Source organism: Candidatus Methanomethylophilaceae archaeon (genome assembly GCA_017524805.1).
GTDB lineage: Archaea > Thermoplasmatota > Thermoplasmata > Methanomassiliicoccales > Methanomethylophilaceae > Methanoprimaticola.
On record JAFXUX010000008.1, the window covers coordinates 1 to 110,054 of the forward strand.

General features: G+C 55.8%; 128 protein-coding genes, 9 tRNA genes, 1 rRNA gene and 2 pseudogenes (1 of these 140 running past the window's edge). 94 read left to right on the forward strand and 46 right to left on the reverse strand.

Features of this window, described 5'->3' with window-relative positions:
• Positions 1-2 precede the first annotated feature (2 nt).
• From IKP20_01685 to rrf, 7 genes are all read right to left on the reverse strand, one after another.
• Positions 3-75, reverse strand: a tRNA-Pro gene (locus IKP20_01685).
• 177 nt (positions 76-252) lie between these two features.
• Positions 253-1,578: a CCA tRNA nucleotidyltransferase gene (gene cca / locus IKP20_01690; GenBank protein ID MBR4503678.1), complete on the reverse strand. Its 1,326-nt coding sequence runs from the start codon at positions 1,576-1,578 to the stop codon at positions 253-255.
• Positions 1,579-1,788: 210 nt separating this feature from the next.
• A complete protein-coding gene (locus tag IKP20_01695) occupies positions 1,789-2,169 on the reverse strand; it encodes a hypothetical protein (protein MBR4503679.1) in 381 nt (126 codons plus the stop codon).
• Positions 2,166-2,342 (reverse strand): hypothetical protein, encoded by a 177-nt coding sequence (locus tag IKP20_01700; protein MBR4503680.1) that lies wholly within the window; start codon positions 2,340-2,342, stop codon positions 2,166-2,168. The genes IKP20_01695 and IKP20_01700 overlap by 4 nt, the downstream gene beginning before the upstream one ends.
• A 351-nt stretch (positions 2,343-2,693) precedes the next feature.
• Positions 2,694-4,358 carry a biosynthetic-type acetolactate synthase large subunit gene (gene ilvB, locus IKP20_01705; protein MBR4503681.1) on the reverse strand — a complete coding sequence of 555 codons (1,665 nt, stop codon included), beginning with the start codon at positions 4,356-4,358 and terminating at the stop codon, positions 2,694-2,696.
• A gap of 5 nt (positions 4,359-4,363) precedes the next feature.
• Complete coding sequence (ilvB, locus tag IKP20_01710) at positions 4,364-6,028, reverse strand: biosynthetic-type acetolactate synthase large subunit (GenBank protein MBR4503682.1); 1,665 nt, start codon at positions 6,026-6,028, stop codon at positions 4,364-4,366.
• Positions 6,029-6,162: 134 nt separating this feature from the next.
• Positions 6,163-6,284 (reverse strand): 5S ribosomal RNA (gene rrf / locus IKP20_01715).
• Positions 6,285-6,499: 215 nt separating this feature from the next.
• Between rrf and IKP20_01720 the strand changes: the two genes are divergently transcribed.
• The 6 genes from IKP20_01720 to cobB all read left to right on the forward strand — a co-directional run bounded on the left by IKP20_01720 (position 6,500) and on the right by cobB (position 13,224).
• Positions 6,500-7,873 (forward strand): hypothetical protein, encoded by a 1,374-nt coding sequence (locus IKP20_01720; GenBank protein ID MBR4503683.1) that lies wholly within the window; start codon positions 6,500-6,502, stop codon positions 7,871-7,873.
• 107 nt (positions 7,874-7,980) lie between these two features.
• On the forward strand, positions 7,981-8,820 hold the full coding sequence (locus IKP20_01725) for an AAA family ATPase (GenBank protein ID MBR4503684.1): 840 nt from the start codon (positions 7,981-7,983) through the stop codon (positions 8,818-8,820).
• 5 nt (positions 8,821-8,825) lie between these two features.
• Entirely contained in the window at positions 8,826-9,605 is a 780-nt protein-coding gene (locus IKP20_01730) for a sirohydrochlorin cobaltochelatase (protein MBR4503685.1), read from the forward strand.
• 9 nt (positions 9,606-9,614) lie between these two features.
• The gene (gene cfbE, locus IKP20_01735) at positions 9,615-10,835 is read left to right on the forward strand and encodes a coenzyme F430 synthase (protein MBR4503686.1); all 1,221 of its coding nucleotides are present in this window, start codon (positions 9,615-9,617) and stop codon (positions 10,833-10,835) included.
• The gene (gene cfbD, locus IKP20_01740) at positions 10,826-11,896 is read left to right on the forward strand and encodes a Ni-sirohydrochlorin a,c-diamide reductive cyclase catalytic subunit (protein ID MBR4503687.1); all 1,071 of its coding nucleotides are present in this window, start codon (positions 10,826-10,828) and stop codon (positions 11,894-11,896) included. Before cfbE ends, cfbD begins: the two co-directional genes overlap by 10 nt.
• Positions 11,893-13,224: a hydrogenobyrinic acid a,c-diamide synthase (glutamine-hydrolyzing) gene (cobB, locus tag IKP20_01745; protein ID MBR4503688.1), complete on the forward strand. Its 1,332-nt coding sequence runs from the start codon at positions 11,893-11,895 to the stop codon at positions 13,222-13,224. Before cfbD ends, cobB begins: the two co-directional genes overlap by 4 nt.
• An 18-nt stretch (positions 13,225-13,242) precedes the next feature.
• On the opposite strand, the gene IKP20_01750 is transcribed toward cobB, so the two are convergent.
• The 3 genes from IKP20_01750 to IKP20_01760 form a co-directional block, all read right to left on the reverse strand.
• Complete coding sequence (locus IKP20_01750; GenBank protein MBR4503689.1) at positions 13,243-13,473, reverse strand: HypC/HybG/HupF family hydrogenase formation chaperone; 231 nt, start codon at positions 13,471-13,473, stop codon at positions 13,243-13,245.
• 4 nt (positions 13,474-13,477) lie between these two features.
• On the reverse strand, positions 13,478-13,837 hold the full coding sequence (locus IKP20_01755) for a Nascent polypeptide-associated complex protein (protein MBR4503690.1): 360 nt from the start codon (positions 13,835-13,837) through the stop codon (positions 13,478-13,480).
• Positions 13,838-13,901: 64 nt separating this feature from the next.
• Positions 13,902-15,080 carry an alanyl-tRNA editing protein gene (locus tag IKP20_01760; protein MBR4503691.1) on the reverse strand — a complete coding sequence of 393 codons (1,179 nt, stop codon included), beginning with the start codon at positions 15,078-15,080 and terminating at the stop codon, positions 13,902-13,904.
• A gap of 70 nt (positions 15,081-15,150) precedes the next feature.
• On the opposite strand from IKP20_01760, the gene IKP20_01765 reads away from it, so the two are divergent.
• Positions 15,151-15,630, forward strand: a complete 480-nt coding sequence (locus tag IKP20_01765) for an Lrp/AsnC family transcriptional regulator (protein ID MBR4503692.1) — start codon at positions 15,151-15,153, stop codon at positions 15,628-15,630.
• A gap of 18 nt (positions 15,631-15,648) precedes the next feature.
• On the opposite strand, the gene IKP20_01770 is transcribed toward IKP20_01765, so the two are convergent.
• Both IKP20_01770 and IKP20_01775 read right to left on the reverse strand, forming a co-directional pair.
• A complete protein-coding gene (locus IKP20_01770) occupies positions 15,649-15,918 on the reverse strand; it encodes a hypothetical protein (GenBank protein ID MBR4503693.1) in 270 nt (89 codons plus the stop codon).
• A gap of 39 nt (positions 15,919-15,957) precedes the next feature.
• Positions 15,958-16,392: a MarR family transcriptional regulator gene (locus IKP20_01775; GenBank protein ID MBR4503694.1), complete on the reverse strand. Its 435-nt coding sequence runs from the start codon at positions 16,390-16,392 to the stop codon at positions 15,958-15,960.
• A gap of 172 nt (positions 16,393-16,564) precedes the next feature.
• Between IKP20_01775 and IKP20_01780 the strand changes: the two genes are divergently transcribed.
• The 6 genes from IKP20_01780 to larC all read left to right on the forward strand — a co-directional run bounded on the left by IKP20_01780 (position 16,565) and on the right by larC (position 22,251).
• Positions 16,565-16,753, forward strand: a complete 189-nt coding sequence (locus IKP20_01780; protein ID MBR4503695.1) for a hypothetical protein — start codon at positions 16,565-16,567, stop codon at positions 16,751-16,753.
• A 69-nt stretch (positions 16,754-16,822) separates the two neighbouring features.
• Entirely contained in the window at positions 16,823-17,365 is a 543-nt protein-coding gene (locus IKP20_01785) for a hypothetical protein (protein MBR4503696.1), read from the forward strand.
• Between the two features lie 223 nt (positions 17,366-17,588).
• Positions 17,589-19,406: an aspartate--tRNA ligase gene (gene aspS, locus IKP20_01790; GenBank protein MBR4503697.1), complete on the forward strand. Its 1,818-nt coding sequence runs from the start codon at positions 17,589-17,591 to the stop codon at positions 19,404-19,406.
• Positions 19,407-19,553: 147 nt separating this feature from the next.
• The gene (locus IKP20_01795; GenBank protein MBR4503698.1) at positions 19,554-20,318 is read left to right on the forward strand and encodes an ATP-dependent sacrificial sulfur transferase LarE; all 765 of its coding nucleotides are present in this window, start codon (positions 19,554-19,556) and stop codon (positions 20,316-20,318) included.
• The gene (gene larB, locus IKP20_01800) at positions 20,315-21,067 is read left to right on the forward strand and encodes a nickel pincer cofactor biosynthesis protein LarB (GenBank protein MBR4503699.1); all 753 of its coding nucleotides are present in this window, start codon (positions 20,315-20,317) and stop codon (positions 21,065-21,067) included. The genes IKP20_01795 and larB overlap by 4 nt, the downstream gene beginning before the upstream one ends.
• Complete coding sequence (gene larC / locus IKP20_01805; protein MBR4503700.1) at positions 21,064-22,251, forward strand: nickel pincer cofactor biosynthesis protein LarC; 1,188 nt, start codon at positions 21,064-21,066, stop codon at positions 22,249-22,251. The genes larB and larC overlap by 4 nt, the downstream gene beginning before the upstream one ends.
• A gap of 15 nt (positions 22,252-22,266) precedes the next feature.
• On the opposite strand, the pseudogene IKP20_01810 reads toward larC, so the two are convergent.
• The 6 genes and pseudogenes from IKP20_01810 to IKP20_01835 all read right to left on the reverse strand — a co-directional run bounded on the left by IKP20_01810 (position 22,267) and on the right by IKP20_01835 (position 26,284).
• Positions 22,267-22,575, reverse strand: a pseudogene (locus IKP20_01810) (nitroreductase family protein).
• Positions 22,576-22,578: 3 nt separating this feature from the next.
• Positions 22,579-22,767: pseudogene (locus IKP20_01815) on the reverse strand (nitroreductase family protein).
• 4 nt (positions 22,768-22,771) lie between these two features.
• The gene (gatB, locus tag IKP20_01820) at positions 22,772-24,109 is read right to left on the reverse strand and encodes an Asp-tRNA(Asn)/Glu-tRNA(Gln) amidotransferase subunit GatB (GenBank protein ID MBR4503701.1); all 1,338 of its coding nucleotides are present in this window, start codon (positions 24,107-24,109) and stop codon (positions 22,772-22,774) included.
• Complete coding sequence (locus IKP20_01825; GenBank protein MBR4503702.1) at positions 24,106-25,434, reverse strand: aspartyl/glutamyl-tRNA amidotransferase subunit A; 1,329 nt, start codon at positions 25,432-25,434, stop codon at positions 24,106-24,108. Before IKP20_01825 ends, gatB begins: the two co-directional genes overlap by 4 nt.
• Complete coding sequence (locus IKP20_01830; GenBank protein ID MBR4503703.1) at positions 25,431-25,703, reverse strand: Asp-tRNA(Asn)/Glu-tRNA(Gln) amidotransferase GatCAB subunit C; 273 nt, start codon at positions 25,701-25,703, stop codon at positions 25,431-25,433. The genes IKP20_01825 and IKP20_01830 overlap by 4 nt, the downstream gene beginning before the upstream one ends.
• Before the next feature lie 17 nt (positions 25,704-25,720).
• A complete protein-coding gene (locus tag IKP20_01835) occupies positions 25,721-26,284 on the reverse strand; it encodes a DUF2284 domain-containing protein (GenBank protein ID MBR4503704.1) in 564 nt (187 codons plus the stop codon).
• Between the two features lie 77 nt (positions 26,285-26,361).
• Between IKP20_01835 and IKP20_01840 the strand changes: the two genes are divergently transcribed.
• Both IKP20_01840 and IKP20_01845 read left to right on the forward strand, forming a co-directional pair.
• Positions 26,362-26,874 (forward strand): hypothetical protein, encoded by a 513-nt coding sequence (locus tag IKP20_01840; GenBank protein ID MBR4503705.1) that lies wholly within the window; start codon positions 26,362-26,364, stop codon positions 26,872-26,874.
• A 223-nt stretch (positions 26,875-27,097) separates the two neighbouring features.
• Positions 27,098-28,252, forward strand: coding sequence for a chloride channel protein (locus tag IKP20_01845; protein MBR4503706.1), 1,155 nt, complete (start codon positions 27,098-27,100; stop codon positions 28,250-28,252).
• A 52-nt stretch (positions 28,253-28,304) separates the two neighbouring features.
• On the opposite strand, the gene IKP20_01850 is transcribed toward IKP20_01845, so the two are convergent.
• The 3 genes from IKP20_01850 to rnhB form a co-directional block, all read right to left on the reverse strand.
• Positions 28,305-28,382: transfer RNA gene (locus tag IKP20_01850), tRNA-Met, on the reverse strand.
• A gap of 87 nt (positions 28,383-28,469) precedes the next feature.
• The gene (locus tag IKP20_01855) at positions 28,470-28,802 is read right to left on the reverse strand and encodes an SCP2 sterol-binding domain-containing protein (GenBank protein MBR4503707.1); all 333 of its coding nucleotides are present in this window, start codon (positions 28,800-28,802) and stop codon (positions 28,470-28,472) included.
• Positions 28,803-28,809: 7 nt separating this feature from the next.
• Positions 28,810-29,457 (reverse strand): ribonuclease HII, encoded by a 648-nt coding sequence (rnhB, locus tag IKP20_01860; protein ID MBR4503708.1) that lies wholly within the window; start codon positions 29,455-29,457, stop codon positions 28,810-28,812.
• Between the two features lie 111 nt (positions 29,458-29,568).
• On the opposite strand from rnhB, the gene IKP20_01865 reads away from it, so the two are divergent.
• Entirely contained in the window at positions 29,569-30,453 is an 885-nt protein-coding gene (locus IKP20_01865) for a GTP cyclohydrolase I FolE2 (protein MBR4503709.1), read from the forward strand.
• Positions 30,454-30,522: 69 nt separating this feature from the next.
• On the opposite strand, the gene IKP20_01870 is transcribed toward IKP20_01865, so the two are convergent.
• Together IKP20_01870 and IKP20_01875 are read right to left on the reverse strand one after the other, a co-directional pair.
• Entirely contained in the window at positions 30,523-31,281 is a 759-nt protein-coding gene (locus IKP20_01870; protein ID MBR4503710.1) for a C15orf41 family protein, read from the reverse strand.
• Between the two features lie 7 nt (positions 31,282-31,288).
• Positions 31,289-32,638 (reverse strand): FAD-dependent oxidoreductase, encoded by a 1,350-nt coding sequence (locus IKP20_01875; GenBank protein MBR4503711.1) that lies wholly within the window; start codon positions 32,636-32,638, stop codon positions 31,289-31,291.
• A 155-nt stretch (positions 32,639-32,793) separates the two neighbouring features.
• On the opposite strand from IKP20_01875, the gene IKP20_01880 reads away from it, so the two are divergent.
• The 31 genes from IKP20_01880 to IKP20_02030 all read left to right on the forward strand — a co-directional run bounded on the left by IKP20_01880 (position 32,794) and on the right by IKP20_02030 (position 50,377).
• Positions 32,794-33,789 carry an archaeosine biosynthesis radical SAM protein RaSEA gene (locus tag IKP20_01880; protein ID MBR4503712.1) on the forward strand — a complete coding sequence of 332 codons (996 nt, stop codon included), beginning with the start codon at positions 32,794-32,796 and terminating at the stop codon, positions 33,787-33,789.
• Positions 33,790-33,794: 5 nt separating this feature from the next.
• Positions 33,795-34,130 (forward strand): DUF5611 family protein, encoded by a 336-nt coding sequence (locus IKP20_01885; GenBank protein MBR4503713.1) that lies wholly within the window; start codon positions 33,795-33,797, stop codon positions 34,128-34,130.
• 299 nt (positions 34,131-34,429) lie between these two features.
• On the forward strand, positions 34,430-35,428 hold the full coding sequence (locus IKP20_01890; GenBank protein ID MBR4503714.1) for a 50S ribosomal protein L3: 999 nt from the start codon (positions 34,430-34,432) through the stop codon (positions 35,426-35,428).
• A 2-nt stretch (positions 35,429-35,430) separates the two neighbouring features.
• Positions 35,431-36,207: a 50S ribosomal protein L4 gene (locus IKP20_01895; protein MBR4503715.1), complete on the forward strand. Its 777-nt coding sequence runs from the start codon at positions 35,431-35,433 to the stop codon at positions 36,205-36,207.
• Positions 36,204-36,461, forward strand: coding sequence for a 50S ribosomal protein L23 (locus IKP20_01900; protein ID MBR4503716.1), 258 nt, complete (start codon positions 36,204-36,206; stop codon positions 36,459-36,461). Before IKP20_01895 ends, IKP20_01900 begins: the two co-directional genes overlap by 4 nt.
• Positions 36,462-36,473: 12 nt before the next feature.
• Positions 36,474-37,169, forward strand: coding sequence for a 50S ribosomal protein L2 (rpl2p, locus tag IKP20_01905; protein ID MBR4503717.1), 696 nt, complete (start codon positions 36,474-36,476; stop codon positions 37,167-37,169).
• Between the two features lie 5 nt (positions 37,170-37,174).
• Positions 37,175-37,642, forward strand: a complete 468-nt coding sequence (locus tag IKP20_01910; GenBank protein MBR4503718.1) for a 30S ribosomal protein S19 — start codon at positions 37,175-37,177, stop codon at positions 37,640-37,642.
• Positions 37,643-37,651: 9 nt separating this feature from the next.
• Positions 37,652-38,110, forward strand: coding sequence for a 50S ribosomal protein L22 (locus IKP20_01915; GenBank protein MBR4503719.1), 459 nt, complete (start codon positions 37,652-37,654; stop codon positions 38,108-38,110).
• A gap of 1 nt (position 38,111) precedes the next feature.
• On the forward strand, positions 38,112-38,837 hold the full coding sequence (locus IKP20_01920; GenBank protein ID MBR4503720.1) for a 30S ribosomal protein S3: 726 nt from the start codon (positions 38,112-38,114) through the stop codon (positions 38,835-38,837).
• Positions 38,801-39,004: a 50S ribosomal protein L29 gene (rpmC, locus tag IKP20_01925; GenBank protein ID MBR4503721.1), complete on the forward strand. Its 204-nt coding sequence runs from the start codon at positions 38,801-38,803 to the stop codon at positions 39,002-39,004. Before IKP20_01920 ends, rpmC begins: the two co-directional genes overlap by 37 nt.
• Positions 39,004-39,303 carry a stress response translation initiation inhibitor YciH gene (yciH, locus tag IKP20_01930; protein MBR4503722.1) on the forward strand — a complete coding sequence of 100 codons (300 nt, stop codon included), beginning with the start codon at positions 39,004-39,006 and terminating at the stop codon, positions 39,301-39,303. The genes rpmC and yciH overlap by 1 nt, the downstream gene beginning before the upstream one ends.
• Complete coding sequence (locus IKP20_01935; GenBank protein ID MBR4503723.1) at positions 39,300-39,554, forward strand: ribonuclease P protein subunit; 255 nt, start codon at positions 39,300-39,302, stop codon at positions 39,552-39,554. Before yciH ends, IKP20_01935 begins: the two co-directional genes overlap by 4 nt.
• 5 nt (positions 39,555-39,559) lie before the next feature.
• Positions 39,560-39,892 (forward strand): 30S ribosomal protein S17, encoded by a 333-nt coding sequence (locus IKP20_01940; GenBank protein ID MBR4503724.1) that lies wholly within the window; start codon positions 39,560-39,562, stop codon positions 39,890-39,892.
• Between the two features lie 5 nt (positions 39,893-39,897).
• On the forward strand, positions 39,898-40,296 hold the full coding sequence (locus IKP20_01945; GenBank protein MBR4503725.1) for a 50S ribosomal protein L14: 399 nt from the start codon (positions 39,898-39,900) through the stop codon (positions 40,294-40,296).
• Between the two features lie 9 nt (positions 40,297-40,305).
• The gene (locus IKP20_01950) at positions 40,306-40,680 is read left to right on the forward strand and encodes a 50S ribosomal protein L24 (GenBank protein ID MBR4503726.1); all 375 of its coding nucleotides are present in this window, start codon (positions 40,306-40,308) and stop codon (positions 40,678-40,680) included.
• The gene (locus IKP20_01955) at positions 40,677-41,384 is read left to right on the forward strand and encodes a 30S ribosomal protein S4e (GenBank protein MBR4503727.1); all 708 of its coding nucleotides are present in this window, start codon (positions 40,677-40,679) and stop codon (positions 41,382-41,384) included. The genes IKP20_01950 and IKP20_01955 overlap by 4 nt, the downstream gene beginning before the upstream one ends.
• Positions 41,381-41,890 carry a 50S ribosomal protein L5 gene (locus IKP20_01960; GenBank protein MBR4503728.1) on the forward strand — a complete coding sequence of 170 codons (510 nt, stop codon included), beginning with the start codon at positions 41,381-41,383 and terminating at the stop codon, positions 41,888-41,890. Before IKP20_01955 ends, IKP20_01960 begins: the two co-directional genes overlap by 4 nt.
• Positions 41,891-41,898: 8 nt before the next feature.
• Positions 41,899-42,045 carry a 30S ribosomal protein S14 gene (locus IKP20_01965; GenBank protein ID MBR4503729.1) on the forward strand — a complete coding sequence of 49 codons (147 nt, stop codon included), beginning with the start codon at positions 41,899-41,901 and terminating at the stop codon, positions 42,043-42,045.
• Positions 42,046-42,055: 10 nt separating this feature from the next.
• Positions 42,056-42,445, forward strand: coding sequence for a 30S ribosomal protein S8 (locus IKP20_01970; GenBank protein MBR4503730.1), 390 nt, complete (start codon positions 42,056-42,058; stop codon positions 42,443-42,445).
• A gap of 11 nt (positions 42,446-42,456) precedes the next feature.
• Positions 42,457-43,008: a 50S ribosomal protein L6 gene (locus tag IKP20_01975; GenBank protein ID MBR4503731.1), complete on the forward strand. Its 552-nt coding sequence runs from the start codon at positions 42,457-42,459 to the stop codon at positions 43,006-43,008.
• Positions 43,005-43,658, forward strand: coding sequence for a 50S ribosomal protein L32e (locus IKP20_01980; protein ID MBR4503732.1), 654 nt, complete (start codon positions 43,005-43,007; stop codon positions 43,656-43,658). The genes IKP20_01975 and IKP20_01980 overlap by 4 nt, the downstream gene beginning before the upstream one ends.
• Positions 43,659-43,660: 2 nt before the next feature.
• Positions 43,661-44,119: a 50S ribosomal protein L19e gene (locus tag IKP20_01985; GenBank protein MBR4503733.1), complete on the forward strand. Its 459-nt coding sequence runs from the start codon at positions 43,661-43,663 to the stop codon at positions 44,117-44,119.
• A complete protein-coding gene (locus tag IKP20_01990; GenBank protein ID MBR4503734.1) occupies positions 44,119-44,619 on the forward strand; it encodes a 50S ribosomal protein L18 in 501 nt (166 codons plus the stop codon). Before IKP20_01985 ends, IKP20_01990 begins: the two co-directional genes overlap by 1 nt.
• Before the next feature lies 1 nt (position 44,620).
• Positions 44,621-45,301, forward strand: a complete 681-nt coding sequence (locus IKP20_01995; GenBank protein ID MBR4503735.1) for a 30S ribosomal protein S5 — start codon at positions 44,621-44,623, stop codon at positions 45,299-45,301.
• Positions 45,302-45,303: 2 nt separating this feature from the next.
• On the forward strand, positions 45,304-45,768 hold the full coding sequence (locus IKP20_02000) for a 50S ribosomal protein L30 (protein ID MBR4503736.1): 465 nt from the start codon (positions 45,304-45,306) through the stop codon (positions 45,766-45,768).
• A 9-nt stretch (positions 45,769-45,777) separates the two neighbouring features.
• Positions 45,778-46,200 (forward strand): uL15 family ribosomal protein, encoded by a 423-nt coding sequence (locus IKP20_02005; protein MBR4503737.1) that lies wholly within the window; start codon positions 45,778-45,780, stop codon positions 46,198-46,200.
• 22 nt (positions 46,201-46,222) lie between these two features.
• Positions 46,223-47,758, forward strand: a complete 1,536-nt coding sequence (gene secY / locus IKP20_02010) for a preprotein translocase subunit SecY (GenBank protein MBR4503738.1) — start codon at positions 46,223-46,225, stop codon at positions 47,756-47,758.
• A gap of 61 nt (positions 47,759-47,819) precedes the next feature.
• Positions 47,820-48,476, forward strand: coding sequence for a DUF106 domain-containing protein (locus IKP20_02015; protein MBR4503739.1), 657 nt, complete (start codon positions 47,820-47,822; stop codon positions 48,474-48,476).
• Positions 48,473-49,036 carry an AAA family ATPase gene (locus tag IKP20_02020; GenBank protein MBR4503740.1) on the forward strand — a complete coding sequence of 188 codons (564 nt, stop codon included), beginning with the start codon at positions 48,473-48,475 and terminating at the stop codon, positions 49,034-49,036. The genes IKP20_02015 and IKP20_02020 overlap by 4 nt, the downstream gene beginning before the upstream one ends.
• Positions 48,993-50,000, forward strand: coding sequence for an RNA-guided pseudouridylation complex pseudouridine synthase subunit Cbf5 (locus tag IKP20_02025; protein MBR4503741.1), 1,008 nt, complete (start codon positions 48,993-48,995; stop codon positions 49,998-50,000). The genes IKP20_02020 and IKP20_02025 overlap by 44 nt, the downstream gene beginning before the upstream one ends.
• 38 nt (positions 50,001-50,038) lie before the next feature.
• Positions 50,039-50,377, forward strand: coding sequence for a hypothetical protein (locus IKP20_02030; protein MBR4503742.1), 339 nt, complete (start codon positions 50,039-50,041; stop codon positions 50,375-50,377).
• Positions 50,378-50,387: 10 nt separating this feature from the next.
• On the opposite strand, the gene IKP20_02035 is transcribed toward IKP20_02030, so the two are convergent.
• A complete protein-coding gene (locus IKP20_02035) occupies positions 50,388-50,834 on the reverse strand; it encodes a hypothetical protein (protein ID MBR4503743.1) in 447 nt (148 codons plus the stop codon).
• Positions 50,835-51,009: 175 nt separating this feature from the next.
• Between IKP20_02035 and IKP20_02040 the strand changes: the two genes are divergently transcribed.
• Positions 51,010-52,134 (forward strand): tryptophan--tRNA ligase, encoded by a 1,125-nt coding sequence (locus IKP20_02040; protein MBR4503744.1) that lies wholly within the window; start codon positions 51,010-51,012, stop codon positions 52,132-52,134.
• 5 nt (positions 52,135-52,139) lie between these two features.
• Positions 52,140-53,651, forward strand: a complete 1,512-nt coding sequence (locus IKP20_02045; GenBank protein MBR4503745.1) for a phenylalanine--tRNA ligase subunit alpha — start codon at positions 52,140-52,142, stop codon at positions 53,649-53,651.
• Here IKP20_02045 and IKP20_02050 read toward each other — a convergent pair.
• Positions 53,629-54,801: a hypothetical protein gene (locus IKP20_02050; protein ID MBR4503746.1), complete on the reverse strand. Its 1,173-nt coding sequence runs from the start codon at positions 54,799-54,801 to the stop codon at positions 53,629-53,631. The two genes, IKP20_02045 and IKP20_02050, sit on opposite strands and share 23 nt — an antisense overlap.
• A gap of 81 nt (positions 54,802-54,882) precedes the next feature.
• Here IKP20_02050 and IKP20_02055 point away from each other — a divergent pair, with 81 nt between their 5' ends.
• Positions 54,883-55,776: a D-aminoacyl-tRNA deacylase gene (locus IKP20_02055; GenBank protein ID MBR4503747.1), complete on the forward strand. Its 894-nt coding sequence runs from the start codon at positions 54,883-54,885 to the stop codon at positions 55,774-55,776.
• Here IKP20_02055 and pyrH read toward each other — a convergent pair.
• Positions 55,712-56,392: a UMP kinase gene (gene pyrH / locus IKP20_02060; GenBank protein ID MBR4503748.1), complete on the reverse strand. Its 681-nt coding sequence runs from the start codon at positions 56,390-56,392 to the stop codon at positions 55,712-55,714. The two genes, IKP20_02055 and pyrH, sit on opposite strands and share 65 nt — an antisense overlap.
• Before the next feature lie 128 nt (positions 56,393-56,520).
• Here pyrH and IKP20_02065 point away from each other — a divergent pair, with 128 nt between their 5' ends.
• The 4 genes from IKP20_02065 to IKP20_02080 all read left to right on the forward strand — a co-directional run bounded on the left by IKP20_02065 (position 56,521) and on the right by IKP20_02080 (position 60,473).
• The gene (locus IKP20_02065; protein ID MBR4503749.1) at positions 56,521-56,853 is read left to right on the forward strand and encodes an InlB B-repeat-containing protein; all 333 of its coding nucleotides are present in this window, start codon (positions 56,521-56,523) and stop codon (positions 56,851-56,853) included.
• Between the two features lie 126 nt (positions 56,854-56,979).
• Positions 56,980-58,212, forward strand: coding sequence for a peptide chain release factor aRF-1 (gene prf1 / locus IKP20_02070; protein MBR4503750.1), 1,233 nt, complete (start codon positions 56,980-56,982; stop codon positions 58,210-58,212).
• 9 nt (positions 58,213-58,221) lie between these two features.
• Entirely contained in the window at positions 58,222-59,973 is a 1,752-nt protein-coding gene (locus IKP20_02075; GenBank protein MBR4503751.1) for an arginine--tRNA ligase, read from the forward strand.
• Positions 59,974-59,975: 2 nt separating this feature from the next.
• On the forward strand, positions 59,976-60,473 hold the full coding sequence (locus IKP20_02080) for a GNAT family N-acetyltransferase (protein ID MBR4503752.1): 498 nt from the start codon (positions 59,976-59,978) through the stop codon (positions 60,471-60,473).
• 54 nt (positions 60,474-60,527) lie between these two features.
• Here the strand turns inward: IKP20_02080 and IKP20_02085 are convergent, their stop codons facing one another.
• The 4 genes from IKP20_02085 to IKP20_02100 form a co-directional block, all read right to left on the reverse strand.
• The gene (locus IKP20_02085) at positions 60,528-61,148 is read right to left on the reverse strand and encodes a hypothetical protein (protein ID MBR4503753.1); all 621 of its coding nucleotides are present in this window, start codon (positions 61,146-61,148) and stop codon (positions 60,528-60,530) included.
• Positions 61,145-62,302, reverse strand: a complete 1,158-nt coding sequence (locus IKP20_02090; protein ID MBR4503754.1) for a formate--phosphoribosylaminoimidazolecarboxamide ligase family protein — start codon at positions 62,300-62,302, stop codon at positions 61,145-61,147. The genes IKP20_02085 and IKP20_02090 overlap by 4 nt, the downstream gene beginning before the upstream one ends.
• The gene (locus tag IKP20_02095; protein MBR4503755.1) at positions 62,299-63,531 is read right to left on the reverse strand and encodes an ATP-binding protein; all 1,233 of its coding nucleotides are present in this window, start codon (positions 63,529-63,531) and stop codon (positions 62,299-62,301) included. The genes IKP20_02090 and IKP20_02095 overlap by 4 nt, the downstream gene beginning before the upstream one ends.
• Positions 63,532-63,721: 190 nt before the next feature.
• Positions 63,722-63,794 (reverse strand) — tRNA-Gln (locus IKP20_02100).
• Between the two features lie 68 nt (positions 63,795-63,862).
• Between IKP20_02100 and IKP20_02105 the strand changes: the two genes are divergently transcribed.
• The gene (locus IKP20_02105; GenBank protein ID MBR4503756.1) at positions 63,863-64,033 is read left to right on the forward strand and encodes a hypothetical protein; all 171 of its coding nucleotides are present in this window, start codon (positions 63,863-63,865) and stop codon (positions 64,031-64,033) included.
• A gap of 763 nt (positions 64,034-64,796) precedes the next feature.
• Here IKP20_02105 and IKP20_02110 read toward each other — a convergent pair.
• On the reverse strand, positions 64,797-65,423 hold the full coding sequence (locus IKP20_02110; protein MBR4503757.1) for an adenylate kinase: 627 nt from the start codon (positions 65,421-65,423) through the stop codon (positions 64,797-64,799).
• Between the two features lie 131 nt (positions 65,424-65,554).
• Here IKP20_02110 and IKP20_02115 point away from each other — a divergent pair, with 131 nt between their 5' ends.
• Positions 65,555-66,988: an FAD-binding protein gene (locus IKP20_02115; protein MBR4503758.1), complete on the forward strand. Its 1,434-nt coding sequence runs from the start codon at positions 65,555-65,557 to the stop codon at positions 66,986-66,988.
• A gap of 41 nt (positions 66,989-67,029) precedes the next feature.
• Here IKP20_02115 and IKP20_02120 read toward each other — a convergent pair whose 3' ends face one another.
• Positions 67,030-67,569 (reverse strand): site-2 protease family protein, encoded by a 540-nt coding sequence (locus tag IKP20_02120; GenBank protein MBR4503759.1) that lies wholly within the window; start codon positions 67,567-67,569, stop codon positions 67,030-67,032.
• A gap of 210 nt (positions 67,570-67,779) precedes the next feature.
• Here IKP20_02120 and IKP20_02125 point away from each other — a divergent pair, with 210 nt between their 5' ends.
• Complete coding sequence (locus tag IKP20_02125) at positions 67,780-69,705, forward strand: phosphoadenosine phosphosulfate reductase family protein (protein ID MBR4503760.1); 1,926 nt, start codon at positions 67,780-67,782, stop codon at positions 69,703-69,705.
• A 25-nt stretch (positions 69,706-69,730) separates the two neighbouring features.
• Complete coding sequence (locus IKP20_02130; protein ID MBR4503761.1) at positions 69,731-70,453, forward strand: hypothetical protein; 723 nt, start codon at positions 69,731-69,733, stop codon at positions 70,451-70,453.
• Between the two features lie 8 nt (positions 70,454-70,461).
• Here the strand turns inward: IKP20_02130 and IKP20_02135 are convergent, their stop codons facing one another.
• Genes IKP20_02135 through IKP20_02145 form a run of 3 tightly spaced genes read right to left on the reverse strand, consistent with a single transcriptional unit; the run spans position 70,462 to position 72,145 of the window.
• Positions 70,462-70,899 (reverse strand): hypothetical protein, encoded by a 438-nt coding sequence (locus IKP20_02135; GenBank protein ID MBR4503762.1) that lies wholly within the window; start codon positions 70,897-70,899, stop codon positions 70,462-70,464.
• A 4-nt stretch (positions 70,900-70,903) separates the two neighbouring features.
• On the reverse strand, positions 70,904-71,377 hold the full coding sequence (locus IKP20_02140) for a pyruvoyl-dependent arginine decarboxylase (GenBank protein MBR4503763.1): 474 nt from the start codon (positions 71,375-71,377) through the stop codon (positions 70,904-70,906).
• A gap of 36 nt (positions 71,378-71,413) precedes the next feature.
• Positions 71,414-72,145, reverse strand: coding sequence for a proteasome assembly chaperone family protein (locus IKP20_02145; protein ID MBR4503764.1), 732 nt, complete (start codon positions 72,143-72,145; stop codon positions 71,414-71,416).
• 26 nt (positions 72,146-72,171) lie between these two features.
• Between IKP20_02145 and IKP20_02150 the strand changes: the two genes are divergently transcribed.
• On the forward strand, positions 72,172-73,470 hold the full coding sequence (locus IKP20_02150; protein ID MBR4503765.1) for an insulinase family protein: 1,299 nt from the start codon (positions 72,172-72,174) through the stop codon (positions 73,468-73,470).
• Here IKP20_02150 and IKP20_02155 read toward each other — a convergent pair.
• On the reverse strand, positions 73,436-73,951 hold the full coding sequence (locus tag IKP20_02155; GenBank protein ID MBR4503766.1) for a hydrogenase maturation protease: 516 nt from the start codon (positions 73,949-73,951) through the stop codon (positions 73,436-73,438). The genes IKP20_02150 and IKP20_02155 overlap by 35 nt on opposite strands.
• Before the next feature lie 140 nt (positions 73,952-74,091).
• Here IKP20_02155 and IKP20_02160 point away from each other — a divergent pair, with 140 nt between their 5' ends.
• The 14 genes from IKP20_02160 (at position 74,092) to IKP20_02225 (ending at position 85,027) form a co-directional block, all read left to right on the forward strand.
• Entirely contained in the window at positions 74,092-74,409 is a 318-nt protein-coding gene (locus IKP20_02160) for a TfoX/Sxy family protein (GenBank protein MBR4503767.1), read from the forward strand.
• Positions 74,410-74,457: 48 nt separating this feature from the next.
• Entirely contained in the window at positions 74,458-75,258 is an 801-nt protein-coding gene (locus IKP20_02165) for a LysR family transcriptional regulator (protein ID MBR4503768.1), read from the forward strand.
• Between the two features lie 81 nt (positions 75,259-75,339).
• On the forward strand, positions 75,340-75,834 hold the full coding sequence (gene hdrC, locus IKP20_02170; protein MBR4503769.1) for a CoB--CoM heterodisulfide reductase subunit C: 495 nt from the start codon (positions 75,340-75,342) through the stop codon (positions 75,832-75,834).
• A 5-nt stretch (positions 75,835-75,839) separates the two neighbouring features.
• Positions 75,840-76,685, forward strand: coding sequence for a CoB--CoM heterodisulfide reductase subunit B (hdrB, locus tag IKP20_02175; GenBank protein MBR4503770.1), 846 nt, complete (start codon positions 75,840-75,842; stop codon positions 76,683-76,685).
• 280 nt (positions 76,686-76,965) lie between these two features.
• Positions 76,966-77,685 (forward strand): 30S ribosomal protein S3ae, encoded by a 720-nt coding sequence (locus IKP20_02180; protein MBR4503771.1) that lies wholly within the window; start codon positions 76,966-76,968, stop codon positions 77,683-77,685.
• 652 nt (positions 77,686-78,337) lie between these two features.
• A tRNA-Met gene (locus IKP20_02185) sits at positions 78,338-78,445 on the forward strand.
• A gap of 64 nt (positions 78,446-78,509) precedes the next feature.
• Complete coding sequence (locus tag IKP20_02190) at positions 78,510-79,682, forward strand: ArsA family ATPase (protein MBR4503772.1); 1,173 nt, start codon at positions 78,510-78,512, stop codon at positions 79,680-79,682.
• Position 79,683: 1 nt separating this feature from the next.
• Positions 79,684-80,187 carry a hypothetical protein gene (locus IKP20_02195; protein MBR4503773.1) on the forward strand — a complete coding sequence of 168 codons (504 nt, stop codon included), beginning with the start codon at positions 79,684-79,686 and terminating at the stop codon, positions 80,185-80,187.
• Complete coding sequence (locus tag IKP20_02200) at positions 80,132-80,782, forward strand: TIGR00296 family protein (protein ID MBR4503774.1); 651 nt, start codon at positions 80,132-80,134, stop codon at positions 80,780-80,782. The genes IKP20_02195 and IKP20_02200 overlap by 56 nt, the downstream gene beginning before the upstream one ends.
• Positions 80,779-82,065: a dihydroorotase family protein gene (locus tag IKP20_02205; GenBank protein ID MBR4503775.1), complete on the forward strand. Its 1,287-nt coding sequence runs from the start codon at positions 80,779-80,781 to the stop codon at positions 82,063-82,065. The genes IKP20_02200 and IKP20_02205 overlap by 4 nt, the downstream gene beginning before the upstream one ends.
• Complete coding sequence (locus IKP20_02210) at positions 82,037-83,152, forward strand: YkgJ family cysteine cluster protein (GenBank protein ID MBR4503776.1); 1,116 nt, start codon at positions 82,037-82,039, stop codon at positions 83,150-83,152. Before IKP20_02205 ends, IKP20_02210 begins: the two co-directional genes overlap by 29 nt.
• Before the next feature lie 195 nt (positions 83,153-83,347).
• Complete coding sequence (locus IKP20_02215) at positions 83,348-83,518, forward strand: 50S ribosomal protein L37e (GenBank protein MBR4503777.1); 171 nt, start codon at positions 83,348-83,350, stop codon at positions 83,516-83,518.
• Positions 83,519-83,527: 9 nt separating this feature from the next.
• A complete protein-coding gene (purF, locus tag IKP20_02220; protein ID MBR4503778.1) occupies positions 83,528-84,913 on the forward strand; it encodes an amidophosphoribosyltransferase in 1,386 nt (461 codons plus the stop codon).
• Between the two features lie 41 nt (positions 84,914-84,954).
• Positions 84,955-85,027: transfer RNA gene (locus IKP20_02225), tRNA-Ala, on the forward strand.
• Positions 85,028-85,069: 42 nt separating this feature from the next.
• On the opposite strand, the gene IKP20_02230 is transcribed toward IKP20_02225, so the two are convergent.
• Entirely contained in the window at positions 85,070-85,615 is a 546-nt protein-coding gene (locus IKP20_02230; GenBank protein MBR4503779.1) for a hypothetical protein, read from the reverse strand.
• A 43-nt stretch (positions 85,616-85,658) separates the two neighbouring features.
• Between IKP20_02230 and IKP20_02235 the strand changes: the two genes are divergently transcribed.
• On the forward strand, positions 85,659-86,522 hold the full coding sequence (locus tag IKP20_02235) for a hypothetical protein (GenBank protein MBR4503780.1): 864 nt from the start codon (positions 85,659-85,661) through the stop codon (positions 86,520-86,522).
• A 141-nt stretch (positions 86,523-86,663) separates the two neighbouring features.
• A complete protein-coding gene (locus IKP20_02240; GenBank protein ID MBR4503781.1) occupies positions 86,664-87,509 on the forward strand; it encodes a DUF1638 domain-containing protein in 846 nt (281 codons plus the stop codon).
• Between the two features lie 26 nt (positions 87,510-87,535).
• On the opposite strand, the gene IKP20_02245 is transcribed toward IKP20_02240, so the two are convergent.
• Positions 87,536-88,780: an MFS transporter gene (locus tag IKP20_02245; protein MBR4503782.1), complete on the reverse strand. Its 1,245-nt coding sequence runs from the start codon at positions 88,778-88,780 to the stop codon at positions 87,536-87,538.
• A 53-nt stretch (positions 88,781-88,833) separates the two neighbouring features.
• Between IKP20_02245 and IKP20_02250 the strand changes: the two genes are divergently transcribed.
• Together IKP20_02250 and IKP20_02255 are read left to right on the forward strand one after the other, a co-directional pair.
• Positions 88,834-89,073, forward strand: a complete 240-nt coding sequence (locus tag IKP20_02250) for a cation transporter (GenBank protein MBR4503783.1) — start codon at positions 88,834-88,836, stop codon at positions 89,071-89,073.
• A 60-nt stretch (positions 89,074-89,133) separates the two neighbouring features.
• Positions 89,134-89,502 (forward strand): NifB/NifX family molybdenum-iron cluster-binding protein, encoded by a 369-nt coding sequence (locus IKP20_02255; protein MBR4503784.1) that lies wholly within the window; start codon positions 89,134-89,136, stop codon positions 89,500-89,502.
• 46 nt (positions 89,503-89,548) lie between these two features.
• On the opposite strand, the gene IKP20_02260 is transcribed toward IKP20_02255, so the two are convergent.
• Positions 89,549-90,334 (reverse strand): NAD+ synthase, encoded by a 786-nt coding sequence (locus tag IKP20_02260; GenBank protein ID MBR4503785.1) that lies wholly within the window; start codon positions 90,332-90,334, stop codon positions 89,549-89,551.
• Between the two features lie 51 nt (positions 90,335-90,385).
• Here IKP20_02260 and IKP20_02265 point away from each other — a divergent pair, with 51 nt between their 5' ends.
• The 7 genes from IKP20_02265 (at position 90,386) to IKP20_02295 (ending at position 96,065) form a co-directional block, all read left to right on the forward strand.
• Positions 90,386-91,237, forward strand: a complete 852-nt coding sequence (locus IKP20_02265) for a carbon-nitrogen hydrolase family protein (protein MBR4503786.1) — start codon at positions 90,386-90,388, stop codon at positions 91,235-91,237.
• Positions 91,215-91,299 (forward strand) — tRNA-Ser (locus IKP20_02270). The genes IKP20_02265 and IKP20_02270 overlap by 23 nt, the downstream gene beginning before the upstream one ends.
• A gap of 128 nt (positions 91,300-91,427) precedes the next feature.
• On the forward strand, positions 91,428-91,856 hold the full coding sequence (locus tag IKP20_02275; protein MBR4503787.1) for a homoserine dehydrogenase: 429 nt from the start codon (positions 91,428-91,430) through the stop codon (positions 91,854-91,856).
• A 1-nt stretch (position 91,857) separates the two neighbouring features.
• Entirely contained in the window at positions 91,858-92,910 is a 1,053-nt protein-coding gene (locus IKP20_02280; GenBank protein ID MBR4503788.1) for a homoserine dehydrogenase, read from the forward strand.
• Positions 92,858-94,426 (forward strand): citramalate synthase, encoded by a 1,569-nt coding sequence (gene cimA / locus IKP20_02285; GenBank protein ID MBR4503789.1) that lies wholly within the window; start codon positions 92,858-92,860, stop codon positions 94,424-94,426. Before IKP20_02280 ends, cimA begins: the two co-directional genes overlap by 53 nt.
• A complete protein-coding gene (locus IKP20_02290) occupies positions 94,423-94,695 on the forward strand; it encodes an ACT domain-containing protein (protein MBR4503790.1) in 273 nt (90 codons plus the stop codon). The genes cimA and IKP20_02290 overlap by 4 nt, the downstream gene beginning before the upstream one ends.
• 5 nt (positions 94,696-94,700) lie before the next feature.
• Positions 94,701-96,065 carry a PFL family protein gene (locus IKP20_02295; GenBank protein MBR4503791.1) on the forward strand — a complete coding sequence of 455 codons (1,365 nt, stop codon included), beginning with the start codon at positions 94,701-94,703 and terminating at the stop codon, positions 96,063-96,065.
• A 164-nt stretch (positions 96,066-96,229) separates the two neighbouring features.
• Here IKP20_02295 and IKP20_02300 read toward each other — a convergent pair.
• The 4 genes from IKP20_02300 to IKP20_02315 all read right to left on the reverse strand — a co-directional run bounded on the left by IKP20_02300 (position 96,230) and on the right by IKP20_02315 (position 97,841).
• Positions 96,230-96,402 (reverse strand) — tRNA-Trp (locus IKP20_02300).
• A 177-nt stretch (positions 96,403-96,579) separates the two neighbouring features.
• Positions 96,580-96,657 (reverse strand) — tRNA-Arg (locus IKP20_02305).
• A 99-nt stretch (positions 96,658-96,756) separates the two neighbouring features.
• Positions 96,757-97,362 (reverse strand): hypothetical protein, encoded by a 606-nt coding sequence (locus tag IKP20_02310; GenBank protein MBR4503792.1) that lies wholly within the window; start codon positions 97,360-97,362, stop codon positions 96,757-96,759.
• A gap of 77 nt (positions 97,363-97,439) precedes the next feature.
• Positions 97,440-97,841, reverse strand: a complete 402-nt coding sequence (locus tag IKP20_02315; protein ID MBR4503793.1) for a hypothetical protein — start codon at positions 97,839-97,841, stop codon at positions 97,440-97,442.
• A gap of 275 nt (positions 97,842-98,116) precedes the next feature.
• Here IKP20_02315 and IKP20_02320 point away from each other — a divergent pair, with 275 nt between their 5' ends.
• Both IKP20_02320 and IKP20_02325 read left to right on the forward strand, forming a co-directional pair.
• Positions 98,117-98,908 (forward strand): hypothetical protein, encoded by a 792-nt coding sequence (locus IKP20_02320; protein MBR4503794.1) that lies wholly within the window; start codon positions 98,117-98,119, stop codon positions 98,906-98,908.
• A gap of 102 nt (positions 98,909-99,010) precedes the next feature.
• Positions 99,011-99,769, forward strand: coding sequence for a 4-hydroxy-tetrahydrodipicolinate reductase (locus IKP20_02325; protein ID MBR4503795.1), 759 nt, complete (start codon positions 99,011-99,013; stop codon positions 99,767-99,769).
• Between the two features lie 307 nt (positions 99,770-100,076).
• Here the strand turns inward: IKP20_02325 and IKP20_02330 are convergent.
• Together IKP20_02330 and IKP20_02335 are read right to left on the reverse strand one after the other, a co-directional pair.
• Positions 100,077-100,149: transfer RNA gene (locus tag IKP20_02330), tRNA-Glu, on the reverse strand.
• Positions 100,150-100,604: 455 nt separating this feature from the next.
• Positions 100,605-102,110 (reverse strand): hypothetical protein, encoded by a 1,506-nt coding sequence (locus IKP20_02335; protein ID MBR4503796.1) that lies wholly within the window; start codon positions 102,108-102,110, stop codon positions 100,605-100,607.
• Positions 102,111-102,420: 310 nt separating this feature from the next.
• Between IKP20_02335 and IKP20_02340 the strand changes: the two genes are divergently transcribed.
• The 4 genes from IKP20_02340 to IKP20_02355 all read left to right on the forward strand — a co-directional run bounded on the left by IKP20_02340 (position 102,421) and on the right by IKP20_02355 (position 104,277).
• Complete coding sequence (locus IKP20_02340) at positions 102,421-102,834, forward strand: hypothetical protein (protein ID MBR4503797.1); 414 nt, start codon at positions 102,421-102,423, stop codon at positions 102,832-102,834.
• Positions 102,806-103,003, forward strand: a complete 198-nt coding sequence (locus IKP20_02345; GenBank protein ID MBR4503798.1) for a hypothetical protein — start codon at positions 102,806-102,808, stop codon at positions 103,001-103,003. The genes IKP20_02340 and IKP20_02345 overlap by 29 nt, the downstream gene beginning before the upstream one ends.
• A 520-nt stretch (positions 103,004-103,523) precedes the next feature.
• Positions 103,524-104,069, forward strand: a complete 546-nt coding sequence (locus tag IKP20_02350) for a transposase (GenBank protein ID MBR4503799.1) — start codon at positions 103,524-103,526, stop codon at positions 104,067-104,069.
• Positions 104,038-104,277: a transposase gene (locus tag IKP20_02355; protein MBR4503800.1), complete on the forward strand. Its 240-nt coding sequence runs from the start codon at positions 104,038-104,040 to the stop codon at positions 104,275-104,277. The genes IKP20_02350 and IKP20_02355 overlap by 32 nt, the downstream gene beginning before the upstream one ends.
• 87 nt (positions 104,278-104,364) lie before the next feature.
• Here the strand turns inward: IKP20_02355 and IKP20_02360 are convergent, their stop codons facing one another.
• Positions 104,365-105,333, reverse strand: a complete 969-nt coding sequence (locus IKP20_02360) for a (Fe-S)-binding protein (protein ID MBR4503801.1) — start codon at positions 105,331-105,333, stop codon at positions 104,365-104,367.
• Positions 105,334-105,495: 162 nt separating this feature from the next.
• Between IKP20_02360 and IKP20_02365 the strand changes: the two genes are divergently transcribed.
• The 4 genes from IKP20_02365 to IKP20_02380 all read left to right on the forward strand — a co-directional run.
• The gene (locus IKP20_02365; protein ID MBR4503802.1) at positions 105,496-105,864 is read left to right on the forward strand and encodes a CopG family transcriptional regulator; all 369 of its coding nucleotides are present in this window, start codon (positions 105,496-105,498) and stop codon (positions 105,862-105,864) included.
• A 52-nt stretch (positions 105,865-105,916) separates the two neighbouring features.
• Complete coding sequence (locus IKP20_02370) at positions 105,917-107,791, forward strand: hypothetical protein (protein ID MBR4503803.1); 1,875 nt, start codon at positions 105,917-105,919, stop codon at positions 107,789-107,791.
• Positions 107,792-108,013: 222 nt separating this feature from the next.
• On the forward strand, positions 108,014-109,309 hold the full coding sequence (locus IKP20_02375; protein ID MBR4503804.1) for a cation:proton antiporter: 1,296 nt from the start codon (positions 108,014-108,016) through the stop codon (positions 109,307-109,309).
• Positions 109,310-109,504: 195 nt separating this feature from the next.
• Positions 109,505-110,054 carry the beginning of a bifunctional metallophosphatase/5'-nucleotidase gene (locus IKP20_02380; protein ID MBR4503805.1) on the forward strand. It continues 920 nt past the right edge of the window, so only the first 550 of its 1,470 coding nucleotides appear in the window; the start codon lies at positions 109,505-109,507; the stop codon falls past the right edge of the window.

Genomic DNA, 110,054 nt, shown 5'->3' on the forward strand with positions numbered 1-110,054 from the left:
GGTGGGCCTGCCCGGATTTGAACCGGAGTCAACAGCTCCCAAAGCTGCAAGTATACCAAGCTAACCCACAGGCCCTTTGGCGCGTCATCTGCGCATCGGTATTAATTGGTTGCGTCAATATAGAACGTGCCATGAAGGTCTGCCCGTCCATTCAAGCCGATGATGATGTTTCAGAGCGATGGAAACGACGATCTGGCAGCGATATCGCAAGGCCATAGGAACTTTTATAATGAGACCGGAAAGGCGATGGCCTCAGACTTCCCACGGAAGTTTGGGATCCAGGAGCTCGGTCATCATCAGCGGGTCTGCGGCCGCCAAAGTCTGCACATGGCTCAGAACCTGCATCGTGTTCGGATCCAGATCCCTTCCAAGGCCCGACATGGCGGCTTCGTCGTACAGCATCTCCTTCGCCGTGAAATACATCCTCTCGGCTATGACCGTCCAAGTTCCGTTCTCTATGAACGGGCTCCCGTATTCGTTGTTCTTCCAGCGCTCGAGGAAAGTGTTCGAATTGCTCACCCACACAGGCGGCCCATAGTGTTTGTGGGTCTTCGACAGCATGTCGCGCTCGATCTCGTACATCACCACCAGCTTGTCCCCTTGGATGTCGTGCACCGCGCGGAGCACGTTGAACGAGAATTCGTTGAGCTTCTTCCCGAGTGCGTACTGAGTCTTCCAGAGCTGGGAATAGAGGCTGTCCTCCAATATGCCTTCCGGCTTGTCGAATATGGCCGTAACCAGCCTGGAGCCGTGCTTCTCGGCGATCGCCGCCAGATCCTCTCTGGGAAGAGCATCTCTCTTCTCCGGGAAGAAGAATCTCTCGCTCGGATCGGCGAGATACGCCTTGGCGGCGGTTATGAAGGTGCCCATGGTATCTTCATGGACCGCAGAAGCGACGTTCCTGCGGGAATCCACCGGATCGTACACCACCAACGGGGCGACCATCGACGGCCCTTTGCCCTCTATGGCTATCGTGTAGTTGCTCTTCCATCTCTGGGAGCCTTCCAGAACGCCTCTGAACGATTTGTAATAGACTACGAGGACTTCGCAGAGGTATCCGGAGAATCCTCTGGCATCCTGTTCCGCCCCATAGGTGCCTATGCCCTTCATGAATCTCTTCAGCAGGCGGACCTCGTTCTTCTGCTTCGAATCGAGGTGGGATAGGATGTATTTCGTATGGAACGGGGTGCGGTCCACCGCGCTCTTCAGCTTATCCGTGCTGTCGAGGCGGTAGCAAGGGACCAAATCCACGTCTATCCCTTCGAAATTCCCTCTGGTATACGGGTGGTCCGAGAACATTCTGGTTCCGTGGAGGATGTCCTCGCCGATCTTCAGCCCGATCCTTTCGAGCTCGTCGTGAGGGACGGTGCTGGGGAACATCATGAAGACGTCGAAATCGGGGTCCGAAAGGAACGTCCCTTTGGAGAAAGAGCCCGCCAAAGTGACTTCCACGTCGATGCCGTGCTCTGCCGCGTATCCCGTGACTTCGGCGATAAGGCGCCGCGATTTATCTTCGAGCTCGGCCACGTACTCCTCGGAGGGCACTATCCTTTCCAACACGCGCTCCTCAACGTCCATGCGTGTCCCGTACTTTGAAACCCGATATAATGGTTGGTACCGATTATCCGAGGTTTGCGCGGTGAAGATACATTTCCGATGTGATGAACGCATTTCCGCTGGGAGGCGGTATGATTTCGATTATGGGGCGGAAAGGGCATCATCTGGAGTCGCTGAACCCTCGCTGATTTTTTAGGTCGATGTTAAATAATGATGGTGATGTTATATTTTTTAGTTGATATTTTGTCTATAAAGAAAAGACATGACCTCGCCGATACTCCAGACATGATCTGTCAGACCAATTTCCATGGCAGGAGTTACAGCCTTGCGCTTTTCGTTCTTCTTCTTCGAAAGCGAAAGAGAGGCATGCGGAGTGCAAAGATTGTAGTTCGATTTCAACAGATCCAGGCAGTCCTGAACGGACTGCCTGTTCCTGCCGAAGGTAATGGGCCTCCTTCTCAAACGGGAGCAGAAGCATCTCAACGTAAGGTTCTGGCGCTCGATAGCCGAGGTGTTGAGGAACTCCTCCGGCACATGGCCGTATGCAACATAACGATGGACGCTCCTCAACTTTCTGCCTTCGCGAGTCTTCTCCACGATGCCGTAGTTCAAGGCCGTGCTGGGCTCCCTGTGACACCCTCTCCTTCCTCTGCCCGTGTCCAGACCTCGTAGCTGTAGCGGTCGAAGAGTGCTTTCTGATACGGCTTGCAGCCATCTGTGACGAATATAGGCACGTGCCCCCACGAAATCTTGTCGAGCTCCCCGTTGACAAAGCGGTTGCACACAGTCTTGCCCCTGCCGTCGGCCACGATTCCAAGCAGATACTTTTCACATGAGCAAAACGAGGTCCGGATCCAATCCGTCCTCTTTGAAGTGGTCTCCAACGGAAATCAGGTTTTTTTCCAGGATAGGATTTCGTCATAGATTTTGCGCCGGAACATTGTTTCTAACTTGCATTATGGATATTTACTTGTTGTTCATGGTTGCATCTTTAGCACGATTCAGAATGATGTGTTTCACATATCTGGCACGATTCGAGGGTATTATATTTAAAGGAAACTGCATCGGCCCGAAATATGTTGCATCTACCGCACGATTCGAAACGTTGTGTTTCACAGATCTGGCACGATTCGCCCTCAGTATGCGCAACGGCCTTTGGCCAGCGGGGCGTTCGGATCCGCGGGAAGCATCGGAAGGACGTCCTCTTCCTTGTCAACCCTGACTTCCACGAGGCACGTCCTGCAGCAGTCCCTGGCTTCTTTGAGTGCGTCGGCTATCTCGCCAGGTTTCTCCACCAGGATTCCTTTGGCTCCGAACGATTCGGCCAGCTTCACGAAGTCGGGGTTCCCGTTGAGCGTTGTGCTGGAGTATCTCCTGTCCCAGAAGAGCTTCTGCCACTGTCTGACCATTCCGAGCACGCCGTTGTTCATGATCACCACAGTGACCGGAAGATCTTCGGATATGGATGTGGCCATCTCCTGCATGACCATCTGGAACCCTCCGTCCCCAGTTATCGCGATGACATCAGAATCAGGTTTGGCGGCTTTCGCGCCGATGGCCGCGGGGAGCCCGTAGCCCATGGTCCCGAAAGTGCCGGAAGAAAGCAGCCTGCGGGGATGCTCGAAGCTCAGGTGATGCATCGCCCACATCTGGTTCTGGCCAACGTCGGTGGTGACTATGGTATTGTTTTTGATGATTTTGTTGATTTCATGCATCAGCTTCTGGGGCGCTATGGGCATGCTGTTCAGATCCGTGTTGCAGCGGCACCTCTTCCTGAAGCCTTCCGCTTCCGCCGCCCACTTCTCTTTGGGGACGTATCCTCTCAGGGCCGAGGTCAGCATAGGGACGATCTTCTTGCAGTCTCCGAGCAGGTCTATGCGGTTCTGATGCCCGTGCTTCCCGAATTCTGTGGGATCGGCGTCTATGTGGATCACTCTCCCTTTCGGGTCTTGGATCTTGCTGCGGGGACTGTAAGTCCTGTCCGAGAATCTGCTTCCTATCGAGATCACAAGGTCCGCGCCGTTCATCGCGCTTTTGGCGGACATCCTTCCGTGCATTCCCAGCGGGCCCATGCACAGCTCATATGACGACGGAACCACTCCCATGCCCATGAGGGTGGTGTCTACCGGCGCTCTCAGGAGGCGGGCGAATTCCATGACCTCATCCTGGGAGTTGACTGCACCTCCGCCAACGAGGATCACCGGCCTCTCGGCTTCCGATATCCATCTGGCGGCTTCCTGAAGATAGGAAAGGTCTTCCGTCTCCGGTTTGATGCCGTAGGTCTCGCCGAGATAGGATTCGTCCATGTCGGAGTTCATCTGGTCCACCGGAAGGTCTATGTGGACGGGCCCGGGGCGCCCTGCGCGGCATATGTCCCACGCTTCCTTGATCGCATGGGGAAGTCTGTTAACATCAAGCACGCGGAAATTGTGCTTGGTGATGGGCATCAGAAGGCTGTAGGCGTCGACTTCCTGGAATGCGCCCAATCCCAGCATGTTGGTCCCGACCTGCCCGGTCAAAGCGATCATGGGGATGGAATCGGCGTATGCCGTCGCGACGCCGGTCACAAGGTTGGTCACTCCCGGTCCGCTGGTGGCAAGGCAGACCCCGGGAATGCCGCTGGCTCTGGCGTATCCGTCGGCCATATGGGCGGCGCATTGCTCGTGGCGGACCAGCACATGCCTGATGGAAGAGTCGTAAAGAGCATCGTAAATCGGTATGACGCTTCCTCCGGGATACCCGAAGATGGTGTCCACCTGCTTGTCTTCCAGCAATTTAACGAGCGCTTTCGTCCCTTTCATGTGATTCAGAATCTGCAGTAACCTTTTACTATAGGAATGTCTGGGTTTGCGGGCAACATCGGGAGCATGTCCATCTCCGGATCGACCATAATTTCGATCACGGTTGTGCGGTCCGATCCCTTCGCATCGAGGAGGGCGTCCGCTATCTCGCCGGGCTTCTCCACGCGGATCCCTCTGGCGCCGAACCCTTTGGCTACTGTGACGAAATCGGGGTCCGCTTTCAGGTCGACCCCGGAATACCTTCCGTTCCAGTAGTGCTTCTGCATCTGCCTGACCATGCCCAGCTTGCCGTTGTTCAGCAGGACCACAGTCACCGGGAAATCCTCGGCGACCGACGTAGACAGCTCCTGTATGACCATCTGGAGGCCTCCGTCTCCGGTCACGGCGACGACATCCTTCTCAGGCAGCGCGGCTTTCGCCCCTATCGCGGACGGCAGGCCGAATCCCATTGTTCCGAAGGTTCCCGAAGTTATGAATTGGCGCGGATGCTCGATGCCCAGATAGTGCATCGCCCACATCTGGTTCTGGCCTACGTCTGTCGTCACTATAGTGTCGTCGTCCAAGACGGCGTTGATTTCGCGCATGACTTTCTGCGGGGCTATCGGCACGCTTTGGATGTCAGTGTCGCATTCGCATCTGCGCTTGTATGACAGGGCCTTCTCTTTCCACGCGGCTATGCTGGGGACGTCGGATCCCAGCGCGGTCAGCAAGCGGGACACCGCTCTTTTCGCGTCCGCGCGGAGATTTACGCAGTCATGCCCGTGCTTCCCGAACTCGGTAGGGTCGATGTCTATGTGGATCACTCTGGCGCATTTGTCCGTCATGCGGTCATGGGCGCTGTAAGTTCTGTCGGAGAATCTGCTTCCTATTGATATGACAAGATCAGCCTCCTCGGTCAGAGCGATGGCCGACATCCTCCCATGCAGGCCCAGAGGCCCTACATACATCTCATAGGAGCATGGCACAGCGCCGACGCCCATCAGCGTGGATTCCACCGGGGCACCCAGAACCATGGCAAGCTTCATGACCTCCTCAGAAGCGCCCATGGCGCCGCCGCCGACTAGGATAATGGGCTTTTTGGATTCCCTTATCCATCTCACAGCCTGGTTTATCCCTGAAAGGTCGTCTACAAGGGGTTTCACGCCGTAACGCCTGTCCAAAGTGGATTCGTCGATCTCCGAGTTCATCTGGTCCACCGGAAGGTCGATGTGAACCGGGCCCCGGCGGCCCATCCTGCAGATGTCCCACGCTTCGGAGATGGCATGGGGGAGCCTGTCGACGTCGAGCACCCTGTAGCTGTGCTTCGTTATGGGCATCAGAAGGCTGTAGGCGTCGACTTCCTGGAACGCCCCAAGGCCGAGAGAGCCTGCCGCCACCTGGCCGGTAAGGGCTATCATAGGCACGGAATCGGCGAAGGCGGTGGCTATCCCGGTGACCAGATTCGTGGTTCCAGGCCCGCTTGTTGCGAGGCATACCCCAGGCATGTCCTTAGCTCTGGCGTATCCGTCGGCCATATGCGCGGCGCATTGCTCATGGCGCACCAGCACATGCCTTATGGAAGAATCGAGAAGTTCGTCGTAAATCGGGATCACGCTGCCTCCGGGATATCCGAAGATCGTGTCCACCCCCCTATTCTCCAGCATGTCAAGAAGCGCTTCCGTGCCTTTCATCGCTACGAAATCGCTCATTTACGATATAATTGATGCTGGCAGTCGCGCGGGGATTCATCATGCGAATCGACCGAGAGTCCAGAGCCATCGATGCATTCGCAGTCTCTCGACTGTCTCAATGAATCAAAGAAAGTGGCAGACAGCGTGCTTGAGTTCCCGTACGCTTGCGCAATACAGTACAGACAGGTACGCGGGCGGACTTTACTGCCGGGTTCGGGATGGGACCGGGTGTTTCCCCGCCGCTATGGCCGTCTTGCCGAACATGAGCATAGCTAAGCAATATTTAACGATTCCCATTGAATTTCGGTTCGCATCAATCGGTTTCATTGGTTGCAAGTCAGAAACAATATCTTGTCAATCGATTGTGGCACCCGTATTATAACAACATTTTCGCAGATAACTTCGTGTCTAAACAATCTGGCTGGCACGAACATTTTTAAGTAAGGTACGATAAGGACTGCTCGATATTCAATGGCAGATTCCGGCTATGACAGAGATTCCAGCGATGGAAAGAAAAACGGTAGATTCGATGGGTATCACAGGGAGAGGTCATCGGCCGGGAGGCAGGGTAAACCCGATTACAGGAGGAAAGACGGTTACAGGAAGCCGAGGTATTCCGATTCTGATAGGCCGCATAATGGTTACGGTGACAGATCGGATCGTCCTAAGCGGGAGTTTGGAGACAGGCCAAGACGCGACTATGGAGACAGACCCAGGCGCGATTACGGTGACCGTCCCAAGAGAGACTACGGCGACAGGCCAAGAAGAGAATTCGGGGACAGACCCAAGCGTGAGTACGGAGACAGACCCAAGGGCGAATTCGGGGACAGACCCAAGCGTGACTATGGTGACCGTCCGAGGAGGGATTACGGTGACCGCCCCAAGCGTGACTATGGTGACCGTCCGAGGAGGGATTACGGTGACCGCCCCAAGCGTGACTATGGAGACAGACCCAGGCGCGATTACGGAGACCGTCCAAGAAGAGATTACGGCGACAGACCTCGCAGGGATTATGGGGACCGTCCCAGAAGGGATTACGGCGACCGCCCCAGACGTGATTATAATGAAAGGCCCATAGATTCAGAAGAATCGAAGGGGATGGCTGCTCCTGAAGAATTCGGTGAGAAGACTTTCAATCAGGAGTTTTCCGAGGGAGAGCGCTCAGAAGTCTTGCAAGCCATAGGCCATTCATCTGATGAGGAAGGCGTTTCTGATATTGCAGAAGGATATTCTGGGAATTTCGAAGAAAAAACTGCGGAGGAAGAAACCGATGAAGGTCTCCGCGAGAGGCACGGAGGCGTCTCTAAGCAGAAGATGGAGCGCAACGCCGCCTACAAGACCGGGAGCAAACCCAGCCAACGCGATTACCGCAAGAAGTGGAAGGAACCTCCGATGCCCGTCGAGTGGGTCTCCAAGAAAGATATCTACGAGGGCACCTACGTCGATCCGGGTTATGAGAATGCTGGGACCGCCGTCATCAACAGGGAAGCCAGGGAAGCCCGCAGAAAAGCCAACGAAGAGAGGTACGGACGCGGAAGAAGGGATTTCGGCGGCCGCGGAGGATATGGCGGCAGACCCAGGCGCGACTTCGGTGACCGTCTGAGGAGGGACTACGGCGACCGCCCCAGAAGGGATTATGGCGACAGGCCCAAACGCGATTATGGAGAAGAGGGCGAGGGCAGCTCCGAAGGGGAGAGGCCCCGCAGGGACTTCGGTGACCGCCCCAGGCGTGATTATGGGAATCGCCCGCGCAGGGACTTCGGAGACCGTCCGAAGCGCGATTTCGATAGGAAACCTCGTGATTCCGAGTCCAGCGGTTCCTCATCCGGGGACGCAGAAAACTGATTTCCAAACCCATCCGGGAGGGTTCTATCCCGGACTTTTTTTTTCTTTATCGAGTCAATTCTTGTGATTTGAAATGATTCTGGCGGTTTTTCTTCGGCGTAATTTCAATGAAAGCGTCCAGTGTTATTTTATTGGTAACAATTATTAATCAATGCTTATTACCCTCAGATATGAGAAGGATTGCCATCTATGGGAAGGGCGGAATCGGAAAATCGACCACCACTTCCAACGTCACCGCCGCCCTTTGCGAGCGCGGGCTGAAAGTCATGCAGATAGGTTGCGATCCGAAATCCGATTCGACCGGTTTATTGCTGGGCGGGAAAAGGCCGCTCACCGTTCTCAACGCCGTCCGCGGCGGGGGATCGCCGACATTGGACGACATAGTCTTCGAAGGATATGGGGGATCCCTTTGCGTAGAGTGCGGAGGCCCCAAGCCAGGCACCGGATGCGCTGGCAGAGGGATAATAGCTGCTTTTGAGACTTTGGAGAGGCTGGGGGCCGTAGAGCATTACCGCCCCGATGTCGTGCTGTACGATGTTCTCGGGGACGTGGTGTGCGGCGGATTCGCCATGCCGATAAGGAACGGCTATGCCAGGGACATATTCGTCGTCACTTCGGGGGAGATGATGTCTCTGTATGCCGCCGGCAACATAGCGGAAGCGGTGAGAGGATTCTCCGACAGCGGCTATGCCCGTTTCGGCGGTCTCATACAGAATTCCAGGGCTATCCTCGGCGAGGATGAGAAAGTCCGCCAGATGGCGGAGGAGCTGGGCACGGAAGTCATCGCCATCCTGCCCAGATCCGGGACGGTCCAGGAATGCGAGGCGATGAACATGACTGTTATGCAGGGCGCACCGGATTCGGCCCAGGCGGAAGCGTATCGCAGCCTGGCATCGGAATTGATGCGCAGATCGGAGGAGGCCGCAGGCGGTCTCAGAGGGATGTGAATATCATGGCGAAGAAAGCATTGCTGATAGTTGGGCACGGATCGAGATACCCCTACAACAAAGACATAATGGAGCTGCAGAAGCGGCGCCTGGAAGAGATGGGATTCGAGAACGTTTATATTGGATTCAACGAGACCTCCCACCCATTCATAGGGGAGACGATGGAGAAGATGGCCGCGGACGGCGTGGACGAAGTCATGGCTATCCCCTTCTTCATAGCGTCCGGATTGCACATGGTCAGGGACATCCCGCCGAAGCTCGGATTGAAAGACGGGTGCAAGCAAGGCGAGGCAGAGTTCTCCGGGCGCAAAATGAAAGTCAGCTTCGGAGAGCCATTCGGCAAAGACGCTATGCTCGCGACGATTCTGGCTGAGAAAATAAAGGAGACGAAGAAAGGGTCGGACACTGCGATCATAGTGGTCGGCCACGGATCCAGGCTTCCCCACAACAAGGAGATCATAACCCTGAACGCTTCCCGCCTCAAGGATATGGGATTCTCCAACGTGTTCCCCGCGTTCAACGAGTTCGACGAGCCCGACCTCAAGGAAGTCTTCGACTCCTGCGCCGACGGAAGGTTCGACGAGATAATCGTCCTCCCGCTTTTCATCTCGCTCGGAGACCACCTCAAGAACGATATCCCTCCCAAGATCAGGCAGACGGACGGCTGTCCGGACAGCGTGATCGAATGCGCCGGAAGGAAGGTCAGGGCGGTTTATGTCACGCCGGTCGGCGAGGACCCGCGTCTGACCGATATATTCGCGGCCAAGGCCAGAGAGATGCTCTGAGGCATGGGCATGGAAGCTCTCGTGTTGGATATGACCCATGGCGGGTTCGTCATCGCCGAGCGCCTGATGGATCGCGGATGGGGAGTGACCTGCGTGGACGTCTACAAGGTGTCCTCTCCCGAATGCGATGCGCGCATGGCAGCCAGAGGATTGGTTGCGCTGGACGAGGCTCCCGAGAGGCATTTCGACGCCGTAATCATGCCCGCCCATTGCCCCGATTCGTTCATAGGCAAGGCATCGTTCGACAGGAAACTCACCTTCAGCGATGCGGTGAAGGAACTCATCCCGGACGGGCTTCCGTTCAGGATAGAGGTCACCGGCGTGAAAGGGAAGACCAGCGCGTGCTATCTTCTCGCCCACATCCTGGACTCCTGCGGGAAGAAGGTCTTCTTGCACAGCTCAAGAGGGCAGGGCCCGTATTCCGGGGGATCCCACAAGGTCGAGGCTCTCAGAAGCATCGCACCCCCATTCATACTGGAGCTTCCAACGGAAGGCTATGACGTCATCATATCGGAGGTCTCCCTAGGAGGCAGCGGCCGCGCGGACATCGCCGTCATAACCAATCTGGTGGACGATTACGGCATAGCCAAGGACACCAGGAAAGCTTCCGATGCCAAGGTCCAGATATTCTCCTCCGGAACTAATTTCGTGAAGGAAGACGAGCTGGATTTCTGGAGGGCCAGAGCGTCTGGATTTGATTTCAAAACCTTCGGTGAGAACTGCCGCGCCATCGATGCGCCGAAGCTCGGTTCTCCGCTGCGCATAAAGTATTCTTATCAGGGGGCGCAATGGGAAGCGTCGCTCTCGCCCGATTATATTTCCACGCAATATCTTCCGGCCATCGATACTGTTCTCAGGATATCAGAGAGCATGGGAATCCAGGCCGACAAAGTGAAAGGGGCGCTGGAGTCCTTCCGCGGAGTTCCGGGCAGAGGCGAGGTATACTTCCAAGATGGCCGGTGGCTCGTGAAGGAGAGAAACCCGGGGATATCGCACATCTCCATCGGGATGACCATGGAGTGCCTGAAGGCGATGGGCGCTTTGGACGGATGCTTCGTTGTAGTCGACCCGGTCAGCAGGAAGGTCTGCGACAAGATGAAGGCCCCGCTCATACGCGAGGTTCTGGATGGGTACGGCGTGGAGTACGTCATAACCGACGGTAAGGGGGAAGAGGTCGACGTTTCCGGCCACAAAACGGTCGTGACATTCATCAAGGAGGCATGGCAATGAAGATAATCCACCCCCGCCCGAACCCTATCGTCGCGGCGATGTATACGCTCAGAGATCTGAATGTCGATGTCATCGTGGTCCATGGGCCAGCAGGCTGCTGCTTCATGGCATCCAGAATGCTGGAGGAAGCCGGAGTCAGAGTAGTGACCAGCGGCCTCATGGAGGATGACCTGATCTTCGGAGGCTCCGATTCTTTGGTGGAGACGCTGAAGATGTCCTGGGAGAAATTCCGTCCGAACACGGTGGCTGTGATCGGCACATGCTCCAGCATGATCATCGGCGAGGACATGGACGCTTCCATCAGGAAGGCCGCGCTCCCTTGCAACGTGTTCTCCGTAGACAGCCACGGCTGCTCCGGCGACAACACGACCGGCGCGGTGAAAGCTCTGGAGTGCGCTTGCAGGGCTGGATTGCTCTCGGAAGGCGAGCGCGACAGGCAGATATATCTCATGAATGCGGCCACTTCGATGGAGAAGAGAGTCGGCATGGCCGGGAGGGAGTATCTGTCTCCGACCAGAGGCCCGACGAAGCTCGCAGCAGCCAAACGCATAGCCGACGCTCTGGGAAGCGGGAAAAAGGTGGCATGCGCCATGCTGGCCAAGAAGGAGCTGGCGTTCCGTTTCGCAGATATGTTCATAGCTCTGACCGAAGCCAAGGAGAAATTAGGCGGGGAACTGTTCCTCGTCGGGAATCTCGACGGGAATCTGGGGCTCCCGAGGATCAGAGGATATGCCGAGGCGATACGCTCCGAGCTGGATTCCAAAGGGGTCAGGTACGAGTCGGTCGGCGGCATGGACGAATACGCGCTCATCGGGAGGAGGATCAAAGAGAGGGTTGACGAGTTCTCCCCGGACCTTCTCATAATAATCGGGATACCGCACGCGTACCCGGAGCTTCTCCCGGGGAACCTGCTGATCACGGACCAGCCGAGGCAGCTCGCCAATTACCTCTCCATGGGTCTGGATGCCGTCGGCGAGGTCTCATCGCATTCCATGGTCATGGGCGCCAAGAAGATCATCCCGTTGGAGACGGGAGAGACGCTGAGGGAGCTCCTCAGATGAAAGGCGTCGTGATCGCCGGGGCCGGAAGCGGAGCCGGGAAGACTTCGATAGCCACCGGCATAATGTCGTCCCTGTCGAAGCGGATGCGGGTCCAGCCGTACAAGGTCGGGCCGGATTTCATCGATCCGATGTACCACACGGTGGCGTCCGGAAGGCCGTCCAGGAACTTGGACACGTATATGGTTCCGGGCGACGGGATCCGCGGGATCGTCGGCAGCTCGTCGAAGGGCGCGGATATCTGCTTGGTGGAAGGCGTCCGCGGCCTTTACGAGGGGCTTTCCGGCGTCTCAGACAGGTGCTCCACGGCGGAGGCTGCGAAGATCCTAGGTTTCCCGGTGGTCCTTGTGATCGATGCGCGCTCTTTGACCAGATCGGCTGCGGCCATGATCAACGGGTTCAAAGCTTTCGATCCCGGCGTCGACATCTGCGGCGTCATTCTGAACAACATCTCAGGGGAGCAGCACGAGGGGAAGCTCAGGGAGGCGGTGGAGAAGTATTGTCCCGGCGTCGAGATCGTCGGGATGGTCAGGAAGCATCCTGAATGCGGCCTTAAGAACAGGCATCTGGGCCTGAAAACCGTGGACAGGACGTCCGAGGAGGAAGTCAGAGGCTTGGAGGCCTTGGCTGACGACATCGACATGGACGCTCTGCTGGGCATATGCGAATCCTGCGACGCGCAATTCCCGGAAGGCTCCCCATACGCCAGCCATAACGCCTGCGCCAAAGTCGCGGTGCCGATGGATGATGCATATTGCTTCTATTACAGAGAAAATCTGGAATGCCTCGAGGCGGCCGGTTTCAAGGTGAAATATTTCAGCCCGCTGGCCGGGAACCCTCTTCCGGACGCGGATATGTACTATCTCGGCGGGGGATATCCAGAGCTTTATGCCGATCGGATATCCGAGAACCGGGATTTCCTCGAAGGTCTGAGGAGCGCTTCTGAAAATAAGACTATAGTCTTAGGGGAATGCGGCGGCCTTATGACTATGTGTAAGACTATAGTGACAAAAGACGGAATCAGCCACGGAATGGCCGGCATATTCGATGCGGACGCCGTCATGTGCGGCAGGCACGGCCCGAAATATGTGGAAGCCGACTCCACCGATGCCAACCCTATATTCAAGGGTTCAGTGAGAGGCCACGAATTCCATTACTCCGAGCTGAAGCTTCATTCCATCCCGGAATATGGTTTCCGCATGTTCAGGGGCATCGGGATCTCCGGCGGGATGGACGGCATCTGCGTGAGAAACTCTCTCGGAGAATACATGCACCAGAACGCGCTTTCGGCGGAGGATTGGTGCAAGACTATAGTGGAAAAGATTGAATGAGGGGGATTCCCCTCGGTTTCAGCGGAATTCCGTCGCGTCGCTGTCGAGGACTTCGTTCCAGAGCCTGATGGTCTCCTGGGCGTCTTCCTCGTCCATGATCTGGATGGCGAATCCTGCGTGCACGACTGCCCAGTCGCCGATTCCGGCTTCGACCATGGAAAGGTTGGCTTTCCTGATCGTCCCTCCGAAATCGACGTCCCCCATGTTCCCCTCGATCTTCACGATTTTTCCGGGTATTGCTAAGCACATGGGATCACTCCGAGATTATCTTCAGAATCGCTTCCGCGGGCTGCCCGTCGGTCGCTTTCAGAGCTTCGAGCGCTTTGGATCTGTCGCATCCGGTCTGGGACATGATGAGGCTGATGTCTTCCTCGCTGAATATCGGCTCGGGCTCTCCGTTTTCCCCGATGTTCATGACCGTTTCTGGGCCGCTGATCTGGTAGCTTTTGTTCCCAGGCATCTCTATGCATACCACTTCGGGGTTTTTGAGCACGATCTCTTTGGTCCTGGTTCTGATGATGACTTCGGTGACGTCTTCGACGGTCGACTGGGTGATCCCCATCTTTTTCATCGCCTGTTTCATCTGGCGGTCGTTCATCCTCATTCCTGGCATATGGGCACGCCTACTGTTTCGTATGATTTTAAATTAACTATGAAGAAATGGTTTTGGCGCCGCATCAGGACAGCGCCTTGGAAACGGCTTCCTTCAAGGATTCCAGGACTTTTTCCGCAGATTCCGGATCCGGAGCTCCGCCTTGGGAGAACTCGGGCTTTCCGCCCCCGCGTCCGCCGAACTCTTTGAGGACGTCGCCGATGATTTTCTTGCAATCCACGGCTTCGCTGCCGGAAGCGAGCATCACCGACAGGGTCTCGCCGACGGAGACTATCGCGGCGATTCCGCCTTCCGACCTTATCGATTCGGCTTTCTCCGACATGGCGGTGCGATCGCCTCCGGGCACGCACGCGGTGAATACCTTGCACCCGGCTATCTCTTCGATGGGCGAAGAATCCAGGATGGCTTTGGAAGCGGACTTCAGCAGTTTCCTGTCCAATTCCAGCTCGCGCTTCATGTTGGCGACCGCTTTGGGGGAGTCTTCGGCCTTGCATCCGATTTCGTCCGTGATCTCCATCGCATCGATCGATAGGCCAAGGGCCGCATCTTTGGCCGCATCCCCTATTTTGAAGTGTATCGCGACGCCTTCCTTTCCGGCGGAGACTTTCCTGTCCACCGTGATGAACTCCAGCTCGGACGTCTCCATCACATGGATTCCGCTGCACGCGGAGAGGTCTATGTCTCCTATGGCGACGACGGTGATCTCCTCGTCCTCAGGGATTCTGTCCAGCTTTATCCTGACCTTCTCGAGGTCTGGGTCATCCCTGTCCATGACGCTCTTGGTTACCGGGAGATTGTCCCTTATCGCTTGGTTGGCGAATTCCAGGGCGGCTCTTATCTGCCCGAAAGTGAGGTCCCTGTCGACGATCACGTATTTGCTCTCGGGAGAGATGTAAATCTTGGTGATGGTGAGGTCGGGGCATTGCCTCTTCAGCGAGCAGAACAGGAGGTGCTCGCCGGTGTGGCCGCGCATAAGGTCGTAGCGGCGATCCCAGTCGACTTCGCACCAAACTATGTCGCCTTTGCTGAGGTCATTTCCGGGGACGATGTGCACGACATCCTTGCCTTTCATGCGGACCTCTGTGACTTTACGGTCGCGGATGCTTCCGGTGTCGCACACCTGCCCGCCGCCGCCCGGATAGAACGCAGTCGTGTCCAGGATCACTTCGTCGCCTTCAACGGATACCACTTCTGCCTCAAAATTGAAGAGATAGCCGTCGCGCCTGAATATTTCGTCGGTCATGTTATCGCTGGCACGTCCAATGTCTGACGGGTTAATAAATATCATTTAAGTACATTCAAGATTGCATATCATGGTTGCGGACGGATTCGACGAGTTGGACAGGCGCATAATCGAGCTTCTCAGTACCTCCAGCCAAGGCTCGTTCAGGCAGATCGCCAAGACGCTGGATGTCCACCCCTCCACTCTTATCCAGAGGGTAAAAAATCTCGAGACCAAAGGTGTAATCCGCGGATATCGCGCCAACATAGATTTCATGAAGGTCGGGTACGAGTACATGGGAATCGTGAATGTGAGCGCTTCCGACGTGATCGCCGCCCAGGAGGAGATTGCCGCCATCCCTCAGGTGGTGGCTGTGTTCGATGTCACCGGGGAAAGCGATTGCATGGCATGGATCGCATGCGTTGACAGGGAGGAATTCTCCGCCGTGGTCAAGAGGATAAATTCCATCGGAGGCGTGACCCGCACCAACACTTCCGTGATAATGGACATCAAAAAGGATCCCTTCTCCTTCGTCCCAACCGTGAAACGAAATCGAAGGGTTTTTGCCTGATTCCTCAGGCGCTGGATCTCAGAACCTTCTAGGGGGCATGGGCTGGAAGCCGTATCCTCCGCCGCACGGTCCTCCCATCGGGGGCCTGCACGGGGGCTTGGGCTCTTCCCACGGGTTCTTGCAGCTTGGCTGTCCCCACCCCATGGGTTTCCAGCGGGGCATGTCCATGGGAGGCATCGGGACTTCCGGCCTCCTCCAGCGCATTCCCATCGGAGGTCCTCTGGGCCCTCTTCCGTGGCCGGGTCCGCCGCGCATCCTCATGAGCCTGCGGAAGTCCTCCTCGCTCATGGATGCGCGCATGCGCTCGATGAATTCTCTGCCGTCTTCCTATCCATCGTCTGCGCTCTTCTCTTCGAGGCTCGCGATCACTTTGCCGAGGATGGCGTTCAGGCTCCCAAGCTCTTCCTCGTCGAGGCAATCGAAGATGTCCTCGGCGTTGAAGGGATCCTGGTTCAGCTGCTGGCCTTTTTCGGTCAGGCGGACGATCATCACCCTCTTGTCTTCTTCTGAGGGCACGCGCTCGACGTATCCGTCCCTCTCCAGGCGGAGCAGGAGCTCGTTAAGAGACTGCTGCCTGATCTCCATCAGGAATGCGAGGTCCCTGGTGCTTATCTCGGATTTGATCTTGAGGATGGCCATCACACGTCCCTGTCCCCTGGTCTTGTCCATTATCGGATCCAGGTCGCGGGGGAACATGCTCCTCCTCATCAGTCTGTTCAGGTGCATCACTTTCTCGCAGGCAGACTTGTGCATATCACTCATTTCTTTTCGCCTCAGATGGTATAACAGGCTACCTGTATTTAAATTTATACATGGTGCCTGTATGAAATTTTTCTGTTGAAAAAATGGATTATTGCGGTTAGGGTGGGGTATATAATGGTTAGTTGTGCATGCACACGTCATTTTAATAATCTTAAAACAAACAATAACCCGTATGATGGAGGAATTCATCATGCAAAACAACAATGCAAAAGATGTAGCAGAGACAAAAAGAATTCATGGCGTCGAACAAAGGGTAAGGGAGGGTGCCAAACATCTGCGTCCGTTCACGTCGGAAGATATCGATGTCGAGGAAGATCGTTGCGGGGGCGAAGAATCGTTCGAATCGGCGGCGGCTGATTGATGGAAGCATCAATTCTTTGTTGACCGGACCATCATCACATAGTTATATCCTTAAGATTTAAGGGAAAGCATGCCTGAAGACAGCAAATTCTGTGCTGGATGCGGCCATACCCTGGAGGCTGGAATGCAGTTCTGCCCCCAGTGCGGAAGAGTGGTCGCAGGCAGCGAGGCAGACGAAGAATTCAAGAAGAGGTCCTCGGAAATCGAGCAGATGCTCAAGGAAAGCAGGATGAACTGGTTGGTTTTCGCCCTGGCGGTTTACGCCATTCCGGCGACGATCTTCTTTTTCATTGCGCTCATAGATTCTGGCGCCCTTGCGAACACCATATGGTCCAATGATGACTTCCAGAATTGGATAATTAGCCACGGATACACCGACCTGACCGTCGAGAAAGTGAAGAATTATCTCCTCATATTCTCGGGCCTCGGTTTCGCCAGCGGGCTTCTTGCCCTTCTGTCCATGTTCTGCGTGATCAAGCGCAAGATGTGGAAGATCGCCGTTTTCGCCTGTTTGGCTGCCGCGGTCCTCTGCTTCTGGTCCCTGTTCGGTGTGTTCGCCGGAATCTTGGTCACCTGGTTCGTCTACTCCGTCAAGGACTCGTTCCAGAGCTGAAACCATCGGACGGCTCGTCCGTCCCTTTTACTTTTTCTGAAGGCAGCGTTTTGTATGGCTGGTGATCCACCAATACTAAGGGAACGACGGAAGCAAAAAACCCGGCAAAACCGTTCCCGCTCGGGGGAGACCGCTCTTCCGCAGGATTTCTTCTGATGATTCTCTCTAAATAATTACTTTATATTGCTTCAGAATAGCGAGTGGCATTGGCAGAGGCTCTTTCATGAGAAGAACAAACACATGCGGAGACCTGAGGGCATCGGACCTCGGGAAGAAGGTATGCCTGCAAGGGTGGGTAAGGTTTTCCAGGGACCACGGCGGGGTCGCGTTCATAGATCTCGCAGACAGATACGGGATCACCCAGGTCGTTTTCGATCCTGAAGACCTTCCCGCCGGATGCGACAAGAGCCAGATCGAGAAGGTGATGTCTACTTTCACTCGCGAATGCGTCGTGTCTATCGACGGGATAGTCAGGAAGAGGGTCGAAGGCACCGATGACGCCAGGAATCCCACCGGGGAGATCGAAGTTCTGATCACGGGCGCCGAGCTTCTGAACACTTCCGTCATGCCCCCGTTCGAGCTTGGGGACCAGAAGGAAGGGGTTCTGCCCAATGAGGACGTCCGTTTGAAATACAGGTATCTGGACCTCAGAAGGACCGAGATGATCCAGGCGATGGAGTTCAGGAGCAAGCTCGTCCATCTGGCCAGGCAGTTCCTGGAGCAGAACGGCTTCCTTGAGATCGAGACTCCCATCCTCGGCAGGTCCACCCCCGAAGGGGCAAGGGACTACATCGTGCCTTCCAGGGTGCACCCCGGGACTTTCTACGCTCTCCCCCAGTCTCCCCAGCAGTTCAAGCAGATGCTGATGGTCGCAAGCATGGACCGCTACTATCAGGTGGCCAGATGCTTCCGCGACGAGGATTCGAGGAAGGACAGGCAGCCGGAATTCACCCAGCTGGATCTGGAGATGTCGTTCGTCGACATGGAGGACATCCAGAATCTGATGGAAGGCCTCGTCTCCTACGTTTGGAAAGGCCTCTACGGGAAGGAGCTCCAGACCCCGTTCCCCCACATAGGCTATCGCGACGCGATGGAAAGGTTCGGATCCGACAAGCCCGACATGAGGTACGGGCTCGAGTTCGTGAAGCTTACCGAGGTCGTGAAGGACGCCCCCTACAAGATTTTCCAGAACATTCTCTCCGAAGGCGGCATCGTGGCCGGTATCAACCTCAAAGCCGACGTAGCCGGAGAGAAGGTCGGAAGGAACGATGTCGACCGTTACATACACTACGCCAAGAAAGTCGACCTCGGCGGGCTCACCTGGATGAGGTGCGTCGGCGGCAAGCTGGAGAGCAACATCGTGAAATACTTCACGCCCGAGATCCTCGACAACATAAAGGCGACCATGGGCGCGGAGGAAGGCGATCTGCTGTTCATTATTGCAGGGCCTTGGAAATCCACCTACGAAGGCGGAGGGTTCCTCAGGAAGAAGATCGCAGAGGACCTCGGCCTGGTGCCGAAGGATGTCTTCCAGTTCTTCTGGATGGACCGGTGCCCCATGTACGAGGTCGACCCGGTCTCAGGGAAATGCGACGCATTCCACCACCCATTCGTGCTCCCGCAGGGCGATCCCATGGATTCCAACGTCGGAGGGGCATGCTTCGACCTGTGCCTGAACGGGAACGAGCTGGGATCCGGTTCGCTGCGTATCCATAACGTCGAGATGCAAAAGCAGGTGTTCCACAAGCTCGGCCTCGACGACGAGAGGATAGAGAGGAACTTCGGATACTTCGTGGAGATGCTCAGCTACGGGGCGCCCCCTCACGGAGGCATCGCCATCGGAATCGACAGGCTTTGCGCCATATTGCTCGACAAAGATTCGATCAGAGACGTCATCGCGTTCCCGAAGAACAAGAGGGCAGTATCTCTTCTAGACGGTTCCCCGTCCAAAGTCGACGACGACAAGCTCGAGGAGCTCCAGATCATATCCCTCGCCGGAGATCTTGATATCGGCGACATAGAGGACGCCGACATCGAATGAAACTGTTGGGGGTGGCGCTTCGGCGTTCTCCCCTATATTTACAAGTTTTGTGTGCATGCACACGCCATCTTTATATCGTTCCAATTTTGTAATTCGGATATGAGCCGGCCGACGATGCAAATTGGCGATGAATTTTGCGGAGCCCCAATGCCGGGACCGTGCGTTCCGAATGGGCTGTCGCAGTTCTTCAGAGACCATCCGAAGGTTTTGCTGGCTTTTTCTGGGGGCGCAGACTCGTCATATCTGCTTTACGCGGCCAAGGAATGCGGCGCCGACGTGGTGGCATACACGCTGAGAGGGCCTTTTCAAGCGCGTTCCGAGACCGCGGCGGCCATCGAGTTTGCCGGATCTATGGGCGTGGAGCACCATGTCATCGACGCAGATCCGCTGTCGGATCCCGGAATCGCATCGAACGGCCCGGATAGATGCTACCTATGCAAAAAATCGATGTTCAACACTCTCCTGAGTATATCGGATGGGCAAGGGAGGGAACTGATCGACGCGACCAACCTTTCTGATGACCCTCGCACAAGGCCTGGGATGAGGGCTTTGGAGGAATTCGGCGTGCTGTCGCCCCTCAGGCTGTCTGGAATAAACAAATCCCAAGTGAGGGAGCTTTCCAGGCGCGCGGGGCTTCCGACGGCTGATGTGCCCTCCAATTCCTGCTTGGCTACGAGGATCATGGGCGGCATCGCCATAACTTCGGAAGCGCTCGGAAGGGTAGAGGAATCGGAGCAATCCCTCAGCTCGATGGGGTTCTCTGGGCATCGCGTCAGGGATCGCGGGGACCGTTGCGTATTGGAAGTCAGAGAGCGCGATTCGGAACTTCTGCGTTCCATGAAGGTCGAAGTCGAATCAGTTTTGCGCAGACATTATACGGCTATAGACTATGGCAGGAGAGAGACGGAATGAATACGTTGCAGATCCTTCAGGATGTCAGGGACGGGAATCTATGCCCGGAGGATGCGGAGGTCTTGCTCAAAGCTAAGCCTTTCGTGGATCTCGGATATGCCAAGCCGGATACCCACCGCCGCATAAGGCAGGGGGCCACCGAAGTCATCTATGGCGCAGGGAAGACCCCAGAGCAGACGCTTGGCATAACGGATGCGCTGATGGAAGCCGGGGCGGGATGCGTCCTGATAACCAGAACCCCCCGCGAGACAGCTGAACTGCTGTCGGAGAGGTATACGGAATCTGAAAGCCATTCGGACTGCGGAATCTTCGTTGTGGGCAAGAAGCCTCAGCCGTCCCCCAACAGCATGGTCTGCGTCGTATCCGCCGGCACCAGCGACATGAAGGTGGCCGAGGAGGCGGCATGCACTGCGGAAGCCGAAGGCAGCCGGGTCGAGAGGATATATGATGCGGGGGTCTCGGGGATCCACAGGCTGCTGCATCACGAGGACAAACTGTTCAGGGCCAGGGCAGTCGTTGCCGTCGCCGGGATGGAGGGAGCTCTCCCGTCCGTCGTCGGAGGCTTGGTTGATGTGCCCGTGATAGCTGTGCCGACATCGGTCGGATACGGCGTCTCTTTCGGCGGCGTGACCGCTCTGCTTTCGATGATGAATTCCTGCTCAAGCAGCGTCAGCGTCGTCAACATCGACAACGGCTTTGGCGCCGGTTATATAGCCAGCATGATAGACAGAAGGAGCGCGCCGCTGTGAGGACGCTGTACTTGGAATGCAGGGCCGGAGCATCCGGCGACATGGTGTCCGGGGCTTTGTGCGGGCTTCTGGATGATCCGAAGGAATACGAGAGGATGATCGCGGAGGCGGGGATACCTGGGGTGTCAGCCCAAGTGTGCAAGGCCGAGGCATCCTCGATATCAGGATTGAAGGTCCGCATAACCGTCAACGGCGAGGAAGAGCATCAGGGGGACCATCACAGCCATCATCACCATCATGGGGACATAAAGGATCTGATATCAAACCTGAGCGTCTCCGACAGGGTCAAGGAAGATTCTTTGGCGATATATGGGGCCATAGCTTCGGCGGAGGCCGAGGCCCATGGGAAGCCGGTGAACGAGGTCCATTTCCACGAGGTTGGCGCATTGGACGCGGTGGCTGATGTGGTCGGCACCTGCATGCTCATAGAAAGGCTGGGTGTTGAAAAGATAATCGCTTCGCCTCTCAGGACCGGTTTCGGCACCGTGGAATGCGCCCACGGGACTCTTCCGGTGCCCGCTCCGGCCGCAGCTTTGCTTCTCAGGGGCGTTCCGGTTTTTGCCGGCGACATCGAAGGGGAATTCACCACACCCACAGGAGCCGCTCTGGTTTCCCATTTCGCTTCGGAGTACGGTCCGATGCCCATGATGACCTACGAAAAAGTCGGAATCGGATTCGGAAGCGCCCAGGACACCCGCATACCGGATATGCTCCGCGCATTCATCGGCGACATGAGGAAGGAGCCTTTCACGATCACCCAGATAGAATGCAACCTCGACGACATGTCCCCGGAGGATATAGGGGAGGCAGTCCGCGGTTTGATGGAAGATGGGGCGCTGGACGTCAGCGTAGCGCCGATAATGATGAAAAAAGGCCGTCCCGGACATCTGATGATCGTATTGTGCCGGGATAAGGACAGGGAAAGGATCTCGGACCGCATCATGGTCCGCACTTCGACCATCGGCGTCCGCATGTTCCAGTGCGAGAGGCAGGAGCTCGTTTCGAGATTCGAGACCGTACCGACCAAATATGGCGACATAAGAGCCAAAATCTCCGAGGGGCGCGGGATATCGAAATGGAAGCCGGAGCACGCGGACGTTCTGGAGGCATCCGAGAGATGCGGGGTCTCCCCATCGGAGGTTCGCCGCGAAGTCGCGAGAGCGTTCAAGGGTTCCGATCTCTGAGCATCGCAGGAATCCGGTGAATTCCTCGGTCTTTTTCCTTTGGCTGTGGAGAGGTCCCGGTTCGCAATCCTCCGCTGGATAGCCCACATCCAGGATATGGAAAAGGGTGAGGTCGTCCGGAATCCCGAACGCCTCGCAAATAGGTTTGGGATCGAAATATCCGACCCAACATGTGCCTAAGCCCAGATCTGTTGCCTGAAGCATCATGTGGTCGGTGACGATCGCGGTGTCCGTCTCGGCTATGTCCCTGCCGGTGAATCTGCTTATCCAGGACTCGCCTTTCTTCGCGAACACCAGCATAACGAGCGGGGCCCCGAATATCATGGGGCAGAGCTCGCCTATTTTTTGGAGGGCTTCCGGGGACCTGAGGACGAAGATCCGCTGGCATTGCTTGTTCTTCCCAGTAGGCGCCAATCTTGCCGCTTCCAGGATCTTATCGATTTTCCGGTCTTCCACAGGCTTTCCGCTGTATTTCCTGACCGAATATCTTGCGCGGATCGCGTCCTCGAATTCCATCCCCTCACATCCTGGATTCGATGGCTTTCCTGACCGCTTCGACAACCTCTGCGGAAGAGTGCTTCCCCCCGCTCCGCTTCATCACGAACCCGATAGCCTTGTTGGCGGCTTTCTCGTTCTTGGCGTAGTCCGACACGATTCCGGGGTTCTCATCCAGATATTCCGAAATCAGCGCTTCAAGCCCCTCGGACGCTTCCTCAGCCGCCTCAGCGGATTCTCCTGTCATGGCGCATTTCAGCTGTATGGCGCATTCGGTGTCGGTCATCTCTCCGGCGGCGAATTTCCCGATTATCGGCATCAGATCGTCCGGGTTCCCGCCCCTGGATTCCATCGCTTTCCAGTTGGAGCTCACGGGTCCGGCCACCCATTTGATTGCGTTTTGGGTCCCGTACTTCTTGGCCACGGTCTCGAACGTCTCCGCCAGGCCGACCGAGGTGGATACCAGCTGTTTGGCCATCTTTTTGTCGATGCCATATTCGTCGGACATCCTGAGCGCCATTTTCTGGGGGCTCTCCTTTATCTTGATGGAGTCGGCCATCTCTTTCAGGTGGTATATCCCCAGATCCGGCTCGTCGATGTACCCATAATCGGATTCGAACTCCTTCTTCCTGACGGAGATAGTCACTCCGCGTTCCTCGTCGAACCTTCTGGTCTCCCTGTCGATCTTCCCGCCTGCCTTTAGGATCTTGGTCTGCCTGATCATTTCGAATGTCAGCGCCCTTTCCACGTTCTTGAGCCCGGTGACGTTCTTGACCTCGCATCTCTCTTTGCCCACGGATATGTTGCAGTCGCAGCGGATGCTTCTCTCGCCGTCTCCAGGGAGGTCGATGATGCATCTGATGTCTTCGATGAGCTGCCCAAGGAATTCCCTGGCCTCAGCGGGGGTGGAGATGTCAGGTTCGGTGACGATCTCGGCCAGAGGTATGCCGGATCTGTTGTAGTCGATCAGCGATGACAGGTCTCCGACCCTCTTCGTCTTTCCAGGGTCTTCTTCGACATGGATCCTGGTTATTCTGATGGGCTTTTTACCTCCCAGATAGTAGACTCCGCCCTCTCCCACAGGGTTGTCGTACTGGGTGATCTGCACGCTTTTCGACATGTCCGGGTAGAAGTAGGTCTTCCTGGAGAACCAGGTGGTGTCCGCGATTTTGCATCCGAGCATCTTGGCCAGCATAATCCCGTATTCCAGGACTTTCTTGTTCAGTACCGGTCTGGATCCCGGCATTCCGAGGCATGTGGGGCACACGTGCGTGTTGGGCGCCGGAGCGTCGGTGGTAGGGCAGGAGCAGAACATCTTGGATTTGGTCGGGAGCTGAACGTGTATCTCCAATCCGATCTTCATGCGCCCACCTCCGGCTTCCTCATCTCGAATCCCTTCTCCCATTCTTCCGCGGCATAGAACAGAACCTCTTCATCCCAATGGTCGGCGACGAACTGCATCCCTATGGGCATGCCGTTGCCGTCGTATCCGCACGGGACCGACATATGCGGGGTGCCGGCGATGTTGGCCGGAACGGTGAGGTAATCGGCTTTGTAAGAGTCCAGCGCCGACATGTTTGAGATCTCGTCGAATCTCGGCGCGGAGAAGGGCATCGTGGGGGCGAGGACGGCATCATGCGTCTCGAACACGCGCTTGTAATCTTTGATGACAATCTGCCTGACCTTCAGGGCTTTGGCGTAGTATCTGTCCCTGAATCCCGCCATTCTGGTGTAAGTTCCCAGGAGAATCCTGCGCTTCGCTTCGTCTCCGAAGTATTTGGAGCGGAACGAGCTGAAATAGTCGTCGAATTTGAGGGAGTGGTCGCCTTCCTGCTGGCCATACCTCATTCCGACGTATCTGGCGAGGTTTGTGGAGGCCTCGGAGGTCGCGAGGACGTAATATGCGGGCATGGCGTATTTCAGGGAAGGCATGTCCACGTTCTCCACGTCTACGCCCATTCCTTTGAGCTTTTCGACAGCTTCGAAGAAAGCTTTCTCGACATCTTTGGACAGGCCTTCCACCCCTTCCTTGGGGATGGCCACCGATTTCAGCTTTTTCCCGGTGTCTTTGAGCTCAGGCTGTGCACATGACGTCGGGTCTTTGGGGTCTTTACCGGCGATAACATGGGTGTATTTCCTCAGATCTTTGGCATCCGCGGATATCACGCCGATCTTGTCCAGGGAGTTCCCGTAGTCTATGAGGCCGTATCTGGAGACGCGCCCATACGTCGGGGCTATCCCATAGACGCCGCAGAACGACGCTGGGCAGCATATGGAACCGCCGGTGGACACACCCAGGGATACATGCCCTTCGAAGACCGCGGCCGCGCAAGCCGATCCTCCGGAGGAGCCTCCGCAAGCTCTCTCCAAATCGTAAGGGTTCCTGGGGATCTCGAGGCCCGAGTTGGTGGAGAACGTCCCGAACCCGAACTCGTCCATGTTGCATTTTCCGATGAGCTTCCCGCCGGCGGCCCTCATCTTCGCTATCGATTCGGCGTCGAAGGCCGGCCTGTATCCGATCAGTATCTTGGATCCGGAGCAGGTCTCCATGTCGATGGAAGTCAGATTGTCTTTGGCAGAGAACAGGAATTCGGCGTCTCCCGGGTCGGAATCCTCGGTCATCGCGTGGAACATGCGATATCTGTCGTTGATCTCCTTCAGTTTGGGGAGGATGTTTTCGACGGTCATGACAGCCTCGGCCCCCTGACGTATCTTTCATAGGTGTCCATGCCTTTGAGCAGGACGTCCGGATCGATCTCTATGCGGGGCTCGTCCTCCCTCAGGACGTCGGCGATCTCGATGGGATTCACTCCCGATTCCTCGCATTCGGGAGCCTCGTCCAGCAGCTCGAAATACGAGAGGATATCGTTCAGATCCTTGCTGTATTTCTCCAACTCGGCTTCCGTGAGCTTGATGTGCGCCGCGCGAGCGACTCTTTCCACGGTTTCTCTGTCCATTGTCAGACCTATGGGGCCTAACGCGCGTTCAATAATAAATTGTATCGCGGACTGCCGATGAAAACCACGCCGTATAATGTGACGGCATCCTTCTCGAAAGCGAATCCTTCGCCGTTGGCTTTCGCGAACTCGGCCATGTCTATGCCAAGGGCAGACACGGAAGGAATGAGCATCTCGGGGAATCTGCACGGCTCCGGGTAAGAGCATACCCCGCAATAGCGGCATCCGCCGTCGGAAAAGCCTTCGCTGACATATCCCTCCCTTCTGAGCGCCAGCACTACGTTTCTGACGTGCGTCTGCAGGTCTTCGCCCAGCTTCTCCAAAGCCATCACGTCCCTGAAGTCTACTTCGAATCTCTTCTTGAAAACCCCGGCCATGTCGTATTTGCCGCGCAGATCGCGGATGTTGCCGGAATATCCGGGAGGGCAGCCCCAGGTCCTGCCGTAGCTGCCGCATTTGTTCTCTGCGCAGAGACTTCTGCATTTGAGCAGGGATTCCTCGCTGTACTCCGGCAGTTTCCAATCCATCAGATCGAATCCTTCCGGAAGGGTGTCCGCCGCGACGTTCCTCCAAGGCTTCATACTGAAACATCTTTCGGTGCACTTTATAAGGTTTGTCGGAGTGTTTTATAACCGTGCCAGGAGTATGGGGGAATCATATGGCAGAGGCAACGCCCGAGAAGAAAATCGCTTCGGCGATGAAAGCGATGGACGAGGGGGATTTCAAAAAAGCGTACGCGGCATTCAAGAAGCTGACCGCGGAGTTCCCTGAGGAAGCCGAGGTCTGGTACTGCAAAGCCGAATGCGGGAATTTCGCTTCCGGAATGGCTGGCGCCAAGATTTCCCAGGAAGACATAACCGAGGCATACAACAAGGCCATCGAGCTGGATCCCGAACGCGTGGATTATTATCAGTCGTACGGGCAGTTCTGCATCTCGGTCGGCAAGTATGACGAGGCCGAGAAAGCCTATTGCGAGGCGGCCGAGATAGACGAGTCCATGTCTTCGTCCTTGTTCAGCGAGTTCGCCATCGAGTATTACAACGCTGTGATGGCTTCGTACGGTGAGATCATGGACGACCCGAAGGCTCGCGCTCCGTACGGCAAGAAGGCTCTCACCTACCTGCTGAAAGCTCTGGACATGTCGGTCGACGAGGCTAAGTCGCTTCTCTGACCGAGGATCGGGAGGCTTTCGGGCCGGGGCGCTCTGTCTCGGTCGGAAGCCTTTCCTGCCGTTCAGGCGGCTCCCATCATCTATATCTTCTTACCATTCTTTCCTTCGAGAGGAGGTCATTCCGACGGGCGGCGCAGCGAAAGCCAATGTCATCGCGTTTCTGGTCGCGGCCATTTTCACCGGTGCTCTTGCGGGGGCTTTCGCATGGGCGGTTCTGTTTTCGATGGACATCGGCCTCAAAGCCTTGTGGGAAAGGGTGCCGATCTATCTCGGGGAATGCTATCCGATAGTGGTCTGCGCCATCGGCGGTTTGGTGATAGGTCTTCTGGCCAAGCGCATCGGGCCATACCCGGAGGATCTTTCGGAGGTCATGGCCAAAGTCAGGCGCGACCGCCGCTATGAGTACAGGGATCTGGGAAAGATATCCGTCGGAGCGATTCTTCCGCTGGTTTTCGGCGGATCGGTGGGGCCGGAGGCGGGTCTGAGCGGCGTGATCGCTGCGCTATGCACCTGGGTCGGAGACCGCCTGAAGCGCATCGGCAAGGAATTGGGCGAGATGAGCGTTCTGGGGATGTACGCGACCCTCTCTGCGATATTCTCGGCTCCGCTTCTGGGAGTGTACCTGTCGGCCGAAAAGGGAGATGCCGCTCCGGAATCGAACGGGATCTCCAAAGCGATGAAGATAATGGCCTGCATCGCGGCCGTGATCGGCGCAGTCGGAGCGTTCTATCTGCTGTCGAAATACATCGGCGGAGGGCTTTCGCTGCCATATTACAGCCATATGGAGCACGGGCTCGACGAGCTGATGTGGCTCATCCCGATCGCGCTCGTGGCGGCTTTCGCCGGCTGGATCTTCTTGGTTCTCAGCGCCTCGATCAAGTTTGCTGTGGGGAAATATCTCAAAGGGAAGGAGCTTCCGATGTGCGCGGCGGCCGGTCTCATATTGGGGATATCCGGGGTGCTTCTCCCGTTCACAATGTTTGCCGGAGAGACGCAGGCGGCCGAGCTGAACGAGGTTTGGGTCGGGATGTCTGCGGGGCTGCTTCTTGCCACGGGATTCGTGAAGGTAGCGGTCTCGGCTATGTGCGTTAACATGGGCTGGCGCGGAGGGCATCTGTTCCCGCTGATATTCTCCGCGATAGCGATAGGATACGGGCTTGCCTCGGTCATTGGCATCGATCCGGCGTTCTGCCTGTGCGTGTGCTCGGCGGCTCTGATGGGGGCGGCTCTCCGGAAGCCTGTGATGGCGATTCTGCTGCTGTTCCTGTGTTTCCCATTGCAGGGCGCAATAATCATGGCGATCCCGGCGGTCATCGGGGCATATCTGCCTCTGCCCGAGTTCGTCAGGAAGAATCTGTCCGAACGGAACCAATCCTGAATGGATTAGGCGAATGGACTGAGGGCTGAATCAAAGCAAGAAAAACCGAAAATGGTAGCGAGGGGTCGATTTGAACGACCGATCTCCGGGTTATGAGCCCGACGGGATATCCTGGCTACCCTACCTCGCTATGAGGTCCCAAATTAAGTAATCCTATATAACACTAATCCCCGGAAACATTGCATCCACGTTCCCGGGGAAGCTGTTGCGATCGGTTTCAGAAGAATTTCTTGAGGAACATGAGGTCATCCAGTTTCCCTTTGACCTTGATTTTCTTCAGGACGTACGCCTTCATCGGCCTGAGAGTTCCGTTCATGAGCGCGCGGAGATTCTCGACGGTGGTCTCCAAAGTGAGGTCGGACTTTTCCAGGAGTTCCGGTTTGAATTCCGAGATATGGGCGTTCTCGATTTTCATGGAGTATTTCTCTTCGCCGAGATTGATGTTGAGAGTCTTTTTGATGGGCATCAACTCTTTCTTCAATTCCGGGTCGCTTTCGACTTTTCTGTGGAATTTGTCGATGAGAGCTTGCAATTCCTGTTCCATTGTCATTTTCTGTTCACCAATCGCTTAACTTTGTGTTGTATCTTTTGGACAGCATGGCCCTTACGGGCTCCCAGGAGCAGCGCACCTCTTTCGGCGCCTTTCCGTTCTCTTTTATCCATCTCTCAATGAATTCCATGGTGTCGCGGTCGCTCGGATATCCGCTTCCAATATCTTGGCCGAATTCCTTGCGTATGTCTTCCATCATCCTGTCGCGGGTCACTTTCGCGATTATGGATGCTGCAGATACGATGGGGTATGTATCATCCGCTTTATGTTTTGCCGTAACTTCTTTCATCCCGCCGAGGGCCGCGCTGAAGCGAGCGGAAAATCCTTCCTCGTTTATGTCTGGGCAGTCGGCGATGATGGCGTCGGTCGGATGCTTGGAGACGGCTTCGCAGAACATCCTGAGCTCGATCTCGTTCAGGCTGATCGTCTCGCGCAGGCGGTCTATGTCGGCGGCGGAAGCTATGGAGACGGACCATCCGGGGACCGCATCGATTATCTTCCCATACATTTCCTCGCGCTTTTTCGGGGTGAGCTTCTTGGAATCTTTCACTCCTATGTCCAGCAGGGCATCGTCGGATTCAGCGAATACCGCTCCGACAACCAAAGGCCCCATCACAGAGCCCCTTCCCGCCTCGTCCACGCCGCAACGCATCATGTTGCCGTCGCCACGCTGAAGATATAGATTATCTTTTTCTATGGGCAGTTTTCCTACAAATAATGTAGTTGGACAACGCTTAATTAGACAGGCGACGTATGGCTCCCCATTATGGCATTGAAATGCGATCTCCAATACGGCAGAGGGGAAGCCGGATTCAAACTTACGCGCGTGGGTGTGAAAGGCGTGCGCAAACCCGTCATCGTCAAAAGGGATGGTGTCGGCAGGGCGCTGAACAACGCCCTCAACTGTTCCATAGACATCACCGTCGATCTTCCTGCCAGCCAGAAAGGCTCGCACATGTCCAGGAACGTCGAGGTGCTCAACGAAGTCGTGGAGGACAGCATAAAGAATCCGATCTCCGGATTGGAGGACATGGCAGCAGACATCTGCAAGCGCCTTCTGGTCCATCATGAGTATGCCCAGACCGCGGATGTATCCATCTATGCCGAGTATTTCCGCAGCAATGTCACCCCCCTTGGGAAGCCCACTTTCGAATCCTACGGCCTGATGGCTGGTGGGCACATCGAGAGGGACGGCGTTCTGCTGAAGAAGATCGGGGTGGAAGTCATAGGTATGACCGCATGCCCCTGCGGACAGCAGACCGTGACCGAGATGCTGGACTACAATGGCGACATGCCGGTCATGACGCACAACCAGAGGAATGTCTGCTCGGTCGTCATGGAGCTGCCTGATAACGTCTCGGTGGAGGCCGACGATCTCATAGACATCATTGAAGATTCGTTTTCCTCTCCCACTTTCGAGCTTCTGAAGAGGCCGGATGAAGGCCAGGTCATAATCAACGCTCACAGGAAGACTAGGTTCGTGGAGGACGTGGTCAGGTGCGTGCTTGAGCGCATAGTGGCTAAATATCCGGACCTTCCGGATGACGTCTTCGTCGATGTGACCAGCGAATCTGAGGAATCCATCCACAAGCACAACGCATTCGCCGAGAGGGAAGCGACTCTGGGCGAGCTCCGCATGGAGAATCAGTGAACAAACCTCGGGCCCCGATCGGGGCTCGATTGTTTTCTCGCGTGACGCTTTCGCGGTCGAATTTTTTTTTCATTCGAATTTTTCGAGGACTATGTCCATAACGGACATGTCGTTTACGTATACGCCCTCGGGGCATTCGAGGTCGTCCAGGCATCCTACCCAGTAGACCACCAGACCCGGGCCGAAGAGCTGGGTGTACGGCACTAGCTGCTTCCTCGAATTGAATCTGAATTCCGTGTTGTCGCCGAAGGAAGCTTTGCTCTCGACCCAGCAGATTTTGTGCCCTTCATAGATCACCGGTTCGTCCAAGAGGCAATCCGGCGTCTTAGTTGCGTCGATCCCGCGGAGATCGTTTTCAGTGCGATACCCTATGCCTTGGCCGTCCAGCCACTCATGCAGGAGGTTCTCGCCCCACAGGCCCCTCTCTTTCTGGCGGATGTTGGCCTGGGGGGAATAGACGATGTCGTTCTCGACCGCTTCGCGCACTTCCCTGGCGGTTTCCTCGCTCTCCAAGAGATCGGGGTCGTTCACGTAGCTCCAGAACTCCTTTTTGGACGCCCCATCCTCCAGGAAGATGAACATCGCCGTGAGAATCGGCGGGAAGCGGTATTTCGCGGACAGCTCCATTATGGATCTTCCCTTGGTCCACTCCTTCAGCATGCGCTTGGAGTTCTGCTTCACCCTGTAGAAGTTCTTCTTGACTTCCCTGCTGGTTTTCTGGGTGAAGAGGGAGTCCAGCATCCTCTCGTCATATTGGTCGGAAAGCCTTCTGACGTCTTCGACGGTCCTCAGATCGTTGTACAGCTCTTTGTACTCGTCGTAGTTCATTCTATCATCACTGCAATTTTTTGCATAGGTCCTCCACGGCGTCGAATATTGGGTCTCTGACCATGGATGTCGGGGGGCAATACGCTGTCTCCGCTCTGACGAGGAAATCCTCGGCAGTCATCCCGCAGATTATCGCGGAAGTTAGCCATTCTATGCGGCCGGTGGCCTCTTCGCCGGCGATTATCTGCGCGCCGACGATCTTGTGGGTGTTCCTGTCGCCGAGCACCTTGACGATGAGCTTTTTGCCGCCGGGATAGTATCTCGCGCGGGTGAGCCCCTCGGATTTCCCTTCCGCCACCTGTATCCCATACCAGGACGCGAGGCTTTTGGACATTCCGGTGCCTGCGATCTGCCACTCGCCGATGACGCTGACCCATGGGCTGGCCACCGGTCCGAACTGGGCCTGCGGGCCTTTGGCAGCATTGATCCCGGCGACGCGGCCCTGCTTGACTGCGGTTGAGCCGAGCTGGCTTGCCGTAACTCCGGGATATATCGCGGACTGGCATTGCACCAGGTCTCCGGCAAGGTATATATCGGGGACGAGGCGGCCTCTCTTGTAGGGCTGGAGCGTCGGGGAAACCACGACGGAGCTGAGCTGGCCGATGTCGAATCCCAGCGCTTTGGGGATGTCCAGATTGGCGCGGATCCCTGTCGCAAATACCATGATGTCGCAGGGGTAGGATGTCCCGGCGGCGGTGACCGCGGACACTCTGCCGTTCCCGTCCACGGACTGGACAGGCGCTTTCATGACGAATTTTATCCCCATGTCCTCGAGGTGCTTCTGGATGTGGCAGGCCATGTCGCCGTCCGCTATGCGGGGGATGACCTGATCCATCATTTCGATGACCGTCACGTCTTTGCCCATGGATTTCAGGGACACGGCCAGCTCAAGGCCGATGACTCCGGCGCCGCCTATGACGACTTTGGAGGCCCCTTCGAGGGCTTTCTGCATGCGTCTGCCGTCTCTCACGGTCCTGACGACGAAAACGTTCTCCAGATCCGCGCCGGGAATCGGAGGCACGAAAACCTTTCCTCCGGTGGCTATGACGAGCGAATCGTATTGGTACGTCTTCCCGCCGGCGGACACGGTTTTGGCGGCGTCGTCGACGGATTCGACTTTCGTCTCTGTGACGACGTTTATCCCGCGTTTTTCCTTATAGAACCCGGGGGTGTGCATCACAATCTCGTCCCATCCGCTCTTACCTTCGATGCCCCACGGTATCGCGCAGGGCGAGTATGCTATGTCAGAATCCTCAGTCAGCACTGTGATATCGGCCGTCGGGTCCATTTCCCTCGCGGTCGATGCCGCGGTCATTCCGGCGGCTCCCGAGCCGATTACTACGATCTTCTTTGCCATTTGGCTTACCTATAAGGTCAACGGGGACATTCTTATAATTATATTGTTGGAAATGATGAAGCGATAAGCCTATCGGGATTTAGGCTCCGTTTTTCTCTTTCCGCGACAAAACGTTATATCCGCCCGTTCGGATGACCTCCCAGGTGTTTCATCGGATGAAGGAGAGGAGATCCCCGTCGGAGCTCGAAGCTCTGTGGAAGGAGGATGACATGGCCGGCGGAGAGAAGGTCCGCGCCATGGTCATGATCATGCGCACCAGCGGATGCTGCTGGGTAAAGAGCGGCGGATGCACCATGTGCGGGTACAGGGAAGCTTCCCTTCGCGATGTTTCCGAGGAAGATCTGAGGAAGCAATTGGCTCAGGCCCTTTCCAAGTACAAAGGGGAGCCTTTCGTCAAGATCTACACTTCCGGCAGCTTTCTGGACGATAATGAGGTGCCTCCCGCGGTCAGGGCCGAGATTTACTCTGCATTCTCCGGTTGCAAGCGCCTGCTGTTCGAGAGCCGCCCCGAATTCATCACGGAGGATTCCGTCGGAGAAATTCCGGGGAACGTCACCGTGGCTTTGGGGCTGGAGAGCTCCGATCCAGAAGTTCTGGCTACCGCCGTCCACAAAGGGTTCACCCCGGACGACATACGCAGGGCCGGGCTCCTGCTGAAAAGCCGCGGGATAGGCGTGAGGACTTATCTCCTTCTGAAAACCCCGTTCATGACCGAATCCATGGCTATCAGGGATTCTGTGGCTTCCGCCAGGTTCGCCGACGAATTCTCCGACGAGATCTCCGTCAACCCTCTCAACGTCCAGCACGGGACATATGTGGAGAGGCTGTGGAAGAGGGGCGAATTCAGGCCGCCTTGGATCTGGTCCCTGATCGAGGTTTTCAAGCAGCTTTCCGGCAGCGTACACGCCAGGCTGATGTCATCCCCATCGGGCGGAGGTTCCCAGAGAGGAGTCCACAATTGCGGCTCATGCGACAAAGCGGCGCTCGATGCCGTAGAAAAGTTCAGTTTCACCCAGGATCCCGCCGATTTGGAGGTATCCTGCCAGTGCAAGTGCAGATGGGAAGCTTACATGAGATCCGAGGATCTGCTCGGATCGCCGGCGGACCTCGACAGAGGCTTCGAAAACGAACTTACCCTTAGGATTGCGTGATTGTCATGGCAGATTTCGATATCAAGAAAGGATGGCTCAAGAACATAGAAGGGGACGGCCTGAGGAATCTCATGCAGGAAGTCTTCGGCAATGTCTCGGAGGAAGACGGGAAGTTCGTCTCTTCTTACGGGATAATGGAGAGGATCGAGGCCAAAATAGTCTCCAAAACGGTGTTGGACATCACGACTTCCAACAAAGACATCGATCCCACCCAAATCCCGGATGCAGAAGTCCTCGACAGCAAGAGGAAACTCAACGAGTTCGCCGAGAAGGCCACGGGATTCGATGCCAAAGCCCGCATGAAAAGGGCCCAGAAGAAAGCCAAAGAAGGCAAACTCTGATCATTTTCCGGGCGGAGGGTCCCATCCCCCCGTCCGAACCAAACCTCTCTTTTCGCCTCGGAGCCATCAAACCGTTATCCCGTTGGACTGCCAGGTTTAAATATAATATATTGATACCATCGTTCGGATTGGACATAATAGTGTCCGACCAGACGCATCGGGCAATGCATCGCAACCCACATCCCGCCGCCATCCCACGGGAATTCTGGCGGCATCATAGGCGCCACGGTCGGAGCATTAAGACGTTCGTCTGATAAATCGCGAGGTTAGCGAAGACACCCTCGCAGGTATGTGAGAATATGCCACAAAGAAGACGTCCTAAGAGAGGATCTAGGGCATACGGCCCTAGGAAGAGAGCACAGTCGCAGACCCCAAGGCTCGACTCGTGGCCCGAAATCTCGGGGACCCCCAAAATCCAGGGTTTCGCAGGATACAAAGCAGGAATGACCCACGCTCTCATAGTGGACAGCCGCGCTAAGAGCACCACTTCCGGAAGGGAGGTTCAGGTGCCCGTCACCGTCGTGGAAGTCCCCCCTATGAAGATCGCCGCGGTCAGGTTCTATGAGAACAGCATCCTCGGTCTGAAGACTGCCGGAGAGGTCTGGGCAAAGGACCTCGACCCGCTCCTGGGAAGGCGCCTCAGCGTGCCTAAGAACCACGACGAAGCATCCTTCGCCAGATATGACGGGCTTGACATCGAAGACGTCCGCGTCATCGCCTACACCCAGCCCAAGATGGTTTCCGGTGTGCCCAAAAAGGTGCCCGACCTCATGGAGCTCAGGATCGGCGGCGGAACCATCGATGACAGGGTCGCATACGCGAAAGGCATCCTCGGGACCGAAGTCGGATTCGACAACTTCGTCAACGAGGGAACCCTGATCGACGTTATCGCGGTCACCAAGGGAAAAGGATTCCAGGGAGTCACCAAACGCTGGGGAGTCAAGCTTCTGTCCCACAGGAACAGCAAGCACCGCCGCGGAATCGGAAACCTCGGTCCTAAGAGACCCGGATACGTAAGATCCACTGTGCCTGGATCCGGTCAGATGGGATACCACCAGAGGACCGAGTTCAACAAGAAAGTAATCAAAGTCGGAGAAGACGGAGCCGATGTCACCCCCAAGGGAGGTTTCATCAACTACGGGGAAGTCAGGAACGCCTACGTCCTCGTCCACGGATCCGTCCCTGGGCCCACCAAGAGGCTCATCAGGTTCAGAGACGCCACCAGGGCCCCCAAGAAGGCCAACATGGATGCCGTCGACGTCACCTACATCTCCATCGAGTCTAAGCAGGGGGCATGAGAATGGCAACTACTAACGTGTATTCGACGAGCGGATCGGTAGCAGGAACCGTCGAAGTCCCCGCGGTCTTCGGCACCCCCTACAGGCCCGACATAATCAAGAAGGCAGTCCTCGCTGCCGCAGCCAACAAGAGGCAGCCCTACGGTCCCGCAGCCGGATCCGGAATGAGGCACTCCGTCAGCACCTGGGGAAAGGGCCGCGGTGTCGCGCGCGTCCAGAGGGTCCACGACGGAAGGAAAGCCACCGAGTCCCCCAACAACGTCTCCGGAAGGAGGGCGCACCCCCCCATGCCCGAGAGGGACTGGTCCCAGAAAGTCAACAAGAAAGAGCTCGGGATCGCGCGCAGGTCTGCCGTCGCCGCTACCGGATGCGCGGATTGCGTCAGGGCCCGCGGACACAAGTTCGACGACGCCGTGACCTTCCCGATAGTTATCGATGACGCCCTCAGCGACATCAAGACCACTTCCGAAGTCGTCGATCTCTTCGATAAGATCGGCATCGGCTACGACCTTGACCGCGCCAAGAACGGCCGCAAGATCCGCGCCGGCAGAGGAACCATGAGGAACAGGAAATACCGCACCCCCGTGTCTGTCCTCGTCGTCGTCAAGGACGATGAGAGGGCTTCGCCCATATTCAAGAGCGCGGCCAACATCCCCGGTGTCACCATCGAGGAAGTCAAGACCCTCAACACCAGCATCCTCGCCCCCGGCGGAGCGGCTGGAAGGCTCACGGTATACACCAAATCCGCTTTCGATGTTCTTGGAGGCTGGACAGAATGAAGCAGAGCGACATACTCATCCGCCCTTACTACACAGAGAAGGCGATGAACCACAAGGATGCCAACAAGATCGAATTCATCGTCCACAGGAACGCCGAGAAGCCCGCCATCAAGGCCGCAGTAGAAGCCCGCTTCGAAGTCAAGGTCGAGAAGGTCTGGGTCAGAATCCAGAAGGACGGAAAGCACGCCATAATCAAGCTCGCGGACGGCTACTCTGCTGAGGAAGTCGGCTCGAGAGTCGGAGTCATGTACTGAAGGTGAGTGAAAATGGGAAAAAGATTGATCCCGCAGAGAAGGGGCCGCGGAACCTCGCTGTACCGCTCGCCCAGCCACAGGCATGTCGCCGACGTGAGGCTTCCCGCCGTCTCGGAGGGAACCGCAGTCATCAAGGACCTCATCCAGGCTCCCGGAAGGACTTGCCCTCTGGCAGTCATAGACATCAACGGAAGGACCGACTACCAGCTCGCCGTCGAAGGCACGAAGGTCGGACAGACCATCGTCATCGGCGGAACCCAAGTGGTGGCCGGAAACATCACCGTGCTCGCCAAGATCCCTGAGGGAACCCTCGTCAACAACATCGAGGGCAGGCCCGGGGACGGAGGCAAATACGCGAAGACCGCAGGCTCATCCGGAACCGTCGTCTCCAGGGGAGACAAAGTCATGGTTCTGATGCCTTCGGGAATAATCAAGGAGTTCAGCCCCAACTGCCGCGCCGTCATCGGCGTCGTAGCAGGAGGAGGAAGGGGAGACAAGCCCATGGCAAAGGCCGGGAAGAACGTTCTGACCCTCAGGTCCAGATCCACCGCCCCGTTCAAGACCAAGGGAGTCGCGATGAACCCTGTGGACCACCCCCACGGCGGAGGAAGCCACGCCCACGTCGGAGGGCCGAACTGCCAGAAGAGAACCGCATCGACCGGACAGAAGGTAGGATTCCTGCCTCCTAAGAAGAAAGTTAAGAAGTGATTGCAATGGGAAAGAAGATTATTGCAGGATCGGCAAAAGCCTCGAGGAGGAAGTCCAGGAAGAAGGCATCGGCAATCCAGGCGAGGAGGAAGAAAGAGTTCCTCTATCGCGGGATGAACATGGAGGCTCTTCTCGCTCTGCCTTTCGACGAGCTCCTCGGAATCCTCCCCGCAAGGTCCAGGAGAACCTACCTCCGCGGCCTGAACTACGAGCAGCAGCTGCTGTTCGACAAGCTCACCGCGGCTGAGCCCGGATCCGTCGTCAGGACCCACCGCAGGGATCTGCCGATCATTCCTCAGTTCGTTGGCAAGACCGTCAGCATCTACAACGGAAAGGAATTCAAAGAAGTAGAGATCAAACCCGAGATGATAGGGTGCTTCATCGGCGAGTTCGCCGTGACCAGGAAAGCCCCGCAGCACTCCGGACCCGGAGTCGGTGCTACCAGGTCTTCGAAGTTCATGCCGCTCAAGTGAGGTGAAGACATGGTTTCAGGATACACAGCAATAGCAGATCCCGATGTCTCCGCCAAAGCCCTTGGCAAGGAGATGCCCATCTCCCCCAAGTTCGCGCGCGAAGTAGCGGGAATGATCCGCGGAATGAAGCTGGAGACCGCCAGGAAAGCTCTGGAGGACGTCATCGACAAGAAGAGGCCCGTCCCCCTCAAGAGATACAACAAGCGCGTCTCCCACAAAGCAGGCGTCGGACCCGGAAGATACCCGGTGAAAGTCGCCACGTACATGCTCAGGGTCCTCAACAGCGCCGCTTCCAACGCGGAGTTCAAGGGCCTTGACGTGTCGAATCTGGCGATCTCCACGATCACCGTCTCCAGAGGGGCTACCATCCCCGGGCACATGCCCAGGGCCCATGGGCGCGCCACCCCCTGGAACCAGGAGACCGTGAACCTTGAGATCATACTCCAGGAAATCCAGGAGGCCGAATGAAATGGCATCAGAGAGAAAATTCGTCGCCGAGAACGTACGCAGGGTCCTGCTGAAGGAGTACCTCATGAAAGAGGTCAGCCGCGCGGGATTCGGGGGGCTCGAAGTGCTGAGGACCCCCATGGGAACCCGCGTCATCCTCACCACTGAGAGGCCTGGCCTCGTCATAGGAAGGCGCGGACAGACCATCAAGAACCTGACCTCCGTCATCGAGGACCGCTTCGGATTCGAGAATCCCCAGATCGAAGTCCAGGAAGTCAAGGACGCCAGTCTCAACGCCCAGATCATGGCAGAGAAGCTTGCCTTCTCCCTCGAGAGGGGATGGCACTTCCGCAGAGCCGGCCACTCCACCGTCCGCAGGATCATGGAGGCCGGAGCCCGCGGATGCCACATCATCCTCGCCGGAAAGCTCACCGGCCAGAGGCACAGAACCGAGAAATTCAAGGAAGGCTACATCAAGTTCTGCGGAGAGCCCAAAGCCCAGTTCATCCACCACGGATACGCCGTCGCCAAGCTCAAAATGGGTGTCATCGGCGTCACCGTGGAGATCATGGACAAGGACACGGTCCTTCCCGCAGACATCACAGTGGTCAACAAGACTACCGCCGCTTCGATGTTCCCCGACCTGTTCGCGGCCCCCGCGGAGGTTCCCGCCCCCGCAATGGACGTCGCAGAGACCGAGGAGGCACAGCGATGGCATCGATCAAAACCGCAGACATCAGGAATATGAGCGCCGAGGAGCGCAACCAGAAACTCAAAGAGCTCCGCGACGAACTCATGCACGAGAGAGGCACCACCGCATCCGGAGGAGCCCCTTCGAGCCCCGGCGCAATCCGCGCCCTCAGGCTCAACATCGCGCGCATCCTGACCGTCCAGAAGGAGGAGGACGAAATCTGATGACTGAGATCTGCCCGGTATGTGGATTGCCCAAAGAGCTGTGCATGTGCGAGGAGATCGCGCGTGAGCAGCAGACCGTAAGGATTTCGATAGACAGCCGCAGATACGGCAAAACCGTGACCGTCATCGACGGGATCGACGAGAACGACATCGACATCGTCGATCTCGCCAAGCAGCTGAAGAACAGATGCGCCGCCGGCGGAACATGCAAAGACGGCCGCATCGAGCTCCAGGGGGACCACAAACGCAAAGTGAAGTCCGTCCTGGAGGAAATGGGATTCCGCACAGAGGTAAGATGAACGAATCCTACTTCATGAGAACTGAGCTCATAGGTCTGGACGTGGAAGTGCTGTCTGCGCCATTCTCGGGAATATCCGGGAGGGTGGTCGACGAAACCAAACGCACGTTAACCATCGAATCGGACGGAACTGAGAGAATGGTACCCAAGCCAGGCAACGAGTTCAGGTTCGCATATGAAGGCAGAACCATCGACATCATCGGATCAGAGATAATGCACCGGCCAGAGGACAGAATCAAAAAGGTTAGGTGAATAAAATGGCAGCAGAAGTTAGAGACATCGGATTCGACGTCGCCCCTCCCTCCATGGAGTGCAATGACCCCAACTGTCCGTTCCACGGCAGCCTTTCGGTCAGGGGACAGACGATCGACGGGATAGTCGCCACCGTCAAAATGAACAGGACGGTCGTAGTGGAGCGCAACTATCTCAGATATGTGAAGAAGTACGAGAGATACGAGAAAAGGAGCAGCAGGTACTCCGCCCATGCCCCCGAATGCCTCGCCCTCAAAGCAGGCGACAGGGTCACCATCGCGGAATGCCGCCCGCTCTCCAAGACCGTGTCCTTCGTGGTCATCGAGAAGAGGGAGTGATTCGGATGAAGGGAATTGCTGGAAACCAGACAAGAGGACTTCAGAACGGATCCCGCCTCGACGTCATAGACAACACCGGAGCGAAGGTCATCGAGATCATCACCGTCCCCAAGTACCATGGGGTCGCCAGGAGAGTCCCCTCCGCAGGAGTGGGAGACCTCGTCATCGCATCCGTCAAGAAAGGAACCCCCCAGATGAGGAGGCAGATCGTATTCGCGGTCATCGTCCGCCAGAGGCGCCCCATGAGGAGGCCCGACGGAACCATAGTGTTCTTCGAGGACAACGCCGCGGTCATCACCACCGAGACCGGGGAGACCAAAGGGACAGACATCAAAGGCCCCGTCGCAAGGGAAGCCGCCGACAGGTGGCCCCGCATATCCGCGACCGCGAGCACGATCATCTGAGGTGTCACCATGGTCAGCAGCAAAGCAAGGAAGCAGAGGAAGAACCAGGCGAACGCCCCTCTGCACGTTAAGAGGAAGATGCTTTCCGCGCACCTCAGCGACAGCCTCCGCAGCAAATACGGAGTCCGCTCCGCCAGGGTCTGCAAAGGCGATACCGTGATCATCGTCCGCGGAAACGAAGACATCAGGAACATCGAAGGCAAGGTCGTCGAGGTCAACACCAAGACCGGCCGCGTCGCTATCGAAGGAATCACCATCAAACAGGCGGACGGAACCGAAACCGAACGCTACATCCACGCGTCCAACCTCACCATCGTCAAACTGAACGATTCGGACCCGTGGAGGGTGGAGGCTCTTTCCAGAGGAAAGGAGGCTAAACAATGAGCGATCACATGAAGAGGCTGGCGGCGCCCAGGACCTGGCCCCTCAAGAGGAAAGTCAGCGTCTGGGTTGCCAAGCAGTCCGCGGGAGCCCACTCCATCGAGGACTCCATGCCCGCAGTGACCGTCCTCAGGGACATGTGCAAAGTCTGCGACACCGCCAAGGAAGCCAAGAAGATCATCGGGAACCGCGACCTCATCGTCAACGGCAGACCCGTGAAGAACCCCAAGGCTCCGGTCGGATTCATGGACGTCATCCGCATCCCCAAGATGGACCTCGTCTACCGCATGCTCCTCACCGACAAAGGCAAGCTCACCCTCGTCCCCATCGGAGAGGATGAAGCCGGGTGGGAGATCTGCAAGATCGAGAACAAGACCATTGTGAAGGGCGGGAAAGTCCAGCTTAACCTGAGCGGCGGAAGGAACATCCTCGTCGCCGAGAACGCGTACAAGTGCGGAGACTCCCTCAAGGTCGCTTTCGACGGCCAGAAGATCCTCGAGCACTACCCCTTCGCGTCGGGAAGCACCGTCCTCATCAAGGAAGGTTCCCACAGCGGTAACGTCAAGACCGTCAAGGAAGTCAAAGTTCTCCGCGGATCCGGGGCCAACACCGTCGTATTCAGCGATGGCACCGAGACCGTCGTAGGGAACTGCATCGTGATCGGCGGATCCGCTCCCGCCATCAAACTCCCGGAGGCATCCGCATGAATGCCATGAGGGAGCTCCGCGTCGACAAAGTCGTCGTCAACATAGGGGTCGGAGAGGCCGGAGAGAGGCTCGTGAAGGCTGAGAAAGTCCTCGAGATGGTCACCGGGCACAAGCCTGTGGAGACCATCTCCAAGACCGTCAACAGGGATCTCGGCATACGCGTCGGGATGCCCCTGGGATGCAAGGTCACCCTCAGGGGAGAGGACGCCGAGGACTTCGTGAAAAGGGCTCTCGTCATCCGCGAGATGCGCGTCCACGACTATTCCTTCGACCAGGAGGGCAACATGTCCTTCGGAATCTCCGATTACACGGATTTCGACGGCATGAAATACGACCCTGAGGTCGGAATCTTCGGAATGGACATAAGCGTCGTCCTGAGGAGAGCCGGGAACAGGATCACTCAGAGGTCTCTCCTGAGAAGGAGGATCCCCAAGAGCCACCGCGTCGACCGCGATGAAGCGATCCAGTTCATGAAAGACAAGTTCGAGGTTCAGGTGATTCAGTGAAGCCCAACATGAAGCCTAAGAAGCAGTTCGGAAGGTCTGTCGGCTGCACCCGCTGCGGACGCAAGAGAGGGGTCATCAGGCGCTACGGCATCCGCATGTGCCGCCAGTGCTTCAGAGACATGGCTCCCGAACTCGGATTCAAGAAGTATTCCTGAGGTGAGATAAATGCAGTGCGACCCACTCAACGACGCAATGTGCGTCATCAAAAACGCAGCCCTCAACGGAAAGAGCGAGTGCGTCATCCAGCCATCCTCCAAACTGATCGGCCGTGTGCTGAAAGTTATGCAGGACCACGGATACATCACCCAGTTCGAGTACGTCGAGGACGGAAAAGCAGGCAAATTCCGCGTGATGCTCGACGGGGCCATCAACAACTGCGGCGTCATCAAGCCCAGGTACTCGGTCTCGGTCACGGATGTCGAGAGGTTCGAGGCGAGGTTCCTTCCCGCCCAGGACTTCGGGCTTCTGATCCTGACCACCACCGCGGGAGTGATCACCCAGAGCCGCGCCAAAGAGCTCGGAATCGGCGGGAAACTTCTCGCCTATGTATATTGAAGGAATGAAGAATGACAATAGCAGGGAAAATCGAAAGCACCATCGCTATCCCCGGTGGGGTGTCCGTCCAGATGGACGGAGGCATCATGAAGGTCAAAGGACCTAGGGGTGAACTTAGCAGAAACTTCGCGCACCCTGGAATAGATATTGCCGTTGACGCGGAAGGGGTCACAGTCAGCTGTGAATACCCCAGAACCAAAGACAAGGCAATGGTCGGAACCTATGTTGCGCACGTGAGGAACATGATCAAGGGCGTGACCGTAGGCTTCACCTACCATCTGAAAGTGGTCTACAACCACTTCCCGATGAAGATCGCAGTCAAAGGCGACCGCGTCGAAGTCACCAACTACATGGGAGGCAAAGCTCCCCGCTACGCAAACATCGTGGCCGGATGCACGGTCAAGATCAACGGAACCGACATAACTGTCGAGGGCAACGACATCGAGGCGTGCGGACAGACCTCCGCGAACCTCGAGAGGGCCACTTCCAGGCTCGGTTTCGACAAGAGAACGTTCCAGGACGGAATATATATCGTCCAGAAATCGCACAAGGTGAAAGAATGACCGTCAAAGCACTGACCGAGCTCAGCGGCATGACCTCCGAGAACATCAAGGAGCTTGAGTCCATCGGAATCAAGTCCGTTCAGGACCTCAAAGACGCCGTCAACGACGACGACAAGGTCAAGGAGATCATCAAGACGCTCTCCGGAGTCGGGCCCAAAGCCGTCTCCGGATGGAAAGCGCAGCTCGAAGGCGCAGAAGCAGCTGAGAAGCCCGCCGAGGTCGTCGAAGCCAAAGAGCGCCCGTACGTGGTGAAAGCCAAGCCCGAGCTCAGCGATGAGACCGTCGAAGCGCTCGCCAAGAGGGCGGCAATCTCCGGAAGGAGGCCCGCTTTCAAGAGGCAGGAGTGGTTCAGATACTCCAAGCTCGGCGAGAAATGGAGAAAGCCCAAGGGAATACACTCCAAGATGAAGAGGCAGCTCAAGAGGCGCCCCCCGATGGTCGACATCGGATACCGCGGCCCCGCCTCCGTCAGAGGGCTCCACCCCTCCGGATTCGAGGAGGTCATCATCTACAACGTGGACGGGCTCGAGGGAATCGACCCCAAGAAGCAGGCGGTCCGCATCGGCGGAACCGTCGGGACCAAGAAGAGGATCGCAATCGAGGACAGGGCCGACGAGCTTGGCATCAGGGTCCTCAACAGGATGGTGTGAGCATGTCAGACCTGAAGAACCAGAGAAGGATGGCAGCCGCAGTCCTGAAATGCGGCCAGAACAGGGTCTGGATGAACCCCGACAAGCTTGACGAGGTTGAGAAGTGCATCACCCGCGCGGACATCCGCACGGCAGCCGCTTCCGGGCTCATCAAAGCCAAGCCCAAGAAGGGAACTTCCAAAGCCAGGACCAGATACGCCAAGGCGCAGAAGGCCAGCGGAAAGAGGAAGGGACCCGGATCCAGGAAGGGAACCGCCAACGCCCGCGTCCGCGACAAGGAGCGCTGGATGGCCACGATCAGGCCCATACGCAAGGAGCTCAAGCAGCTCAGGGCGGACGGAAAGATCACTCCCTCCGTGTACAGGCTTTACTACAGGAGAGCCAAGGGAGGCCTCTACAAGTCCCGCGCCCACCTTAAGCAGCACATGACCGCCGCCGGACACCTTAAGGAGGAGATCTGATGGCAACCGGACCAAGATACAAAGTCGCGTTCCGCAGAAGAAGAGAGAACCGCACCGACTATTACCAGCGCCGCAGGCTCCTCGCAGCCAAAGAGTGCAGGGCGATCGTCAGGAGGTCCAACAAGAACATCACCATCCAGTTCGCCGAGTTCGGCATGGAGGGTGACAGCATAATCGCGGCGGCGTCCACCAGAGAGCTCAAGGCGTACGGATGGGAGTATTCCTGCTCCTCGATCCCTGCGGCCTACCTCGTGGGATACCTCGCCGGAAAGAAAGCCGCCAAGGCGGATATCGAGTATGCGGTCCTCGACATCGGGATGCAGAAAGTCCAGCACGGAGGCGTCCTGTTCGCCACCGTCGCCGGCATGACCGATGCCGGGCTGGAAGTCCCCCACGGAGAGGACGTCCTTCCCGAAGAGGACAGGCTCCTTGGAAAGCACATTGACGAAGGCATCGAAGCCGCGATCGAGAGCGTGAAACAGAAGATGGAGGCTGATTGAAATGGCAGACTGGGTACCTAAGACCAGGCTCGGACAGATGGTCCTCAACGGTGAGATAACCACCATGAGCGACGCTCTGGCCACCAAACTGCCCCTCCGCGAGCCCGAGATAGTGGACATCCTCCTCCCCGACCTGAAAGACCAGGTCATCGACCTCAACATGGTCCAGAGGATGACCGACTCCGGAAGGAGGGTCAGGTTCGCAGCCACCTGCATCGTCGGAAACGGCGATGGGTTCATAGGCATCGGAAGGGCGAAAGGAAAGGAAGTCGGACCTTCCATCAAGAAGGCTATCGACAACGCGAAACTCAACATGATCGAGATCAAGAGAGGATGCGGATCCTGGCAGTGCGGCTGCGGGCAGGCTCACTCCCTGCCTTTCGAAGTCATCGGATCCACCGGTTCCGTCACTGTGACGCTCAAGCCCGCTCCCCGCGGTGTGTCCCTTGCAGTGGGAGACGTCGCCAAGAGCCTTCTGACCCTTGCCGGCGTCCGCGATTCATGGGGATTCGCCAGAGGGAACACCAAGACCAAGGTCAACTACGCGCAGGCCACTTTCGAGGCTCTGAAGATGACCGCTCGCATGAGAGTCACCGAAGAGCAGGAGAAGAGGCTCAACATCGTGTCCGGGCCCACCGGAATCACGTATGCGGAGACCGACGTCGACGCCGAGGAGGAGTGAAGATGGCATACGCAGTCATTCGCGTCCGCGGACAGCCCGATGTGAACTACAACATAGAGTTCACCATGGGCCTCCTCGGTCTCACCAGGGTCAACCACTGCGTCATCGTCCCTGAAGACGCATCGACCAAGGGCATGCTTCAAGTCGCCAAGGACTACATCACCTGGGGCGAGGTCACCAAAGAGACCGTCGCCAAGATGATCGACTCCCGCGGGAAGATCGTCGGGGACTTCGGTATCACCGACGACTACCTCAAAGAGAACTCCGAATACGCGAGCATCTCGGAGTTCGCCGAGGCGTTGGCAGAGAACAAATGCAAGATGAGGGATGTCGAGGGCGTCAAGCCCGTATTCCGCCTCCACCCTCCCGTAAAGGGATACGAGGGCAACAAGCGCTCCTACAAGAACGGAGGGGCCCTTGGATATAGGGGAACGGCGATCAACGACCTCATCGACAGGATGCTGTGAGGGATACAGATGCCTAGCAGAACCAAGAAATTCAGGGGATACAGGACCCACGGCCGCGGAAAGAAATCCGGGCGCGGGGCCGGTATCATCGGAGGGCACGGCCAGGCCGGGCTCAGCAAAACCGGCAAGATCGGTATGCTGAAATACGACAGGGACCACTTCGGCCGCCACGGCTTCAAGAGGCCCCAGTGCATGGTCGAGGCAAACCGCACGATCAACGTCGGAGAGCTATGCGAGCAGGTTGACAAGCTTGTTTCCATGGGATTCGCTACCAAAGAGGGGGACGCCTACAGCGTCAACCTCACGGAAGCGGGCATCGACAAGCTCCTTGGCTCCGGATCCATCTGCGTCAAGGTCAACGTGACCGTCGCAGAGGCTTCGGAGAAAGCCCGCTCCAAGATCGTTGAGGCGGGCGGCTCCGTCGTCGAGTGAGAATATCGAGAGGTAGATTGGGATGGAAGAGACAAAAAGCCTGTTGTTCAAGGTTAAGCCGATTGCCGACAGGCTCCCCTCTGTCAAGAGGCCTGAAGGGCACGTGCACTTCAGGACCAAAATGATGTGGGTAATCGTCATATTGGTTCTATATTTCATAATGACCAATGTGTATCTCTACGGCTTGGACCAGTCCGAATCCTTGGACTTGTTCGCACAGTACAGAACCATCATGGCAGGAGCTTCCGGATCGCTACTGCAACTCGGTATCGGGCCGATAGTCACAGCTTCAATCATTATGCAGCTGTTCGTCGGCGCTAAAATCATCAAGCTCGACCTTTCAAAGCGCGAAGACAAGGCATGCTACCAGTCGGTCATGAAACTGCTGGTCATCGTCATGATCATCTTCGAGGCCATTCCCCAGGTATTCGGGTACCTCGTGCCCTCCGCTGGTCTCACCGACTCCATCGGAACCTGGGGAGCCAGGCTCCTGCTGATCTTCCAGCTGTTCGTGGGTTCCTACATCCTCTTCATGATGGATGAGGTGGTATCGAAATGGGGTATAGGCAGCGGTATATCGCTGTTCATCGCCGCCGGAGTGGCTCAGGCTCTGTTCACAGGGACGCTGAACTGGAACCCGGTGGATATGAACGCGGCGATGTCCGTGTCCAACCCGCCGGCCGGTACCATTCCCAGGGCGCTGTACTACGTCTTCACGCTGTCGCCTGAAGAGATGGCATCCGGAGGATACGAATCTATATTCCTCGGATCGCCGAACCCTCTGATCGCGCTGATTGGGACCATAATCATCTTCGTGGTCGTGTCATACCTCGAGTCCACCCGCGTCGAGCTGCCGCTGTCCAACGGCGCTGCGAGGGGAGCCCGCGGCCGCTACCCGATCAAGCTGATGTACGCGAGCAACATCCCTGTCATCCTGATGTCCGCGCTGCTGGCCATCGTGAGCATGATGGCTCTGCTGTTCTACAGCAACGATGCCCTCAGCCAGATCCCGTTCATCGGACACAACTCCTCGCTGGGTTACTTCCAGGAAGGTTCGACCTACGCAGCCGGAGGAGCCGCATGGTATCTCTCCGCGCCGCAGGGAATCACCGATTGGCTGATGCCCATCCTGGATCCGTCGGGATACGGAAACGGCCATGGCGCCGTGCAGAACCTTGCGCACGTGATCATCTACTTCACCGTCATGGTGATGGGATCGATCCTGTTCGCCAAGTTCTGGGTCGAGACCACCAACCTCGGTCCCGAGTCCGTCGCCAACCAGATCCAGAAGAATGGTATGCAGATCCCCGGATTCCGCCGCGACCCCCGCATATTGAAGCGCGTGCTGGAGAGGTATATCCCCACCATCACCGTCATGTCGGGAGCTCTCGTCGGAGCCCTCGCGGCTTTCGCCGATATGATCGGAACCACCGGAAACGCGAGCGGAACCGGAGTTCTGCTGACCGTCGGTATCCTGATCCATCTGTACGAGGCTATCGGCCGCGAGCAGATGATGGAAATGAATCCTGTGATGAGAGGATTCTTCGGCGGAGAGTGATCGTATGCCAAACCCCGGAAGCCCAGAAAGCATGCAGAAATCCCAGCAGGCGATGCCGGGAATGTCCTCGTGGACGATGATCGGCATGTTCGCCACGCTGATCATAATGTTCGCTGTCACGAGCTTCAGGGAAGACATCGGGAGAGCCCTGGACGTGGTGTTCAGATACATCGCGATCCCGGACAGCCCCGTGCTGACCCTGTTCCTGGCAGGAATAATCATGATCACGGTCAGCACGGTGATCAGAAGCCTGATGACCGATTTCATCGGAATGGCGAGGAACCAGCAGATGCAGAGCGACTTCAACGAGGAGTTCCGCCAGGCAAGGATGGAGAACAATCTCTTCAAGATGAAGAAGCTTCAGGAGCAGCAGCCCCAGATCATGGCGATGTCCATGCAGGCAAGCACGGCGCAGATGAAGACCATGCCCATAACCATGCTCTTCGTCATCCCCGTGTACGCCTGGGTCTACTACTTCCTGAAGACCACCCCTGACGCGGCCTATTTCCCCGGCTGGGACGGGGTCTGGGTCAATCTGCCCTGGGGAATCCAGGATGTTACGGATCTCCTGATGGGATTCTTCCCGATCTGGATCGTCCTTTACACCCTGATCAGCCTCCCCATAGGGCAGGTCGAGAACAGGCTCATAAGGCTCGTCCTCCTCAGAAGGCGTCTCAGAAAGCTCGACCTCACGGCTAAGAGGGCTGAGATCGAATGAGAATAACCATAAGCGGTCCGCCCGGATCGGGAAAGACGACCGCATGCCGCCTGCTCTCGGAAGCGCTCGGCCTGGAGATGACAGTCTTCGGGAAGATCTTCCGCGAGCTCGCGGCCGAAAAAGGCTTAACTTTGGGGGAGCTCGGCGCGATCGCCGAGAAGGACCCCTCCATCGACCATATGATCGACGAGAGGATCCTGGAGATCGCGCGGGCCAACCCCGACATGATTTTGGAGTCCAGACTTTCCGCGTATATGCTCAGCAGACATGGCATACCCGCATTCAAAATCTATCTGGACGCGGCTCCGGAGGTCCGCTTCGCCAGGATAGGAGTCCGCGACGGCGAGACTTTGGACGAGGCCATCGCGAACACGGTGGAGCGCGCGGCTTCCGAGGCCAAGAGATACATGATGTACTACGGCATCGACGTCACGGATCTGAGCGTCTACGATCTGATCGTCGACACCGGGGATAAGACTCCGGAAGAGGTCGTCCAGACCATCCTGGATTTCATGGGTGTTTCCGATGCTGCTGAAGGATCCGGATGCGATCCCAGATAAGTGGGGCAAGAGGCCTTCCGACCGCTCGGTCGGCGAGCTTCTCCGCGGCGGAGTCATAATTTTAGACAAACCTCCGGGTCCCACTTCGCATCAGGCCACCGCCTGGGCGCGGGATGCTCTGAAAGCAGATAAGATAGGCCACGGGGGCACTCTGGATCCGTATGTGAGCGGAGTGCTGCCTCTGACCGTGGGGAAAGCCGTCCGCCTGACCGATGTCGTGCTTTCCTCAGACAAGGAATACATCTGTCTCATGCGCCTGCACGCCGACCGCCCGGAAAAGCGGATAAGGGAAGTGGTTTCCCGCTTCCAAGGGAAGATCTATCAGCTCCCGCCGGTGAGGTCCGCCATCAAGAGGCAGCTGAGGATCAGGACCATCCGGGAGCTGGAGATACTCGACCTCAGGGGGCGCGACGTTCTGCTGAGGATCTCCTGCGACGCCGGGACATACGCGCGTACCCTCTGCGCCGACATCGGCGACGTCCTCGGATGCGGGGCGAACATGGTCGAGCTCAGGCGCACGCGCTCCGGGAAGATGACCGAAGAGAGGGCAGCTTCCCTTCAGGATCTGAGGGACGCTTACGTTTTCTGGCAGCAATACGGCTACGGGGAATGGCTCAGGAGCCTCATACTGCCGATGGAGGCTCTGGTGGAGCCTCTGCCCAAGGTCGTGGTCAAGGCAACCGCCGTCGATGCCATATGCCACGGGGCCGACCTCAACGTCTGCGGGGTGCATATGCTCGACGAGGGCATAAGGAAGAACGCCTTGGTCGCCATGATGACCGCCCGCGGGGAGCTCATAGCCCTCGGGAAGATGGCGATGTCATCCGAGAAAGTGATGGCGGCGTCCAGCGGGAAAGCCGTGGACACGGAAAGGGTGTTCATGGAACCGGGCCATTATCCCAGGATGTGGAAGTATTCCACCGATCTGGAAGGCCTGCCCGGAGAGCCGGAATTCCCCGAGTGAGCGTTAAAAGTACATACCTCCCCGCCTATGCACCGGGCATGGGCTTATTCAGCAAGAGGACGCAGGTCATGGGCCCCGAGACTATATTGGTCGGGGAATTCGACCCCACAGTCGACGGATGCTACCGCAACGTCGAGATAAGGACGCTGCAGGTGAAGCCGAAGCATTCCCTTTACGTCAAGGTAACGTCGGACAACCCGGTGGACGTGGTCGTCGCCAACGAGGACCAATCCGCGGCCGGCGTCAAAAACGGGATAACAGAAGTGACAATGGGGCCGTTCAGCACCCAGAAGTTCTCTACGATGGGGCTTTTCCTCGGAGTTTACCGCGGCGACAAGGCCAATGTCACCGTGGAAGCGTGGATGGAGAAGGCCTGAGCCCTCCCCATCACCACAGATTGGATTTGTCGGTGTTCTCGTTCATCCTTCCGGGGCTGCTGAGACCCTGGATGATCGGCAGGAACACGGCTCCGGATGACATCCCAGGCGTTTTGTTGAGGCCGATGATCTCCGGCTCGTGGTAATTCGTTATTATCACCTGGTATCTCTGGATAACATTGTCGACCGAGATGCAGGGGAATTCGGAGTTCTTCAGGATATCCAGAGCAACGTCGGCGAGGGATTGTATCTGTTCGGGCGTGACGTCATCGGAGAGCCTGATGAAGAACGTGTGCTCTTCGGTCTCTCCGTTCATCATGTATTCGACTTTGGATTCGCTGACGATCTTCTTGAACAGATCCTCTTTCTCTCCGCTTCCCGCGAAGGCGACCATGCGTCTTTTCCAGGTCTCCGGGATGTCGATGTATATCGCATCCTCGCCCAGTATTTTCCACATGGTGGCTGTATCGGGCGCTTTCTGTTAATATGTTCCCATCGGAACAGTAGGGAAATGCGGCTCTTTCGCATTTTCCTTTCGCCATTCGGACGATGCTGTCAATCAAAATGCATCGTAATCTTCCGCCCGCATACTGGAACTAATATTATACATGATGGGACTACGGACGGAGCATATGGCAGAGGAATTCAAGGTCACGCCTTGGGAAGTCACGGGAGACATAGACTATGACAGGCTCCAGCAGCAGTTCGGAACCACGCCCATCGATGATGCTCTGAAGGAGAGGCTGTCAAGATACGGTGGCCTCCATCCGATGGTCAAGCGCGGGATCTTCTATTCCCACAGGGACATGGTGCCTCTCCTGGACCATTACGACAAGGGCAATCGGTTCGTGCTCTACACAGGGAGAGGGCCGTCCGGCAACACCCATCTGGGCCATCTGATGCCATGGATCTTCAATAAATGGGTGCAGGACACGTTCGGAGTCGAAATGCTGTTCCAGATGACCGACGACGAGAAGTTCCTGTTCAAAGACAAGCTGGATCTGGATGATACTTCTTCGATGGCCTATCAGAACGCTTTGGATTTCGTCGCGCTCGGATTCGACCCGAAGAAGACGAGGATAATCCTGAACACCAAGAACATCGACGTCCTGTACCCGATCGCGCTGAGGATCTCCAAGAGAGTCACTTTCAGCACGGCCAAGGCGGTGTTCGGATTCGACGATTCCACCCACATCGGTCAGATTTTCTACACGACTCTCCAATCGGCGCCTGCATTCCTTCCGTCCGAGGAGGCCGGCAAGCAGGTTCCAGTTCTGATCCCATGCGGCATCGACCAGGACCCGCATTTCAGGGTCACCCGTGACGTGGCTCCCGGGATGGGATATCCGAAACCCTCGCTCATCTACTGCAAGATGTTCCCCGCTCTGTCCGGCGCTGATAAGATGTCGTCTTCCGACGAGAACGCCACGATCTATACCACCGATTCGCCCAAAGCCGTCAAGAAGAAGGTCGGCAGGGCGTTCACCGGAGGATGCGTCTCTGTGGAGGAGCAGAAGGCCAACGGAGGCAACCCCGAGGTCTGCGCCGTATTCAAGTACAATTACTATCTTTTCGAAGGGGACGACGGCAAGATAAACGAGCTCGCCGAGAAGTGCCGCGGCGGCGCCATCCTCTGCGGCGAATGCAAGATGCTTCTGACGGAGAAGATCAACGTGTTCCTCGAGATCCATCAGGACAAGAGGGAGAAGGCGAAGGACCTGGTCGGCGACATGACATACAACGGTTTCAAATGGTGATTTCGATGGAACTATCCGAGATTCTGGAAGGGCTCAGCTACAATGAGAAGAAACTTCTCCTCGTCCTCGACGGGAAGGGGGGCAGCGCTAAGATCGCCGACATGGTGTCCGAAGGGGATTTCTCCCTGGAGGTGGAGGCCATGGGCGCCGCATCTTGGCTGGAATCCAAAGGTCTCGCCACGCTTTCCGAGAGGTCGGAGAAGTTCTTCGCCCTTGCCGGCGATGTTCCGGAGCTGCCGGAGAGGGTAGCGCTGAAGGCAATTGATGCCGCCGGCGGAAGCATGCCTATGGAAGCCCTTGCCGATGCCATGCCCGGAGGGGCAGACAGGATAGCAGTGGGATGGCTCAAGAGGAAAGGTCTCGCCGACATATCGAAAGACGGAGATTCCAAGGTTCTGGCGATCACCTCCAAAGGGCGCGAAGCGCTTTCAGGGAAGATGCCGGACGAAGCCCTCATCGAAAGGCTGGCATCCGGACCGATCCCGGAGGCGGAAGCGGACAAAGCCCTGATCAAAGACCTCAAAGGCCGCCAGGGCATGGTCGTCGACAAGGTGATCACGGAGAGGACCGTGAAGCTCACGGAAACCGGCGTCAAAGCAGCCCGCTCCGGCCTCGAGCTCAAGCCCCAGATAACCGATGTCACCGACCGCATGATCCAAAGCGGAGAGTGGAAGGACGCGGAGATAAGGAAATATGACGTCCAGACTTTCGTCCCCGCGGCGGTCCCCGCCAAGAAGCATCCTCTCACCAGGCTGGGCAACCAGGTCAGGAGGCTTTTCACCGACATGGGATTCGAGGAGATGTCCTCCGAATACGTCCAGCCAGCTTTCTGGAACTTGGACATGCTCTTCACTCCTCAGGACCATCCCGCCAGGGATCTCCAGGACACGTTCTATCTTGAGCATCCTGCAAAAATCCGCATCGAAGATGAAAGACTGGTCGAGACCGTCAGGAACATCCACGAGAACGGAGGGAATCTCGGGTCGACCGGTTGGGGAGGCGTCTGGTCCAGGGACAAGGCTGAGGCCGCGCTGCTCAGGACCCACAGCACCGTGAGCAGCATCAGATACATCGCGGAGCACCCGGACGCGCCCCGCAAAGCCTTCTCGATATCCAGGATCTTCAGGAAGGAGTCCATAGATGCGACGCACCTTCCCGAATTCACCCAGATAGAGGGAATAATCATCGATGAGCATGCGGATTTCGACATGCTGATAACGATCATCAGGGAATTCTACGCCAAGATGGGATTCGATCAGATCAGGATACGCCCGGCATATTTCCCGTACACCGAGCCTTCACTGGAGTTGGAGGTTTTCTTCAACGGAAAGTGGATGGAATTGGGCGGCGCAGGGATATTCAGGCCGGAGGTTACCGAGCCGCTTGGAGTGAAATGCCCGGTTCTGGCTTGGGGATTCGGGTTCGAGAGGTTGGCGATGCTGAAATGGAACATCAAAGACATCAGGGATCTGTACATCTCCGATCTGGATGCCCTCAAGGCCAACACGATATTCTGAATCGGACGTCAGGTTTCGAGGCCTCCGCGGACATCTCCAGGGCGCCGGCTCTTTCCGGTCTCCCCAGAGCTCTGTTCGCTATGGCTTCCTCTTCGGACGCCTCCCCAAGCCTGAAGAGGCACCCAGTATCCATCATACGGCGTCTGGCGATCCTCAGATAAACCAAAGCTTCGGCGTGCCTCCCGACTGAGTTCATGCATTTCCCCAGCGTAAGCGGCGTGTCGCAATCGGTGGAATAGCAGTTCAGCGCCTTGGCGAGCGCTTCTTCCTTTTTTCCCTCGGCCAAAAGCGTCTCGGCCCTCATGGCTTCGGATCTGTCGCTCGTGTCCGCCGTCTTCAGGGCTTCCCATGCCAAGGCCGCATCATCAAGACGGACGGCGAGGAGCGCGGCATACAGGGACAGCTCGCAATCCCCTGTGGATCTTATCAGTATGAGCATGGAATCCAGGATATCCCCGCTTTTGGAATCGGCGATCTCGAATCTGTGCTCATATGCCAGCCTGAGAGCTTCTCTGTTCCTCCCTGACAAGGTCAGATGGCGGAGCCTCTCCGGAAGGTCTTCCCAGTCTCCGCTGTACAGGTCCGCCGCCGCGCTGTGCCACTGCTCCATCTCGCCTTCCTTCGCCGTTCCGAGGAATCTTTCCTTGGATTCGGGGTTGATGGAAAGGCATCCTTTGCTGTCGAAGGGGAATCCCGCCCCATCCACGCCGGTTTCCTGGCGGCTAAGTTTCCTTCTGAGAACGCACAGCATCCCCATTGTTCTCCTGTCCTCAGGAGTCATTATACACATGGATTCGGCGCTCATGCGGTCTATCGATTGGCGGAGGACCAACTCCGACCTCGGGATCCCGGACGCTTCGAGCTCATCCAGCAGTTTGTCCAGGATTTTCTGCCCGCTTTCCGTCAGGAGATATATTTTCCGTTTCACTCTGCTTCTCGATCCCTTCACTCTGGCGAGCCCTTCCTTGACTTCCCCCATCTTTTTCATGCGTATCAGCACGGTGCAAGCGTGGGAACGGGTGATTCCGAGTGCGGCGGCAGTTCCATCCTGGGTGATATCTTCGGGGGCGCCGTATTCCATCCCTATGTCCAAGTATCCGAATTTGGACAGGTGCAGCAGCATCTTTTGGTGGATCGTGAAATCGTACATGGGCCTAATCCGTGCGGGCACGCGTATAACCTATTCCCGCTCTCCATAAGATTGTTAAAACCGGCCGGCAATCAGGCTGCGATGTCGCGCCTCCTGATATGTTCCGAAGTCGATCTCCCGTCCGTAAACATGAGGTCCTGCCTAATAAAAAAGGGAGGCTGGGAGGATCTGGGTTCGGAAGGAGGCATCTCCTACATGATGAAGGGGAATGCCGCGATGATGTCCATCTCTGACATGCACATCCGCCATGAGCTGCCGGAGGAGGAAGCGGAGAAGTTCGGGATATCCGTGGACGACATTGTGGTGATGTCCAAGCACTCCGCGAAAAGCGGGACTCCGGCTCTGACGGCACATCCCATCGGCAATTACCATGAGAATGAGTTCGGAGGCCGTGCCGAGACCCTTGCCCCAGCATCGCCGGCTTTGATGACCGACGCTCTGAGACGCATCTGCGCGTACAACAAGGAGGAAGGGACGCAGACCTGCTTCGAAGTCACCCACCACGGACCTTTCTCAAAGAAGCCGATATTTTACATAGAGATAGGCAGCGACGCATCAAATTGGGGCAACATGGCCGCCGCCTCGACGCTCGCCGACGTGATATCCGATCTGGATTCAGACAATGGCGCGCTCAGATTGGTGGGCGTCGGAGGGGGCCATTATGCTCCGCGCTTCACCGAGGTCGCCTTGAAATACAGAGTATCGTTCGGCCACATGGTCCCGAATTACCAGCTGGAGGGCAGGGACGACGAGGACATAGCCAGGATGCTGAGGGACGCCTGCGAAGCCACAGGAACGAAAACGGTGTATATGCACAGGAAATCGATGAAGAAGCCGGAGGAAAAACGCATCTCCGGCATCATCGCATCGGCGGGGTTGGAGCAGGTCCAGTCCGCCGATTTGGATCCTCTCAGTGGGAATCCACGAAGGTCCCGGCGATATCTTTGCCTAGGATGGCGTTCCTCAATTCGTTGAGGTCGCGGCCGTCGACTATCAGAATATCTATCCTGTTCTCTTTGGCAATCTTCACGCCCAGCGGATCGAAGACGCTGGATTTGGACGCGCCGTGCTCCTTGTAGACTATGTCGCTCAGCTCGTCGATGGTCATCCGGGATATTTTCTTCGCGTCAGGGTTCTTCCGCGGGTCGTCGGTGTAAACGCCGTCCACCGAAGTGGCGTTGATCAGCCTGGACGCTCCGAGGGCTTTCGCCACCATGGCGGTGACTGCATCGGTGGTATGTCCGGGGGTGGTCCCTCCCATCACGGATATTCTCTTGCCGTCTTTAGCCAGCTCCTCAGGATTCCTGCAGACGTCGTCTGGCATATCCCCCAAGGCCAAGGCCAGCAGCTGAGCGTTCATCCTTGTGGCGGCGATCCCAAGGATGTCCTGCGCGTATGTGTCGCCGCCCAGCTCCTTTGCTATCCCAGCATAATATCTGGCGGTCTTCCCTCCGCCGCAGATGACCGCGAGCCTGGAGTCCGCGGACGCCTCCTTCAGCATCGCCGCTAACCGCGAAATATATCCGGAATCATTTTCGCCCGGCACCAGTATGGAGCCTCCAATTGATACTACGACGCTGTCCGTTCGGATCACCTGTTTTCTTGGCTGGATTGACCTGGAGTTGTTAAAGTGTGCGGTCCGACAGGCGCCAAAACATATACCAATGACATCGCCGATTCGGTGTCGAGGCGGTTTTTCCGCAAGATAGGGGGTTTCAGATGGAAAGGAAGGACCTCATAACGCTGGCCGCTGTCGCCGTGATAATCGTCGCCGTGATAGCTTTGGGAGTTGTGCTCTTGGGGCACGGAGGATCGGAAGAGAACAATTCCAAAACGATAACCTACCATGGCAATGGTGGCTTGTACGATGGGAACGACGTATTCTATTCGGGAACCATAACCGCCGAGCCCAACAGATTCGTGCGCCAAGGATACTCCTTCGCAGGCTGGAACACCAAATCCGACGGCACCGGAGATTATTACCCGGAAGGCAAAATGGTCGAGCTGGGGATGAGCCTGTACGCGCAATGGACTTTGAACTCGTCGTCCTGACCTGCGCAAAACCTCTTCTCTTTTCATCATCGCTTTTTGCCCGGGTTTCCGGGCGATTTCTCCTACTGGCAACGTATAAATAAGGGATTAAAATCTGAATCATCTCGTCCACTTGAGGTGAGAAGAATGGGAGAAACGAATTCCGAAGACAAAGCGAAATACGATTTCAAGAAAGACATGGAAGAGATCAGGAAGTACCGCGGAAGAGGGACTGAGCTGGTCTCCTGCTACGTGCCGGAAGGGAAGCAGATCTCCGAGGTCATGGCATACCTGAGGAACGAGCAGTCGCAGGCGTCCAACATCAAGTCCAAGACTACGATGAAGAACGTCACGAGCGCCATCGATTCCATAGCGGCTCGACTCAAAACTTTCAAGGCGCCCCCGGCGAACGGCATAGTCATCTTCTGCGGCGAGGTCCCCAGAGCGGGAGACCAGACGAAGATGGTCCAATATGTCATCTACCCTCCGGAGCCTATAACGGCGTTCCTGTACAGGTGCGATTCCCAATTCTTCACAGATCCGCTCGAAACGATGCTTCTCGACAAGAAGTGCTACGGGCTGATCACCATCGACAGATCCGAAGCCACGCTCGGGATACTGTCAGGAAGCAGGATCCAAGTGCTCAAGCATTTCGATTCTCTCGTACCCAGCAAGCACCACCAGGGAGGTCAGTCATCGGTCCGTTTCGAGAGGCTGATCGAAATCGCCGCGCACGAATTCTTCGTCAAAGTCGCCGACAACTGCACCGAGGTCTTCCTCAACAGGCCCGAACTGCTTGGCATCCTCGTCGGAGGCCCCGGCGCAACCAAGGAGTTCTTCGTCAAGGAGGAGTTCCTCCACCACGAGCTGAGAAAGAAAGTGGTTTCCCCGCTCGTCGATACCGGATACACGGACGAATCGGGGCTCAGAGAGCTTGTGGAGAACGCGAAAGACATCATAATCGACATGCAGCTCACCAAGGAGAAGATGTACATGCAGAGGCTTTTCTCCGAGATCAGGAAAGCCGACGGCGGTCTTTCATGCTACGGCGAGAACGAGGTCAGAGCGGCCACAGATATGGGCGCGGTCGATATCCTTCTGCTTTCCGAGGCGCTCAAGAAGAGGCGCATCACTGTTCAGTGCCCTTCAGGCCACACCCATGAGCTGACTGTCGACAATTCCGATGATAAGGTCCAGTGCCCCGAGTGCGGCATGAACGCGACGATAACCAAGGACGAGGACCTCATCGACGATTTCTTCCTCAGGGCGGATGCATTCAACACCCGCGTCCAGATCATTTCCCCAGATTCCGAAGAGGGGGACATGCTAATCAAAGCGTTCGGCGGAGTCGCGGCGCTTCTCAGATACAAGGTGATGTGATTGACAGCGATGGACGATTTCGAATCGGAAGTGGCGGCGGCCGTATCCGCTGCGTTGAAGGAGATGGGCGCGGAAGACATCAAGTTCGCGGTGGAAGCGTCTTCCATAGAGGGCTCCGACGTCTCCGTGCCGTGCTTCCCCATGGCAAAGCAGATGCGGAAAGCCCCTCAGGCGATATCCGAGGAGCTCTCCTCCAAAATCAACCCGTCGGGTCTCATAAAGTCTGTTTCGGCGGCCGGCGGCTTCCTGAATTTCTGCGTCGATCCCGCCGAACTCGTGAAGGATACACTCGGCGAGATATGTTCCAAAGGCCGCGATTACGGTTCTATGCCCAAGTCTGGCCTCAGAGTCAATGTGGAGCATACCTCAACCAACCCTACAGGGCCAATCCACGTCGGTCGCGCCCGCAATCCCATCATAGGGGATACTCTGGCCAGATGCCTCAAGAAATGCGGGCACGACGTGATGACCGAATACTATGTCAACGACGTGGGAAAGCAGGTGGTCGTCCTGACCTGGGGCGTCAACAACGCTACCAAAGAGGAAGTCGCCGCCGAAGTCGAGGAGCACGCCAGAACGATCGGCCAGAATGAGCGCCCCAGGGACAAGACAGACCACAACCTCGTCGCCAACTATCGCGTCGCCAACAAGAAGATGGAATCGGATCCTGCCGTCAAGGAGCAGATCACTTCGATGCTCAGGGGATTCGAGGCCGGCGACAGCGAAGTCATAAGCACCGTCCGCCACACGGCGGAGATAATGCTGGACGGCCTCAGGGAGACCCTTTCCAACATCAACGTCGCCCTCGACAGATACACCTGGGAATCCGGATACATAGCCGACGGTTCCGCTAGGGATGTCGTCGAGAAGCTCAAAGCCTCCGAATACGCGGGCACCACCGACGACGGCGCCTGCTATGTGGACCTCAAGGATTTCGGGGTCCAGGGGAAGAACACCAAATTCACATTCACCAGATCGGATGGGACCACCCTGTACACCACCAGCGATCTCGCATACCACCTGGACAAATTCACCAGGGCGGACCGTGTCATAGACGTTTTGGGCGAGGACCAGAAGCTGGGCTCTAAGCAGCTCTGCTCCGCGTTGGAGATTCTTGGCAGCGACAGGATGCCCGAGCCTCTGTTCTACGCTTTCGTTTCTCTTCCTGAAGGCAAGATGTCCACCAGGAAAGGGGTCGTCGTCTATCTGGACGATCTCATAGACGAGGCCGTCGAGCGCGCTTATGCCGAGATTTCCAAAAGGCGCTCCGACATGTCCGAGGAGAGGATGAGGGAGATCGCCAGGGTGATCGGCGTCGGAGCCATAAGATACAACATCGTCCGCGTCCAGCCCGAGAAGCAGTTCGTCTTCAAGTGGGAGGACGCCCTCAACTTCGACGGGAATTCGGGCCCCTATATCCAATACGTCCACGCCAGAGCCTGCAGCATGCTCAGGAAGGCAGGCGATTTCGAGCGCGATGTCGATCCTTCAAAGCTTACCGACGAATATGAGCTGAAGCTGGTCAAAGCGCTGTCGAAGTACGGTTCGGTCATCAGGAAAGCAGGCGACGAGATGAAAGTCCATCTTATGCCCGCTTATGGCCATGAGGTAGCGTCGGCTTTCAACCAGTTCTATGCCGCCGTGTCCGTTCTGGATGCCGGCCCCCGCAGGAACGCGAGGCTGACTCTGGTCGAGTGCGCCAAGACGGTCCTCGCCGATGTCCTCGATTGCCTCGGCATGGGGGCTCCAGAGGAGATGTGAGCATGGAGGTCCGTCCCCTCAGAATCAAAGACATCGATGCCGTCCGCGAGCTGGAATTGAAGTGCATACGCGAATACTTCGCAGAGACTCTGGAGAACAAGTGGGAGGATCTTCCCAAAGAGTGGAAGGACGGTCTCGGCGCAAGCAGCAGGAGGCATTTCAAGGCATATCTGGACAGCGGGCTGAGCTTCGTCGCCGAGGAGGACGGGGAGATCGTCGGATTCATCTTCGCGCAGATGCTCCACCACATCTGCGACGAGGACAATCTCCTGTGGATAGAGAACATGGGCGTGCACCCTTATTTCAGGCGCAATCTGATCGGATACAAGCTGCTCAGGGAATGCGTCAAGGCAGGCCGCGATCAGGGAGCGACGGTCGCGCACAGCATGATCCAGGAGAGCAATGCGCCATCCATCCTTCTTCACAAGAAAATCGGGTTCTTCATGGACTGGCGCGAAGTTGCGCTTTTGGATCTGAGAGATCCCAAACTGAAACTCTGATGCGTTCCTTTCCGGAACAAAAAAACTGATGCTGGGGTTTGACCCCCAGCGGTTTCATTCTTTCTTCTTCTTTTCCGAGAGGTATCTCTTCCTCTCGGTGGAAGGCGCAGGCTGCGAAGGCGCTTTCTTTGCCGCTTTCTTGGCGGCCTTTTCCGCTTCGAGCTGCTCAAAGGTCATGTCCATCTTCTTCTTGGGCTTCTCGCGCATCTTAATGAATATGATTATCGCGATGGCGATGACCGCAACGATGATCACGACGTAGGTCGTCCAGTTGGACAGGACATTTTTGGCCACATCCACGGTCGTGGTGTACTCGCTGGGGGTGAAATCCACTCCGTTGGGGCCGACGCATTTCACGGTGAATCTGTGGGTCCCTTCGGTCTTGTAATCGCTGAGATTCACGTTCACTCTCGTGGTAGAAGCTTCGTCAAGCCCTTCGGCGATGGCGACGCCTTTCATCTCTTTGATTACCTTACCGTTCTCGGTCACGGTGACATCGATCGTGCACGCTTCCGCCGTGTTTCTGACGTCGAAGTAAATCGATCCGCCGCTGAACGTATCGAAGCTTCCGGTCCCATTGCCGGTGATGCTGAGGTCGGCATCCGACGCGGGCGCGGAGACCAGAATCAGCGCCAAAACGGCGATGGCGGCGATTGCTGCTTGGATCAGCCTCATGTGATTATCTCCTCTACGCGTTCCTGCTCTATGGCGCGTCTGATCTCCATGGAGAGCCTCCTTCCGGATGACATCTCCTTCCTCCACAGGGTGTTCCCGTAAGGGTGGCCGACGGACATGTGGACGTTGGTTCCGCCCCCGATCCTGGGTGCTACGTCGTAGATGTGGAACTTCAGGTCTTTGTCCACGCAAGTCTGCAGGCAGAAAGGCCCGATGATCCCGGGGTCATAGAATTTCTTCGTCGCCGCGACGTACTTCTCGGCCAGTTCGAACGCTTTGTCCAGGAGGGATTCCCTCAGGGTAGCGGAGTTGTGGCCGCACACAGTGTATTCCGGGATGATGCCGTCGTTCTCCAGCTCGACCTGCTGCTTTCCGGGGAGCCTGCAATAGCCGTCCAGCGAGCTCTCGAATCTCCAATCGATACCCAGAAGCTCTACGTTGGCTCCTTTCTCTTCGAGCGGGGAGTAGAAGAAGTCGAGGTTGAAGACGGGGCCGATGATGTACTGTTCCATCCTCGCGTGCTCCAGGAAATTCTCCTCGATGACGCCTTGCTTGATGAGCTCGGTGGATTTCTCCACGAACTGGTCGTAATCCTTGGCGGTGAAGAATCCTCTCTCAAGCTTTTTCACTTTGTGGTGGACTTTGATTATGGTGAGGCCGTCTATGTCCTCGGGTTTCTCGACCTTTTTGGGGAAAGGCATGCCGGCCTGTTCGAGAAGCCAGTAGTAGTCTCTCTCGTCGCCTCTCTCCTCCGATCTGAGCAGGTTCCTGCTTCCGACCATCGGCATCTTGAAGTCATTCTCGACCGCATCGATGCCGCAGTAGGAGACGAAGGATCTGTTGGGCACGAACAGGACGTTCTTGTCCATCAGGCTTTTCTGGACGTCGGGATTCAGGATGCTGCTGAATTTGTCCAGAATCACGGGTTCGTCGACGACGCCCCTCACTATGTTGCCTTGCGCGTCCCTCTGGGATCTGAAGTATTTCGAGAAGGTCGCATCCCTCCCGCGCTGGCATATCGCAACGGTCCTGAACCCTTCGGATATGGCTCCGTCGCAGGTGTCCAGCGCCGAATGGGATGCTACGACCCCAATCTTGGCATCTTTGAGATTGTATCTCTCAAGGTTGCCGAGAATTTCATCTCTGCTGATCATTTATCATTCCTCTGTTGTGTGATTGCCCATTCGTTATATGATGTTCGCGTTCGGCTCTGGCGGTATTTGGAAGCCAGATCGGCCAGATTCGCCGGCTCAGACTTGGGTATCGCTCCGAAGACCCCTTTGAAATATCTGTTGCGGTTGTTGTGGTTCCTCTGGGTGCGCTCTATCTCGGTGATAGGTATGATCTTCCCGTTTTTCGCCATGAATACGCTGCGGGGGTTGGCGCTCTCCAGCATGATCGTGTCATGCGTGGATGCGATCAGCTGCCCTTCCATGCCGTTCAGGCCGATGCAGAATATGTTGTCGAGTATCACTTCGTGGAATCCGTACTCTATGTCGTCGACGAGCGCCACGCCGCCTCCGGCTCCTTTCAGGAGGGCGGGGAGTATGCGCACAGCTTCGCGGACCCCCAAGCATTCGTCCTCTATCGGCACTTCGATCTCGCCGTTCGCGTCTTTCCTGGTTACCATCATCATGTAAGCAGTGGTTTGGCCGTCATCCTCGGTTTCGTATCTGACTCCAGAAACATCTCCGAATGCTGACGATAGGAAAGCTTCCGCGGCTTCAGCGAAAGCGGATAGGCTATCGGTTTCCGATGAATCGATGACTCCTGCGTCCGGCATCCTGTCGATGACGGTTCCTCCCAGGCTTTCCAGTCCGGGGCGGCAGATAAGAATCCCGTCCAAGTAATCCAGAACATCCATTATCCCCGTTCCGAGCAGCTGATCAAGATATTCCGGGTTCAGGCCAGACATCTCGTTCCTGAGTATCGACAGGAATGTGTGCTTCCCCCAGTACTTGACGATGCCGTGGTCCATTATGCCTTTGGAGGGCCCGTTTTTGTATAGCTGTCTGCTGTAAATTGCGGTCGGATTCCCGTTTTCGGCCGATATCTCAAAAATGTTTCCGGCGTTTTTGTTTATGGTATAATCCAGTTTCTCTCTGATCAGGTTTCCGTCGGGGTCGAATTCCATCAGGTATTCTCCGTCCTCGGAGCCGTTGGTGAACCGGAACTCCAAGGCCATAGGTCCTTCGGAGCCCTTTGCCCTCACAGAGGCCGCCAATTTGGACACGTCCGGGGAATCGCCGTCGATGGTATGGGAAGACATTTTCAGGAAGGCTACGGCATCCATCAGATTCGATTTGCCGCTTCCGTTGGTCCCATATATCAAAGCTAGATTGTTGGCTTTCCCGATGTTGCCCTCTGTCAGGTCAAAGTCCATTTTTCTAAACGATTTGAAATTGGCTAAGGATATTCTTCTGAACATGGAATGAATATACGTAAATCAAAAGTTGATATAATTCTTATGATAACACAGTTAAAATCATGTTCAAAATTGGTATTAAGATTGCTAAAAAAATCAAAATGTTAGTGAAAAACCATCAGAGAAAATACCGGGAAAAGAAGAGAGGTAGCCTCGTGCAGATTCGAACTGCAGTCGCAGGATCCAGAGTCCCGCATGATTGACCACTACACTACGAGGCTGATTGACACCCTGATTGGATTCTGGTTTTAAAATTTTTCGTTGATCGTAGTTCTCATCCAGGGTTCCGATGCGGTATTCCTCGTCCAAGAGGGATTTCACGCTTTTCAGGAGGGAGGCGACCTGCATCCCTTTTTGGGTGAGCATATATGTGGTGGCCGGATGCGGGGCTTCCACGCTGTATTTCTTCAGGAGCCCCAAGTCCGTCAGTTTTTGCGCTCCCTTCTTCACCTTGTCGTAATTGCTGCTGACTCTCAGCAGATCAATCGTGCGTATCTCTTTGAAGTCGAAGACGAGCAGCATAATGCCGGCCAGATCAGGCTCGCAGAACAGCCATTTGTAATCGGTTTTCATCCGTCTTCGCCTCCTTATCCATTTGAGACAGTATTTCGCTGACCTTTTCGTCTACCGACTCCGTCTCGAAGCTGAACTCTCCGGAAACGAACTTTTCATTCACGATCTGGAGGGCAGCTACTTTTTTCCCGCGTTCGGTGAGCGCTATTGTGAAGCATAGCCGAGGTTCGGTCTCCGGTCTGCATTCGACGAGACCCAATGACTCAAGGTTCTACAGCGTTCTCTTTCTCATTGACAGGTTGAGCACTGCTTCTTTGAGTCCGGAAAGATTGGTCGAGCCTTTTCCAAGGAGCGTAATCAGAATACGTATGCCGTTTCTATCCAAATCAGGGTTTTTGGCATCGATTCCCATGGGTTCATAATTATATGGATGATATAATTATCAATTTTTATTCTAATTTATACATTTATACATAATTGGACTTGTATACATTTCAGTACCTAATATATCAATTATTAAAATTTATAGGTAAACATGAGTTCATTCGGCGAGAGGGGGATGAGGGCTTTCAGGCTTGGATTCCGGCGATAAATGAAGGTCCCAACCCGGTTGGATTAGGAAGGGATCACGCACATCGGATGCCAGATGCACCGGTCCGGCACCGAGAGCAAAAGAATGATGGGCGGCCGAAGCCAGCCCGGAAAAAGGTTCACTGAATGGCTTTCTTGACTTTCTCGAAGATCTCGTCGATGGAACCGACGCCTTCCACGGTCACGAGCTTCCCTTTGCCCTCGTAGTAGCCGATGAGGGGCATGGTCTTCTCGCGGTAGGTTTTCAGCCTGTTGAGGACCGTCTCTTCGGTGTCGTCATCCCTCTGGTAAAGGGCGGCGCCGCATTTGTCGCAGACCCCTTCCTTTTTGGGGGCGTTGTAGAGCAGGTGATAGACCGCGTTGCAAGAGGGGCAGGAGCGCCTCATGGTGATCCTTTTCACGAGCTCCCCATCGTCGACGTCGAGGTTCAGGGCGATGTCGACGTCCATCTGCTCTCCGAGGGCATCAGCCTGCTCGATGGTCCTGGGGAATCCGTCGAGTATGACTTTTCCGTTTGCGGCGGCTATTTTCTCTTTCATCAGCCCGATGATCAGGTCGTTGGGCACGAGAGCGCCGGCGTCCATGTACTCTTTCGCCTTTTTCCCGAGTTCGGTCCCGTTCTTTACGGCTTCGCGGAGCATGTCTCCCGTGGAGAGCTTGACGTATCCGAATTCGGAGCAGAGCTTTTCGCCCTGGGTTCCTTTCCCTGATCCCGGGGGCCCAAGAAGAACGATGGTGGATTTCATAGTATGTCTGAATTTGTCCAGGTATATAAAATATGGATTGGAAGTGGACAGTATCGCATGCGCGTATTGGTGGTATCAGGCAGGGAATCCGCTATATACGCAGTCAATAATTGAGCATCAGAGGAAACCCCATGGAACAGGAGATAATTGATCGCATTGAGGGAGTGGTCGGAAAGGATGGCTATTCCGTCGAGCCTGCGGTGCTCTATACGTACGGGTTCGATGCGTCGATATTCCACAAGACCCCGGACATAGTGGTGCAGCCCAGGACCACCGAGCAGGTATCCGAGATAATGAAGATCGCTTCCGAATACAAGATTCCGGTCGTTCCGCGCGGGGCGGGCACCGGGCTCTGCGGAGCGGCCGTCCCCATTAAGGGCGGCATAGTTATGGCGATGCAGAGGATGAACAAAGTCAAAAAGGTCAGCGTCGCGGATCTTTGGGTGGATGTGGAGGCCGGATGCGTCTACAACGACCTCAACGATACGCTCTCAAAATACGGGTTCTTCTTCCCGCCTTCCCCCGGATCGGCCGAAGCCTGCCAGATCGGCGGGATGGTAGCGACTAACGCTTCGGGCATGCGCGCGGTGAAATACGGGGCCACCAGGGATTTCGTCCTGGGCATGACGTTCGTGAAAGCCGACGGAGAGATCGTCCGCTGCGGCACCAGGACCATCAAAGACGCGTCCGGATATCAGCTGGCGCGCCTTCTGTGCGGCTCGGAGGGGACGCTCGGAATCATCACCGAGGTGACCCTGAAGCTCACCACCAAGCCCAAGAAGTCCGCATCCTGTCTCTGCGCTTTCGAGGACGTGGAGAAGGCCGGGGAATGCATTTCGAACATAATCGCCAAGCCTCTGATACCGGCGTCGTGCGAGCTCATGGACAGCGTGAGCATCTCCGCCGTCAACAAGGCCCGCGGCAACCCTCTCCCGGATTGCGGCGCGCTATGCATCGTCGAAGTCGACGGGGAGACGGATGAGATCATCGACAGGGATCTGAAGATCGTAGAGGAGGTGGCCAAATCATCCGGAGCTATAGCAGTCACTCCAACGAAGGACAAGGCGCTCATCGCCAAGTGGACCGACGCCAGGAAATCTGTCATGGTATCTCTGGCCGCACTCAAGCCTGGATGCTCATCCGTATCGCTGGCTGATGATATGGGAGTCCCGATTTCCCAGGTTCCCAAAGCCGTCAAAGCTTTCAAGGAGATATCCGAGAGATACAACGTCACCGTTGCTACCTACGGCCACGCATCGGACGGCAACCTCCACACGAAGATGGTAATCGATCCCACGGACAAAGACGAGTGGGACAGAGGCGTCAAAGCCGTCGACGAGATCTTCGACGTCTGCATCGAGCTTGGCGGGACGGTCACCGGGGAGCACGGGGTCGGAATCGCCAAAGCGCCCAACTTCCAGAAGGAGAGGGCCACCGAGCTCTCCACGATCAGGGCCATAAAACAGGCCATGGATCCGGACAACATTCTGAATCCCGGGAAAGCGGACCAGTGGGCCGGCCCTATCCTCGGGAACCTTAGGTACCCCTGCAAGGAGTACATGTGAAAACGGGAGGGGGTTTCCCCTCCATTTATTGTTTTTATTGTTCAAAGAGTGTAGTAAAGCCCCATCCTGAAGAGCAGGATGAATTCCGCGGCGGCCACGGCCAAAGCGGCTATCCAGATGCCTATGTTCCATCTGAAGATTTTGGATCCGTCAAGCGGCGGGATGGGAATCAGATTGAACAGCGCCAGAGAGGCGTTCAGGCTGGCCAGGAGGAAGAACGGCACGACGATGACGTTGCCGTTGAAGGCGAAGCATCCGATGAGGCCTATGGCGGCGAAGACTATGTTGACGGCAGGCCCGGCTATGCTTATCTTCCCGTTGGTCTTGGGGTCCATCTGATTCGCGGCTATCATCACGGCTCCGGGCGCGGCGAACAGGAATCCCGCGAAGGAAAGGATCACAGAGAACATCAGCCCGGCCGGGAACATGCGGTATTCCGACCAGAGACCGTGCTTCTGGGCGACGAATTTGTGCCCAAGCTCATGCAGCAGAAAGCTGATGACCACGAGAACGACGGAAGTCAGGAAAAGGCCGACATATTTTACGGTCCCTTCGCCGAAGAAGTGTTCGAAAGCGGTCATTATGAAACGGTTGTTCCTGGACACATAAATCAGCGTGAATGACAGCGCAAGGACCAGAACGGAAATCGTGATGTCCCTGAGCTCAACCTTGCTGAAGCGTGGGCTACCGAATCCCGTGTTGACTTGGTATGTCGCTCCGTTAGCCATGGACGGCGATTTCACAGCACATTTATAAAAGGTTCACAAGGATGTCCTGACGAGCGGATTGAAATGGCCCAGAAGAACGCTGCCCACGGGAAGGAGACATGCAGATGGTGCGACAGGTGCGGCACTCTTCTCTTAGGGGATTCCTGTTCGTCATGCGGCTCGGATGGGAGGGAGTTCGAGGTCAACAGCCCCGGAGACATCCGCCCGTGCATGGGGGACAGCGCGGATCTGGTTCTCAGGCTTTTCAGGCAGGAGTTCGGAACCGATGCTCCCCTCAGAGGCAAGGCCATCTTTCTAAACAAAGTGCCCGGCGAGGATCGCGCGGATGAGATCGTCGCCCATGGCGCAGTTCTGGGGCTGCTGAGGTTCGATATCAGGCTGGGCGACATCGTCCTGGAGATAAGGCAAGCCGGGGCGGAGATTTTCGATGGAAGCGCGACCAAGAACGTCGTGGTCTTCGGCGGGATGTCCGGCCATCTCAAGGGGAAATCGGTCCCGGGGGCTAACGTATTCGATGTCAAGGGCGAATTCGGGAAGGGAAGCGCGCTCATACTCAGAAAAGGCGGCAAGATAGGCGCAGGGATCGCTTTGGCGCCGTCCGACGGAATGAAAGAAGCGGACAAAGCGGTCAAGATACGCGATCTGGACGCTCCATCCGGGATGCCTTTGTCTCCCGATGCGGACCTCAGAACTTTCGCCGAATGCAACAAAGGGCACGTCAAGCGCATAGGGCGCCGCGCAGCGCGTGAGATAAGGGAATTCCTGTCCAAATCGGGGCGGGACCTTCCGGTGACGGTCTCGTTCTCCGGTGGCAAGGATTCTTTGGTAGCTTGCGCTTTGGCCATGGAAGCCGCGGGGAAGCCCGAACTGATGTACATAGACACAGGTTTGGAGTTCCCGGAGACGAGGGAATATGTCAGACAATTCGCCGAGAAGAGCGGATGCGCTCTGCATAAGGCATCCGGAGGGAATGGGTTCTGGGAGAACGTGGATTCCTTCGGCCCCCCAGCCAAGGATTTCCGCTGGTGCTGCAAGGTCTGCAAGCTCGGGCCGGTATCCGAGATGATAGAGCGGGATTTCCCGGGCGGAGCGATAACCGTCGAAGGGAACCGTTGGCTGGAATCGTACGCCCGTTCGGGAATAGGTTTCGTGTCGAAGAATCCTTTCGTACCGAATCAGGTCAATCTGAATCCTATAAGGTCCTGGCGTTTGGCTGATGTTTGGGCATACATATTGGTGCATGGCCTCCAATACAACCCGCTTTACGACAGGGATTTCGAGCGCATTGGCTGCTATCTCTGCCCTTCCTGCCTTTCCAGCGAGTGGAAGAACACCGGAAGGATCCATCCCGAGCTTTATGCCAGATGGGAGGGTTATCTGAGGGATTACGCGGAAAAGCGCGGGCTTCCCCAGGAATACGTCAGCATGGGATTCTGGAGGTGGAAGGTTCTTCCGCCCAAGATGGTCCAGCTTTCGGAAGGGATGGGCCTATGCATGCGCCCGACAGCATCGACCGGTCCAGCCATGGATCTTCTCAAGGGGGCTTCTCCATGCGTCGCGGGAGGGTATTCGATCGAGGCAGTGATCCGCGTCCAGAGAAACAGGGATTTCTCATATGTGGAGGACGCACTGAGGACCGCGGGGGACGTGAAGTATTCCCCTGAATACGAGATAGCTCTGCTCAGGACGCCGATCGGAAGGGCGAAGCTGTTCGGCGGGGGCCAGATATCTGTCACCGCTCCGGACGCGAAGAATGCCAGGAAAGTGTTCGAGACGGCGGCCAAAGCGCTGATCCGCGCGGAGATGTGCACCGAGTGCGGGATATGCGCCAAGAAATGCCCCAGACATGCGATATCCATATCCGGCGGCATGAGGGTCGATCCCGGGAGATGCGATTCCTGCGGCGCTTGCGCCAAATCCTGCATGGTCGTCCATTATTACGACAAACTTATGGAAGGGGCTTCGGGGAAGCCGCGAAGCAAGGAATAAAATACTGTCTCGCCGTCAAGCGGGCATGGATTTGACCTTGGGCCTCGCGATGATTCTGGGGATAGGCCCCGCTCTCGCTCTGATGTATCTGATAGTGAGGGAATACACCTTCCCGAGGGTTGAGCAGCCGTTCTTCAGCGACCCAACGTTCTTCAGCCTGTTCATCGTCGGTCTGGTCGAAGGTTCCGTCCTATTCGTTCTTCTGAGGATGTTCGGATTCGCGTCCAACATCATCTATATGCTTCTGTTCGCGGCCGTGGAGATTCTGGCTATGTTCGTGGTCATGAATCTGCGTCGTTTCCGCGGGAAATCGGATTCGGTTTTCTACGGGTTCGGCCTCGGCCTCGGGATGTCCAGCGGTCTGGCCACGGGAATATGCTTCACCCTCGCCAGCGTTGTCGACCATCTGGACGCGTCGGCCATAACAATGGTCGTGATCTCCGTCTCTCTCGCGCTCATGCTGGGCGCCTGCGGGACCAACGTCGGGGAGGGCATCGCCAGGAATTATCCCACCCAGTTCATTCTCCAGGCGCTTCTGATACTCGCGGCCTTCAACATCGCCCTCACCGTGGTCCTCCAGGGAGGAGAGATAGGCGGGCAGATCACATATTACGCATGCCAGGTCCTGCTCCTTCTGATTTCGGGGTTCTACTTCTACAGGATGATGCGCGTGAAGCTCCCCGGAGTGGTGAAGGACGTGCTTAAGATGGAAGGGAAGAAAAGGGATGACATCCCCAGGATGAAATGAGTTTCCGGTCAGGCTTTGTAGACGCCGTGCCTCACTTCGAATATGATGCAGCGGTCCAGCATCGCTGATACCATCTTTTCGGCGCGGTCGCCGGCTATCTCCCTGACGTCTTCCATGGTGAACGTACCCTTGATTTCGGTGAGGCCTTCCGCCAGAATCAGCATTTTGCCGTTCAGATCGGAGCAATGCTCGTACCTGTATACCATGGTCGAGTAAGGGTCCGCTTCGGCTATCTTTTCCCTCTTCTTGAGCGCGTCCGGCGGAACGAATCCCGTAGCCTGCGCCAAAGCCTCTCTGACCGCTTCCTGGCTTTCTGATCTGTAGAAGATCGAGATCATGTCAGTGCGGGATTCAGTGCCGCAGTACGGGCACACCGACGCTTTCTTGGAGAGGTCTATGATGCGGGGGCGCTTGCAGCTTCCGCATTGCGCGAGTCCGTATGCCATCCCATCACCTGTATTCGGTGAAGACGAGGGCGGCCAGGCAGCACCCGTAATTGTCCATGGGTATCGCCAATTCCTCGGTGAGATATTGGATCTCCTCGAATTCGACGCCGCGGATGCGGGCCATCTCGTCCATCTTCCATCTCAGAATCTCTTTGAGGGATTCCGCGGAGCCGTGTATGTGGCCTTCCGCGACGTAGCCGCCTCTGCCGTCCTTCCTGAAGGCGTACGCTATCCCTGCCGCTATGGTTTCGCCCTCGCTTCCGCGCATCTGGGCGAGGACGCAGTGTGTGATGGCGCCCATCGGCATCTCGCACACCTTGACGCGCTCAGCTCCCACCGGAATCACCGAGGAAACGGAGACCAGGTTCTGCTCGCCTATGCCCGCTTTTATGAGGGCCTTGTCGAAGGCGTTGAGGTCGGAAACCTCGCTGAAAGCGGAGCTGCTCGTGATGAAGAATTTGGACGGTACGAGTTCCATATGCTTGCATCTCCCTCGGATAATTATCTGTGTCGGTCATCCGTAGATCATCTTGTTGGAATCGGGCTCCTGCGGGATCCTTATGCTGAGATGCTTGTCAATCTCCTCGGCTTCTTTGAACAGCATATCCGGATCGACTTTCAGCCCGGGTATTATCCTGGAGATGGGGCCGATTATTCCAGCGGCCGCGCCGGGGTCGGGTATGTTCTGGTTCGCCGGAACTATCAGGGACATGACGTTGAACCCATAGAGCGGCCCCTCGTACATCATCACGCCGCTGGTCCCTCTGATCATCCCGCTTTCCATGGATGGGACCTTGGATTTTCTCACCATTTCCATGGAGCCGGGACCGGACCCGCAGGCTATTATGGAATCCTCCGGGCTCATGCGCGGCACGCCTTCGATGCAGATCACCTCTTTGGTCCCGAGGGAGCGCAGATATTCTCCGAGGGATTGGACGACATCGAAGCATTGCTCCGGTTTCGGGGCGTATTCGGAGAGGCAGATAACGACGTCTTTCTCCTTCTTTCCCCTCCTGACTTTGCCCTTGTGCCCGTACATACGGATGGGCGGGTAGGCGTTGCCGCCGGACAGGAAGCAATATGGCGGCAGTTCCGGGCCGGATAGGCCTGCGATGACCGGCATTTTCAATTGTGAAACGTAATAATTGGCGGCGATGGAGCTGACCAGCCCGCTGCTGGGGAACCCTATTATCGCCGACGGCTCGTCCAGGTCCAGCGCGGAATATCTGACGGTCCTTATGTCCATGCCCCGTCATAGTGCCAAAAGTAATAATGGGTTTCGCGGTTCGGGTCCGCATGAGCGGGCATACCATAGGTATCTCGAAGACTTCGGGCGGAATTCCGGTGGTCACGGAATACATTCCGGGGAGCCAAAGCGCCGGATATATGATCGGCGTCGCCACCGGATCGCGCGACGAATGCGGCAGGATATTCGGGCTGTCCCATCTTCTGGAGCATACCGTGTTCAGGGAGACCGAATCCAGGGATTCCTACCAGATGGCGAAGGAGATCGAGGGCGCCGGCGGGGAGCTGAACGCCTTCACGGCCAAGGAGATGACCGCTTTCTACGGTATCACCATCAAAGAGACCGCGGACGTCGCCATGGACATAGTCGGGGACATAGTGGCCAACCCGAAGATAAACGAGAAGGATACCGAGCTGGAGAAGAAGATCGTGCTCCAGGAGCTCAGCATGATAAAGAACGAGCCTGAGAGCTACATCCACGATCTCTTCGAGTCGCAGCTCTGGAGGGGCCATCCCCTATCCCAGGACGAGGGCGGCCTGGAATCCATAGTAGAAGGCCTGACCCACGAGGATCTGAGGGAATATTACGAGGAGAAGTACAGGATCCCGAACCTCGCGGTGTATGCGGTGGGGGCAGTGGATCCCGGGGAGACGGCGGAATGGGCCGAGAGAACCTTGGATGGGATGTCCGGCGGCGCCAGGAACCGCAGGGAAGCCCCGGCCACATCGGAATCAGGATACAGATTCGTGGAGAACGATGCCGACCACTACCAGATAGCCATGGGATTCCAGGCTTACGGCGCTTCCCACAAAGACAGGATGGCGGTCTCGCTGCTGGCCGCTGTGCTCGGGTCCGGGACCAGCTCCAGGCTGTTCCAAGGCGTCAGGGAGAAGAAGGCATTGGTCTACTCGGTTTATTCCAACGTCTCCCAATACAGCGATTCGTCCTGTCTGGCGACTTACATGTCATGCACCGGCCCCAACGTGGCCGAGGCTTTGGGAACAGCCGCGTCGGAGATCGGAAGGCTCGTGAAAGAAGGCTTGGAGGAGGGCGAGCTGGAGCGCACCAAGAGGCTTCTGAAGGGCGCAAACGTCCGCGCCATGGAATCGACCGACAGCAGGCTCTACAGGCTGGGCGTGAACCATATGCTCAACGGCACCGCGGAGACCTTGGAGAGCCGTCTCGCCAGGATAGACGCGGTGACCGGCGACGATGTGATGCGCGCGGCAGAGGATATTCTCCTCCAGGAGAGGCTGAACGTCGTGATCCTTGGGAAGAAAAGCAGGAAGATCAGGGATTTCGATCTGAATTCCCTTTCTTTCTGAACTGCTCTATCAGATGGAGGACGGCGTTCGCGCCGCTCTCCACGGCCTCTTCCACCGGCGGCGTCATAGTCTCAGACATGGTGCGGATGTCCGCCACCTCTATCGCCACGAATCTGACCTCCTCAGGCATTATCTCCGGGTCCATCTGGCGTCCGATCTTCATCGCAGTGGGGAGATTGACATCGTGGCATGACGATCCGGCGATAACATCGTCGAAATCTGATTCGCTGTAAAGCATCACCGTACCCGGCTCGTATTGCATGGTCTGTATCGCGTCGACGATGACCGCGAATCTGTAGCCGTGTATCGCCGGCAATATGTCCAGGCCTCCGACGGCCTCCTGGGCGCAATCGACGTCCGGAAGGTTCATGCTCTCTATTCTTTCCGATATCCTCAGTCCGACCGCATCATCGCACATTATGGGGCTCCCCAGCCCGACGACTACGACGCTGGAACCGCGCCTGCAGAATTCTTTGTCCATCGGGTGGGCGTATCGCAACCATGCTTTATCGTTTGGCCGTCGGTCCGCATTCTTTCCTATGCTTCCGATAAGGCACATCCTCAGGAGACAAGAAGAACAGTTATCTGGGCGTTGGCCAGTCCGAGTGTCAGAGCGATGCGATGCCGTCCGATGTCAGTTCTCTGCAAGCGATAGAAGCCCTGCTTCCCGGTGTAACGTCCCGCAAGATGATGGGTGAGTATCTGCTTTACATGGATGGCAAACTCTTCGGAGGGATATACGACGACAGGCTTCTTCTGAAGATCACCAAGGCATCCGCGGGGATGCTCAGGGATTTCCCGTCCGATTTTCCGTATGAGGGCGGATCGGAGATGATCCGTTTCACTGGGCCTTATGATGCGGGCCTCCTCAGAAAGGTCGTGGCGGCCATGTGCGAGGAGCTTCCAGCTCGTAAGCGAGGCCTTTCCGTCTTCGTTTGATCGCCGGTCTTCCGAACAGATTAAACGCGCGCATCCATTCCGTCCATCATGGACATAAAGGCTCAGGTTTCGCTGGAGATAAACGGCACTTTGGTGACCTTCCGCCAATTGGAGGCGCTTCTGGCGGTCCAGGACTACGGCAGCCAAGCATCCGCAGCCAGAAAACTTGGGATTTCCGCGCCTGTCCTTAACAAATATATTTCATCTATATCCGCGGCGGCGGGGGCAGACGTTCTGAAGACGACGCCTTCCGGCTCGGTGCTGACCGCCGAAGGCGCTGAGATAGCGGCCATCGCCCGTTCGATGGGGCGCAGATGCGAGACCGGACGCCCGTTCACGGTATGCTGCAGTCCTGTGACCGAGGAGATGGTCCTGTCGGCCATGTCTTCGGCAAACATCCCCAGATCCAGGGTCGTGATATCGGACGACGAGAACAGCATCATGATGATGAGGGAGAGGAGGGCCGATTTCGCGGTCATCGACGATCCCCTCTATCTGTTCGACGCCGATGATTTCGAGATGCAGGAGATAGCCTATATGGGTATGGTATTCGTGGACAACGGCCCATCCTTCATGAAATACGCCTACGGGGCCCAGAGGGTGGCCTATATGTTCCTCGATTCCACGGGAAGGAGGTATACGGTGGATTCCGTCACGCAATCCCTGCAGGAACTGGTGAACTCCGGGAAGAGCTTTTTCGTCGATGAGGCCGCTCTGGCCAGGAAAAACATCCGCTATAAAAGCGCCATAGACCCCAAGATGCTCAGGCATGCGGTCACCGCCATATACAAGAAAGAAACCCGCAACATATCCCGTCTGATGAAGGCGCTCGCCTCCATGCCGTTCTGAGCATTACCCTTAAGGATAACACATCCGAGTTATCGACTGTCTGTATTATATACGGAATATTCAATCCAACTTTCGGATACTATGGTTACGCCCAACCCCGATTTTGCAAGGCAGATCGCCGAGGCCGGCGGAGAAGAAGTCAAAATGTGCTTCCAGTGCGGTACTTGCACCGCTGGATGCCCCTCCGGCAGGCAGACCTCCTATAGAGTCAGAAAGCTCATGAGGATGGCACAGCTCGGGCTGAAAGACGAGATCGTCAACAGCGAGGAACTCTGGGAGTGCAGCACTTGCTACACCTGCGTCGAGAGATGCCCCCGTCAGGTCCCCATCGTCGACATCGTCATCGCCCTCAGGAACATCGCCGTTTCGGAAGGCCACATGTTCGACGCCCACAAGAAGACCGCCCAGAACCTCTCCAAATTCGGGCACACTGTCTCGGTCTCCGACAAAGTTTCCGCTCTCAGGAAAGAGATGGGCCTCCCCGAGGTTCCCCCGACTGTCCTGGCCAACCCCGCAGCCAAAGCCGACCTTGACAAGATCCTCAAGGCAACCGGATTCTGCAAGATCGTGGAGTGATTTCAATGGCAAAATACGCGTTTTTCCTCGGATGCATCGCACCCCTCAGATACCCCGGAATCGAGAAATCCACCAGGGAAGTTTGCAAAGCGCTGGACATCGAGCTCGTCGACCTCAAAGATGCGAGCTGCTGCCCCGCTCCCGGAGTCATCAGGGCTTTCAACAAGAAGACCTGGCTCGCCGCCGCGGCCAGGAACCTCGCTCTCGCCGAGAAAGAGGGCCTCCCCATCGTCACCATCTGCAACGGATGCTACGGATCCCTCTTCGACGCCGCCCACGAGCTCAAAGAGAACCCCGAACTCCTCAAAGAGGTCAACACGATCCTCGCCCAGGTCGGCATGGAGTACAAGGGAACCGCCGTCGTCCGCCACTTCGCCGAGGTTCTGTACAACGAGGTCGGAGTCGACAAGATCAAAGCCAAGATCACCAACCCCCTCAGCTACAAGGTTGCGGCCTTCTACGGGTGCCACTTCCTCAAGCCCAGCGCGATCAAGAACGTCGACGACCCTGAGAACCCCCACATCCTGGACGACCTCATCGAGGCCACCGGAGCCAAGAGCATGCCCAGGCAGAACAAGATGCTCTGCTGCGGAGCCGGAGGAGGTCTCAAAGCCGCTTTCGGAGATGTCGCCAAGAAGTTCACCCAGACCAACCTGGAGAACATGAAGGCGTCCGGAGCCCAGTACATCATCGATGTCTGCCCGTTCTGCCACCTGCAGTTCGACGGCGTTCAGAAGGACCTCGGATACGCCATACCCGTGCTCCACCTGTCCCAGCTTATGGGCCTCGCCATGGGCATGAACGCGAAAGACCTCGCGCTTTCCGCTCACGTCACCCCTGTGACGCTCTGAAACTTTTGAGAGGGGTCTGACCCCTCTTCATCTCATTTTCTTGTTTTTCAGCATCTTTTTCTTCCTGCTTCGTCCGTCCGGCTTCGGCTCGGGGCTTTCAATTTTTACAGCTAATATTATATATAAGCGGTACTATTTTTTCAAGGATAATTTTATCCTGATAGTGATAATAAAAAAAATCTGGCCAATGTTGTTTTTCAATAAACCAATGTTGGCGCCATATGAACAATGTTTTAATAGGGCTAGTGAATCGCATCGAACAGTAAAAGGAGCTGCAAAAATGGCACCAGCAAAGAAACCCAAGGCTTCGGCAGGCCGCAAAGTGAAGGACAAGTGGAAAGCAAAGGAGTGGTACAAGATCCACGCGCCTCGCATGTTCAACGAGGCTGAAGTCGGAGAGACCCCTTCCGCGGATCCCGATTACGTCATCGGCCGTACCGTCGAAGTCACCGTCCAGGACCTTACCGGAGACTTCTCCAAGATGCACATCAAGCTGAAGTTCAGGGTCGCTTCTGTCGACGGACACGACGCCAAGACCGTCTTCATCGGCCATGACCTGACCAGCGACTACGTCAGGAGGCTGACCCGCAGGAGAAAGACCAAGACCGACCACGTCGTGGACATCACCACCAAGGACGGCTTCATCTACAGGATCAAGACCATGTCCATCGCCGAGAGGAGGATCCAGTCCTCTCAGGAAGAGGGCATGAGAGCCGTCATCGGCGAAACCCTGAAGAAGATCGGAGCCGAGAGGACCCTTTCCGAGATCGTGAAGGACATCGTTTCCGGAGACCTCGCCAAGGAGCTCGCCAGAGCATGCCGCGTCGTCATCCCCATCAAGAGGATCGAAATCCGCAAGTCCGAGGTCCTCAAAGAGGGAGAGGGAGAGCCCGAATCCATCATGCCCGCTGCAGAGCCCGTGGCTGAGGACGCTCCCGCCGAGCCCGCCGCCGAAGAGGCCCCCGCTGAGGAGCCCAAAGCGGAAGAGGCTTCCGAGTGAGTTTTAAGGGCCTTCGGGCCCAATTTTCCTTTTTTCAGTTTACCGATATATCCGGGGTTCTGGATAGTTTCGGCTCAGATTTCACCTCATGGGTGAGCGGCATTCAGACGCCACTGTGTTCTGCTGCGGAATGGTGTCTGCGTATTCCTCGCACAATCACGATATATTAGGGCCCAGCTGGGCGGCCGCCAGGGAGGGAGTCCGGCACATAGGGCCCCCTTTGCGCCGGTCCCGACCTGAGTAATCGAAAAGGAGGTGAGAGTCCTGGACGATAAAAAAAGACCAGGGGCGTCCTGCAAAATTGACCCTGCCCCTCGAAGTGATCCGGCTCATCGCCGAGTTGCTGAGATTGCCCCTCATATGAAGGCGACAAACCTCTTACGGCCGTTTTGGGGCCGGCAGAAGTTATGCATCTATCTTGGTCTTAAGATTCAATCCCATCGCATCGTCTCGATAATACATGGCATTATAATGGTCAACGTCTCGAATTCTGTATTTCAGGCAATAGAATTGTTACTCTGAGTGCTCTTTTTCATGCGCTAAAAAGCTCTTCCGGCCAATGGGTTTTGGATTGCACCCATTCCTGGCGATTAGCCGTCCAGAAGCCACACGTAGAAACCGATATAAACCAGAACCCAATGCTCCGTTCAAGGCCGGGGTGGCTCAGCCTGGTGGAGCGTCGGACTCATAGGGTTCTGGTCAATAGACCTCTTCCAGGGAAATCCGAAGGTCATGGGTTCGAACCCCATTCCCGGCACCATATTTTTCTATCTCGGAAGAACCTTTGTGGGATTCTTATTAAGCTGTTATTGGATTCCCTATGCATGCGTCTGATCATCTATACCGGGAAGGGGGGCGTCGGGAAGACGTCCACGTCGGCGGCCACGGCATATAGGCTATCCAAGCTGGGCTACCGCACAATACTGATGAGCTCTGATTCGGCGCATTCGCTCGGGGATTCGTTGGGCATGAAGCTCGGCAACGAGATAACCCATGTGGCCGACAATTTCGACGCATTCGAGATCGACGTCATCTATGAGATGCGCAACCACTGGAGCGAAATCCAGGATTATGTCTCCGCATTCATGCTTTCTCAGGGGATGGGCGAGATCTCAGCGGAAGAGATGGCGATATTCCCGGGGATGGAGATGATTTCGGCTCTTCTTTATCTCAACACGTTCAGGAAAGAGAATTCCTATGATGCCGTCGTGCTGGATACTGCTCCCACCGGCGAGACGCTGAGGCTGCTGAGCTTCCCGGACGTATCCAATTGGTATATGGATCGCATGTTCTCGGTGGTGAAGAAGCTCCTGGGATTCGCCAGATTCACCGTCGGGAAGTTCATGGAAATGCCTCTGCCGTCGAAAGAGGTCATGAATTCTCTCGAAGTCATCAAGAAGAACATGACCGAGGTCAAAGATGTCCTTGAGGATCCGAAGAGCACTACGGTCAGGCTTGTTCTCAATCCAGAGAGGATGGTCATAAAGGAGACGATGAGGGCATACACTTACCTGTGCCTGTACAACAAGAATGTCGAGGGCATAGTCGTAAACAAGGTCATCCCCAAGGAAGCCGGGACGGATGGTTTCCTGGCGGAGAAGCTCTTGGAACAGGAAGCTTACATGCAGGAGATACACGACACGTTCGATCCGCTGGAGATGAAGCAGTGCGAGATGATGCGCACGGAGCTCCGCGGACTCGACAAGCTGGACAGGATGGCCGACATGATCTTCGGGGATGAGGACCCTGCCAAAGTCTATTCCGCCAGCAGTCCGATGAGCTTCGAAACTATCGATGGCGAGCACTATCTGAAGATGAAGATGCCGTTCGTGGATGGCGGGGACGTGGAGCTTTTCCGCTTGGACCAGGCCACCGTCATGGTCCATGTGGGAAGCCAGAAGCGCAACATACAGCTCCCAGACACGTTGGTGCACGCGGAGATAGAAGGCGCCGAATTCAAAGACGGAACTCTTAAGATCAAATTCAGGAGGAACTGAAATGCAGCACACAGACGAGGAGATATACAGATTTGTGGAGGAGAACAGGGACCTCATCGAGGCGATGATCGATCGCGCCGAGGGGAGAGATCCCTTCGGCATGGGAAGCTACCGCGATTACCGGGGAAGGGAAGACGATCGCAGCCATCCCGGAAGGTTCACCGAATACGCCCGCCGCAGAGCCGCGGAGGATGTATATTGGGCCAGGGAGAGAGCGGCCTATGACAGGATGAGGTGCGAAGATTCGCTGCGCTCGTCCATAGATGCTTTCAACGACCCGGAGGTCCAGAAGTACTTCATGACGATGGGGATGAACCTGATCATGGGATTGTCCGCCCTCATGCAGAAGATGCCGGGGCCAGAGATCATGAAGAACGCGGCCTCAGGCATGGAAGACAGCTGGAGGGAGGTTTCTCGCGCCGCCCCCAAGCAGAGAAAGACCGAAGGCGATGACGGGGAGACCCCAGGCAAAGTTCCGATCAAGTTCGACACCGACGGAGAGTGATTCCGCGGATACCGCGTCCGGAGCCATAGCCGTCGGATACGCCAGAGCCTGCGTCATGGCGGCGGTCTCAGGGGGCCCGGAGCCAAAGCCCCCAGAAGGCGGATGCTTCGCCGAGAACAGGGGAGTCTTCGTCACCCTGAGCGAATATCCTTCCGGATATCTCAGGGGATGCATCGGGTTCCCATACCCATACATGCCGCTTTCTAAGGCCATAGCGGAGGCTGCGCAGGCGGCCTGCCACGATCCCCGTTTCCCGGCTCTGTCCGCGGAAGAGGCGAAATCGGTCACCGTGGAGGTCACAGTTCTGACCGTGCCCGAGGCCATCGAAGCGGATTCGCCTGATGGCATCATGGCCGCGGTGCGCATAGGCGTGGACGGTCTCATGCTGGATCTGATGGGATATCGCGGGCTGTTTCTGCCACAGGTGCCTACGGAGCAGGGATGGGACGTCCGCCAGTATCTGGATCATCTGTCGTACAAAGCTGGGCTGCCAGCCGGATCGTGGAAGGATCCGGACGCGAGGATAAGCAGGTTCCAAGGGGAGATATTCTCGGAGAAGACTCCGTTCGGACCGGCGGAGAGAAGGGACCCATGACATTCGATCTCGTCGTCCGTGGGAAGGCCTATGTCGATGGCAAGCTGTCGTATCAGGAGATCGGCATAGAAGATGGCGTCATAACCGCCGTATCCAAGAGCCTTGGAAGGTGCGACAGCGCAATCGATATCGGCTCCAACGGGATGATTCTGCCTGGGTTCACCGACCCTCACGTTCATTTCCGCGATCCCGGGATGACTTACAAGGAAGATTTCTCGACCGGCACTCTGGCTGCCGTCCACGCCGGCGTGACCTGCGTGCTGGACATGCCCAACACCAAGCCTCCCGTCGTCGACGTCCAATCGCTGAGAGAGAAGAAATCCGCCGTCCGCGGAAAGGCGCATGTCGATTACGGGCTTTTCGCGGCAGTGACCGCAGGCTGCAACGCCGCCCCCATCGCGCCGATGGTCCCCGGATTCAAGCTTTTCATGGGATCCACCACCGGGAACATACTGCTGAATGACGATGAGGAGCTCGTCCCGGCGGTGAGGAGCGTCCTGGCCACCGGAAAGCGCATGAGCGTTCACGCCGAAGACGATTCGATGATATCCAAAGGCGAAGAGTTCTGCGCAAGGGACCATCTCCGCAACCGTCCGGCATCCGCGGAGCACAGCGCCATCAGAAGGCTGGCATCCAGATTCGCCGGATCAAAGATCAATATATGCCATCTGACCACTTCGGAAGGTTTGGACATCGCGAAAAACGCCGGCTTCTCGACGGAAACGACTTTGCACCATCTCCTTTTCGACGCGGACCGGAACCCAACCTCCGAGTACAAGACCAACCCCCCGATACGCGATTCAAAAACGAGGGAAGCCCTGTACAGAAGGTTCCTGTCCGGAGATATAGACATGTTCGGATCGGACCACGCGCCGCATTCCGTGGAGGACAAGGCCCAGGAGTTCTCCGCCGCGCCGGGAGGGATCCCCGGGGTGGAGACAACCATCCCGATGGCCATGGAGATGGTCAGGAAGCAGGAGATCTCCCTTCAAACGGCGGTCCGCATGGGTGCGGAGAGGCCGGCGGAGCTGTTCTCCATCGGCAAGGGAAAAATCGCGAAGGGATACGACGCGGATTTTTGCGTCTTCGATTTCCATCGGCAGTCAGTCATAGACGTCAGAAGGCTGCACAGCAAGTGCGGGCATTCGCCTTACGGCGGCTTCCCGGCGGTCTTCCCCGAAACAGTCATAATCAGGGGCGAAATACAGGTGGACAGCGGCGAATTCTGCGGCGAACGCATGGGGAAAGATATCTGTGGCCGATTACGAAGTCGATTATTCTGAGGTTGCCGGGAGGAAGATCGGATGCCCGGACGGGTGCGGCATGTGCTGCCTCTGCCAGCCGGAGGTGCTTCCCGAGGAGCGGGAATTCTTCAGGAAGAACCATCCGCGCGCTCTCGTCAGGGTGGGCTCCCCAGAGCCGCATCAGGCTTTGGCGCTGAAGAAAGGGTGCGGTTCCTGCGTCTTCCTCAATGACAGGCGCTGCTCGGTCTATGACCATCGGACGGCCTATTGCAGGCAGTTCCCGTTCCATCTGTACGCCAGCGACCGCGTTAAGGTTGAGCTGGACCTTTCGTGCAGAGGGGTCTGGGACAGCCAGGATGCCGACGCATTGGCCGAGGCGAAGGATCTGGTCGCCCGCGCCGAGCCGAGGATAATCCCCGCGCTGGAGGAATCCCAGGCGGTGTACAAGGAATTCTATGCAAATTGCCGCGAGGCCGGCGTGATGTCCGACCCTTCGAGGCTACGCATGTCTGTGTCCGAGAACATATCGATGTTCACCGATCTGGCTTATCTCAGCAGGATAATGGATATGTCCGAGATCGAGCCGGTGATGTCGCTGGCAGGGCTGTCCCCGGAGACCCGTCTGGATATGCCTTCGCTGGAAGAGGCAGGCAGGGATCTCGCCATGGATTCCATGTCGTCGTCGGATCCGCTCAGCGTACCCGTATATTGCGATGCCGAGTGGAATTGGAACATGTTCATGACCTCAGGCGGGAAGCTCAGGTGGAAGGTCATGGACGACGGGGGCGATCTCTTCGAGAGAGGTTCCGCCAAGCCCGAAGACATCCAGCTCAAAGTCCCGGACGAATCCGGCAGGAAAGTCCTAGCGGATTACGTCAGCACGCTGAACGGCAGGGACAGCTTCATGGGGAGCGTATTCTCGATGATGGACGCCAGCGGGTACGAGGACGACATGGCCAACGCATACTACGGGTCCCTCTCTGTATCCGTCATGGATCTGCTGTGGCGCATGTCAATGCTCGACCATTTCATGGGCATAGGATGCGGCGCGGAAGGCGTGAAAGAAGCCATAATCTTCTACGACATGGATCGCCTCGACGCTCCGGCCATAGGGGCTTTCATCTGATCCGTATCTGGGCGCTCTATATAATAAGACAGATACGTTCTTATATCGATTGCAGTATGGGCAACCCAGAACATAGCCCGTGGCATGTGAAGCGCCCGATTATTCCCTCTTCGCAGGGAAAAAGGACCGGGAAGCCGCGGAGTGCCCTCCAACAGCAGGGCAAGGCATCACTATCAATTCCAGGAGACATCGATCATGGGAACCGGAACAGCCGCGCAGGGAAGACACAACAAGCATAAGACTCACATCCCATGCCGCAGGTGCGGAAAGCGCTCTTACCACATCAGAAAGGGCGCTTGCGCTTCTTGCGGGTACGGGAAGACCACCACCATCAGGTCTTACCAGTGGGCGAAGCTTCGCGATTGAGCTGATATCATGGCAGGGCCGAAGCACAGCTGCGGTGTCGTGGGCATTTCCGCCGGTTCCGGCGTCGCGCATCCGCTGCGCACAGCCCTCATGATTCTTCAGCACCGCGGGCAGGAGAGCGCCGGGATTTCCGTATTCGACGGGAATTCCATCGATAGCGTCAAAGGGGACGGGCTCGTTGAGACGGCCATACCCGCGGACAAAGCCGGATGCATGAGGGGAACGGCTGGGATAGGGCATGTCAGATATGCCACCACCGGATCCAAAGGCGTGATAAACGCGCAGCCCATAACGGTCAAAATCGCTTCGGGGATGCTTTCCGTAGCCCATAACGGGGACATCACCAATTTTTCGGTCCTAAGGGACAGATACATGAGAGAAGGCAGGACCTTCCTCACCGATTCGGACAGCGAGCTGATTCTCAAGCTAATTTCCAAGCATCTGTCGGAGTCCGGCGACATCGTGAAGGCCATCCGCGCCTCCATGGGCGAGCTGGATGGCGCCTATTCCCTCGCAGTCCTTTACAACGGCAGGGTATTCGCCGCCAGGGATCCGTTCGGGTTCCATCCGATCTGCCTCGGCAAAGTCGAAGGCGGGCACATGTTCGCGTCGGAGAGCACGGCCATAGACGCTCTCAAAGGCGAATTCATCAGGGACATCCAACCCGGCGAGATATGCGAGATCACCAAGGATGGGTACGTAATCCACGCGATGGAAGGCACCCACGCCCATTCGAGATGCATGTTCGAGTGGGTCTATTTCGCAAGGCCCGATTCCGTGATCGACGGCAAGGAAGTCTACGAGGTCCGCAAGAGGATCGGGATGGTTCTGGCGAGGGAGTGCCCCGCAGACGTCGATCTGGTCATGCCGATACCCGATTCCGGGCGCGCGCACGCCATAGGATACGCTCTCGCCGCGGGCATACCTTACGAGGAAGGCTTCATGAAGAACCGCTTCGCCGGAAGGACGTTCATCCTGCCGGAGCAGAAGCTCAGAGAGGCCGCCGTGTCCACGAAGATGATTCCGATCCGCAGCACCGTCTCTGGCAAGCGCATAATCATTATCGACGACAGCATCGTTAGAGGTACTACTCTGAAAATCTTGGTCTCCATGCTCAGGGACGCGGGAGCCAAAGAGGTCCACGTCCGCATCGGAAGCCCTCCGATCATCGCCCCGTGCTATTACGGCGTCGACATGAAGACCAGGGACCAGTTCATCGCCAACCATTATTCCATCGACGGCATCAGGGAGCAGATAGGGGCAGACAGCCTCGGTTACATCAGCCTCGAGGGTCTGGTCGAAGCCATCGGGATGCCGGCCGACGAGCTCTGTCTCGCGTGCACCAACGGCAAGTATCCCACCCATATCAGCGGAGAGGAATACAGGTTTTCCTGATACAAACCTTTTTAAACCATGAGAATATCATGGTCTTTGCTGGGCAGGTAGATCAGTTGGAAGATCGTTACCTTGGCATGGTAGAGGCCGCGAGTTCGAATCTCGCCCTGTCCACCTTTTGATTTTTCCCATTAAATTATGCGGCCAGTCTGCGGTTTATCTCGGCACAGCGCTCGACGGCTTTTCCGCTGCGGCGTCTCCTTCCCTGACAAACTCGAAGTCGGCCTCCTTGAACAGCGGCATCACGAAGATGTATCCTATCCAGCGGGTCAGCGGGGGGTTCTCGGTCATCGGAGGGAGGTAGAACCTGCGTACGGACGGGAGCATCATCATGATCATGGTGAGAGCGGTAATGATGATGAGGACGGTGTCGTCGATGGTCACCCCGGTCATGCCGATGATGTCGCGGGCTTTGTTGATCACCAGCAGAATAATGGACGTCCTCATGACCTTCCTCCACGAGCTCGGTTTGGCCGAGGCTATGCCGATGACGGAGCTGACGATCAACAGCAGCATGACGATGGAGAACACCATGGCGAACGCCCTGCTGGCGATTTCGTCCGCCTCATCCGTTATGATGTGGAGATAGAAGCAGAAGTTGAGGATGTAGCGGATTATGACTAAGGTGAGGAGTATCTCGCCCATGATCACTGGGGCCGGCACCTTCGTCTTGTTCTGCCCTTTGCCCTTCCGCAGCTCCATAGGGGAGGTTATAGGCTTATAGGATTAAACCGATGCCTATGGCATGAGCGCGAACGCGGCCGACCGTTTCCTGAATTGCGTCATGAAGCGCTCGGACAGTGACTCCCTATTCCGCATCGGCGCGTTCCTGATGATCACGATTCTGGCTCCTGCTATCGCGATCGTCGTGATGCACGAATTCCTTGGCAGCGGTTCGAGCATCGCAGACACTGGCGTCGAACTGGTGGCATGGACGGCGATTCTCTACGCCCTTTATCTGGAAGTGAAGGGCCTAAACTTGCATCTCGCCCGCGATGCGGAATGGGCGGACTCTCTCGCATCTTATGCCAGGTTCCGCGGGCGCGGTTCGGATGAGATCGATTCGCTTGCCGGTTCAATGCGCGACGCAGGAAACGGGCGCGCTATGCAGGTCACCAAATACACATTCTTAGCTATGGCCGTCGTCAACATTGCGGCGGCTGTCTTAACCGGAAACCGCGATATCGGCGTGACATCCCAATCCATCCTGACATGGGCGGCGCTGATCCTGACCGTGGTGGAGATGGCTTTCACGTCCGCATACATTCTTGAGACTATTACCAAGCACAACTTCCAGCAGTGCAAATTAACATCGCTGTTCGTGGAGAGCATGGGCGGCATCATCAATATCGGGGAGATGTCAACCGGAGCTGCCAAGGAGAAAATCGATCTGTTGCCGCACATCATTCTGCTGATGATCACGCTGGGCGTTTATTCGCTGTTCTTCAACCTGTTCGTCTTGCACAGGATGAACAATCACATCTCATGCCAATGGGAGTACGAGGAAAGGCTCCTGGAAGAGATCGCGAAGGCCGAAGGCGCAACGGACGTGCGGAGAATCGAGGTGGAGCGGAAGAAAGTGAAAGCGATCTTGGGCATCTTCCAATGATATGCGGTTGCATATCGGATTTCAGTGTTTCTTTCATCATCGAAGATGGGTTTTGCGCATCCAGCCAGGCTATTGTCATCGTCTGTGCAATCGGACGGAAATCCCGACAGATTTAATATCCATATGCAAGATTTATTCGGTATGACAAGCGGAATCCTTTGCGCCATCGCGTGTCCGATGCTGGAGAATGAGCTCCTGCACAGCCTCATGTCCGATCCGGAGGAAAAAACGGTATACGTCATCGACAACGATGATGCGGTGACATTCAGGAGGAAGGCTGACAGGCGCGGGTTCCGCTATGAGCTCATCCCAGATTGGAAATTCTATTCGGATCACCAAGACATAGACCGCACCAAGTTCAATGTCGTGATCCATTTCAACCCGATGGCTCTCCATGAGTTCCCGGACAAACTCAAGAGCCAGGTGGAAGAGCAGGTGTCAAAGGTTCAGCCATACTGCGATTCGGTGGCTGTGTATTATGGAATGTGCGGGTCCTTCGGCTGGGACATACAGAATTGGGCAGCCGAAAAAGGGTTCAAACCGACGTCCACAATGAAATGCCCGGACGGAAAGGTCTGCGACGATTGCGTCGGGGTTGCGATCGGAGGCGGCACCAATTACACCAGGCTCACCAAGGAATACACTGGGATGCTCTATCTCATACCCACGGTCGCATCCAATTGGAAGGAATTCTTCGGCGGATTCAAAATGCGCGAGGAATTGGAAAGCATGACTTCGGACATCAAGGAGTACTTCGGGATCACCGACCCGGACAGCTACATGAAATGGATGTTCTCCATAGCGGGATATCAAAACGGTCTCATCATTGATACCGGGTTAGAGGACGACAGGGAAGAGTTCGTGGGGCAATGCAACAGCATCTGCGAGAAGATGGAGCTGGAACCTTTGGAGATATCCGAGGGCTGGGTAACTTTGCAGCCGGCGGACGATATCTATCGCGGCGCTAAAGCGGCCCTCCAATCATGATCTCAACGTTTCTTTGCCGATCGGCCTCAGTTATTGGGGCCGTCATCCGGCATTCTGCCTGAGCCGGTCATCTCCAGGCCCTTCAGGCTCCCGCCTCCTGCTTTTATTATTCCCCACAGGGCGCAGAATGTTATCCCGCCTATGGCCATCAGGCTCCCGAGTGCGACGGTGTATGAAGGGAAGGGAAGCGTAGACGCTATCATCCCGATGCAGCCGATCGTGAAGTAGACGAAATTGATCAGCCCGGACAGCACGCCGTTGTCCCCTTCATGGCTTGCCATCATGGCCGCCATGCCCCAGGGGCTCATAGAAGCCAATCCCACTACGAACGGCAGGAACAGCAGGAAGAAAACCCACCACGACTGGTCTCCGAACAGAATTATCAGAATCCCCGGAATCGTCTCTAGAGCGGTATACAACGGGATCCGCTTGTAGTTGGGCACGTCTTTCGTCGCACGGTTTATGCAGATCATCCCAAAAGAGCCGATAAGCATCGCCGATGCCAGAGCCAACGAGTATTCGGACTCCGCGAATCCGAACATGCCCTCATAGATGTACGACGATACCGACAGGTATCCCATGAATGCGAAACTCATCATGCTGGACATGACCATGAAGATCATCAGAGAGCGGTCCGACAGGATGGACTTCGTTCCGATGGCGACATCCTTGAATCCCTTTCCTTTCCTGTTCTCTTCCGGAAGCGTCTCCGTCGTCAGGAACGCCAGCGCAAGGCATATCAGCGAAGCGACGGCGGTAACGTAAAATGTGGTCCTCCATCCCGATACGGAGATTATGGCGGCGCCGACGATCGGCGAAAGCATCGGCCCCAGGGCGCGGAATATGGCGTTCATGTTCAGCACCCGTACGCGCACGCTGCCCTCATAGGAATCTTTGATGAATGCCGCGGACATCGTGATGGACGCTCCCGCGCCTATCGATTGGATCACTCTGAAAATAATCAGCGACCATACGTCTCCCGTAAGTCCGCATGCTATGGACGCAGCGGCATGCATCGACAGACAGACGATTAACGGCTTTTTCCTTCCGTGCCTATCGCTGAGAGGCCCGATCAGGAGCATTGATACGGCCATCCCGAATATGAATCCGTACAGCGTAGCGTTGAGAGAAGCGGCGTCGGCGCTCAGATCAGAGGCCATGTCCGGCAGAGCGGGAAGATACATGTCCGTGGAGATGGGTCCGAACATCCCCAGAAGGATGACCATCCCCAAAAACGTCTTCGGACCCAAGACCATTTGCTTCGGCGCCATTCTATACCGCAAGACATTGCTGTATAATAAGCGGATTGCACTATGTGCTCAGTATGAAGATGGTTCTTTTCATGGCCGGATTGGAATGCCAGGACTGCGCCGACAAGATAGAGGCGCACATACAGAGGCGCCCCGGGGTGAACGGCGCCGCGCTGATGTTCCAGACCAAGAGGTTCATCATCGATTGCGACCCGTCCAAGGCGGATGAGATCGTCGAAGAGGTGAGAAGGAGCGCGGCCAAAGCCCAGGGGAACGTCACTGTGTCGAGGATAGAGCGAGGTTCACACCTCTGAAACTATTCCTCGGAAAACGACAGGCTTAAAGCGAAACCTAGCTGTGGTTCGGCCGGTATCATGAAGATAGCTGTGACGTACGAGAACGGCGAAGTGTTCCAGCACTTCGGAAGGACAGAGAACTTCAAGATTTACGACATCAAAGACGGGAAGATAGAATCCTCCGAGGTCATCGGGAACGGAGGCTTCTCCCACGGCGGGCTCGTCCAGGTCCTTCTGGATAACGGAGTGGACACATTCATCTGCGGAGGCATCGGCGGCGGAGCCAGAGATATGATCGAAAGCCGCGGGATCAAGCTCCTCCCGGGGGCGAGCGGAAACGCCGACGCATGCGTGCAGGCCTATCTCGACGGAAAGCTGGATTACGACCCAGATACGGAATGCCACCACCACGAAGGCGAAGGGCATTCGTGCAACTGCGGCCACTGAAGATGCAAAAACCGGAGCGGGAGTTTTTCCCTGCTCCGGGCCGATCTCAGAAATCGTCCGGGCGGATAGGCAGGAGCCTCTTGTGCTCCATGGATTCCACCTGGGCGCGGATCCCCGCGACGACGTCCTTGGGGATGCCTGTATCCGCCTCTATCTGCGCGTCGGTCCTGTCCTGTTCCATCGAGTACAGTATCCTGTCCAGATCCGCGTACTTTATACCCATATCCGATTCGTCGGTCTGGCCTTCCCAGAGCCCAGCCGATGGTGGCTTATCGATTATTTCCTGCGGGATCCCGATGAGCTTCGCGATCTGCCTGACCTCTGTCTTATACATGTTCGCCAGAGGGGTCATGTCGCACGCTCCGTCGCCGAATTTGGTGAAGTATCCCATCATAATCTCGCTCTGATTCGATGTCCCCACGACGATGCTGTCCCTTTTCTTGGCGAGGTTGTACAGCACGATCATCCTGCATCTGGCGGAGATGTTGCCTCTCTCCAACGGAGTCTCTTTTCCCGACAGGAGAACGGCCGCGAGAGCGTCTACGGCAGGCTGGATGTCTATCACCTTGTATTCGGTCCCGAAATCGGAGCAGAGCTCGGCGGTGGTCTTGTAGTCCGCGGCGGGAGTCACCCTCGACGGCATGAAAACGTTGAGGACCTTGTCCGGGCCTATGGCATCGACGCACAATTTGGTCACCACAGCGGAGTCAATCCCTCCGCTTATGCCTATTACCACGCCTTTGCAACCTATTTTCTCAACTGCCTTCCTGATGAAACCGAGAATCCCGTCGACATCCTCGGGCGTTATGTTAGGTATGCTGACTCCGGACATCGTTACCTTATCGGAACACAATCTTATAAGATGTCCGCAGGTCTGGTTGGCATGATCGTGAAGATGGGGCTCTGCCAACTGGTTCCGGAGCCAGGAAATCCCGCGGCCAACGCCGAAGCCGTCTGCGAGCTGCTGGCGACGATGGACGCCGATGTGCTGGCATTCCCGGAGATGTTCCTGACCGGCTACGGCTCCGACATCAGCGGACTGAAAGATGATACGGAGGCGGCATTGGACAAGATTCTCGCCGCCTGCAAGAGCGCGGATAAGGCTGTGGCGATCGGCGCCCCAAGATGGGATGGCGGCAGGATATACAACGGATACTTTTTCCTGTCTCCAGATGGTGTCGCGTGCTATGACAAAGCCCATCTGGCGAAATTCGGGATCTATTCCGAGGACGGATTCGATGAGGGGAACCACCGCGTCATGGGAACTTACAAAGGGATTCTGTTCGGGATGTGCGTATGCTACGACATCTTCTTCCCTGAGATCCTGCATGGCTGCTCTTTGAATGGAGCTTCGGTGAACATCTGCTGCGCCGCATCGGCCAAACCTTCGAAGCCGTTTTTGGACGCTGTGCTCCCGGCCAGGGCGGTCGAGAATGTCACATATATGGTTTACATCAACAACGTGGGGCCAATGGCGGGCCTCGATATGCATGGCTGTTCCCGCGGATTGGACCCTTTGGGCAACACCATCGCGGATTGCGGGGATGACGTGTGCGTCTCGATCATGTGGATCGACACCGATCACATCAGGAAATGCAGGGACATCAGACGGCATCTCGAGGATTTCCGTTCGGATGTGGACTGGCTGGGGGAACCGCGATCAAGCTACTGTGCAAAAAGTATTAATGCAACTATAAGTTCCTCCCATCGAAGCCGAGGTGGTCCAGCCCGGTAAGGCGCGAGCCTGGAAAGCTCGTGGGAGTCTATCCCTCGGGAGTTCAAATCTCCCCCTCGGCGCTTCTTCTAAGCCACAGATTATTAATCCGTTCGGACATGGGGAAAGCATATCGGTGCGGAATATGATTGTGAACGCCGAACTCTTCGTGAAAGACCTTCCAGGACAATTGGTAGGGTCTCTGGAGCCTATCTCCCTTCTCGACGGGAACATAGTGGAAGTCGTCCACAACCGCGAGAAAATAGTGAACCACAGGATATGCATCAACGTCACCTTCGAGATCGAGGACCAAGAGCAGCTCTGCAGGCTGAAGGACGTCTGGAAATCCAAGGACATAATCATATCCAGGTTGGGCTCGGTTTATCAGACGTATTCCATGGAATACATGCTCATAGGGGATTTCGACGGGAAGGGAATAGAGGATCTCATCGGCGAGGCATCCAAAAACGTGAATCTGGATGCCACGGACATCAGATACTCGTCCAAAGCCGGGAACTCGTCCAAGCGCACGGCGATGGTGGCCGTCAAGACCCGCAGCGAAGAGGACTTGGAGATGCTGGACAGATTCCTTGACAAGAGATGCAAGGAATCCAAGATAACATACGTGAGAGGCGTTTGAGATGAGGATTTTCATATGCGGTTTCGGCACCGTCGGCCAAGGCTTCGCGGAAGTCCTCGCATCAAGGAAGGAGTTCCTCGAAAAAAGGTACGGCGAAGGCGTTTCGATCGTCGGCGCGATGGATTCCAGAACTTTTGCGTATGATCCGGACGGTTTGGATCCCCTTTCGCTCGTGTCCCGCAAAAAAGAGAGCGGAAGAGTCGGCAGCAACAGCTATTCCGATCCGAAAAAAGTTCTGTCCGAGTGCGAATACGATCTGATCGTAGAGGTCAGCCCCACTGACGTGAAGACCGGGGGTGCCGGGCTCGGCAACATAATCTGCGCTCTGGAACGCGGGAAGGATGTCATAACCGTGAACAAAGGGCCTCTGGCTCTCAAATACGCGGAGCTCACCGGCTTGGCGAAGAAAAACGGATGCTATCTCAGATACGAAGGGTCCGTCGGAGGGGCTATGCCCATCATCAACCTGTGCACCGAGGGTTTGGTGGGGGAGAGGATAACCTCCATTCGCGGGATATTCAACGGCACATGCAACTACATACTGAGCAAGATGGACAAAGGCCAGCCCTTCGACCAAGCGCTCAAAGAGGCGCAGCAGCTGGGCTACGCCGAGACCGATCCGACCAACGACATCGAGGGATATGACGCGGCCTGCAAGGTCGTCATCCTGGCGAACTCGGTATTCGGCAGGGATGTGAAATTCGACGACGTCAGGATCACGGGGATCACGTCGATAACCGAGGAGGCCGTGGCCATGGCCGCCGCCCGCAACATGGTCATAAGGCTCATAGGCGAAGTGACGGAGAGCAAATTGGAGGTCGGCCCCAGGCTGATTCCCAAGGGGCATCCCCTCAGCATCTCCGGCACGCTGAATACTGCTCAGATAATAACCGATCTCGCCGGGCCAGTGACTGTATCCGGCAGAGGCGCTGGGCGCACGGAGACGGCTTCGGCGATACTCAGCGACCTCATAGCCATCGCTGACAGAAGGCTCCGAGCCGATGGGAAGAGTTTACATCTACGACACGACTCTCAGGGACGGCTCCCAGACTGAGGGGGTATCATTCTCCAGCGGAGACAAGTTGGACATACTGGAAAGGCTGGACGACTTCGGGATGGATTTCGTCGAGGGAGGATGGCCCAGATCCAATCCCAAGGACGACGAATTCTTCGATAAAGCTTCGAAGAGAAATCTGAGGAATTCGGAGCTGGTAGCTTTCGGGAGCACAGCCAGACCCGGGGTTCCGTTCGGAGACGATCCCAATCTCAAAGCGCTGGCCGCATGCGAGGCTGAATGGTGCTGCATCGTGGGGAAGGCATGGGATTTCCACGTCACCGAAGCCCTCGGGATAGGTCTGGAAGAGAATCTCCGCATGATATCCGGGAGCGTATCTTTCCTCAGGGGCGCTGGGAAGAGGGTGATGTTCGATGCGGAGCATTTCTTCGATGGGTACAGGTCGAACCCGGAATACGCGATGGAAGCCGTTTCGGCGGCGGAAAAGGCGGGCGCGGAATGGGTCGTGCTCTGCGACACCAACGGAGGTTCTCTGCCCGAAGAGATCGGAGCGACAGTGTCGTCCGTATCCCAAAAGATGGAGGCCAGGCTGGGGATACATTGCCACAACGATTCCGACATGGCCACGTCATGCTCATTGGCGGCCGTCCGCGCCGGATGCGAGATGGTACAAGGGACAGTGAACGGCATAGGGGAAAGATGCGGCAATGCCAACCTGTGCGCCGTCATACCCAATCTGGCTTTCAAGATGGGCGCCGACATCGGAAGGATAGACGTGTCGAAGATGACCGATCTGTCCAGATGCATCGGCGAGATCGCAAACATGGTCCCGAACCCGGGGATGCCTTACGTCGGGAGCAGGGCATTCGCGCACAAAGGCGGCCTGCATGCATCTGCGCTGTCCAAAGACCCCCGCACATACGAGCACATAGATCCCAGATCCGTCGGCAACAGCCGCAGGATATTGGTCTCGGACATGGGCGGCAGGGCAAGCGTCGCCGAGAAGCTGAGGCAGCTAGGATTGAGGGAAGGCGACGACGACGCCAAGATCATGGGCATAGTCAAAGACTTGGAATCAAGGGGTTACCAGTTCGAGGGCGCAGACGCCAGCTTCGAGCTTCTGGTCAAGAGGCTCAGGGACGAGATAGAGCCGATGTTCGATATCGTCGGCTTCAGGGTATACACCGATGACGGCATAGGCGATGGGACGCTGTCCGAAGCGAGCGTCAAAGTGTCCGACGGGAAAGGCCACATCGAGCATACGGCCGCGGATGGGAACGGCCCTGTGAACGCATTGGACAACGCCCTGAGGAAAGCTCTGAGATGCTTCTATCCGGAGCTGGCGAACATCAGGCTCACCGACTACAAAGTTCGCGTGCTGGACGAGAGAGGAGGCACCGGGACCGGGGTACGCGTCCTCATAAGGTCCACAGACGGCAGGGAGGACTGGACCACCGTCGGGGTTTCAGTGAACATAATAGAGGCAAGTCTGGCGGCTCTGAAGGATTCCTTGGAATACGCACTTATAAGACGTTCGGAATCTGACGCCCAATGAACAGAGTGATAGTCACGCTCATAGGCAAAGATAGGGTCGGCCTGATCGCCGCGGTTTGCACCTATTTCGCGGACAACGGCATCAATATCCTCGATATCAAGCAGACCACGGTCCAGGAGTTCATCAACATGATGATGATCGTCGACATCGACGGTTACAAAGGCACCTTCAAGGATATGTCTGAGGGGCTGGAAAAAGTCGGTAAGGACATCGGCTGCATTATCAGGGCCCAGCGCGAAGACATTTTCGACATGATGTACAAGGTCTGAGGCCCATGACCGAGCTAAAGGAAGTCTTCGAAGCCAACGACATGGTCCTCCATGAGAATCTGGACGTCAGAACCATCACCATGGGGATCAGCCTCCTGGATTGCATCGATCCGGATTTGGAAAGGCTTTGCGAGAAGATATACGGCAAAATCACTGAGTACGCCAAGGATCTGGTCTCCGTCGGCGACGAGATCGGATTGGAATTCGGGGTTCCCGTGATCAACAAGAGGATATCCATCACTCCCGCCGCAATCGTGGGCGGAGCGGCATGCAAATCGCCGGAGGATTTCGTAAGGATAGCGGAGACATTGGACAGGGCCGCGAAAGATGTCGGCGTCAATTTCATAGGCGGATTCTCCGCGCTGGTCCAGAAAGGGATGACCCCCGCAGACATGAACCTCATCCTTTCAATACCGGAAGCTCTGGCCAAAACTGAGAGGGTCTGCTCATCGGTCAGCCTGGGATCCACGAAAGCCGGAATCAACATGGATGCCGTCAGGCTCATGGGGGAGATCGTGAAGAAGACGGCGGAGCGCACCGCGGATAATGATTCTCTCGGATGCGCCAAGCTGGTGGTTTTCTGCAATCCTACCGACGACAACCCCTTCATGGCGGGAGCCTTCCACGGCGTGACCGAGGCGGACTGCGTTCTGAACGTCGGGGTAAGCGGACCCGGAGTCGTGAAGACTGCGCTCTCAAAAGTCAGGGGAGAGAATTTCGAGATCCTGTGCGAAACCATAAAGAAAACCGCGTTCAAAATCACCAGGGTGGGGCAGCTTTACGCCAAAGAGGCCTCCGAAAGGCTGGGAGTCCCATTCGGCATCGTCGATCTCTCGCTCGCCCCTACGCCCGCCGTCGGGGACAGCATCGCCGACATCATCTGCGAGATGGGGATGGAATATGCTGGTGCGCCCGGGACCACCGCAGCACTTGCGATCCTCAATGATCAGGTCAAAAAAGGCGGGGTCATGGCTTCCTCTTACGTCGGAGGTCTGAGCGGAGCGTTCATACCGGTCAGCGAAGACAGCTCCATGGCCGAAGCCGCCGACATAGGAGCTCTGACCCTCGAGAAATTGGAGGCAATGACATGCGTCTGCTCCGTCGGGCTCGATATGATCGCTATTCCCGGGGAAACCCCTGCGACAACAATCTCGGGGATAATCGCCGATGAGATGGCCATAGGCATGATCAACCAGAAAACCACGGCTGTCAGGGTCATACCTGTCATCGGCAAAGGCGTCGGTGATGTCGCAGAATTCGGCGGGCTTCTGGGCGAGGCTAAAATCATGCCCGTGAACAGATTCGGATGCGCCGATTTCGTGAACCGCGGCGGAAGGATTCCCGCTCCGGTGCACAGCTTCAAAAACTGAACAAACCGCCTCGTCAGGGGCGGAACATTCTTTTCAATACGATTCTGCGCAATCCGTTAGATCAGTCTTTTCCAAAAAGCGTACGCTCTCAAAAAATCAGCAAAAATAAATAAAAAAGGTTGGGAGGCACATGAAGTGCCCGAGAACCAGTGAAGATGCGTAGGTGGGGGCAGAGGGATTTGAACCCTCGTCAGCGGGTTTCCACTGTGAGGGGAGCTACCCCCCACGGAATTGAATGAGTCATCGCTCCAGTTATTCATCATAACTTCAGCAAACCCATTTACAATCACTCTCAATAACTGGAGCCCACCAGTCTGCCAGGTTAGCCTATACCCCCTTGAGTGTGATGGCGAGTTGCGATCACTTCTTACGCATCTTCGCTGCTCTCTTTCTTCTTCTCATTTTTTTCTTGCGCCATTTCCAACGCTGGTTGCCGCGTTTCTTCCAGGCGCGTGAGCCTCTCTTCATGTGACTTCCTTCCTTGAATGCGTCATCACCGAGGGTGATGCATCCTTGGCGGGCCCGTCGGGATTCGAACCCGAGGCGTCTGGCTTAGAAGGCCAGCGCTATATCCTGGCTAAGCCACGAGCCCACTCTAACCCAGCCATCATCTCATACGATTTAAAGGTTTAGTTGAGTTGTGGAACGGGACGATGCTAAATACGGGTGTAATCTCGCATCGATTCTGCTCTCAAAATCCCAATCTTGTACGCAGCGATTCGAAATCCATGAAATCGGATACGGAGCCCACTCCGGCAAACATCATGACAGCCTCCGCCACGCATGTGATTCCGAGCAGAAGGAGAATCGGCCACAGGTTCAGCAATTTTCCGAAAAGCTTCACCAAAGACTCTGCAAATCTGCACAACCCATAGACTATGGCGCCGACGATCAGCGAAATGATGATGCGGGGCCAGCCTTCCGACAGAAACGTCAGGTCTATGGCATCGGCTATCATAACCCCGTTCAAACCGCCCAGTGCGATATAGACGATCGCCATCAGCAGCAAAGCGGCAATCGCGGAGAAATTGACGTTGCGGAAAGGCCTTATGATCAGCGCGAAAGCCGTAATCGCAATCAGAATGGCGGCGAACGTGCTCCACTCTGAATAGCGGGCCACCGCTTCGATGAGCATGCCCACTCCGAATATGAAGCCGGCGGCGGTCAAAACGACGTACTTCCCATCCTTATCTTTGGCATATTTGATGGCTATGGCCATCGCCAGAATGCCGCCTATAAGAAGTATCGTCTGAGGCAGATTGCCCTGGATCCAAGCTATGGCCTCATCAATTTCCATTGGATTCCAGATGCAGCTGCAACCTAAAAATGTTGTTGGAAGGGGAAAGATGCCGCCTCAAACGGGCGGCTTTGATTTCAAGCGATCCTTGTTCCTGCGGCAGGTGTCGCACTCTGGTCATAAATCGCGACTGTGTTGAAGCACCAAACCGCGTTGGCTTTCAGCCCTATCGCAGAAAGCTTGAGATTCATTTTGTCCACTGCGCGACCGCTGGTGAGACGCTCCGGATTCTCCAGAATCAACTCATAGGAAGTCGTGCCAGAAGTCAGAAGGATCGAAGCTTTTTTGGTGGTGCGAAGGTTTTCGGCAGCTTTCTTCATGAGAATTTCTCCTACCAAAACCTTCCCTACCTCGAGAGGGCAGAGATCAATGCTTCCGCATGCTATTGCATGGGGCTGTCCTGCGCGGTCGCAGGTGACTAAAACTTTGACTGTGTCGGGGACGAAAAGGTCAGCGACGTTTTTGGGAATTACAACCATCCATATTCACCTAACGCAATAATTATCTCCAACAATATTTATAATAATCGATTATCTGATGGAATATTAAAATATTGATAGATACAACAAATAGTAATGGAGGATATTTATATTGACAATATAGCCACCACTAATAACCTTAAATCAACATAATATTGCCTATATTAATTCAAGTATAATATGTCAGTATGGACGAATCATTCGACAGCAAAGAGTCGCCTTTACAAAATATTACATTTACTTACACAGAAAAGAAAGTGTGGGAAAAGGTCCGCATGGATTACGCAGGCATAGCTGAGTTGCGTACTGAAAACGGAAAATACAGCAATCTTGCCTTGATGCTGTCTGACCAATGCCCTTGGACAACAGAAATAGAAATAAGCGGACGGAAGGGAACCATCGGCGGCCCTGTATTGAAGCAGTATTATGAGATTTTGGATGCTATCTGCAATATCGAGAAACCCAATCCCGAAAAGAAATACACTGTGGAACGGTATCCGAAAAGGGTGATCAGAGAGGCTGCCGTCAATGCCGTCGTCCATCGCGATTATGGCATGGACGAACCGATAACCGTATGCGCAGATCTGGAATCGGCGAACATAACTTCGCCGGGGGGCGTATGGGTCACCGACAAGAAGGAAAACGGCCCACTAGCCAGAAACTCCGGGCTGGCCAAATTTTTCCGCGCTTTGGAGGGATTCAGCTTCCGCGGGAATGGAATAACATCAATCAAACACTGCTACAGGATGACGCCGCAGATGCCTTCCGCATCGTTTACCGACAGCCATTTCGCCATAAATCTCCCGGCCATCAGCGTGGTATCTTCAGCATACGAAATTCGCAAAGAGAAAATCGAGAACATAATAGCCGCTTTCAATGGCGCTTCTGTAAGCACAATTGCCGAGAATACGATGCTTTCGCCGCAGTATACGAGGCGCATCCTGAAAAGGATGGAAGGTGAAAGGATCATATTCTGCACAGGATGCGGCAGAAAAAACATTTATTACCTCTGTTCTAAAAGAGACAATGGCAGGCAAACCAGAACGATGCGATGGATAACGGTTTAATCGCATCAGCAAATTAGGGTCTGATAGCATGGATTCAATCTGCGACAAGGAGGAAAGCCTTTGACCAATGTAAGAGTGGGGCTTGTCGGCGCATGCGGAAGGATGGGGACTCTCATCATACGCCGCGTCTTGGCTACCGAAGGTATGGAAATAGCTTCCGCATTCGACATCGTGAACATCGGAAAAGATATCGGGGATGTCGTCGGAGTGGGAGCTTTGGGGGTTCCGGTATCTGATTCTTCCGAATTGGCAGCCGTTCTCAAAGAAAGCAAGACCGACGTTCTGATAGATTTCACCATAGCCAAGGCTACCGCTGTCAACGCTCCGATCGCAGCGTCGGCTGGGGTCAATCTCATCATAGGGACTACCGGCCTCAGCGCAGAGCAGAAGACTGCGATCACCGACGCCGTGATAAAGAACAACGTCGCCGCTGTGATCTCATCCAACTACTCCATCGGAGTCGGGGTCTTCTTCAAGCTGATCAGGGATGCCGCCGGATACCTAGGTAACGAGTACGACGTCGAGATAATAGAGGCCCATCACAACCAGAAAAAGGACGCGCCCAGCGGGACTGCCATGACTGCCGCCGAGATAATCAGCAAGGCCATGGGCGGAAAAGAGCTCATCTGCGGAAGAGAAGGCGTATGCCCCCGCGGGAAAGAGATCGGCATCCATTCGATCAGAGGCGGAGACATCGTCGGAGATCACACCGTCATGTTCATCGGGAACTCGGAGCGCATCGAAATCCGCCATCAGGCCCATTCCAGGGAGATTTTCGTAGGCGGCGCTGTGATGGCTGCCAAGTGGGTAGTCTCCCAGAAAAAAGGAATCGTTTACGGCATGGAAGACGTGCTGAGCTGAAACTACAAGCCGGCGGCCTGCCGGCCTTTTCTATTCAATATGTCGGCTGGACATGTGTCAGACTGATCGAACGCAACAGTATTAAATACGGATATAGGCAATTACTATGATGGTCTGAGGCTTAGCTCGCAAGATCTGGCTGAAGACCACTTTTAGCTTTTCTGTTTCATTATCTGCGGGGTTGTCATAGCAATACCGCGAGCATTTTTCGGTTTTTGGCAAGGCAGTCAGAAAATTCGGCATCAGCTATGGAAACGTCCGGTAAAAGTCGCTCAGGATACAGTGCGAAGCTGAAAGAATAGATGAGTGCTCGCGACGGGATTCGAACCCGTGTTGAAGCCTCGAGAGGGCTTCATGATTGGCCGCTACACCACACGAGCACAGGCAATCCGCCCATCGATTGATAATATATAAAAGTTTTTAGTGATGGCGTTCAATCTGATTTCTATTTCAGGCTTGCAGATCCATCCGCGGAGGTTCAGTCCATTTCAGACGCCCAACAATTGTCTTGCGAGGATGTCTTAGCATAGGCAGTCGCCACGTCCGACCGTATGCGCGGAGCCACCGGGATGTCGATTCATTGGTGTCAGGTAACTATTCAGGACCTTCGTAGTAGCACTATAGTAAAATATCATTACGATAGGTCCTGAATAGTTACAAACAATTCATGATGGCCTGTGCCTCAGCGCCCGGCCGAAGACTGGGATTCTTCACTGTCTGGCGGAGAGGTCCAAACTACAACTTATTGCAGGGAAAAAAAGGTTTAGGGCTGTTCGCGAAGGCCTTTGGCCGCCGATACCGCTCCGATTGCAAGACATCGGAGTGGGATCGGCTTTCAGTTCGTTTTTCTGAGGCAATCATCGAGATATATCACAGGCTTATCGTAAGTGAACATAATTTCTTTGACGATGCCTATGGAATAGGACGTTGAATTGCAGACTACAACTGCATCGAACTCGGAATCGTTCTGATTCATCAGCGATATGAGATCTGATGTTGTAGATATGGCCGAATGGATTTTGATTCCCATATCCTCCAATAAGCGATTCACCATATCCGTGCTGTAATTGTCGCCGTATACCATCACAGAACGATACTTTCCTTCTGCCAAAGAATCTGACAGTTTCTTCAATGCTTGTTTGGAGTTTTTCTTCCATTTCTTCTGGTTCTGAGTGTATTCAGCTTTGTTATTGATGGAATGACGCTCTTGGAACAGATCTTTAATCGCTACCTGGATTCCGACCTTGTCCTTGAGGTATTTGCATTTCTTCTTTTCGGCCAGCTGCAGAATGTCTTTGCAATAATAGTCGTTGTTCTGCGCATTCAATTGCAGCCACTCGAAGTAGCTCGACCTATTTTTCTTATAGTAATCGATGTTGAAGACGTCGGAGAAGTTATCCAATTTGCCTATGAGATCCAGCGTGGTCAGAGTACGCCTGCATTTCTTGCACAGCCCGCAATTGAACGGTTCCCTCATGCACACATGCAGATATTTTTGGGCGATCTCATAATCGGCCAATTCTATGGTCTTCTCGATTCTGGAAGCTTCGACAGGCAAGGGGAATATCGAAACCTCTTTGGTCGAAAATACCGTCGCCAAGAACATCTCAGCGTATTCGCCGCCTTTCGAATTGTTCACCAGATCCAGGTCCTGTATGGTGTACGTGGTTGCAGAATAATATCTCCCAATGAATTTCTTTACCAGATTGACGCAAGCTATGTGATAATATGTCAGTCTGGTGCCTCTTTCTCCGGGGAAAATCGATGCTATATTCGATTTGATATAAACCAACGGAAGATCTATTTCGTTGACGAGTTTCTCGACCTTCTTCAGCAGATAGTCTTCGGTCTTATCGTGGTTGCGATAGACGTTGAAATCCCCCACATCGAATACGAAACTGCAATCAATCTTAGAATCCTCGGAGTTCCCATATTTTTCCAGAACATACAAAGAATCGATTCCCATTGACAACCCTGCGCCGGTCATCTTCTGGGTGCGGTTGCTCTTTGCGGCGATTTTGGATTTGGCAACCACATTGATCTCGCTTAAGGTCCTGTCATATTTCACGACAGCCGGTATGAATATGTTTCTGATATTGAACAGGAGATCCTCCGACACATCGCCCTCGCACACTATATCGTGGTGGTGTTTGATGGCGCCAGGAAGAAGGGATATAAGAAAAGGGTCGCAGTCCTCGCTGGGCTTCATCTTTTTTACCCAATCTCTCCCTCCCTCATATTTGACCTCTATCTCGAAAAAACACTCATGCTCATTGTTATCCACGACAATCTTCGATGTGACCTTATTCTTCTGGATGGTGGGGCGGCCTATTGTTATCATGTGGCTGCCTAATAAGATGCACCTATTTATTATGACCTTCAAACGTATTATGTTTGAATGGTTTATGCGTCATTGCCATGTCCGCTATAATAAATAACGTCAAGATAATACGGCTTCCATCTACTCTTTTAAAGAAACCGACCATGACGCTCGCTCTTTCAGCATGCGATATTATTTTCTTTTGGTAACTATTCAGAACCCATCTTCACTATAGTTTTACATGCGCCGATCAGAGTGGTAGACAAATACATAGGCATAATATATTATGCCTATGGAGATAAGTAATAGGTATATATATACCTATGCATATGTGGATTCGAAGATAGCCATGTCCATAGTGAAGATGAAGAACAAGAAGACGGGGGTGACCTACGTCTATGAATCCACATCGTACTGGGATAAGGAAAAGCGCCAGCCTCGCAACAAGCGCAGGCTCATCGGGAAGCTGGATCCAGCCACAGGCGAGATTGTCCCCACCGGGAGGAGAGAGCCGGCCAAAGGGCCTGTTTCGATGGGCGGCGGCACGCCCGAACCATCGGACTTCGGGCCCGATATGGGAGCATCCATCGACGAGAGGGAGGCCGAGATACTCGAGCTCAGGAAAAGGGTCCTCGAGCTCGAGATCCAGCTCGGGAAAAAGACTGCGGCGCTGGAAAGGATCAGGCGCGCCCTAGACTCCTGCTCTGAGCGAGAACATGAGCGGATCCGAGAACGCACGTCCTGATGCCAGCAGAGAGGAGCTGCTTGCGGAAATCGAGTCCCTGAGACTGGAGTGCAGGGCCAAGGACGAGACGATCAAGGCCCTCCAGGAGAGGATCAAGGAGTTCGAGGGTAGGGTGAGGATGAACTCCGCGAACAGCTCCAAGCCCCCTTCCAGCGACGGCTTCATGTAGCCGTCGCCCAAGAGCCAGCGCGTAAGGAGCGGAAAAAGGCCAGGCGGGCAGCAGGGGCATGAGAGGCACAACATGAAGCTCCCGGCTGAGCCGGACGAGGTGATTCGCTGCATCCCCAATAGGTGCTCGGGATGCCAAGGCCTGGCCGGATGCATCTCCGGCCAGGCTTTCGAAGTGGCGGAGAGCAGATATGTGGTCGACGCCGTGATGGAAGTGAGGGTGCGCGAGTACAGGGCGATGCGCGTGAAGTCGTGCCCCGTGGACGGGCGTCGCGGCGTGTCGATTGGGAGCTGCGGCCAATTCCCAGAGGGGGTGAGAGCGCACGTCCAGTACGGCGATTCCTTCGCTGCTGTGGCCGGGATTCTCAACACCTACGGAGCGGTCAGCACATCCCGCGTCAGCGACCTGATACGCAGCATGTTCGGGGTCTCCTTGTCCGTCGGGACTGTGGATTCCATGTTGCGCAGATGCGCGGAGTGCGCCGAAGAAAGCCTGGAGGGCGTCAGTGAAAAATCGTCGAATGCGACGTCTCCAACTCGACGAGACCGGAGTGAGATGCGGTGGCAAGCTGATGTGGGTCCACAGTTCCTCGACGCCGCAGTTCACCTACCAGACTGTCAGCGAGAAGCGCGGGACAGAAGGCATATACGACAACGGGGTCCTCAAGGATTTCCGGGGGATAGCGGTCCATGACTGCTGGCACCCTTACTGGAATTTCTGGAGGGCGAAGCACGCTGTCTGCTGCGCGCATCTGCTGAGGGAGCTTACGGGTGTGGAGGAGATGGAGCCGGGCCATGAATGGCCACGGCGTTTCAGAAGCCTTCTCCTGGACATGAAGTCCGAAAAAGAGGCAGCCCAAGCCGATGGGAAGGATTCTCTGGACGCGAAGCAACTGCAGCGTTTCGACGATCTGTACGACGAGATCATCCAATTGGCAGATTCCGAGCGCCCTCCCCCGCCGGGACCCCGGAGTGAAAAGGAGGGGAAAACGCAAGCTGGGGAAGGAGCGCGCTCTCATAGAGCGCCTCCGCGCCTTGAAGGGGTCCGTGACCCTCTTCGTCCATGATTTCAGGGCTCCATTTGACAACAACCAGGCGGAACGCGATGTTCGCAATCTGAAGACGAAGGTCAAGGTCAGCGGATGCTTCCGCACCAAGGAAGGGGCTAGGAGGCATCTGCAGGTGATGTCGTACATCAGTACGGCCAGGAAGCAAGGCGGGAACGCCTTCGAATCATTGGTGACGGCTCTTTCGAACCATCAGGACCTATCGTAATGATATTTTACTATAGTACTACTGCGAAGGTCCTGAATAGTTACCAAACTACAAACGTTAATTTAGAATGAAAGTAGAACTATAGTTTCACGGTTTTATCTTGTGGTATTCCAAGGTCGTCCAGTCTCCGGCAGACATAGCGACAAGCTCGGCGATATGCACTGTTGGCAGGCCTTCCGGGCAGTCCTCGTATCTTATGAGGCACATCGGGCATCCAACCACGATGAATTCGGCGCCGGCGCATTCCGCCTCGCGCTCTTCCATCAGTTTTTCTGATTGGGGAGAATACTTTCCGCAGCATCCCATTTTCGAGTTCACAACCTTGCATCCCATAGATTCCACGATGGCTCTCATCTCTTTGCCGAATCTCATCGCGGAGCATCCGGGCTCGATGGCGACTTTCACAGAATCGCTGAATTTGGGCAGGGAATCCAAGCGCTCCGCCAGATACGGAATGATGTGGACCGCATCTACACCCGATTCATTCAGATCGTCGCTGCATCCGCAGCATAGGGCTATCAAACTCTTGCCTTTCGCAGCGGCTCCCATTGAGCTCTTGTATCTCCGTCTCTCGAACTCTGTCATCTCGCGGAATTGCGGGGGATGCATGCAGCAGGTATTCCCTTCGAGTTCTCTGCATCCGACACCGATGGCTTTCATGGCTTTGGACGCCGCGTATTCCACATATGGGACTTTGCATTTGACCATGCACCCCGGCATGATGTACGCGTCGTCTCCTGTCCATTCGGGCTTCAACTCTCTTGAGGGGACGTCATCCATGGGTTGGGCATACCCTGTATCCTTGAAAGCCTGGGATACGCGCAGTCCTTTCGCGATGCTGATCAAATCCCTCATGACGGTGAAGGGATCGGTTCTGCGGCAGACTCTGGAGCAATTCCCGCAGGCGATGCATTGGAGGATGTCGCGGTCGTTTCCGATCATGATCTCTTTCGGGTCGCACCCCCCGTGCTTCAGCGACGGGCATACCAGGGAGCATTTCCCGCATCCGATGCATTTCATGCGGAGAGAATCGATCTCATCCTGCAGCGTATTCATGGAGATGCCATCGCGAATCACCGTATAAACTGATGGCTCAGAAAGGCATGGCCGCACACCGCTGTGTTTTGGCCCATCCAAATTATTAATAAAATGGCACGATATTATTAACTCAGAGATTTCCGATGGAATCGGGGGAGTTTTACGATGGGAATAGTCAGCATCTCGTTGAACGATGAGAATCTGGATGCTCTTGAGAGGATTCAGAAGGCATATGGTCTCAGCGGACGGTCAGAGGCGGTCCGCGCATCGATAGGGGCCGCTTTGGCGGATATCCGCGAGATAGAAGAGATGGAAGGGCAGGTGGAGGGGGTTCTCGTCATAGTCCGCAGGAACCACGACGATCCGTGGATGATACGTCTGCAGGCGAAGTATGAGCGGGCCATCAAGACCCAGTTGCATTCGCATCTGCGGGATCACAAATGCCTTGAGGTCATGGTCATCTCATGCGACTCTCCCGATCTCAGCAAAATGCTCCGGGACATCAATTCCGAAGGAAAAGCCGATTATGTGAAATTCGTACGCGGATGAGGTTTACCATATTTTATTAATAAAGAACGTGTTCACCTCCAAGGGGATAATCTTGCGCAATGGGAGGGATGCGATTGAACGTTCCAAATCTATGCTCAGCTTTCTTGGCGGCGCTCTCAATAAAGGCAAGCAGATGCTAGGCGGAGGCATCAGAGAAGGCAGCGCAAACAAAAAGTTTCAGGATATTCTGCCGAATCCGAGCGATTACAAAACTATAAGCACTCCTGCAGGCGACATCTTCACCCACAAAGATCCTTCTGCGGAGATCATTTACCAGACCTTCACAGAAGCTCCTATTCCGCCGGAGACGCAAGTGGTGAAGGATAAATCCACGCAGAAGAAGGATTCCATTTCCAAAAAGGGGAGGGATTACGTCCCCAAAGGCAAAGGCTTCGAGGTCTCCACTCTCTTAGACAGCCTTCCGCAGAGGTCCAGGACTTCAAACTGCGATGACCTGCTGAAGGATGGCAATCCGTTCGCGGAGTCAAAAAAGGCCGATGACGGAAAACTCTCTGCCAATGATCATTCAACCGATAACACTGGCATAAGGAGCGGCCCGGAAATCTCAGACCATCAGGTCTTTTCGGCAGGCGGCACTGCCATCAACGCCACGGCGCAGACGGGGGCAGCGACTAATATGAGAGTCAATCCCGGCCTCTCCAAGATTAAGGACGATGCCGAGGCTGTCCGGAGCGTGCCCACCGAAAAGGTGGAGGCCCCGGCCATTGCGAAGGCCGACGATGAAACCGTCGAGGCCGTGGCTGTCCGGAACGTACCCATCGAAAAGGTGGAAACTTCAGTCATCGATAAAGACGCCGATGAAATCGTCGAGGACACGCCGGTGCCAGCGGCTCCGAAGCCCGATGCTGAGAAGAAGGAAGAGCCTGTTTCGAAGGGTTCTGAATCGATCTGGAAGAAGATGGTCATTCCCAAGCTCAGGACCATATTCTTGCCGGCATCCTGCGGCATCCTCATGCTTTCTCCTCCAACCTCCAATTTCGTCGCGCCAAAGGAAAATGCGCATACGGGAAGGGTGATCAAGCTTGGGCCGGCGGCAGTCATGCAGGCCACTCAAAATGTCATCATAATTGATCCCGTGAAGGTTCCGGACCCCCCTATCAAGGATCCCGGGCTCAATACGGTGAAGCTGACATCCAAGAACGGCGAAAAAGCAGTCGTTCCCGAAGACAGCGACGAGATAATCGTTCCCAAAGATCTCAAGGAAAAGGATCTCTCGAAAGGCAAGGGAGAGGAAAAAGCTACCAAACCTAGCAAACCGCAAAAACCCGTTCATATCAATGGGACAAAGCCTGTGTTGCCGGAAAAGATTCCGACGGATCCGCTTAAGACCGAAAAGACGGACGCAACCAAAGCAATCAAAAAGCATGATGATGGCGCCGTAATTTACCAGACGATCGAGACGATCAAGCTGACGCCTCCGAAGAGACGCAGATGCAAAGCCAACACCGCGCCTCCAAAGAGCATAATAGAGTTGGAAAAGGAACGCATCAAATCGATGACCGAGACGATTAATACCGCAAAGACAGATGACGTCGAGAAACCCAAGGAATCTCTCAACAAGATAATGGCCGACTCCAAGAAGAATGAAGAGGTCTCGAAGAAACAGGCCGAAGTTCCCGAGATCAAGCAGACGCTTCCGGAGGAGGATGCCAAATCTGTCCCCGCCGTATCCGTCGCCAAGCTTCCGCCAATTATAATCGATGACGAGGTCGCCGACATCATGCGCATCGTGGTCCCCGATCTGGATCCTGCGGACATAGTGGAAGAGGATGACTGCTGGGCTTTCAGCGATGGCATAGAGGAATCCATATTTGCCATCCCGAAGAAAGAGAGCTCAGGCGTCGTATTCTCATTCGGCGGCACCGAAGGGGAAGGCTGCGTTCGCTTCAGCTTCGGATGCATGTGAGGCGGGGGAGATCCCCTCGCCCACTAAATCCCTTTTCTGGATCACATTATTGCAAGTCCGACGCGCTGTATGGTGTGATAAACTCGTTCCAGCAATTTTTCGATGCAGATCAGTGCTCCGCAATCACGATCCGCAGTTTTCTGGCATGCGCGGAAAGCCCCTGTTCGCAATCCGCTTGATTTGCCGTAAGAATCTTTTTTATGTTTAACCCAATGCCACAGCATGGAATTCATGCTTCAGCTCCTGTTCACGATGGCGGTGCTGTTCATATGCGCCCGCATAGGTTCCGCCATCGTAAGCAAGTTCGGATTGCCGGGGCTGATCGGAGAGATCGTCATGGGAATCGTGATAGCCAACCTTTCCTTCGGGGATTGGTCTCTGCTCTCCGTTCTCGACATATCCATCCCGGGTCCGGGCGAAGAGGCGACATCGGGAAGCGACGTATATACGGTCATCAAAGTATTCGCCGAACTCGGCGTTATATTTCTGCTGTTCTCCGTCGGTTTGGAGACTAAGGTGAGCGATCTGCTCGGCTCGGGTAAGGCTGCGCTTCTGGCTGCGGTTCTGGGGGTTCTCCTCCCGTTCATGTGCGGGATCGCCATAATAATGGTCATGGATGGCAACATGAACCACGCCTTGTTCATGGGTGCGGCCATGGTAGCAACATCTGTGGGGATTACCGCGCGTATCATCAAAGATATGAAACTGATGGATACCCGCGAGGCGCGCATCATCATAGCTGCAGCGGTCATAGATGATGTGTTGGGGATGATAGTGCTTGCGGTAGTCAATGGGATCGCGGGTTCCGGAGAGATCTCCATCGTAGACATTATTCTCATCACCCTGCAGGCAGTCGCGTTCGTCGTCGCGGTCATACTCATCTGCAAGCACCTGATCCCGAGGATCTACGATTATCGCCGCAGCAAGCATGACAGCAAGGTCAACCAGGGGAAAGTCCCGTATTCGTTCAATAAGCTGGTTCTAGCCATAATCGTCTGTCTTGCGATGTCCGCTTTCGCCGAATTCATAGGTCTCGCGGCGATCATCGGTGCGTTCCTTGCCGGAATGCTGTTTGCGGAGTACGCGTGGGAATGGGACTTAGAGCACAAAGTGGAATCCATTACCACTTTCCTCATATCGTTCTTCTTCCTCAATGTCGGCCTTCAGGTAGACGTCTTTGCGTTGACGGATGTCAGTGTTCTCGTGCTGACGATCATAATCATCGCCGCCGCTCTCCTCACGAAGTATGTGGGATGCGGGATGGGAGCCAAGCTCGGGGACAAAGATCTAGACAAGGATGGAATGAACATCATAGGCGTAGGCATGATGCCCAGAGGCGAGGTCGGAATAATAGTCGCATCGATCGGTCTCGCCAGCGGTGCGATGTCCATGGAGCTTTACGCTGTCGTGGTTCTGATGTCCGTCCTGACGACCATCATAGCTCCTCCCATGCTGTCCAAGCTGTTCAGGAGGAAGTACCAGGAACAGTACAGAATAATGCCGGATGACCGCATCTGATTTTTAATGGGGGAGGGGCCCTCCCCCAGCCTTTACTTAAAAAACGTCTATCATCTTTTTCGAAGCCGAATTCCGTAGGAACGATGCCGGCATCTCGTTTGTCGGCGTCAATACTGATAAATCGGTAGAAGGCCATGCGAATCCGTTGCGCCGCCGCGAACACCGAATCGGCGCATCATATGCAGAGTGATCGCCATGGCCAATCTGAAGAAGCTTACGCTGCTGCATTCCAACGATATGCACGGCGATTTTTTAGCCGAGAACGTCGACGAGAATCTTATCGGAGGGGTCTCCATGCTCTCCGGGTATGTGAACAAGGTCCGCCAGGAAGAGAAGAACGTGATCTATGCCATCGCAGGGGACATGTTCAGAGGCTCCATCATCGATTCGGAATACCGTGGCATCTCAACCGTCGAGATCATGAACCTTCTGGGCCCGGACATAGTCACCGTCGGAAACCATGAGGTGGATTATGGCGTGGCGCATCTGCTTTTCCTCGAGAAATGCGCCGAGTTCCCGATCATCAACGCCAACCTCCACATCAAGACCAACCACAAGCGTCTGTTCGAGCCTTGCCACATCATACAGATCGATGGGATGAAGATCCTTTTCATAGGGGTACTCACCGAGAACGTTTTGGCGCAATGCAAAACCGACGGGATAATCGGGACGTTCATCAACGTCGAGGATGCGGCCGAGGAGATCGGGAGGATCTGCAACACATACAATTCCATCGACATCGACT

Bases quoted from the DNA above. Each gene is read 5' to 3' on its own strand.
- cca (MBR4503678.1), bottom strand. From the start codon at position 1,578: ATGGACGTTGAGGAGCGCGTGTTGGAAAGGATAGTGCCCTCCGAGGAG.
- ilvB (MBR4503681.1), bottom strand. From the start codon at position 4,358: ATGAAAGGGACGAAAGCGCTCGTTAAATTGCTGGAAGACAAGCAGGTG.
- ilvB (MBR4503682.1), bottom strand. From the start codon at position 6,028: ATGAAAGGCACGGAAGCGCTTCTTGACATGCTGGAGAATAGGGGGGTG.
- IKP20_01720 (MBR4503683.1), top strand. From the start codon at position 6,500: ATGGCAGATTCCGGCTATGACAGAGATTCCAGCGATGGAAAGAAAAAC.
- IKP20_01725 (MBR4503684.1), top strand. From the start codon at position 7,981: ATGAAAGCGTCCAGTGTTATTTTATTGGTAACAATTATTAATCAATGC.
- IKP20_01730 (MBR4503685.1), top strand. From the start codon at position 8,826: ATGGCGAAGAAAGCATTGCTGATAGTTGGGCACGGATCGAGATACCCC.
- cfbE (MBR4503686.1), top strand. From the start codon at position 9,615: ATGGAAGCTCTCGTGTTGGATATGACCCATGGCGGGTTCGTCATCGCC.
- cfbD (MBR4503687.1), top strand. From the start codon at position 10,826: ATGGCAATGAAGATAATCCACCCCCGCCCGAACCCTATCGTCGCGGCG.
- cobB (MBR4503688.1), top strand. From the start codon at position 11,893: ATGAAAGGCGTCGTGATCGCCGGGGCCGGAAGCGGAGCCGGGAAGACT.
- IKP20_01750 (MBR4503689.1), bottom strand. From the start codon at position 13,473: ATGTGCTTAGCAATACCCGGAAAAATCGTGAAGATCGAGGGGAACATG.
- IKP20_01755 (MBR4503690.1), bottom strand. From the start codon at position 13,837: ATGCCAGGAATGAGGATGAACGACCGCCAGATGAAACAGGCGATGAAA.
- IKP20_01760 (MBR4503691.1), bottom strand. From the start codon at position 15,080: ATGACCGACGAAATATTCAGGCGCGACGGCTATCTCTTCAATTTTGAG.
- IKP20_01765 (MBR4503692.1), top strand. From the start codon at position 15,151: ATGGTTGCGGACGGATTCGACGAGTTGGACAGGCGCATAATCGAGCTT.
- IKP20_01770 (MBR4503693.1), bottom strand. From the start codon at position 15,918: ATGAGCGAGGAGGACTTCCGCAGGCTCATGAGGATGCGCGGCGGACCC.
- IKP20_01775 (MBR4503694.1), bottom strand. From the start codon at position 16,392: ATGAGTGATATGCACAAGTCTGCCTGCGAGAAAGTGATGCACCTGAAC.
- IKP20_01780 (MBR4503695.1), top strand. From the start codon at position 16,565: ATGATGGAGGAATTCATCATGCAAAACAACAATGCAAAAGATGTAGCA.
- IKP20_01785 (MBR4503696.1), top strand. From the start codon at position 16,823: ATGCCTGAAGACAGCAAATTCTGTGCTGGATGCGGCCATACCCTGGAG.
- aspS (MBR4503697.1), top strand. From the start codon at position 17,589: ATGAGAAGAACAAACACATGCGGAGACCTGAGGGCATCGGACCTCGGG.
- IKP20_01795 (MBR4503698.1), top strand. From the start codon at position 19,554: ATGCCGGGACCGTGCGTTCCGAATGGGCTGTCGCAGTTCTTCAGAGAC.
- larB (MBR4503699.1), top strand. From the start codon at position 20,315: ATGAATACGTTGCAGATCCTTCAGGATGTCAGGGACGGGAATCTATGC.
- gatB (MBR4503701.1), bottom strand. From the start codon at position 24,109: ATGAAGATCGGATTGGAGATACACGTTCAGCTCCCGACCAAATCCAAG.
- IKP20_01825 (MBR4503702.1), bottom strand. From the start codon at position 25,434: ATGACCGTCGAAAACATCCTCCCCAAACTGAAGGAGATCAACGACAGA.
- IKP20_01830 (MBR4503703.1), bottom strand. From the start codon at position 25,703: ATGGACAGAGAAACCGTGGAAAGAGTCGCTCGCGCGGCGCACATCAAG.
- IKP20_01835 (MBR4503704.1), bottom strand. From the start codon at position 26,284: ATGAAGCCTTGGAGGAACGTCGCGGCGGACACCCTTCCGGAAGGATTC.
- IKP20_01840 (MBR4503705.1), top strand. From the start codon at position 26,362: ATGGCAGAGGCAACGCCCGAGAAGAAAATCGCTTCGGCGATGAAAGCG.
- IKP20_01845 (MBR4503706.1), top strand. From the start codon at position 27,098: ATGGACATCGGCCTCAAAGCCTTGTGGGAAAGGGTGCCGATCTATCTC.
- IKP20_01855 (MBR4503707.1), bottom strand. From the start codon at position 28,802: ATGACAATGGAACAGGAATTGCAAGCTCTCATCGACAAATTCCACAGA.
- rnhB (MBR4503708.1), bottom strand. From the start codon at position 29,457: ATGATGCGTTGCGGCGTGGACGAGGCGGGAAGGGGCTCTGTGATGGGG.
- IKP20_01865 (MBR4503709.1), top strand. From the start codon at position 29,569: ATGGCATTGAAATGCGATCTCCAATACGGCAGAGGGGAAGCCGGATTC.
- IKP20_01870 (MBR4503710.1), bottom strand. From the start codon at position 31,281: ATGAACTACGACGAGTACAAAGAGCTGTACAACGATCTGAGGACCGTC.
- IKP20_01875 (MBR4503711.1), bottom strand. From the start codon at position 32,638: ATGGCAAAGAAGATCGTAGTAATCGGCTCGGGAGCCGCCGGAATGACC.
- IKP20_01880 (MBR4503712.1), top strand. From the start codon at position 32,794: ATGAAGGAGAGGAGATCCCCGTCGGAGCTCGAAGCTCTGTGGAAGGAG.
- IKP20_01885 (MBR4503713.1), top strand. From the start codon at position 33,795: ATGGCAGATTTCGATATCAAGAAAGGATGGCTCAAGAACATAGAAGGG.
- IKP20_01890 (MBR4503714.1), top strand. From the start codon at position 34,430: ATGCCACAAAGAAGACGTCCTAAGAGAGGATCTAGGGCATACGGCCCT.
- IKP20_01895 (MBR4503715.1), top strand. From the start codon at position 35,431: ATGGCAACTACTAACGTGTATTCGACGAGCGGATCGGTAGCAGGAACC.
- IKP20_01900 (MBR4503716.1), top strand. From the start codon at position 36,204: ATGAAGCAGAGCGACATACTCATCCGCCCTTACTACACAGAGAAGGCG.
- rpl2p (MBR4503717.1), top strand. From the start codon at position 36,474: ATGGGAAAAAGATTGATCCCGCAGAGAAGGGGCCGCGGAACCTCGCTG.
- IKP20_01910 (MBR4503718.1), top strand. From the start codon at position 37,175: ATGGGAAAGAAGATTATTGCAGGATCGGCAAAAGCCTCGAGGAGGAAG.
- IKP20_01915 (MBR4503719.1), top strand. From the start codon at position 37,652: ATGGTTTCAGGATACACAGCAATAGCAGATCCCGATGTCTCCGCCAAA.
- IKP20_01920 (MBR4503720.1), top strand. From the start codon at position 38,112: ATGGCATCAGAGAGAAAATTCGTCGCCGAGAACGTACGCAGGGTCCTG.
- rpmC (MBR4503721.1), top strand. From the start codon at position 38,801: ATGGCATCGATCAAAACCGCAGACATCAGGAATATGAGCGCCGAGGAG.
- yciH (MBR4503722.1), top strand. From the start codon at position 39,004: ATGACTGAGATCTGCCCGGTATGTGGATTGCCCAAAGAGCTGTGCATG.
- IKP20_01935 (MBR4503723.1), top strand. From the start codon at position 39,300: ATGAACGAATCCTACTTCATGAGAACTGAGCTCATAGGTCTGGACGTG.
- IKP20_01940 (MBR4503724.1), top strand. From the start codon at position 39,560: ATGGCAGCAGAAGTTAGAGACATCGGATTCGACGTCGCCCCTCCCTCC.
- IKP20_01945 (MBR4503725.1), top strand. From the start codon at position 39,898: ATGAAGGGAATTGCTGGAAACCAGACAAGAGGACTTCAGAACGGATCC.
- IKP20_01950 (MBR4503726.1), top strand. From the start codon at position 40,306: ATGGTCAGCAGCAAAGCAAGGAAGCAGAGGAAGAACCAGGCGAACGCC.
- IKP20_01955 (MBR4503727.1), top strand. From the start codon at position 40,677: ATGAGCGATCACATGAAGAGGCTGGCGGCGCCCAGGACCTGGCCCCTC.
- IKP20_01960 (MBR4503728.1), top strand. From the start codon at position 41,381: ATGAATGCCATGAGGGAGCTCCGCGTCGACAAAGTCGTCGTCAACATA.
- IKP20_01965 (MBR4503729.1), top strand. From the start codon at position 41,899: ATGAAGCCTAAGAAGCAGTTCGGAAGGTCTGTCGGCTGCACCCGCTGC.
- IKP20_01970 (MBR4503730.1), top strand. From the start codon at position 42,056: ATGCAGTGCGACCCACTCAACGACGCAATGTGCGTCATCAAAAACGCA.
- IKP20_01975 (MBR4503731.1), top strand. From the start codon at position 42,457: ATGACAATAGCAGGGAAAATCGAAAGCACCATCGCTATCCCCGGTGGG.
- IKP20_01980 (MBR4503732.1), top strand. From the start codon at position 43,005: ATGACCGTCAAAGCACTGACCGAGCTCAGCGGCATGACCTCCGAGAAC.
- IKP20_01985 (MBR4503733.1), top strand. From the start codon at position 43,661: ATGTCAGACCTGAAGAACCAGAGAAGGATGGCAGCCGCAGTCCTGAAA.
- IKP20_01990 (MBR4503734.1), top strand. From the start codon at position 44,119: ATGGCAACCGGACCAAGATACAAAGTCGCGTTCCGCAGAAGAAGAGAG.
- IKP20_01995 (MBR4503735.1), top strand. From the start codon at position 44,621: ATGGCAGACTGGGTACCTAAGACCAGGCTCGGACAGATGGTCCTCAAC.
- IKP20_02000 (MBR4503736.1), top strand. From the start codon at position 45,304: ATGGCATACGCAGTCATTCGCGTCCGCGGACAGCCCGATGTGAACTAC.
- IKP20_02005 (MBR4503737.1), top strand. From the start codon at position 45,778: ATGCCTAGCAGAACCAAGAAATTCAGGGGATACAGGACCCACGGCCGC.
- secY (MBR4503738.1), top strand. From the start codon at position 46,223: ATGGAAGAGACAAAAAGCCTGTTGTTCAAGGTTAAGCCGATTGCCGAC.
- IKP20_02015 (MBR4503739.1), top strand. From the start codon at position 47,820: ATGTCCTCGTGGACGATGATCGGCATGTTCGCCACGCTGATCATAATG.
- IKP20_02020 (MBR4503740.1), top strand. From the start codon at position 48,473: ATGAGAATAACCATAAGCGGTCCGCCCGGATCGGGAAAGACGACCGCA.
- IKP20_02030 (MBR4503742.1), top strand. From the start codon at position 50,039: ATGGGCTTATTCAGCAAGAGGACGCAGGTCATGGGCCCCGAGACTATA.
- IKP20_02035 (MBR4503743.1), bottom strand. From the start codon at position 50,834: ATGTGGAAAATACTGGGCGAGGATGCGATATACATCGACATCCCGGAG.
- IKP20_02040 (MBR4503744.1), top strand. From the start codon at position 51,010: ATGGCAGAGGAATTCAAGGTCACGCCTTGGGAAGTCACGGGAGACATA.
- IKP20_02045 (MBR4503745.1), top strand. From the start codon at position 52,140: ATGGAACTATCCGAGATTCTGGAAGGGCTCAGCTACAATGAGAAGAAA.
- IKP20_02050 (MBR4503746.1), bottom strand. From the start codon at position 54,801: ATGTACGATTTCACGATCCACCAAAAGATGCTGCTGCACCTGTCCAAA.
- IKP20_02055 (MBR4503747.1), top strand. From the start codon at position 54,883: ATGTCGCGCCTCCTGATATGTTCCGAAGTCGATCTCCCGTCCGTAAAC.
- IKP20_02065 (MBR4503749.1), top strand. From the start codon at position 56,521: ATGGAAAGGAAGGACCTCATAACGCTGGCCGCTGTCGCCGTGATAATC.
- prf1 (MBR4503750.1), top strand. From the start codon at position 56,980: ATGGGAGAAACGAATTCCGAAGACAAAGCGAAATACGATTTCAAGAAA.
- IKP20_02075 (MBR4503751.1), top strand. From the start codon at position 58,222: ATGGACGATTTCGAATCGGAAGTGGCGGCGGCCGTATCCGCTGCGTTG.
- IKP20_02080 (MBR4503752.1), top strand. From the start codon at position 59,976: ATGGAGGTCCGTCCCCTCAGAATCAAAGACATCGATGCCGTCCGCGAG.
- IKP20_02085 (MBR4503753.1), bottom strand. From the start codon at position 61,148: ATGAGGCTGATCCAAGCAGCAATCGCCGCCATCGCCGTTTTGGCGCTG.
- IKP20_02090 (MBR4503754.1), bottom strand. From the start codon at position 62,302: ATGATCAGCAGAGATGAAATTCTCGGCAACCTTGAGAGATACAATCTC.
- IKP20_02095 (MBR4503755.1), bottom strand. From the start codon at position 63,531: ATGGACTTTGACCTGACAGAGGGCAACATCGGGAAAGCCAACAATCTA.
- IKP20_02105 (MBR4503756.1), top strand. From the start codon at position 63,863: ATGCGGTATTCCTCGTCCAAGAGGGATTTCACGCTTTTCAGGAGGGAG.
- IKP20_02110 (MBR4503757.1), bottom strand. From the start codon at position 65,423: ATGAAATCCACCATCGTTCTTCTTGGGCCCCCGGGATCAGGGAAAGGA.
- IKP20_02115 (MBR4503758.1), top strand. From the start codon at position 65,555: ATGGAACAGGAGATAATTGATCGCATTGAGGGAGTGGTCGGAAAGGAT.
- IKP20_02120 (MBR4503759.1), bottom strand. From the start codon at position 67,569: ATGACCGCTTTCGAACACTTCTTCGGCGAAGGGACCGTAAAATATGTC.
- IKP20_02125 (MBR4503760.1), top strand. From the start codon at position 67,780: ATGGCCCAGAAGAACGCTGCCCACGGGAAGGAGACATGCAGATGGTGC.
- IKP20_02130 (MBR4503761.1), top strand. From the start codon at position 69,731: ATGGATTTGACCTTGGGCCTCGCGATGATTCTGGGGATAGGCCCCGCT.
- IKP20_02135 (MBR4503762.1), bottom strand. From the start codon at position 70,899: ATGGCATACGGACTCGCGCAATGCGGAAGCTGCAAGCGCCCCCGCATC.
- IKP20_02140 (MBR4503763.1), bottom strand. From the start codon at position 71,377: ATGGAACTCGTACCGTCCAAATTCTTCATCACGAGCAGCTCCGCTTTC.
- IKP20_02145 (MBR4503764.1), bottom strand. From the start codon at position 72,145: ATGGACATAAGGACCGTCAGATATTCCGCGCTGGACCTGGACGAGCCG.
- IKP20_02150 (MBR4503765.1), top strand. From the start codon at position 72,172: ATGGGTTTCGCGGTTCGGGTCCGCATGAGCGGGCATACCATAGGTATC.
- IKP20_02155 (MBR4503766.1), bottom strand. From the start codon at position 73,951: ATGGACAAAGAATTCTGCAGGCGCGGTTCCAGCGTCGTAGTCGTCGGG.
- IKP20_02160 (MBR4503767.1), top strand. From the start codon at position 74,092: ATGCCGTCCGATGTCAGTTCTCTGCAAGCGATAGAAGCCCTGCTTCCC.
- IKP20_02165 (MBR4503768.1), top strand. From the start codon at position 74,458: ATGGACATAAAGGCTCAGGTTTCGCTGGAGATAAACGGCACTTTGGTG.
- hdrC (MBR4503769.1), top strand. From the start codon at position 75,340: ATGGTTACGCCCAACCCCGATTTTGCAAGGCAGATCGCCGAGGCCGGC.
- hdrB (MBR4503770.1), top strand. From the start codon at position 75,840: ATGGCAAAATACGCGTTTTTCCTCGGATGCATCGCACCCCTCAGATAC.
- IKP20_02180 (MBR4503771.1), top strand. From the start codon at position 76,966: ATGGCACCAGCAAAGAAACCCAAGGCTTCGGCAGGCCGCAAAGTGAAG.
- IKP20_02190 (MBR4503772.1), top strand. From the start codon at position 78,510: ATGCGTCTGATCATCTATACCGGGAAGGGGGGCGTCGGGAAGACGTCC.
- IKP20_02195 (MBR4503773.1), top strand. From the start codon at position 79,684: ATGCAGCACACAGACGAGGAGATATACAGATTTGTGGAGGAGAACAGG.
- IKP20_02200 (MBR4503774.1), top strand. From the start codon at position 80,132: ATGACGGGGAGACCCCAGGCAAAGTTCCGATCAAGTTCGACACCGACG.
- IKP20_02205 (MBR4503775.1), top strand. From the start codon at position 80,779: ATGACATTCGATCTCGTCGTCCGTGGGAAGGCCTATGTCGATGGCAAG.
- IKP20_02215 (MBR4503777.1), top strand. From the start codon at position 83,348: ATGGGAACCGGAACAGCCGCGCAGGGAAGACACAACAAGCATAAGACT.
- purF (MBR4503778.1), top strand. From the start codon at position 83,528: ATGGCAGGGCCGAAGCACAGCTGCGGTGTCGTGGGCATTTCCGCCGGT.
- IKP20_02230 (MBR4503779.1), bottom strand. From the start codon at position 85,615: ATGGAGCTGCGGAAGGGCAAAGGGCAGAACAAGACGAAGGTGCCGGCC.
- IKP20_02235 (MBR4503780.1), top strand. From the start codon at position 85,659: ATGAGCGCGAACGCGGCCGACCGTTTCCTGAATTGCGTCATGAAGCGC.
- IKP20_02240 (MBR4503781.1), top strand. From the start codon at position 86,664: ATGACAAGCGGAATCCTTTGCGCCATCGCGTGTCCGATGCTGGAGAAT.
- IKP20_02245 (MBR4503782.1), bottom strand. From the start codon at position 88,780: ATGGCGCCGAAGCAAATGGTCTTGGGTCCGAAGACGTTTTTGGGGATG.
- IKP20_02250 (MBR4503783.1), top strand. From the start codon at position 88,834: ATGAAGATGGTTCTTTTCATGGCCGGATTGGAATGCCAGGACTGCGCC.
- IKP20_02255 (MBR4503784.1), top strand. From the start codon at position 89,134: ATGAAGATAGCTGTGACGTACGAGAACGGCGAAGTGTTCCAGCACTTC.
- IKP20_02260 (MBR4503785.1), bottom strand. From the start codon at position 90,334: ATGTCCGGAGTCAGCATACCTAACATAACGCCCGAGGATGTCGACGGG.
- IKP20_02265 (MBR4503786.1), top strand. From the start codon at position 90,386: ATGATCGTGAAGATGGGGCTCTGCCAACTGGTTCCGGAGCCAGGAAAT.
- IKP20_02280 (MBR4503788.1), top strand. From the start codon at position 91,858: ATGAGGATTTTCATATGCGGTTTCGGCACCGTCGGCCAAGGCTTCGCG.
- cimA (MBR4503789.1), top strand. From the start codon at position 92,858: ATGGGAAGAGTTTACATCTACGACACGACTCTCAGGGACGGCTCCCAG.
- IKP20_02290 (MBR4503790.1), top strand. From the start codon at position 94,423: ATGAACAGAGTGATAGTCACGCTCATAGGCAAAGATAGGGTCGGCCTG.
- IKP20_02295 (MBR4503791.1), top strand. From the start codon at position 94,701: ATGACCGAGCTAAAGGAAGTCTTCGAAGCCAACGACATGGTCCTCCAT.
- IKP20_02310 (MBR4503792.1), bottom strand. From the start codon at position 97,362: ATGGAAATTGATGAGGCCATAGCTTGGATCCAGGGCAATCTGCCTCAG.
- IKP20_02315 (MBR4503793.1), bottom strand. From the start codon at position 97,841: ATGGTTGTAATTCCCAAAAACGTCGCTGACCTTTTCGTCCCCGACACA.
- IKP20_02320 (MBR4503794.1), top strand. From the start codon at position 98,117: ATGGATTACGCAGGCATAGCTGAGTTGCGTACTGAAAACGGAAAATAC.
- IKP20_02325 (MBR4503795.1), top strand. From the start codon at position 99,011: ATGGGGACTCTCATCATACGCCGCGTCTTGGCTACCGAAGGTATGGAA.
- IKP20_02335 (MBR4503796.1), bottom strand. From the start codon at position 102,110: ATGATAACAATAGGCCGCCCCACCATCCAGAAGAATAAGGTCACATCG.
- IKP20_02345 (MBR4503798.1), top strand. From the start codon at position 102,806: ATGAGCGGATCCGAGAACGCACGTCCTGATGCCAGCAGAGAGGAGCTG.
- IKP20_02350 (MBR4503799.1), top strand. From the start codon at position 103,524: ATGCGACGTCTCCAACTCGACGAGACCGGAGTGAGATGCGGTGGCAAG.
- IKP20_02360 (MBR4503801.1), bottom strand. From the start codon at position 105,333: ATGAATACGCTGCAGGATGAGATCGATTCTCTCCGCATGAAATGCATC.
- IKP20_02375 (MBR4503804.1), top strand. From the start codon at position 108,014: ATGGAATTCATGCTTCAGCTCCTGTTCACGATGGCGGTGCTGTTCATA.